Annotated in this window: 107 protein-coding genes and 1 other RNA gene (1 of these 108 running past the window's edge); 71 read left to right on the top strand and 37 right to left on the bottom strand. The window is 55.8% G+C overall.

Translation table 11 applies throughout. The features are described 5' to 3' along the window. Positions 1-10: 10 nt before the first annotated feature. Positions 11-1,102: an arabinose-5-phosphate isomerase KdsD gene (gene kdsD, locus AB8809_RS21830; protein ID WP_256553949.1), complete on the bottom strand. Its 1,092-nt coding sequence runs from the start codon at positions 1,100-1,102 to the stop codon at positions 11-13. A gap of 57 nt (positions 1,103-1,159) precedes the next feature. Continuing rightward, on the bottom strand, positions 1,160-2,125 hold the full coding sequence (locus AB8809_RS21825) for a calcium/sodium antiporter (RefSeq protein WP_180778488.1): 966 nt from the start codon (positions 2,123-2,125) through the stop codon (positions 1,160-1,162). Positions 2,126-2,426: 301 nt separating this feature from the next. Between AB8809_RS21825 and mlaF the strand changes: the two genes are divergently transcribed. The 7 genes from mlaF (at position 2,427) to murA (ending at position 7,280) form a co-directional block, all read left to right on the top strand. After that, positions 2,427-3,239 (top strand): phospholipid ABC transporter ATP-binding protein MlaF, encoded by an 813-nt coding sequence (mlaF, locus tag AB8809_RS21820; protein ID WP_349856765.1) that lies wholly within the window; start codon positions 2,427-2,429, stop codon positions 3,237-3,239. A 7-nt stretch (positions 3,240-3,246) separates the two neighbouring features. Beyond that, positions 3,247-4,029 carry a lipid asymmetry maintenance ABC transporter permease subunit MlaE gene (gene mlaE, locus AB8809_RS21815; RefSeq protein ID WP_012773003.1) on the top strand — a complete coding sequence of 261 codons (783 nt, stop codon included), beginning with the start codon at positions 3,247-3,249 and terminating at the stop codon, positions 4,027-4,029. Between the two features lie 4 nt (positions 4,030-4,033). Continuing rightward, positions 4,034-4,600, top strand: a complete 567-nt coding sequence (mlaD, locus tag AB8809_RS21810) for an outer membrane lipid asymmetry maintenance protein MlaD (RefSeq protein WP_012773004.1) — start codon at positions 4,034-4,036, stop codon at positions 4,598-4,600. A gap of 12 nt (positions 4,601-4,612) precedes the next feature. Continuing rightward, positions 4,613-5,242, top strand: coding sequence for a phospholipid-binding protein MlaC (gene mlaC, locus AB8809_RS21805; RefSeq protein ID WP_012773005.1), 630 nt, complete (start codon positions 4,613-4,615; stop codon positions 5,240-5,242). Positions 5,243-5,255: 13 nt separating this feature from the next. Then, on the top strand, positions 5,256-5,546 hold the full coding sequence (mlaB, locus tag AB8809_RS21800; RefSeq protein WP_181829986.1) for a lipid asymmetry maintenance protein MlaB: 291 nt from the start codon (positions 5,256-5,258) through the stop codon (positions 5,544-5,546). A 134-nt stretch (positions 5,547-5,680) separates the two neighbouring features. Continuing rightward, positions 5,681-5,935 carry a BolA family iron metabolism protein IbaG gene (gene ibaG, locus AB8809_RS21795; RefSeq protein ID WP_010280170.1) on the top strand — a complete coding sequence of 85 codons (255 nt, stop codon included), beginning with the start codon at positions 5,681-5,683 and terminating at the stop codon, positions 5,933-5,935. A gap of 82 nt (positions 5,936-6,017) precedes the next feature. Next, positions 6,018-7,280 (top strand): UDP-N-acetylglucosamine 1-carboxyvinyltransferase, encoded by a 1,263-nt coding sequence (gene murA / locus AB8809_RS21790; protein ID WP_012773007.1) that lies wholly within the window; start codon positions 6,018-6,020, stop codon positions 7,278-7,280. Between the two features lie 106 nt (positions 7,281-7,386). Here the strand turns inward: murA and degS are convergent, their stop codons facing one another. Beyond that, positions 7,387-8,499: an outer membrane-stress sensor serine endopeptidase DegS gene (degS, locus tag AB8809_RS21785; RefSeq protein WP_012773008.1), complete on the bottom strand. Its 1,113-nt coding sequence runs from the start codon at positions 8,497-8,499 to the stop codon at positions 7,387-7,389. A gap of 262 nt (positions 8,500-8,761) precedes the next feature. On the opposite strand from degS, the gene AB8809_RS21780 reads away from it, so the two are divergent. Together AB8809_RS21780 and AB8809_RS21775 are read left to right on the top strand one after the other, a co-directional pair. Beyond that, positions 8,762-9,964: a site-specific integrase gene (locus AB8809_RS21780; RefSeq protein ID WP_349856764.1), complete on the top strand. Its 1,203-nt coding sequence runs from the start codon at positions 8,762-8,764 to the stop codon at positions 9,962-9,964. Next, positions 9,961-11,022 (top strand): PDDEXK nuclease domain-containing protein, encoded by a 1,062-nt coding sequence (locus AB8809_RS21775; protein WP_349856763.1) that lies wholly within the window; start codon positions 9,961-9,963, stop codon positions 11,020-11,022. Before AB8809_RS21780 ends, AB8809_RS21775 begins: the two co-directional genes overlap by 4 nt. 141 nt (positions 11,023-11,163) lie before the next feature. On the opposite strand, the gene AB8809_RS21770 is transcribed toward AB8809_RS21775, so the two are convergent. The 3 genes from AB8809_RS21770 to AB8809_RS21760 all read right to left on the bottom strand — a co-directional run bounded on the left by AB8809_RS21770 (position 11,164) and on the right by AB8809_RS21760 (position 14,929). Further along, on the bottom strand, positions 11,164-12,030 hold the full coding sequence (locus AB8809_RS21770) for a restriction endonuclease (RefSeq protein WP_010280436.1): 867 nt from the start codon (positions 12,028-12,030) through the stop codon (positions 11,164-11,166). A gap of 148 nt (positions 12,031-12,178) precedes the next feature. Continuing rightward, a complete protein-coding gene (locus AB8809_RS21765) occupies positions 12,179-13,906 on the bottom strand; it encodes an ATP-binding protein (RefSeq protein WP_010280433.1) in 1,728 nt (575 codons plus the stop codon). A gap of 9 nt (positions 13,907-13,915) precedes the next feature. Beyond that, positions 13,916-14,929 carry an SIR2 family protein gene (locus AB8809_RS21760; RefSeq protein ID WP_039320066.1) on the bottom strand — a complete coding sequence of 338 codons (1,014 nt, stop codon included), beginning with the start codon at positions 14,927-14,929 and terminating at the stop codon, positions 13,916-13,918. A gap of 571 nt (positions 14,930-15,500) precedes the next feature. On the opposite strand from AB8809_RS21760, the gene AB8809_RS21755 reads away from it, so the two are divergent. The 4 genes from AB8809_RS21755 (at position 15,501) to AB8809_RS21740 (ending at position 19,851) form a co-directional block, all read left to right on the top strand. After that, on the top strand, positions 15,501-16,328 hold the full coding sequence (locus AB8809_RS21755; RefSeq protein WP_010280429.1) for a DUF932 domain-containing protein: 828 nt from the start codon (positions 15,501-15,503) through the stop codon (positions 16,326-16,328). A gap of 81 nt (positions 16,329-16,409) precedes the next feature. Continuing rightward, positions 16,410-18,494 (top strand): ParB/RepB/Spo0J family partition protein, encoded by a 2,085-nt coding sequence (locus tag AB8809_RS21750; protein ID WP_349856762.1) that lies wholly within the window; start codon positions 16,410-16,412, stop codon positions 18,492-18,494. An 87-nt stretch (positions 18,495-18,581) separates the two neighbouring features. Continuing rightward, positions 18,582-18,761: a hypothetical protein gene (locus tag AB8809_RS21745; RefSeq protein ID WP_349856761.1), complete on the top strand. Its 180-nt coding sequence runs from the start codon at positions 18,582-18,584 to the stop codon at positions 18,759-18,761. A 775-nt stretch (positions 18,762-19,536) separates the two neighbouring features. After that, positions 19,537-19,851 (top strand): DUF736 family protein, encoded by a 315-nt coding sequence (locus tag AB8809_RS21740; protein WP_349856760.1) that lies wholly within the window; start codon positions 19,537-19,539, stop codon positions 19,849-19,851. A gap of 39 nt (positions 19,852-19,890) precedes the next feature. On the opposite strand, the gene AB8809_RS21735 is transcribed toward AB8809_RS21740, so the two are convergent. Further along, the gene (locus AB8809_RS21735) at positions 19,891-21,402 is read right to left on the bottom strand and encodes a hypothetical protein (RefSeq protein WP_010280419.1); all 1,512 of its coding nucleotides are present in this window, start codon (positions 21,400-21,402) and stop codon (positions 19,891-19,893) included. Positions 21,403-21,454: 52 nt separating this feature from the next. Next, the gene (locus tag AB8809_RS21730) at positions 21,455-21,745 is read right to left on the bottom strand and encodes a helix-turn-helix transcriptional regulator (RefSeq protein WP_349856759.1); all 291 of its coding nucleotides are present in this window, start codon (positions 21,743-21,745) and stop codon (positions 21,455-21,457) included. A 265-nt stretch (positions 21,746-22,010) separates the two neighbouring features. Between AB8809_RS21730 and AB8809_RS21725 the strand changes: the two genes are divergently transcribed. The 9 genes from AB8809_RS21725 (at position 22,011) to AB8809_RS21685 (ending at position 29,504) form a co-directional block, all read left to right on the top strand. Next, positions 22,011-22,358: a DUF2958 domain-containing protein gene (locus tag AB8809_RS21725; protein ID WP_349856758.1), complete on the top strand. Its 348-nt coding sequence runs from the start codon at positions 22,011-22,013 to the stop codon at positions 22,356-22,358. Between the two features lie 320 nt (positions 22,359-22,678). Then, positions 22,679-23,485 carry a DNA -binding domain-containing protein gene (locus tag AB8809_RS21720; RefSeq protein WP_349856757.1) on the top strand — a complete coding sequence of 269 codons (807 nt, stop codon included), beginning with the start codon at positions 22,679-22,681 and terminating at the stop codon, positions 23,483-23,485. Between the two features lie 75 nt (positions 23,486-23,560). Then, positions 23,561-23,842, top strand: coding sequence for a helix-turn-helix domain-containing protein (locus AB8809_RS21715; RefSeq protein ID WP_349856756.1), 282 nt, complete (start codon positions 23,561-23,563; stop codon positions 23,840-23,842). A gap of 26 nt (positions 23,843-23,868) precedes the next feature. Then, entirely contained in the window at positions 23,869-24,717 is an 849-nt protein-coding gene (locus AB8809_RS21710) for a replication initiator protein A (protein WP_349856800.1), read from the top strand. Positions 24,718-25,006: 289 nt separating this feature from the next. Further along, positions 25,007-25,645, top strand: coding sequence for a ParA family partition ATPase (parA, locus tag AB8809_RS21705; protein ID WP_046602333.1), 639 nt, complete (start codon positions 25,007-25,009; stop codon positions 25,643-25,645). After that, positions 25,642-25,929, top strand: a complete 288-nt coding sequence (locus AB8809_RS21700; RefSeq protein WP_349856755.1) for a chromosome partitioning protein ParB — start codon at positions 25,642-25,644, stop codon at positions 25,927-25,929. The genes parA and AB8809_RS21700 overlap by 4 nt, the downstream gene beginning before the upstream one ends. After that, on the top strand, positions 25,926-26,471 hold the full coding sequence (locus AB8809_RS21695) for a DUF2840 domain-containing protein (protein WP_349856754.1): 546 nt from the start codon (positions 25,926-25,928) through the stop codon (positions 26,469-26,471). The genes AB8809_RS21700 and AB8809_RS21695 overlap by 4 nt, the downstream gene beginning before the upstream one ends. Then, the gene (locus AB8809_RS21690) at positions 26,468-27,067 is read left to right on the top strand and encodes a S26 family signal peptidase (RefSeq protein WP_349856753.1); all 600 of its coding nucleotides are present in this window, start codon (positions 26,468-26,470) and stop codon (positions 27,065-27,067) included. Before AB8809_RS21695 ends, AB8809_RS21690 begins: the two co-directional genes overlap by 4 nt. Positions 27,068-27,515: 448 nt before the next feature. Continuing rightward, entirely contained in the window at positions 27,516-29,504 is a 1,989-nt protein-coding gene (locus tag AB8809_RS21685) for a relaxase/mobilization nuclease and DUF3363 domain-containing protein (protein ID WP_349856752.1), read from the top strand. Between the two features lie 151 nt (positions 29,505-29,655). Here the strand turns inward: AB8809_RS21685 and AB8809_RS21680 are convergent, their stop codons facing one another. Then, entirely contained in the window at positions 29,656-30,579 is a 924-nt protein-coding gene (locus AB8809_RS21680) for a LysR substrate-binding domain-containing protein (RefSeq protein ID WP_248111562.1), read from the bottom strand. 112 nt (positions 30,580-30,691) lie between these two features. On the opposite strand from AB8809_RS21680, the gene AB8809_RS21675 reads away from it, so the two are divergent. From AB8809_RS21675 to AB8809_RS21640, 8 genes are all read left to right on the top strand, one after another. Next, on the top strand, positions 30,692-31,396 hold the full coding sequence (locus AB8809_RS21675; RefSeq protein ID WP_349856751.1) for an NAD(P)H-dependent oxidoreductase: 705 nt from the start codon (positions 30,692-30,694) through the stop codon (positions 31,394-31,396). Between the two features lie 317 nt (positions 31,397-31,713). Then, entirely contained in the window at positions 31,714-32,898 is a 1,185-nt protein-coding gene (locus AB8809_RS21670) for an MFS transporter (RefSeq protein ID WP_039311480.1), read from the top strand. A 338-nt stretch (positions 32,899-33,236) separates the two neighbouring features. Continuing rightward, a complete protein-coding gene (locus AB8809_RS21665) occupies positions 33,237-35,930 on the top strand; it encodes an excinuclease ABC subunit UvrA (protein ID WP_349856750.1) in 2,694 nt (897 codons plus the stop codon). 18 nt (positions 35,931-35,948) lie between these two features. Next, the gene (locus AB8809_RS21660) at positions 35,949-37,130 is read left to right on the top strand and encodes an MFS transporter (protein WP_349856749.1); all 1,182 of its coding nucleotides are present in this window, start codon (positions 35,949-35,951) and stop codon (positions 37,128-37,130) included. 147 nt (positions 37,131-37,277) lie between these two features. Then, the gene (locus AB8809_RS21655) at positions 37,278-37,898 is read left to right on the top strand and encodes a DUF1349 domain-containing protein (RefSeq protein WP_349856748.1); all 621 of its coding nucleotides are present in this window, start codon (positions 37,278-37,280) and stop codon (positions 37,896-37,898) included. Between the two features lie 74 nt (positions 37,899-37,972). Further along, a complete protein-coding gene (locus tag AB8809_RS21650; RefSeq protein ID WP_191863267.1) occupies positions 37,973-38,359 on the top strand; it encodes a hypothetical protein in 387 nt (128 codons plus the stop codon). 111 nt (positions 38,360-38,470) lie between these two features. Next, on the top strand, positions 38,471-39,415 hold the full coding sequence (locus tag AB8809_RS21645; protein WP_010280381.1) for a LysR family transcriptional regulator: 945 nt from the start codon (positions 38,471-38,473) through the stop codon (positions 39,413-39,415). Continuing rightward, positions 39,412-39,678, top strand: coding sequence for an EexN family lipoprotein (locus tag AB8809_RS21640; RefSeq protein WP_191863244.1), 267 nt, complete (start codon positions 39,412-39,414; stop codon positions 39,676-39,678). Before AB8809_RS21645 ends, AB8809_RS21640 begins: the two co-directional genes overlap by 4 nt. A gap of 36 nt (positions 39,679-39,714) precedes the next feature. On the opposite strand, the gene AB8809_RS21635 is transcribed toward AB8809_RS21640, so the two are convergent. Beyond that, positions 39,715-39,909 carry a hypothetical protein gene (locus tag AB8809_RS21635; protein WP_369986762.1) on the bottom strand — a complete coding sequence of 65 codons (195 nt, stop codon included), beginning with the start codon at positions 39,907-39,909 and terminating at the stop codon, positions 39,715-39,717. Between the two features lie 3 nt (positions 39,910-39,912). Between AB8809_RS21635 and AB8809_RS21630 the strand changes: the two genes are divergently transcribed. From AB8809_RS21630 to AB8809_RS21570, 13 genes are read left to right on the top strand one after another with little or no spacing between them, the layout of a single operon-like run. After that, positions 39,913-41,919 (top strand): conjugal transfer protein TraG, encoded by a 2,007-nt coding sequence (locus tag AB8809_RS21630; protein WP_349856746.1) that lies wholly within the window; start codon positions 39,913-39,915, stop codon positions 41,917-41,919. Beyond that, on the top strand, positions 41,916-42,392 hold the full coding sequence (locus AB8809_RS21625) for a ribbon-helix-helix protein, CopG family (protein ID WP_011793885.1): 477 nt from the start codon (positions 41,916-41,918) through the stop codon (positions 42,390-42,392). The genes AB8809_RS21630 and AB8809_RS21625 overlap by 4 nt, the downstream gene beginning before the upstream one ends. Continuing rightward, a complete protein-coding gene (gene trbB / locus AB8809_RS21620) occupies positions 42,389-43,459 on the top strand; it encodes a P-type conjugative transfer ATPase TrbB (RefSeq protein ID WP_349856745.1) in 1,071 nt (356 codons plus the stop codon). Before AB8809_RS21625 ends, trbB begins: the two co-directional genes overlap by 4 nt. Continuing rightward, complete coding sequence (locus AB8809_RS21615; RefSeq protein WP_191863241.1) at positions 43,456-43,842, top strand: TrbC/VirB2 family protein; 387 nt, start codon at positions 43,456-43,458, stop codon at positions 43,840-43,842. The genes trbB and AB8809_RS21615 overlap by 4 nt, the downstream gene beginning before the upstream one ends. After that, positions 43,839-44,108: a VirB3 family type IV secretion system protein gene (locus AB8809_RS21610; protein ID WP_010280369.1), complete on the top strand. Its 270-nt coding sequence runs from the start codon at positions 43,839-43,841 to the stop codon at positions 44,106-44,108. Before AB8809_RS21615 ends, AB8809_RS21610 begins: the two co-directional genes overlap by 4 nt. A gap of 12 nt (positions 44,109-44,120) precedes the next feature. Then, positions 44,121-46,571, top strand: coding sequence for a conjugal transfer protein TrbE (trbE, locus tag AB8809_RS21605; protein ID WP_349856744.1), 2,451 nt, complete (start codon positions 44,121-44,123; stop codon positions 46,569-46,571). Beyond that, positions 46,568-47,311, top strand: a complete 744-nt coding sequence (trbJ, locus tag AB8809_RS21600; RefSeq protein ID WP_010280365.1) for a P-type conjugative transfer protein TrbJ — start codon at positions 46,568-46,570, stop codon at positions 47,309-47,311. Before trbE ends, trbJ begins: the two co-directional genes overlap by 4 nt. 12 nt (positions 47,312-47,323) lie before the next feature. Beyond that, entirely contained in the window at positions 47,324-47,638 is a 315-nt protein-coding gene (locus AB8809_RS21595; protein ID WP_010280362.1) for a hypothetical protein, read from the top strand. Further along, a complete protein-coding gene (gene trbL, locus AB8809_RS21590) occupies positions 47,635-49,029 on the top strand; it encodes a P-type conjugative transfer protein TrbL (protein ID WP_349856743.1) in 1,395 nt (464 codons plus the stop codon). The genes AB8809_RS21595 and trbL overlap by 4 nt, the downstream gene beginning before the upstream one ends. A 17-nt stretch (positions 49,030-49,046) precedes the next feature. Continuing rightward, positions 49,047-49,751 (top strand): conjugal transfer protein TrbF, encoded by a 705-nt coding sequence (trbF, locus tag AB8809_RS21585; protein ID WP_191863237.1) that lies wholly within the window; start codon positions 49,047-49,049, stop codon positions 49,749-49,751. After that, positions 49,748-50,740: a P-type conjugative transfer protein TrbG gene (gene trbG / locus AB8809_RS21580; RefSeq protein ID WP_191863236.1), complete on the top strand. Its 993-nt coding sequence runs from the start codon at positions 49,748-49,750 to the stop codon at positions 50,738-50,740. The genes trbF and trbG overlap by 4 nt, the downstream gene beginning before the upstream one ends. Before the next feature lie 2 nt (positions 50,741-50,742). Beyond that, complete coding sequence (locus AB8809_RS21575; RefSeq protein WP_349856742.1) at positions 50,743-52,020, top strand: TrbI/VirB10 family protein; 1,278 nt, start codon at positions 50,743-50,745, stop codon at positions 52,018-52,020. Then, positions 52,017-52,262: a DUF2274 domain-containing protein gene (locus AB8809_RS21570; protein ID WP_349856741.1), complete on the top strand. Its 246-nt coding sequence runs from the start codon at positions 52,017-52,019 to the stop codon at positions 52,260-52,262. The genes AB8809_RS21575 and AB8809_RS21570 overlap by 4 nt, the downstream gene beginning before the upstream one ends. 409 nt (positions 52,263-52,671) lie before the next feature. Here AB8809_RS21570 and degQ read toward each other — a convergent pair whose 3' ends face one another. Then, positions 52,672-54,042 (bottom strand): serine endoprotease DegQ, encoded by a 1,371-nt coding sequence (degQ, locus tag AB8809_RS21565; RefSeq protein WP_012773009.1) that lies wholly within the window; start codon positions 54,040-54,042, stop codon positions 52,672-52,674. A gap of 275 nt (positions 54,043-54,317) precedes the next feature. Next, positions 54,318-54,722, bottom strand: coding sequence for a Z-ring associated protein ZapG (gene zapG / locus AB8809_RS21560; RefSeq protein WP_005975485.1), 405 nt, complete (start codon positions 54,720-54,722; stop codon positions 54,318-54,320). Positions 54,723-54,937: 215 nt separating this feature from the next. On the opposite strand from zapG, the gene zapE reads away from it, so the two are divergent. The 5 genes from zapE (at position 54,938) to sspB (ending at position 58,644) form a co-directional block, all read left to right on the top strand. Beyond that, positions 54,938-56,089 carry a cell division protein ZapE gene (zapE, locus tag AB8809_RS21555; RefSeq protein WP_181829980.1) on the top strand — a complete coding sequence of 384 codons (1,152 nt, stop codon included), beginning with the start codon at positions 54,938-54,940 and terminating at the stop codon, positions 56,087-56,089. A gap of 237 nt (positions 56,090-56,326) precedes the next feature. Then, positions 56,327-56,755 carry a 50S ribosomal protein L13 gene (gene rplM, locus AB8809_RS21550; protein ID WP_012773011.1) on the top strand — a complete coding sequence of 143 codons (429 nt, stop codon included), beginning with the start codon at positions 56,327-56,329 and terminating at the stop codon, positions 56,753-56,755. A 15-nt stretch (positions 56,756-56,770) separates the two neighbouring features. Next, complete coding sequence (rpsI, locus tag AB8809_RS21545) at positions 56,771-57,163, top strand: 30S ribosomal protein S9 (RefSeq protein ID WP_012773012.1); 393 nt, start codon at positions 56,771-56,773, stop codon at positions 57,161-57,163. A 330-nt stretch (positions 57,164-57,493) separates the two neighbouring features. Then, positions 57,494-58,135, top strand: a complete 642-nt coding sequence (gene sspA, locus AB8809_RS21540) for a stringent starvation protein SspA (protein ID WP_005975503.1) — start codon at positions 57,494-57,496, stop codon at positions 58,133-58,135. 5 nt (positions 58,136-58,140) lie between these two features. After that, positions 58,141-58,644 carry a ClpXP protease specificity-enhancing factor gene (gene sspB / locus AB8809_RS21535; RefSeq protein WP_012773013.1) on the top strand — a complete coding sequence of 168 codons (504 nt, stop codon included), beginning with the start codon at positions 58,141-58,143 and terminating at the stop codon, positions 58,642-58,644. An 81-nt stretch (positions 58,645-58,725) separates the two neighbouring features. Here sspB and AB8809_RS21530 read toward each other — a convergent pair whose 3' ends face one another. After that, positions 58,726-59,499 (bottom strand): (S)-acetoin forming diacetyl reductase, encoded by a 774-nt coding sequence (locus AB8809_RS21530; protein ID WP_256542524.1) that lies wholly within the window; start codon positions 59,497-59,499, stop codon positions 58,726-58,728. Between the two features lie 378 nt (positions 59,500-59,877). On the opposite strand from AB8809_RS21530, the gene AB8809_RS21525 reads away from it, so the two are divergent. Next, positions 59,878-60,291, top strand: coding sequence for a GFA family protein (locus AB8809_RS21525; protein WP_012773015.1), 414 nt, complete (start codon positions 59,878-59,880; stop codon positions 60,289-60,291). 66 nt (positions 60,292-60,357) lie between these two features. Here the strand turns inward: AB8809_RS21525 and AB8809_RS21520 are convergent, their stop codons facing one another. Together AB8809_RS21520 and gltB are read right to left on the bottom strand one after the other, a co-directional pair. Beyond that, positions 60,358-61,776 carry a glutamate synthase small subunit gene (locus AB8809_RS21520; RefSeq protein WP_012773016.1) on the bottom strand — a complete coding sequence of 473 codons (1,419 nt, stop codon included), beginning with the start codon at positions 61,774-61,776 and terminating at the stop codon, positions 60,358-60,360. Between the two features lie 9 nt (positions 61,777-61,785). Further along, entirely contained in the window at positions 61,786-66,246 is a 4,461-nt protein-coding gene (gltB, locus tag AB8809_RS21515) for a glutamate synthase large subunit (RefSeq protein ID WP_180778484.1), read from the bottom strand. Positions 66,247-66,897: 651 nt separating this feature from the next. On the opposite strand from gltB, the gene AB8809_RS21510 reads away from it, so the two are divergent. From AB8809_RS21510 to AB8809_RS21490, 5 genes are all read left to right on the top strand, one after another. Beyond that, complete coding sequence (locus tag AB8809_RS21510; RefSeq protein ID WP_349856740.1) at positions 66,898-67,827, top strand: TIGR01212 family radical SAM protein; 930 nt, start codon at positions 66,898-66,900, stop codon at positions 67,825-67,827. 119 nt (positions 67,828-67,946) lie between these two features. Then, positions 67,947-70,316 (top strand): aerobic respiration two-component sensor histidine kinase ArcB, encoded by a 2,370-nt coding sequence (gene arcB, locus AB8809_RS21505; RefSeq protein ID WP_349856739.1) that lies wholly within the window; start codon positions 67,947-67,949, stop codon positions 70,314-70,316. 461 nt (positions 70,317-70,777) lie between these two features. Further along, entirely contained in the window at positions 70,778-71,431 is a 654-nt protein-coding gene (gene elbB / locus AB8809_RS21500) for an isoprenoid biosynthesis glyoxalase ElbB (protein WP_012773020.1), read from the top strand. After that, positions 71,428-72,162 (top strand): monofunctional biosynthetic peptidoglycan transglycosylase, encoded by a 735-nt coding sequence (mtgA, locus tag AB8809_RS21495; protein WP_012773021.1) that lies wholly within the window; start codon positions 71,428-71,430, stop codon positions 72,160-72,162. Before elbB ends, mtgA begins: the two co-directional genes overlap by 4 nt. 70 nt (positions 72,163-72,232) lie before the next feature. Further along, positions 72,233-73,528: an alginate lyase family protein gene (locus tag AB8809_RS21490; RefSeq protein WP_349856738.1), complete on the top strand. Its 1,296-nt coding sequence runs from the start codon at positions 72,233-72,235 to the stop codon at positions 73,526-73,528. A gap of 125 nt (positions 73,529-73,653) precedes the next feature. On the opposite strand, the gene dolP is transcribed toward AB8809_RS21490, so the two are convergent. The 4 genes from dolP to AB8809_RS21470 form a co-directional block, all read right to left on the bottom strand. After that, positions 73,654-74,226: a division/outer membrane stress-associated lipid-binding lipoprotein gene (gene dolP, locus AB8809_RS21485; protein WP_012773023.1), complete on the bottom strand. Its 573-nt coding sequence runs from the start codon at positions 74,224-74,226 to the stop codon at positions 73,654-73,656. A gap of 11 nt (positions 74,227-74,237) precedes the next feature. Then, positions 74,238-74,828 carry a DnaA initiator-associating protein DiaA gene (gene diaA / locus AB8809_RS21480; protein WP_012773024.1) on the bottom strand — a complete coding sequence of 197 codons (591 nt, stop codon included), beginning with the start codon at positions 74,826-74,828 and terminating at the stop codon, positions 74,238-74,240. A gap of 63 nt (positions 74,829-74,891) precedes the next feature. Then, on the bottom strand, positions 74,892-75,248 hold the full coding sequence (locus AB8809_RS21475) for a YraN family protein (RefSeq protein WP_300998014.1): 357 nt from the start codon (positions 75,246-75,248) through the stop codon (positions 74,892-74,894). Further along, a complete protein-coding gene (locus AB8809_RS21470) occupies positions 75,245-77,263 on the bottom strand; it encodes a penicillin-binding protein activator (RefSeq protein WP_349856737.1) in 2,019 nt (672 codons plus the stop codon). Before AB8809_RS21470 ends, AB8809_RS21475 begins: the two co-directional genes overlap by 4 nt. 61 nt (positions 77,264-77,324) lie before the next feature. Between AB8809_RS21470 and rsmI the strand changes: the two genes are divergently transcribed. The 3 genes from rsmI to ygiD all read left to right on the top strand — a co-directional run bounded on the left by rsmI (position 77,325) and on the right by ygiD (position 79,913). Continuing rightward, positions 77,325-78,212, top strand: coding sequence for a 16S rRNA (cytidine(1402)-2'-O)-methyltransferase (gene rsmI, locus AB8809_RS21465; protein WP_012773027.1), 888 nt, complete (start codon positions 77,325-77,327; stop codon positions 78,210-78,212). Positions 78,213-78,237: 25 nt separating this feature from the next. Beyond that, positions 78,238-78,616: RNase P RNA component class A (gene rnpB / locus AB8809_RS21460), an RNA gene on the top strand. 511 nt (positions 78,617-79,127) lie between these two features. Then, positions 79,128-79,913, top strand: a complete 786-nt coding sequence (gene ygiD, locus AB8809_RS21455; protein WP_012773028.1) for a 4,5-DOPA dioxygenase extradiol — start codon at positions 79,128-79,130, stop codon at positions 79,911-79,913. A gap of 69 nt (positions 79,914-79,982) precedes the next feature. Here the strand turns inward: ygiD and AB8809_RS21450 are convergent, their stop codons facing one another. The 3 genes from AB8809_RS21450 to tolC form a co-directional block, all read right to left on the bottom strand. After that, on the bottom strand, positions 79,983-81,143 hold the full coding sequence (locus tag AB8809_RS21450; RefSeq protein ID WP_180778474.1) for a glutathionylspermidine synthase family protein: 1,161 nt from the start codon (positions 81,141-81,143) through the stop codon (positions 79,983-79,985). A gap of 11 nt (positions 81,144-81,154) precedes the next feature. Next, entirely contained in the window at positions 81,155-81,829 is a 675-nt protein-coding gene (locus tag AB8809_RS21445) for a DUF1190 family protein (protein ID WP_012773030.1), read from the bottom strand. 266 nt (positions 81,830-82,095) lie between these two features. Then, positions 82,096-83,487: an outer membrane channel protein TolC gene (gene tolC, locus AB8809_RS21440; RefSeq protein WP_182100458.1), complete on the bottom strand. Its 1,392-nt coding sequence runs from the start codon at positions 83,485-83,487 to the stop codon at positions 82,096-82,098. 332 nt (positions 83,488-83,819) lie between these two features. Here tolC and nudF point away from each other — a divergent pair, with 332 nt between their 5' ends. The 7 genes from nudF (at position 83,820) to AB8809_RS21405 (ending at position 90,671) form a co-directional block, all read left to right on the top strand. Further along, complete coding sequence (nudF, locus tag AB8809_RS21435; RefSeq protein WP_180778472.1) at positions 83,820-84,452, top strand: ADP-ribose diphosphatase; 633 nt, start codon at positions 83,820-83,822, stop codon at positions 84,450-84,452. 3 nt (positions 84,453-84,455) lie between these two features. Beyond that, the gene (locus AB8809_RS21430; protein WP_012773034.1) at positions 84,456-84,887 is read left to right on the top strand and encodes a DUF1249 family protein; all 432 of its coding nucleotides are present in this window, start codon (positions 84,456-84,458) and stop codon (positions 84,885-84,887) included. Between the two features lie 107 nt (positions 84,888-84,994). Next, positions 84,995-85,822: a 3',5'-cyclic-AMP phosphodiesterase gene (gene cpdA, locus AB8809_RS21425; protein WP_012773035.1), complete on the top strand. Its 828-nt coding sequence runs from the start codon at positions 84,995-84,997 to the stop codon at positions 85,820-85,822. Beyond that, positions 85,822-86,403 carry an esterase YqiA gene (yqiA, locus tag AB8809_RS21420; protein WP_012773036.1) on the top strand — a complete coding sequence of 194 codons (582 nt, stop codon included), beginning with the start codon at positions 85,822-85,824 and terminating at the stop codon, positions 86,401-86,403. The genes cpdA and yqiA overlap by 1 nt, the downstream gene beginning before the upstream one ends. 92 nt (positions 86,404-86,495) lie before the next feature. After that, positions 86,496-88,391 carry a DNA topoisomerase IV subunit B gene (gene parE / locus AB8809_RS21415; RefSeq protein WP_180778471.1) on the top strand — a complete coding sequence of 632 codons (1,896 nt, stop codon included), beginning with the start codon at positions 86,496-86,498 and terminating at the stop codon, positions 88,389-88,391. 193 nt (positions 88,392-88,584) lie between these two features. Continuing rightward, positions 88,585-89,598: an aldo/keto reductase gene (locus tag AB8809_RS21410; protein ID WP_349856538.1), complete on the top strand. Its 1,014-nt coding sequence runs from the start codon at positions 88,585-88,587 to the stop codon at positions 89,596-89,598. Between the two features lie 176 nt (positions 89,599-89,774). Then, on the top strand, positions 89,775-90,671 hold the full coding sequence (locus AB8809_RS21405; protein WP_205947212.1) for a LysR family transcriptional regulator: 897 nt from the start codon (positions 89,775-89,777) through the stop codon (positions 90,669-90,671). Between the two features lie 40 nt (positions 90,672-90,711). On the opposite strand, the gene AB8809_RS21400 is transcribed toward AB8809_RS21405, so the two are convergent. The 8 genes from AB8809_RS21400 to AB8809_RS21365 all read right to left on the bottom strand — a co-directional run bounded on the left by AB8809_RS21400 (position 90,712) and on the right by AB8809_RS21365 (position 99,671). Further along, entirely contained in the window at positions 90,712-91,293 is a 582-nt protein-coding gene (locus AB8809_RS21400) for an NAD(P)H-dependent oxidoreductase (protein ID WP_181829968.1), read from the bottom strand. Between the two features lie 202 nt (positions 91,294-91,495). Then, on the bottom strand, positions 91,496-92,359 hold the full coding sequence (locus AB8809_RS21395) for a ketose-bisphosphate aldolase (protein ID WP_349856537.1): 864 nt from the start codon (positions 92,357-92,359) through the stop codon (positions 91,496-91,498). Positions 92,360-92,447: 88 nt separating this feature from the next. Then, the gene (locus tag AB8809_RS21390; protein WP_349856536.1) at positions 92,448-93,299 is read right to left on the bottom strand and encodes a class II fructose-bisphosphate aldolase; all 852 of its coding nucleotides are present in this window, start codon (positions 93,297-93,299) and stop codon (positions 92,448-92,450) included. A gap of 11 nt (positions 93,300-93,310) precedes the next feature. Next, positions 93,311-94,402 carry a PTS fructose transporter subunit IIC gene (locus AB8809_RS21385; protein ID WP_039510053.1) on the bottom strand — a complete coding sequence of 364 codons (1,092 nt, stop codon included), beginning with the start codon at positions 94,400-94,402 and terminating at the stop codon, positions 93,311-93,313. A gap of 25 nt (positions 94,403-94,427) precedes the next feature. Then, positions 94,428-94,742: a PTS fructose transporter subunit IIB gene (locus tag AB8809_RS21380; protein ID WP_010297459.1), complete on the bottom strand. Its 315-nt coding sequence runs from the start codon at positions 94,740-94,742 to the stop codon at positions 94,428-94,430. 13 nt (positions 94,743-94,755) lie between these two features. After that, a complete protein-coding gene (locus AB8809_RS21375) occupies positions 94,756-95,235 on the bottom strand; it encodes a PTS sugar transporter subunit IIA (RefSeq protein WP_180778466.1) in 480 nt (159 codons plus the stop codon). A 47-nt stretch (positions 95,236-95,282) separates the two neighbouring features. Further along, positions 95,283-96,833: a transcription antiterminator gene (locus AB8809_RS21370; RefSeq protein WP_349856535.1), complete on the bottom strand. Its 1,551-nt coding sequence runs from the start codon at positions 96,831-96,833 to the stop codon at positions 95,283-95,285. Between the two features lie 435 nt (positions 96,834-97,268). Beyond that, positions 97,269-99,671: a TonB-dependent receptor domain-containing protein gene (locus AB8809_RS21365; RefSeq protein ID WP_349856534.1), complete on the bottom strand. Its 2,403-nt coding sequence runs from the start codon at positions 99,669-99,671 to the stop codon at positions 97,269-97,271. Between the two features lie 250 nt (positions 99,672-99,921). Here AB8809_RS21365 and AB8809_RS21360 point away from each other — a divergent pair, with 250 nt between their 5' ends. The 6 genes from AB8809_RS21360 (at position 99,922) to AB8809_RS21335 (ending at position 106,815) form a co-directional block, all read left to right on the top strand. Then, the gene (locus AB8809_RS21360; protein ID WP_180778463.1) at positions 99,922-100,257 is read left to right on the top strand and encodes a DUF2314 domain-containing protein; all 336 of its coding nucleotides are present in this window, start codon (positions 99,922-99,924) and stop codon (positions 100,255-100,257) included. A gap of 100 nt (positions 100,258-100,357) precedes the next feature. After that, a complete protein-coding gene (locus AB8809_RS21355; protein ID WP_349856533.1) occupies positions 100,358-100,861 on the top strand; it encodes an SUKH-3 domain-containing protein in 504 nt (167 codons plus the stop codon). Between the two features lie 174 nt (positions 100,862-101,035). Beyond that, the gene (parC, locus tag AB8809_RS21350; RefSeq protein ID WP_180778461.1) at positions 101,036-103,306 is read left to right on the top strand and encodes a DNA topoisomerase IV subunit A; all 2,271 of its coding nucleotides are present in this window, start codon (positions 101,036-101,038) and stop codon (positions 103,304-103,306) included. A 150-nt stretch (positions 103,307-103,456) separates the two neighbouring features. Beyond that, positions 103,457-104,194 carry a 1-acylglycerol-3-phosphate O-acyltransferase gene (locus AB8809_RS21345; protein ID WP_181845778.1) on the top strand — a complete coding sequence of 246 codons (738 nt, stop codon included), beginning with the start codon at positions 103,457-103,459 and terminating at the stop codon, positions 104,192-104,194. A gap of 101 nt (positions 104,195-104,295) precedes the next feature. After that, positions 104,296-105,711, top strand: a complete 1,416-nt coding sequence (gene ftsP / locus AB8809_RS21340) for a cell division protein FtsP (RefSeq protein ID WP_012773051.1) — start codon at positions 104,296-104,298, stop codon at positions 105,709-105,711. Positions 105,712-106,077: 366 nt separating this feature from the next. Beyond that, positions 106,078-106,815, top strand: a complete 738-nt coding sequence (locus AB8809_RS21335) for a GntR family transcriptional regulator (RefSeq protein WP_349856532.1) — start codon at positions 106,078-106,080, stop codon at positions 106,813-106,815. Between the two features lie 42 nt (positions 106,816-106,857). Here AB8809_RS21335 and dkgA read toward each other — a convergent pair whose 3' ends face one another. The 3 genes from dkgA to AB8809_RS21320 form a co-directional block, all read right to left on the bottom strand. Further along, positions 106,858-107,685: a 2,5-didehydrogluconate reductase DkgA gene (dkgA, locus tag AB8809_RS21330; RefSeq protein ID WP_012773053.1), complete on the bottom strand. Its 828-nt coding sequence runs from the start codon at positions 107,683-107,685 to the stop codon at positions 106,858-106,860. Between the two features lie 274 nt (positions 107,686-107,959). Next, positions 107,960-109,123: an alcohol dehydrogenase gene (gene yqhD / locus AB8809_RS21325; RefSeq protein WP_349856531.1), complete on the bottom strand. Its 1,164-nt coding sequence runs from the start codon at positions 109,121-109,123 to the stop codon at positions 107,960-107,962. A gap of 3 nt (positions 109,124-109,126) precedes the next feature. Beyond that, positions 109,127-109,867, bottom strand: coding sequence for an NADPH-dependent oxidoreductase (locus AB8809_RS21320; RefSeq protein ID WP_012773055.1), 741 nt, complete (start codon positions 109,865-109,867; stop codon positions 109,127-109,129). A 231-nt stretch (positions 109,868-110,098) separates the two neighbouring features. Between AB8809_RS21320 and AB8809_RS21315 the strand changes: the two genes are divergently transcribed. Further along, positions 110,099-111,088, top strand: coding sequence for an AraC family transcriptional regulator (locus AB8809_RS21315; protein ID WP_180778458.1), 990 nt, complete (start codon positions 110,099-110,101; stop codon positions 111,086-111,088). Between the two features lie 29 nt (positions 111,089-111,117). Here the strand turns inward: AB8809_RS21315 and AB8809_RS21310 are convergent, their stop codons facing one another. The 4 genes from AB8809_RS21310 to AB8809_RS21295 form a co-directional block, all read right to left on the bottom strand. Next, on the bottom strand, positions 111,118-111,777 hold the full coding sequence (locus tag AB8809_RS21310) for a DedA family protein (protein ID WP_012773057.1): 660 nt from the start codon (positions 111,775-111,777) through the stop codon (positions 111,118-111,120). Between the two features lie 321 nt (positions 111,778-112,098). Further along, positions 112,099-113,289, bottom strand: coding sequence for a cystathionine beta-lyase (metC, locus tag AB8809_RS21305; RefSeq protein ID WP_349856530.1), 1,191 nt, complete (start codon positions 113,287-113,289; stop codon positions 112,099-112,101). Between the two features lie 244 nt (positions 113,290-113,533). Further along, the gene (locus AB8809_RS21300; RefSeq protein WP_012773059.1) at positions 113,534-114,826 is read right to left on the bottom strand and encodes a TRAP transporter large permease; all 1,293 of its coding nucleotides are present in this window, start codon (positions 114,824-114,826) and stop codon (positions 113,534-113,536) included. 15 nt (positions 114,827-114,841) lie between these two features. Further along, positions 114,842-115,343 carry the 3' portion of a TRAP transporter small permease gene (locus tag AB8809_RS21295; RefSeq protein WP_012773060.1) on the bottom strand. The gene runs 5 nt beyond the window's last position, so 502 of the gene's 507 nt are visible here — the last part of the coding sequence; its start codon lies beyond the right edge, outside the window — the gene reads right to left on this strand; its stop codon occupies positions 114,842-114,844.

Here is a 115,343-nt window from a genome sequence, read left to right as displayed (position 1 = left end):
ATCCTTTCTTTTAAACCACGCCAGCCCGCAGCATATCGTGCATATGGACGATCCCGACCAGACGATCGTTTTCTGCCACCAGTACTGAGGTGATGTGGCGTGACTGCATCAGGTTAAGTGCATCCACCGCCAGCGTTTGCGGTGCGACCCGGATGCCGCCCGCGGTCATCACATCAGCAATGCGCGCGCTGTTCAAGTCAATATTCATGTCGAAGATGCGGCGCAGGTCACCATCGGTAAAGATGCCCTGAATTTTCATATCCGCCTCGCAGATTACCGTCATACCCAGATTTTTGCGCGTAATTTCCACCAGTGCATCACGGAGTGAAGCATCGTGTGGGACATGCGGAATCTCGTCGCCTGAATGCATGATATCGCTGACGCGCAGTAAAAGTTTGCGGCCGAGTGCGCCACCAGGGTGAGAAAGGGCAAAATCTTCGGCGGTAAAGCCGCGTGCCTGTAGCAACGCCACGGCCAGCGCATCTCCCATGACCAACGTCGCGGTCGTGCTGGAAGTGGGAGCCAGACCAAGCGGGCAGGCTTCCTGCGGGACGTGCACGCACAGGTGAATATCTGCCGCTTTACCCATTGTACTTTCTGGCGCGCTGGTCATGCAGATCAGGAACACTTTCTGACGTTTCAGGACGGGAATCAGCGACAGAATCTCATGGGACTCGCCAGAGTTGGAAATGGCGATCACGATATCGTGCGGCGTTACCATACCGAGGTCGCCGTGGCTGGCTTCGCCTGGGTGAACAAAAAAAGCAGGCGTACCGGTACTGGCGAAAGTCGCGGCCATCTTGCAGCCAATGTGACCGGATTTGCCCATTCCCATCACCACAACTTTGCCTTGGCAATCGAATATCTTTTTACAGGCGAGGGTAAAATTATCATCAATGTACTGATCTAATTGCGCAAGCCCATCGCGTTCGATGCTTATTACCTGCTTACCCGCCTGCTGGAAGTCGAAATCGGCTGGCAGTTCATGAGACTTTTGTCGCGTATGATCGGCTTGTGTTGCGTGATCGGCTTGTGTTGCATGATCGGATAGTGCACGGTCAGACTGCTGTTTTAGATGAGCATCTTGTTCAAACTGTGACATACCAATAGTCCTGATTATGATGAAAAACGGAACAGCTGAATTATGAAAAACAGTTTCTTATGAAAAAAAGAACAACACCGTCAGGTAGGCGATAAACGCGCAGCATAATAATGCGCCCGCGCCCTGTCCGATACGGCGTTTTTTGCTGAGGCACAGTGCGGTCAACAGCACGCTCGCCGCCAGCATGACCCAATAGTCGCGCTGAAAAACCTGAGGATTCAGTGCGCCCGGCGAGAGCAGCGCGGGGACGCCCAGCACAATCGCGATATTAAAAATGTTCGAGCCAATCAGGTTGCCCAGCGCAATATCATCTTCTTTCTTCAACGTCCCGACGATGGCGGTAGCAAGCTCGGGCAGGCTGGTGCCGATAGCCAATATCGTCAGTCCAATGGTCAATTCGCTGACATCGAAGTAGCGTGCAATGACGGTGGCGTTATCCACCACCATGCGGGCAGCCATGGGTAAAATAATCATGCCAAGAATCAGCCACAGTACGGCGACCATCTGGTTGCTGTCGTCCTGTGGGAGTTCCGCCAGTTGTTCGCGGGTCAGGCTATCGCCGCCTTCCCGCTGCGCCTGTTGTGCCATGCGAAGTATCAACACCAGGCAGAGAATGGCGGCAAAGAGCAGCATCATGCCGTCGGCGCGGCTCAGGTAGCTATCATGCAGCAAAACGCCACACAATAAAGTGACCGACAACATGAGCGGCAATTCTCGGCGCAGGATAGCTGAATGTACTGTCAGCGGCCGAATGAGCGCTGCGCTGCCGAGAATGAGTAAGATATTGGCGATATTAGAGCCGATAACATTACCAACGGCCATATCGTTCTGATCGTTCAAGGCGGCGGTAACGGAAACGATCAGCTCGGGTAGAGAGGTGCCGAAGCCCACAATCGTGATACCGATGACGAAAGGCGGTAAGCCAAGGGAACGCGCAAGCACGGCAGCGCCATAGACAAGACGGTCGGCACCGTAGACCAGTAGTAGCAAACCAACGAACAAGAGTAGTGTTGCAAAAAGCATGCAGCGTCCTTTAATAGGATATAATCACTGGCTTGTTGTCGAATAAGTCAGCATTTCTGGACGAATTTCGCACAAAAAGCATTTTTCTGTGATGAGTGCTAATTCTGACGGTGCTAGGCGAAAAAGTAAAACCTGTCGCGATAAGTAAAACCCGATAACGGCTTATGCCGCCATTTTGGACAAGAACTTACGGTAAGTTTTTGTAAAACTCTCACGTTGATGACAGTCAGCCGTTAGGCTGGAGTGAAAGACGCTGCATAAGCGTACTGACTGGCGTACTGATTGGTAAGGAATGGAAATAATGCACCATGAGGCAACTAATCTGGTTGAGATCCGTGGTCTTAGCTTCCGGCGCGGAGAGCGAGAGATTTTTACGGACATCACGCTGAATGTGCCTAAAGGTAAGGTCACCGCGATCATGGGGCCTTCCGGCATCGGTAAAACCACGCTGTTGCGCCTGATTGGCGGGCAGCTACAGCCGGACAGCGGCGACATCTGGTTTGATGGCGAGAATATCCCGACGCTGTCGCGCAGCGAACTGTATAACGCGCGCAAGAAAATGAGCATGTTGTTTCAGTCCGGGGCGTTATTCACCGATTTAAACGTGTTTGATAATGTTGCCTGGCCGCTGCGTGAACATTCCAGGCTACCGGAATCGCTGCTGCGTAGCATCGTCATGATGAAGCTGGAAGCGGTGGGGCTACGCGGTGCGGCGGAACTGATGCCTGCGGAACTGTCCGGCGGCATGGCGCGGCGTGCGGCGCTGGCGAGAGCGATTGCGCTCGATCCGCAGTTGATTATGTTTGATGAGCCTTTTGTCGGGCAGGATCCGATCACGCTGGGGACGCTGGTGAAGCTCATTGATGAGTTGAACCATGCATTGGGTGTGACCTGCATTGTGGTTTCTCACGATGTACCTGAGGTGATGAGCATCGCCGATTACGCGTATATCGTGGCCGACAAACGAGTGGTGGCAGAAGGAACGGCGGATCAGCTGAGGGCGAACAATGACCCGCAGGTCCGTCAGTTTCTGGATGGTATCGCCGACGGGCCAGTGCCTTTCCGTTTTCCGGCGGGCGACTATAAAACGTCGCTGCTAGGTTCAGGGGGTTAACGCAGTCATGTTATTACGGACGTTGGCGTCGCTTGGGCGTCAGGGTATTTCCACCAGTGCGGCGTTTGGACGCGCCGGGTTGATGTTATTTAATGCGCTGGTGGGTAAACCCGAATTCAGAAAACAGTGGCCGTTGTTGGTGAAACAGCTTTACAGCGTGGGTGTACAGTCGCTGCTGATCATCATGGTTTCCGGCCTGTTCATCGGCATGGTGCTGGGGTTGCAGGGCTATATCGTCCTGACGACGTACAGCGCTGAAGCCAGCCTGGGCATGATGGTGGCGCTGTCGCTGCTGCGTGAGCTGGGTCCGGTGGTGACGGCGCTGCTGTTCGCCGGACGTGCCGGTTCCGCGCTGACGGCGGAAATCGGCTTGATGAAGGCAACGGAACAGCTCTCCAGCATGGAAATGATGGCCGTCGATCCGCTGCGCCGTGTTGTGGCGCCACGCTTCTGGGCAGGGCTCATCAGCATGCCCCTGCTGGCGGTGATTTTTGTCGCCGTAGGCATTTGGGGTGGCGCGCTGGTCGGTGTGGACTGGAAAGGCATCGATAGCGGGTTCTTTTGGTCCGCTATGCAGGGCGCGGTTGACTGGCGTCAGGATGTCTTGAACTGCGTGATTAAAAGTGTCGTATTTGCGATTACTGTGACCTGGATTGCACTGTTTAACGGCTATGACGCGATCCCGACGTCTGAAGGGATTAGCCGTGCAACGACCCGAACCGTCGTGCACTCGTCGTTAGCGGTACTGGGATTGGATTTTGTGCTGACAGCACTGATGTTTGGGAACTGAGTCGATGCAAACAAAGAAAACTGAAGTCTGGGTTGGTGTGTTTATGTTGATCGCGCTGGCTGCCATCCTGTTTTTATGCCTGAAAGTGGCGGATCTCAAGTCGATCGGCAGTGAGCCGACGTACCGTCTGTACGCGACATTTGACAACATTGGCGGGCTGAAAGCGCGTTCTCCAATCAGAATTGGCGGCGTGGTCATTGGCCGCGTGGCGGATATTTCGCTGGACGAGAAAACCTACCTGCCGCGCGTAGCGATGGATATTCAGCAGCGCTACGATCATATTCCTGATACCAGTTCTCTGGCCATTCGTACTTCTGGTTTGCTGGGCGAACAGTATCTGTCACTGAACATTGGATTTGAAGATGAGGATATGGGCACCACGATCCTGAAGGATGGCGGTGTGATTCAGGACACCAAGTCAGCGATGGTGCTTGAAGATCTCATCGGTCAATTCCTATATAAGAGCGGCGGTAATAGCGAAGATAATGCCGGTCAATCGGGTACAGAGCCGGGTGCCGATCCTGCGGCAACCTCTGAGCACCATAATGAACCCGTTCCTTCACATCCATAAGAGGATATCTGCATGTTTAAACGTTTACTGATGGTAGCTTTACTGGTGGTGGCACCATTAGCCAACGCGGCGGATCAAACGAACCCTTATCGTTTGATGAATGAAGCAGCGGAAAAAACTTTTGACCGCTTGAAGAGCGAGCAACCAAAGATTAAACAAAGCCCTGACTATTTGCGTACTGTCGTGCGTGAAGAACTGCTGCCGTATGTTCAGGTGAGATACGCCGGTGCGCTGGTTCTGGGGCGTTACTACAAAGACGCGACACCGGCACAGCGTGATGCCTACTTCAAAGCGTTTGAAGCTTATCTGGAGCAGGCTTACGGTCAGGCTTTGGCGATGTACAACGGCCAAACCTACCAGATCGCCCCTGAACAGCCGCTGGGCAATGCCGATATTATTTCTATTCGCGTGACCATCATTGATAACGGTGGTCGCCCTCCGGTGCGTCTGGATTTCCAATGGCGTAAGAACAGCAAAACTGGTAACTGGCAGGCGTACGACATGATTGCCGAAGGCGTCAGTATGATCACCACGAAGCAAAATGAGTGGGCGACCATTCTGCGTCAGAAAGGCGTTGATGGCCTGACTCAACAGCTGGAATCCTCAGCGAAGCAGACCATCACGTTGGATCAGAAAAAGTAATTTGGGTATGAACATGGCTAACGCATTGAACTGGCAGGCGCAGGACGACACGCTGGCGTTAACGGGCGATCTGGATCGTGAAACGCTGTTACCCTTCTGGCAGCAGCGTGAATCGCTGCTCGTGGGTAAAACCGTGTTGGATGTGTCGGGGTTAAACCGCGTTGATTCTGCCGGGTTGGCATTGCTGATGCACGTTTATCAACAGCCGTCTTCAGGCCGTGAGATAACGATTGTCGGCGCCAGCGATCGGTTAAAAACGCTCATTGCGCTCTATAACCTGAATGAAATCATTCCAGTGTCTTAAACGGTAACACGGGTTACCGGATACGCCCCTTTAGGCATTGTCTGAAGGGGCGTATTCTTTGTTTAAGATAGCGCCATATTCATCTAAGATACCTCCCTGTAAATCATCTCCCCCTGACATAGAAATCGAGAGCGATGGAAAATAACGAAATTAAAGACGTGCTGATGAACGCATTAGCACTGGAAGAAGCCCATGTTTCTGGTGATGGCAGCCATTTTCAGGTCATCGTGGTGGGCGGACTTTTTGCTGGAATGAGCCGAGTCAAAAAACAGCAGGCCGTTTATGCGCCGCTGATGGAGTACATCGCGGATAACCGCATTCACGCACTGTCAATCAAGGCCTATACGCCGGAAGAGTGGCAACGCGACCGTAAACTGAACGGCTTCTAAATACTCTCCGTGTGTGAGCGGAGATAAATCGCCTGTATCAGTGTGATGAAATAGTGAATTAAGACATCGAGATACAAAGACTATGGATAAATTTCGTGTTCAGGGCCCAACCCGCTTAGCGGGGGAAGTGACCATTTCCGGCGCCAAGAATGCTGCGTTGCCCATCCTGTTCGCTGCATTGCTCGCAGAAGAACCGGTAGAGATTCAAAACGTACCGAAGCTGCGCGACATTGATACCACCATGAAGCTGCTTGGTCAGCTGGGCGCGCGCGTTGAGCGTAACGGCTCTGTCCATGTGGATGCCAGCAATGTAAACGTATTCTGTGCGCCGTACGATCTGGTAAAAACCATGCGTGCATCCATCTGGGCTCTGGGGCCGCTGGTGGCGCGTTTTGGTCAAGGCCAGGTATCGCTGCCCGGCGGCTGTGCGATTGGTGCACGTCCGGTAGATTTGCATATTTACGGCCTTGAGCAGCTCGGTGCACAGATCGTGCTGGAAGAGGGTTATGTAAAAGCGACGGTTGATGGTCGTCTGAAAGGCGCGCATATCGTGATGGACAAAGTGAGCGTGGGTGCCACGGTCACCATCATGAGCGCGGCGACGCTGGCGGAAGGCACTACGATTATTGAGAACGCGGCGCGTGAACCGGAGATTGTCGATACGGCAAACTTCCTGAATACGCTGGGTGCGAAAATCAGCGGTGCAGGTAGCGATAAAATCACCATTGAAGGTGTTGCGCGTTTGGGCGGCGGCGTGTACCGCGTGGTGCCAGACCGTATTGAAACCGGGACATTCCTGGTTGCGGCTGCGGTATCTCGTGGTCAGATTATCTGTCGCAATACCCGTCCTGATACGCTGGATGCGGTATTGGCGAAGCTGCGTGAAGCGGGTGCGGAGATTGAAATCGGTGAAGACTGGATCAGTCTGGATATGCACGGTAAGCGTCCGAAAGCGGTTACCGTTCGCACGTCGCCGCATCCGGGTTTCCCGACTGATATGCAGGCGCAGTTTAGCCTGTTGAATCTGGTCGCGGAAGGAACGGGCGTGATTACCGAAACCATCTTCGAAAACCGCTTCATGCACGTGCCTGAGCTTATCCGCATGGGCGCGCAGGCGGAAATAGAGAGTAATACGGTGATTTGCCACGGCGTTGATAAGCTGTCTGGTGCGCAGGTGATGGCGACGGACTTACGTGCGTCAGCCAGTCTGGTATTAGCCGGTTGTATCGCGGAAGGCGTGACGATAGTGGATCGTATTTATCATATCGATCGTGGCTATGACCGCATCGAAGATAAGCTGCGTGCGTTAGGTGCAAACATCGAGCGCGTTAAAGAGCACGAATAAGCGTTTCTGTTGTTCATCTTCACGATGATGTTTTCAGCCGGGTGGGTTCCCACCCGGTTTCTTGTTTGCCTGCCGATAGTGCTTTATCAGCTCGCCTCGGATGCCGCTATTGAGTGGGAAACTCCTGGATCGTCATTTGTAGCGTGATTTGCTTAGTATCGTTGTTATCGTTATTACGCTCAATCGTGACGGGAATGACGGTGCCGGGGTGTATTTCCGAAACCTGTTCCATGGTTTCAATAATTGAGCGTGCAGGCTTATTGTTTACACTCACGATGACGTCTTCGACACGTATACCCGCTTTATCCGCCGGCCCGCCAGGGTCGATAGTCTGAACGAGAATACCGCTTAATCGCCCCTGAACACCACGATTGTTGGCCAACGTGCTGTTCTCTATATTCTCGATCTGTACGCCGTTGACGCCAATATAGCCACGCACCACGCGACCATCGCGGATGAGCTTGCCCATCACCTTGGTAGCCAGCGCCACGGGGATCGCAAAACTAATGCCTTCCGGCGTTTCGCCGTTGCTGCTTTTATCAAAAGATAGGGTATTAATACCGACCAGTTCGCCGAGCGTATTGACGAGCGCGCCGCCGGAGTTGCCGTGGTTAATGGACGCATCGGTCTGCAGCAAGTTTTGGCGTCCGACCTGGCTTCGCTGCTGGCCATAAGCGCTGAGGCTGACGCGACCAGTGGCACTGATGATACCCTGCGTGATGGTCTGCCCCAGATTATAAGGGTTGCCGATTGCCATCACGACATCACCGACGTGCGGTATGCGGTCTGCATTTATCGGAATAACGGGCAGATTGACGCCATCAATTTGCAACACGGCCAGATCGGTCAAGGAATCGGAACCGATCACACGGGCTTCGTACAGCCTGCCGTCTGACAGTTCTATCTGGATTTGTTGCACGTTATTAATCACATGCTTGTTGGTTAAAATATATCCTTTTTCATTCATGATGACGCCAGATCCCAGGGGATGAATAGCGACTTCACTGGGTTTTTCTTGATTGGCAACCCGGTTGTAAATGTTAACCACAGCCGGTGCCGCACGGCTGACTCCCTGATGGTAGCTGATAGGCGAACCATCAGTCTGTCTGTCGCTGCTTTTCAGAAACGACGTACCAGACCCGATAAAGGGGAGTATGGCCAGAATAATACCGGCGACGAGGGCACCAAAGAGTGCTGAACGTAATAACTTAGCAAGCATGGCCGTGATTTACTGTGGAAAAGGGAGGTAGTGGAGAGGATATCATGAGAAGTTCGGACACCGCATGATTCGGTGTCCGATTTTTTATTTCACCATGATTCCAGCACCTAACTTCGCTGGACTACGCCACAGTCTGATACAGCAGGTTTATCAATAACTTAGGCGGATTCATCATATGCCGGTGCTTTCTGAAACTTGACCCGGCTTCCACCCGCTTGGCTCCCAACAGGCTCCTGGAAATCGGGCTTTCCGAGGAGTCATCATGGCGAAAATCAAACTCACCAAGTCCGCAGTCGATGCGGCACAAGCCCAAGCGCAGCCAGTCGAACTGCGCGATACCCTGGTTCCCGGCTTCCTGTGCAAGATCACCCCGGCAGGCCGCAAGGTGTTCATGCTCCAGTACCGCACGAATGCCGGAGAGCGGCGCAAACCTGCCTTGGGGCTCTATGGAGAACTGACCGTCGAACAGGCTCGGTCGCTGGCGCAGGAGTGGCTGGCGCAAGTGCGCCGAGGTGGCGACCCTGCTGCAGAGAAGGCTGCAGCGCGTCAGGCACCCACGGTCAAGGAGCTGTGCATCAAGTTCATGGAAGACTACTCCAGCCAGCGTAACAAGCCTAGCACGCAGGAAGGCTACCAGAGCGTCATTGACCGCAACATCATCCCGATGCTTGGTCGCATGAAGGTGCAGGATCTGAAGCGGCCTGACGTGGCTTCGATGATGAAGAAGATGGCGCACAAACCCGCCGATGCGAACCGCACGTTCAGCGTGATGCGCAAGATGTTCAACTTGGCTGAGGTATGGGGCTATCGCCCTGACGGCACTAACCCATGCCGCCATGTGCCCATGTACCCGAACGGCAAGGCGACTCACCTCATCAGCGACGAGGAAATGGGCAAGTTGTTTCGCTACCTTGACCAATTGGAGGCGGAAGGCCTGGAGCATGTAGTGATCCCGCTGGCCATCCGCCTGCAATTCGAGTTTGCCGCTCGTCGCTCCGAAATCATTGAGCTTCAATGGGATTGGATTGATCTGGAAAACCGGCGCGTGGTGTGGCCTGACAGCAAGACAGGCGGTATGTCCAAGCCCATGAGCGAAGAAGCCTATCGGCTTCTTTCAACAGCCGCCCGCAATGCTATGACGCCCCATGTGCTGCCCTCTCCACGGCATCCAGATCGGCACCTGAGCGATGGCGAGTATTACAGCGGTTGGACTCGCACTCTGAAAGCCGCTGGTGTAACGCATGTGGGTACGCACGGCATCCGCCACCGTTCGGCGACGGACATTGCCAATTCGGGCATCCCAGTGAAGGTCGGTATGGCGCTGACGGCGCACAAGACCGTGGCGATGTTCATGCGCTACGTCCACACCGAAGACAAGCCCGTGCGGGAGGCCGCCGAGTTGGTGGCGAACCGGCGCAAAGCGCTAACCTGTGTCAAGCAATCACCTGCGGAGGTGACAGCATGACCAGGCGAAAGGTATCCATCACGTCACCAGCAGAACCGACGGCGCTGCTGGGGGACATTCGGGCACTGATCGAGACATCGAAGCAGCGCGTCGCCTCAACGATCAATGCCGAACTGACCCTGCTATTCTGGCAGATTGGCCAGCGCATCCATACGGAGGTGCTTTCCGGGCAGCGGGCCGGGTACGGCGAGGAAATCTTGCCGACTCTGGCCGAGCAGCTTGCCCGCGACTATGGGCGCGGCTTTGGGGAGAAGAATCTGCGTCGGATGGTCAAATTCGCCGCCACGTTCCCAGAAGAACAAATTGTCGCGACACTGTCGCGACAATTGAGCTGGTCGCATTTTGTCCTGCTGCTGGCACTCAAGGAACCGCTCCAGCGGGACTACTACGCGCAGATTGCAGGTGCTGAACGCTGGAGCGTGCGAACTCTGCGCGAGCGCATTGACTCGATGCTGTACGAGCGCACGGCGTTGTCGCAAAAGCCGAAGGAAACCATCGAGCGGGAGCTGGCGACCTTGCGCGACGCGCAACGCATGACACCGGCGCTCGTGATGCGCGACCCGTACATCCTCGACTTTCTGGGAATGCGAGATAGCTGGCAGGAAAGTGACCTAGAGGCGGCCATCATCCGTGAAATGGAATCCTTCCTGCTGGAGCTGGGTGCGGGCTTCTCCTTCGTCGCCCGACAGAAGCGCATCCAGATCGACGATGAGGATTTCCACCTTGACCTACTGTTCTACAACCGCAAGTTGCGGCGGCTGGTGGCGGTGGAGTTGAAGATCGGCGAGTTCAAGGCGGCCTACAAAGGGCAGATGGAGCTTTACTTGCGCTGGCTGGACAAGAACGAGCGGGAGCTGGCGGAAGCCTCGCCGCTGGGGATCATCCTTTGCACCGGCAAGAAGCGCGAACAGATTGAGTTGCTGGAACTAGACAAGTCGGGCATCCACGTCGCCGAGTACCTGACAAGCTTGCCGCCGCGCGCAGTGCTAAGTGAGAAGTTAAAGCAGGCAACTCAACGGGCACAATTGCACATCAAAACGCCAACTAAAACTTCGTGAAGAAAAAAGCAAAGTTGTATGTCGCACTGTCGAAGTTTTTTAAACAGCATACCCTCATGAAGATATGACGTATCAATTCTTAAGCCCTAACCGAGAGAGTCCTTAGAGTTAATCTGATCGCTCAGAAATAAATTGCAAAATTCACATCAAACGAATCGTGGTGATTTCATACTCTTCAGGCAGCCATACCCCCCATCCTTGCGGAACCATAACTTGCATTAGCGCCATGTTAAATATGGATAAGTTCTTGTAGAAATCGTCATCAGGGACAACCTCGAGATTCTCGAGGCATAAATCAATTAAGTCTCGCCACTTGAAGTACTCCTCAAAAAAACGAATCTGCGATATCTCCATCCAGTATATTTCGATGAGATCGAATCCTCCTATTATTTCGGGGTCGAAGCAGTCCAGGTTGTGTTCAGGATAATCCCTGAGACATTTTTTGCAGCCGTATTCGAAACATAGCTTATTACCCTTTTTTACAAGGGTAACCATTGAGCGAGGGAGATTCTCTTTTGATAAAATATCATTACATCCACACCTCATTACACAAGGTAGTGGCTTGTATACCATGTTTGTGTTCACATGGTGATATAGGTCGTGCACTTGCTTGAAGTACTTTTCCAGAACAAATCCCATCATTGTAGGGATTATGTCTAAGATGTTTGTTTTGTAGTACTCGACCACTTTAAAATCAAGCTCGCGAAGCTTGCCAAACTTTTTTTTCAGGCCTGAAGTTACTGATGACGAGTAGAATGCTATAAATCCCGAGCATGAATTAAGCTCCATGCGATCTCGAATGTCTTTTTCCTGCGAAACACCAATAGCCTTCTGATGGTGTTTGCAACTTACAACAAATCTCTGTCCACCTTTCTCGACAAGAAGATCCACGCCATCATCGCGCCCCACAGATGGCCCGAGAGCTATTGTATAGCCAAGATGGAATAGAACATCTTGAGCAAAATTCTCCCAATCTTCATCGTTGAGATCCTTGAATACATCCCTCATCCGTCTACTCCAGAAAACTACCTGCATGTGCAAAAAACCAACCAGGCATTGGAAATGTAAATTTAAAAAGTTATTGCCTCGATTTTTCTTCCGAATAGTGGGAAGCAATAACCTAATTAAAATAGCACCCGCTTTAATGCAGGGTTCATTATTGGATATTTTGCTTTCGCCAGTTGTCAACAGCGATCATTAGTCGATTCTCTTCGACTGGGATCTGCCATTCATCCCAAAAATTAACAGTCCCGCTATTCGGCTTATTTTGTGGCTCGTCGATTCTGATGCGGCTTGGCAATAAACTGGCATCACCAACAACCAAAGCCTCGCCAGTGTCGAGCGTAGGAAGGATATCGCTGAAGCCGCCGAGGCTATCAGGAAGTAGACGTTTAATAACTCCTTGATCTTCAGCATTGGTTAGACGCATAGATACAAAGTTACTGCACTGGCTAAGCAGTGTTTTGTTTACTTCGGATGGACGTTGGCTGATTACAACCAAGCTAACGCCATATTTTCGCCCCTCTTTGGCGATGCGCTCGAATATATCCAGTGAAATATCGTCGGCAGAATCTGCCATATTGCGCTGCGGCATATATAGGTGCGCTTCATCACAAAGAAGCGCAATAGGGTGGCGAAGCTCTGATGGCGTCCACTGTTGGACTGAGAACGTAACTCGTGCAACGAGGGATACGATTAGGGGCAAGACGTCCGAGGGAACCTCGGAGAAGTTGATGATCTTGATTCCTGCTTTCCCGTTCTCCGCAGTGCTCCCAAGAGCAGCGCTGGCAAATTTCTCAAGCCATGTGAAATCAAGAATATCTCCGCCGCCATTGAACATAAATCCGAGGCGTCGATCGGAAATTTTGTTCTCAAGGCGAGAAATCATGCGTGCGAGCTTTCCGAAGAAGTCGCCTTGCTTGTCGCCGCGCGAACCAGGAACCATTTCGATGTTTATTTCATTTAGTCGCGACATCAGGAAGTTAAGATCAAATGGCACAGGGCTATCTACAGTAAAATGCTTAAGCAAGTCCTGTTGTCCATTGTCTTCAAGGTACTTCCTCTTAGCCTGATTAATCTCGCGAGCCATAATCATGGCTTGGTTCGGGGCATTTTGGTCGCTGCGATCCACAAACATGGAAACTAGCGCCTCATAAGAAAGTAGCCAATAAGGCAGGTAAAGCACACCATCAGAAATAGTGCGTTGGGCTTCAACATCTGCAGGCCCAGCAACCTTGAAGTGCTGAATGCCAGGCCCCGTCAATGGCGCATATTCTCCGTGGAGGTCGAAGACAATGGCGTTCGCTGTAGAAAGCCCTGACATCTGCTCAATAATTTTGGCCGTTGTCCAAGACTTCCCAGACCCTGTGCTCCCTCCAATAAAGGCATGGCGCTGGAAGAATTTATTTCCATTAAGGTAGGCTACTGCATTGTCATCCAGAGTGTATTTGCCGAGCGTCAATGCATTGCCGTCGGCTGAAACACTGGAGAGCGTGCGCATAAATCCAGTGAGGTTCTCGCCTTCGAGAGCGAAGCAGTTTGCATCTATTTCAGGAACACTTTCGAGTGTTCGACGGAAAACATTCTCCTTGGAACCATCGCGATCCAGCATGGTTCCAATTAATGCAATGCGGCACAGATTCAACTCTGAATTCTGATCTACGATTCCGTCATCAGAAAGATTCTCAATGCCGCGCTTTCTTGTCACTTGCGTAATAAGACCAATCAGGTGCTGTCCTGGCTTGCTACTCTGGAGTACAGCGAGGTGATTAACCTGAAGCCTCTTCAGATGAGACACATTCTCGACGTCCACGATGACATTCGTGGTGTCAACCGAGGCAACCTTCCCGAGCGCTTCTTCATCCCTAAAGTTGAATATTGGCATATGTCCTCTCTACATGATGAGTGATAAGTAGCCCTCAAGGCTCCAGATGTTTTTCTCTACTGTAACTGCAGAACTGCTAAGGGAGGAGTAGACAATAGACTGATTGTCTGTTTCTCCTCGCTCTATGGCTAAATAATTTTGTGCTTTGCCGCCAAGGATAAGTCTCTTAGCTGACTCCGAAAGCGCGTATGTAATGATGGTGACTGGTGCGCCATGCCGCTGACATTTGGCCATAAGTTTTGGCTGGATATGTTCATCATTGAATCCATATCCGACGCACAAATATGATCCGGCCTCGTTAATGGCTACGTCTGCATTATTTATAATTGAGCGAAATGGCTCAAGATGCGTCTTCTGATACTTTTGCGTGCCAGGCGTGACAATCTGGGGGCTGTAGTTTTCAGGTATTTCTTGTGAGCCCGAAATTGCGACAGTGTCCTCTAGTGGGGACTGGAACCAGTCTAGAGAGCCATGTACTTTCCAAATATTCACTCTGCGCGAGCAGGTCAGTTCATCGGGCGTGGCCAGTTGACGGAAAAAACCGTGTGTGAAACCAGTGTAGTGATGGAGCCTGCTTTGCTCGCATGCGTACTCTGCCAAACGATCATAATTTGTAGTGATGATATTTATTTTTCTTAGGCTTGTTTTGAACATATGTTCAAGCAGACGGCTCAGCGGGAACATCGAGCTATTTTGCAAGCCACTCTTGAAGATGCCGCAGTCTTCATGGTTTATAAGTAACCAAGTGGAATTTATGATTCTGCACGTCAGCACTTCAGATACTGCTACTCGGTGGAGAGCTGCCTCTAAATCCACGCCTTCTGTCAGTGTCTGACAGAACATCCCCCAGGACTCCATCTCAGCATCAGAGAGCCCTGAAACGTCAGTATTCTTTATCAAATGCTGCGCAAGCCCCCACATGCCAGACATTCCATGGGCAGCCGAGGCTCCACTACCCAAAATAATAATGGGAGCCTTGCCGTAGTAGTCCTGAGCTTGCTTTTCGTAGTTGACATCAGACAAGGCTCTATCCTTTTTATATTTGAGATTCCTGAACTGGAAAGAAGTTATTCGGTTGTAGGTGCTTACAAATAGATAATAAGCCAAGAAGAGCCTTGCGTCTCCGCTTTGCGGACCGCGCTGCTCCAGGTTCGCTCTTCGCTCATCCCTGACGGGACTGGCATTCGCCAGCCTTCCACATCCCTGACGCCTACGGCCCGGCTTCCAGCTTCGGGCCTGCGCGCTTCGCTTGCGTGCGGCTTGCACATCACGGCGGCCGTTGCCATGTCCAGCCGTCTCTCCTGACTCCATCACCTTGCTCGCGACTGTAGCCCGTGGCCGCGTGCCGTCAAGGCGCGCCAGGCCGTGTCCTCGGCTACGCCTGCGGGCCGCACCTACCTGCCGCCTTTCTCCTTGACGGCCCACGTCCGTGGGCTCCTGACCGTCGCGGGCGATGAACTCAGGAAAGACGGTGGCAACAGGGCCAACCTGGTTCCTCGTGCCAACCGCACCGAACAGCCGAAAGGCTGGGCTCCGAATCTAGGAATCCGGTGTGCGGTTTGAACAGCAAACCCTTTTCGTCAGGAGAAAGACCATGCTTGCATCCCGTTTCGCATCACGTTCCCCGGTTCTGCGCAGCGATACCCCGCTGTCGGACGACCAGATTCACCGCGTGGCCCCGTCTATCTTTGCGGAAGCGCCCCACGAAAGCCGTTCCCAGCGTTACGCCTATATCCCCACCGCCACGGTGCTGACCGAACTGCGCAAGGAAGGGTTTCAGCCTTTCATGGTGACGCAGACCCGCACCCGCCACCAAGACCGCCGCGACTACACCAAGCACATGATCCGGCTACGCCACGCCAGCCAGATCAACGCCCGAGGCGAGGCCAACGAAATCATCCTGCTGAACTCGCACGATGGCACCAGCAGCTACCAGATGCTGGCCGGGATGTTCCGTTTCGTGTGCAGCAATGGGCTGGTGTGCGGCGATACCGTGGCCGATGTGCGCGTGCCGCATAAGGGCAACGTGGCCGGACAAGTGATCGAAGGTGCCTATCAGGTGCTACACGGTTTTGACCGTGCGCTGGAATCCCGAGAATCCATGCAGGCCATCACGCTGGACGAAGGCGAAGCCGAGGTGTTCGCCCGCGCCGCGCTGTCGCTTAAGTACGACGACCCGGACAAGCCCGCACCCATCACCGAATCGCAAATCCTGATGCCGCGCCGGTTCGACGACCGCCGCCCGGACTTGTGGAGCGTGTTCAACCGAACCCAAGAGAACCTGACCAAAGGCGGTTTGTCTGGACGCAGCGCCAACGGACGCCGCCAGCAGACCCGCCCGGTGCAGGGCATTGATTCGGATATTCGCCTCAATCGCGCCCTGTGGCTGCTGGCCGATGGCCTGCGCCAGTTGAAAGCCTGATTTCCCTGCGCGGCAGGGGCAGGCAGCAACCCTTGCCGCGTCATTCGCTGCTGCATTCCATCATCGCAAGGAGTTTTCACCATGAACGCCATCAACCACACCGAAGCCCAAGCCATCCACGGCACGGCCAACGCCGCGCCTGCCGTGCTGCTGGAAGCCGCCGACCCGAGCAAGAATCTGATTCTTGTGTCGCTGTCGCGGCTGGTATCGCGCCCCACGGGCCGCAACGTGCGCAAGACCCCGCGCATGTCGATTCCCGAACTCGCCGCCAGCATCCAGCGTGTCGGCCTGCTGCAAAACCTGATCGTGACCGCGACCGCTGACGGCGAGCGTTACGAAGTCGTGGCCGGAGGCCGTCGCCTTGCCGCCCTCAAGCTGCTGGCGAAGAAGCGCCGCATCAGCAAGGAATGGGACGTCCCTTGCCTGCTGGTGGCCGATGGCACCGCCCGCACCGCCAGCCTGACCGAGAACGTGCAGCGCGAAGCCATGCACCCCGCTGACCAGTTCGAGGCATTCGCCGCGCTTGTGGCCGAAGGCCGACCCATCGAGGACATTGCCGCCGATTTCAGCGTCACGCCGCTGGTGGTGCAGCGCCGCTTGAAACTCGCCAACGTGTCGCCGCGCCTACTGGCCGACTACCGGGCCGAGGCCGTGAGCCTTGACCAGTTGATGGCCCTTGCCATCACCGACGACCACACCGCACAGGAAGCCGCGTTCTACGATGCGCCGACATGGCAGCGCGGCCCGCACAATTTGCGCGACCGCCTGACCGAGCGAGAGATTGATGCCCACCGGCATCCGCTGGTGCGCTTCGTTGGACTGGATGCTTACGAGGCCGCAGGCGGTGGCACCCGCCGCGATCTGTTCGCGGAAGCCGATAGCGGCGTGTATCTGACCGATGCCACGCTGCTGGAACGGCTGGCGCAGGACAAGCTGGCCAGCCTTGCCGCCGAGGTGAAGGCCGAAGGCTGGGCATGGGTGGATGCCACCCCCGGCACGACCCATGCCGACCTGCAAGCCTTCCAGCGCGCCCCGAGGCAACGCCGCAGCCCGAACAAGCGCGAGGCCCAACGCATCGAGAAGCTGCAAACCAAGATGCAGGCGCTGGCCGAGGCCGTGGATGCCGCCTTGGACGCCGACGACGAAGAAAAGGCCGATGTCTTGCAGCAGGAAGGCGAATACCTGGGCGAACAGTTGCAGGCGTTGGAAGATGGCTTGCAGGACTACGGGGAAGTCGTCAAAGCTGCCGCCGGTGCCATCGTCACCATCGACCGCAACGGCGAGGCCGTGATTCATCGTGGCCTGCTGCGCGAAGCCGAGGCCAAGGCACTGCGCACGCTGGAACGGCTGCGGCAAGGTTTCGGCAGCGAGGGCGAAGCCGGGAACGACGACACCGGCGAGGAAGCCGACGACGCCCCTAAGCCCGCCGCCATGTCCGACCGGCTGGCGCAACGCTTGAGTGCCCACCGTACCGCCGCGCTGCAAATCGAAGTCGCACGGCATCCGCAGGTGGCGCTGGCCGCACTGGTGCATGGTATGGTGCAGACTGTCTTGCAAGGCAGCCACTACGGCCACGATCTGCCGCTGGGCGTGAAGCTGACCCAGCAAGATCGGCTGGAAGGCATGGCCCCGGACTGGCCGGAATCGCCCGCCGCCGTGGCTCTGCGCGCACTGCAACAGGTAGCGGGTGAGGCCTTGCCGGAGGACAGTGCCGAACTGTTCGCCGCACTGCTGGCGAAGCCGCAGGATGAATTGGTGCGCCTGCTGGCCGTATGCGTAGCATCCACGGTCGATGTGGTGACGCCCCGCGCCACGCAGCGCCAGCCGGGTGCCGAACTGGCGCAGGCCGTGGCGCTGGAGATGGCGGCATGGTGGCAACCGACCGCAGATGGCTATTTCCAGCATGTGCCGAAGGTCGCGATTCTGGAAGCCGTGGGCGAATTCGCACCGCAGCACGTCACCCGGCTGGCGAAGTTGAAAAAAGGCGACATTGCCAGCGAAGCCGAACGGCTGGCCGATGGCACCGGTTGGATGCCTGCCATCTTCGCCGCCGAAGTCACGCAGCAGGCCGCGCAGGAGGTGGTGACGGACGAGGCAGCCGAAGCACCGGAGGAAGTCGCCGCCGTGGCGGATGAACAGACGCAGGCCGAGGCACTGGCCGCTTGACCCCGCACCACAGATAGCGCCCCGGTTCCGGTCGGGGCGCTTTCATGTCGAGGATTCCCCCATGAGCCACGACACCACGAACCGCGCATGGCCGCGACTTACGCCCCCGGCACGATACGCGCCCGCCGCTGGCATGGCGATAGCGACGTGCGCGGCTACCGTCCGCCTCGCGGCTGGAGAGCCCGTGCCGACCTGACCGACCTACACCCCATCACGGGCCGCGCCTTGCCGCGTGCCATATGGCGGATCATCGAAACCAAAGAATAGGAAGCAACCCCGCGCCCAAGCCGTTCCGTCTTGGGCGCGGGGAATGCCAAAGCTCCGTGCGCTGCAGTGGCCGCACCCGGTTTCAAGGCTCAAAGCCAAAACGCCCCTTTGCCGCCTTACCGAAGGCGGCAAAGGGGCCGCGCACCAGTCGCCTTGTGCGCAAAAGTCATTGAAGTCATGCAAGTGCAGCGGCGCACGCGCCGCCGACATTCCGACAGCACCTCGCCGCAATGGGCGGCGCTTGTGAGGCTAAGCCCCGGCTTGCTGCGGCAGGTTGCACGAAAGCGTGCCGTGCTCGACGCTGGCGGTTCGTTGCCTGTACGTCACGAAAGACGGTTCACCGACACACCACCTGGCCTCGATGTGGAGCTTCCACGCCACGCATCAAGCATGTGGTCGCAAGTTGTGGCAGGAGCGCTCGTACCTTGTCGCTGGGGCATTGACCTGGCCGCGTTAGGGCGCAAGCCGGTGAAGCTGCCATGCGAGGATGCCGAGTCGGTCATGTCTCCATTCGGGAGAGGCGGCCCGTGCGTCCTTGGCTTGTCGTGAATCCTGGCGTTGGCGCGGCTGCGCCTTGGGCTTTATGACTGCAACCTGGAGGCGAAAACAATTTCCCCTGCGCTGCGCGCATTCCTCGCGGGACAAATTCTTTTCGCCTCCAGGTTCTCCACGGTGTTGCGACCGCTGCGCGGTGCCGCCAGCCCATCCCCCGCCGGGCGGATCACAACAAGAACGCACTGGCGCGACCTTGTTCAACCCGAAAGGAGAAATCATCATGGCTAACATCGGCACCTTCACCGCAGAGAAAGACGGCCTCACCGGCACGCTTCGCACCCTGACGCTCAACATCAAGGTCAAGCTGGTTCCCAGCGACAAGGGTGACAACGAGAGCGCACCAGACTACCGCCTGCAAGCGGCTGGCCACGATATAGGCGCAGCGTGGAAAAAGACCAGCGAGGCCGGACGCCCCTATGTGTCCGTGACCCTGGACGATCCTTCGTTCCCTGCAACGGTCTATGCCCGCCTGATCGAAAACGAGGATGGCACGCATGACCTGATCTGGTCACGCAGCAAGCCCAAGGCGGCGTAACCACCTCAGCGCCTCGCCCACTATGGCGAGGCGCTTGGCTTACCTGCTCACTTCATTGGGGTGAGCGGATTCACTAAACACCTGCAAGACAGGGGCCAGCACCAACTGCCCCACGGCATAAAGGCCAGGGCCTCTGCCTATGAGTTCCGCAATGCGTTCCTCGTGGAGTACGCCCGCTGCGCAGTCTTGCTCCATCTGTGCAACTAATGCGGATTTGGCCAGGGCTAACGTGGCCTCGGCCTGCTGCGATAGACCGCTTGCTGATTGAGCGTCATATGCAATCAGGTTATCTAGCACTGGGGTAATGCTTCCCATGCCGCCTTTGACCATTTTCGCCCGTAAGCCTTCAACGACAAAAGTGACCAAGCGCCAAATTTGCTGTGGTTGTTGGTCAAGTTCCTTTTCGATCAGTGTTCGCGCTTCAAATGGCGACAAGGTGGAACATGGCGCGAGCGCCATACTCATGGTGCGAGCCAGTTTGAGGAGTTGATGTTCTTCCAAGCGTTCCAGCAGGTTTGCGAATGCACGCTGTTGCGTGCCGTCGGCGAGCGCATTCGCAAGCCCTTCGGTAGAGTGTTCTGGCACTTGAACGCGGCCTAGCGCTGAGAGCACCTGATGTTTGTCGATATCGTGTGGCGGATGCTCCGCGAGAGGATCAATGTCCACGGTCACTTCTCGCGTGGCGGAACCCTGCGGTGCCGTGCCCAGGTGTACGGCAAAGGTTAAAGTGGAGAACAGCGCGACACGGCCGTAGATTTGGCCGTCAAAGCCATCAATACCAACCGTCACTCGATGCCCAAATTCAAACTTGTTGGCGCGCGCTCCGGCGGGCGGGCTGAAATCCCACCAGATCGGTGCCGTGCCTCCAAAGGGCTCCAGCGCAACCGTCACCGCCGCGCGTGCCTCGATCAATTCCTCGCGCTCTTCCGGCTGCTGTTCGCAGCCGCCCAGCGCTGCGACCTTGGCGATGGCTTGCGTGTAGTTGATGAAGTTGGAAAGCGTCCCTGATCGCGCGAGCTCTGGGAATTCCTGCGCGAAGAATGTCTGCGTCATGTACGCGATGGCGCCCAGACCACAGGCACCGCCAAATTTGCGCTTATGGTGAATGGAGCCGGTGATATACGGCCGAGCGGAGGGCTTCGACAAGGGTGTCCACTCGTGTCCATCGTCCTCCATCTTTTTTGCGAACTGTTTGACGGACTGCTGGTTGGGAAATGCCAGATGCAACTCTTCACCTTCGCCAACTGCGGTGCGGGAGATGACGCGGGGCTTCGTGAATTTGATCTCCTTGGCAGAGATCGAAACGGTCTCTCCCGTCAGCGTGTGCTCGCCATAGGCAGTTTTGGGGTGCTTGGAGTGATCCGGCCGAACGCCCAAGTATGCATTGAGGAAGTCGAGCTGCTCGGCAATCTCATTGACGAGACCCGAATAGCTGTTGTCGTGCTTGGGGCAATAGATGCCGGAGTTGACCCGCCGGCCTCCAAGAGACGCCGGAAAAACGTGCTCCCCAGAGCCTGCGGCCTGTCCGCACACGATGCATGTCTTCGCCATTGAGTTCCTTTCCAAAGTTGCACCACGCCAAGCGAAGCTATGCGATGCAGAGTCAATTAGGCACTTCGCCCAGGACTTCTTCAACGGCCCCCATCAAGTGGGCGACGCTGAGCCCCAGCGCACGCGCGATCTTGAAAATAATCGCCAGCGTGGGCATGTGTTCACCGCGCTCAATCTTGCCCATGTGAGAACGCTCGATACCGGCTTGATGTGCCAAGGTTTCCTGCGCCACGCCTCGCTCGACCCGCAGTGCGCGCACCACCGCGCCGAAGGCCTGGGCCAGCTCGGCGTCGAAGGTGGTGGAGCCGGTCGGTCGGCCGCGTTGGACGGTTCGCTTCTGCATAGGCAGAAGCGTCGATTCGCAGCACAATTAAAACCACGTTATATTTAACTCATTCATCCAATCTCACCTGTTTTTGTGCCTTTACTGAAATCCGCATCGGCGGCTTTCTTTAAAAGCGGAGAGCCTGATCCGTGTCTTTCCTGACTTCCGTGCATGTGCCTTCGTGCCTCTACGTCTCTGCGGATACGTGGGATTGCGCATTGGTGCTTTCGTTGGAAGGCGTGAAAGCGCCTCTGCTGCTCCGTACATCCGTGGGAGTACGGCCATGACTTCACTCATCACCGCCGACGAGCGCATGCACCTGCTGGCCAACGGACAGGCCCGCGCCGCCGGACAGGACACCGATCCGCTGCCCGTGGTGCGTCTGTTCACGCCAGATGCGCATGCCACTTGGCTGCTGGCCTCGCTCGACCCCGCCGATGGCGATACTGCCCACGGCCTGATCGACTTGGGGATTGGCATGCCTGCGCTGGGAACGGTGAAGCTGTCCGACCTGGCCGCCATCGTCGGGCCGCGCGAGCAGCCCGTGATGCGGGATCGCTACTTCCAGCCGGTGCGGCGGCTGTCGGAATACCTGCGGCTGGCCGAAGACAACGGTTCGATCACCGATTGAGCGCCACCGCAAAGCGAGGCGCACTGTGTCTATTTCGGTCTGGTCTGTGACCCGTTCGGTCTGAATCGGCAGTGTTGCACCGAAGCGGTGCGTGCCTGATCGAAACGGTCATGATGCTTGGCGCGGGCTGCGGCAAGCTGACCGACGCGGCATGCCATGGAGTGCGTTGCCGCCGTCGCACTCGGACGATTTCAGCAACGCATCGGAGTTCATCGGTCTTGACACTGCCAGTTTACGCTTCACCCATGACGTTTTGACGATGGCCTCGTAGCACGCTGTTTCGCCGTGGCGACGCACCCCCAGCACAGGGAGGTTGCCTCATGGCTGATCGCAGTGCCGAGCCGTGGTATGCCACGGCGGCCTATCTCTACGTTCTGCACCTGGATGGCCCGGCGCTGGCCTGGGAGTACCTGCGCCGTCATCCAGACTATCGGCACGACTGGCTGCGCCGTCGTCGCCAACCGGATATTGCCGGGCATTGGGGGCTCCGCCTGCTGGAAGATCCCTCTCTGGATGCGCGAGACGCGCACCCGGCCTGGTTCCCCGATCACGATGCCGTGGTGCAGCTCTACCCAGATGCAGATCCGCCGCCCGATGCCCTGTGCTTTGAGTTCTGGAAGCTGCCGGGACACAAACACCTGACCCATGACGGCAAGCGCCTGGTGCTGGTGGCGCGCTGGCCCGGCTGCTGCCTGCGTTTCGTGCTCGCGCCAGGCTTGGCCGATGGCATGGCTTACGCCTATGCCATCCGGGCCTGCGCCGCGCCTTGCGAACGCTATGCGGCCCTGGCGAGCGAATTGAACAAAATCGCCGTAGCCGCCGGTGCCGCACCTGCGGCGACCGTCCGGCCACGCCCGCCGCTGTCCGCATTGCTGGAACTGCACACGCTGCAGGCGCTGGACGCGACCTTGGCGGGCGCGTCCTTGCGCGAAGTCGCCGAAGGGCTGTTTGGTGTGGATGCCGTTACCGCCGACTGGCACGCCGACAGCGCTCTGCGCGCCCGCGTTCGGCGGCTGGTACGCCGGGGGGATGGGCTTATGCGCGGCGGTTATCGCCGTCTGGCACAGCTTCCGGCTGTCACTTCGCATGATGGGGGACGATTCGCATCCGCAGCAGAACGTCCCTGAGCAAGAGCCTCATGTTTCTTGAGACTGCCTCCATCCGGCCGCGCTTTGTGGCCGGACTTGATGGAGGTACATCCCATGCGACCCGCTCCCTTGCGGCCTGCCGCCGCTCCCGTTGCCACACCCACACAACCCCAGCGCTATCTCACCAACGATGAGGCTGCCGACTACCTGCGCCTGTCACCACGCACGCTGGAGAAACAGCGCGTCATCGGTGGTGGCCCGAAGTTTCGCAAGTTCGGTCGCCGAGTCATGTACGCCGTGGCCGACCTCGATGCCTGGGCGGAAACGCGTAGCTTCGAGACCACTTCCGACCCCGAATATGCCGAGCACCACTCGGCTGACAGCCGTGCGCGCTGATCGGCATGTCGTCGGTGGCCATCGCCATGTCCCGCCCACCAAGGCACGCCTTGCAGCAGCGCGAACAGCTCGACCTGTTCCGCGCACTGCCGGGCGAGGACATGGCACCGCGCGATGCCCAGGACTTGATGGCCTATCCGTTTTTCTCGCTGGCGAAGTCGCGCCGCACCGCGCCAATCGACTTTCGCAGCGGCAACATCACCATCCGCGTGGAAGGCACACAGGAACATGGCATCGCCACCATCTGGGATGCCGACATCCTGATCTGGGCCGCCAGCCAAATCGTCGAAGCCAAGGACGCGGGCATCCAGCCGTCCCGGCGGATGCAGGCCACGCCCTACGAGATCCTGCGCTTCATTGGGCGTGGCAAGTCGCTGCGCGACTACCAGCGCCTCAAGGCCGCGCTGGATCGGCTGCAATCGACCACGGTGGCAACGTCCATCCGCGAAACCACTGGAAGGCGCTTGCACCGCTTTTCGTGGATCAACGAGTGGAAAGAGCTGGCCGATGCCAACGGCACGCCGCTGGGCATCGAGCTGATCCTGCCGGACTGGTTCTATGCGGGCGTGCTGGACGCCGCCCTCGTGCTGACCATCGACCCGACGTATTTCAGGCTCACGGGCGGGATCGAGCGCTGGCTGTACCGCTTGGTGCGCAAGCATGGCGGCAAGCAGGAACACGGCTGGCAGTTCGACTTCCGGCACCTGCACCGCAAGTCGGGCAGCAGCACGCGGTTCTCGGATTTCGCCTACGACCTGCGGGCGCTGGTCGCCAAGCAATCGCTGCCGGGGTACGAACTGAGCATCGTGCGGATTCCCGAGGACGACATGGAATTGCTGACCTTCCGGCCCGTGCCGCAGACGGCACGGGGATAACAGCGGGACAAGCTGTGGATGGGGTCGTGCTATCAGGAGTAAGGGGTGTCGTGCTATCGGGAGTACGCCTATCGTGCTATCAGGAGTACGAAAACGCCGGAAAGCTAGTAGCGGCGCGGGTTTGCGATCCCTCTAACATTACTAACTTAAATTCTCTAACTATTGGTAGAGAAGCAACATTGCGGTGGACAACTGCCGCAGGCCGGAAAACCAACCAGGAAAAGCCGCAAAAACTACCCCGTTCGGCACGGCAAAAACAGGCCGGTCTTCCAAGCTGGAGGGCCACGCCATGATCGTCGCCTTGCTCAACCAGAAAGGCGGCGTCGGCAAGACCACGCTCGCCACGCACATCGCGGGGGAGCTGGCCTTGCGCGGCCAGCACGTCGTCCTGCTGGATGCCGACCCGCAGGGTTCATCACTGGACTGGACGCAGCGCAGAAGCCAGCAAGGCTTGCCCCGGCTGTTCAGCGCTGTGGGCCTGGCGCGCGAAACACTGCACCAGGAAGCCCCAGAACTCGCCAGGCGGGCCGATCACGTCATCATCGACGGGCCACCCAGGATCGCCGCCTTGGCGCGTTCTGCGCTGCTGGCGGCCGAACGGGTGCTGATCCCGGTACAACCCAGCCCCTACGACCTGTGGGCCAGCGCCGAGATGGTGGCGCTGATCCGTGAGGCCCAGGTGTTCCGGCCTGCGCTACGCGCGGCCTTCGTCATCAACCGGCGCGTCAGCACCACGGTAATCGGGCGCGAAGCACGACAAGCCTTGGCCGAACAGCCGCTGCCAGCGCTGCGTAGCGAGGTGCGCCAGCGCATCGTCTTTGCCGACAGCGTGGCTGCGGGTCGATTGGCGCGGGAGACAGCCCCCGATAGCGCGGCAGCGCAGGAAATCACCGCGCTGGTCGATGAGCTGCTGCGGTGGCCGTCATGAGCGACAACAGCAACCCACCCAACGGCAAACGCGCGACCAAACGGGTCGGCATTGGCGTGCGTCCGCCCGCCAATCCGCACGCCGAGGCGTGGATTCGCCAGGGCGATGCGGATGCGCTCAACAAGGGCGACCTCTACACCGCTCGCCTGACCCTCGACATCACGCCCGCCATGCGGGCACGCATCAAGGTGTCGGCCTTCACGCAAGGCGTGACCGTGGCCGACCTACTGCGCGGTTTGCTGGAGCGCGAGTTTCCAGAACACCGCAGGGAAAACACGCCATGACCACATCCGCATTGTCTGTTGCCGCACCGCCTGCCATCGCGGTCACGGCTGCGCACACAGCGCCTTCCAGCCAACCCGCCAGCGCGCCGCTGACGCGCGTGGCTCTGGCTTACATCGAACCTCGCTTCAAGCTCTACCTGCGCTTCGGCGAACCAGCGCGCACGCTCCAACTCGATCGCTGGCGGCGCTGTGCCATGTTCATGCCGGGTGCAATTCTCTGCCGCGTTCGTTGGCAGGCCAATGACTACGGCACGATCCGCTGGCAGCTCATGGTGATGCAGGCTGCTACACCGCTTGATGCCGTGCAGCGCATCCACGGCGTGCAGCCAGGCGCGTGCCTGCTACTGCATGCCGAAGGTGACGCTAATGTGCGCGCCGTGCTGGAACGCATCGACGGCATCGAGGCGCTGGGCATCGCTGCCATCGACGTGTCGCCTGCGTACTGGCGCATGGTCGCCAACCGGCTCGCCGCGCATTTGCCGTTGCCCGAATACACCGCCGAGCGACACGCCGCCCGGCTGGCCGGGAGGGCGCTGCCATGACGGCCCATTCCACCGCTGCACGCACGCCCGAATCCGCGTCGATTCCTCGCTCACGCCTGCGCGCTCGCCTCGTGTTAGCGGGCTTCGCCGCCGTCAGCCTCGCTGCGCTGGCTTGGGCGGCTTTCGTGCAGCCGCTGCCGCGCCTGATCTATAACCCGTCCGACAGCGTTCCGGTCGGCTGGTATCGCGTCGATCCGCAGCGCCACGGCGCCGACTCGCTACCACGTCCCTTCTCCGTGGGCAGCGTCGTCATGACTACATTGTCGCCAGATGTTGCCACGCTCGCTGCGCAGCGCGGCTATCTGCCGGCACACGTTCCGCTGCTCAAACGTGTGGGCGCGGTCGCGCCGCAACACGTCTGCATCGTCGCCGGTCAGGTACGCATCGACAGCGTGCCGATGGCCGCTGCGCTGCCTACCGACCGGCTGGGACGACCGTTGCCATCCTTGCAGCTTTGCCGTCGCCTTGAGGCGGGCGAACTGTTCCTGTTGAGCGTGACCAATCCGGCATCGTTCGACAGCCGCTATTTCGGGCCTGTCAGCGCATCCGCCGTGATCGGCGTTGCGCATCCGATCTGGGTGGAGACACGCCCATGATGGCCGCCGATTCGCTGCACGTTGCCGTGCATCTCATCGTGCCATCGGGCGTGTCGTCCTGCTGTTCGTCGCCGTGTCGTCGCGCGTGCAGTGCGGGTGCATCCGCGTCGCACTTCGCGCTGTATCCGGCGCAGCCGTCCAGTGTGCAGGCATCTTGCCTCGAACGTGCCTGGCCTGCGGCCATCGGCGCGTTCGCCGGCGGGCTGGCTGCAAGCAGCGCAGCGCCGCCGGGCCGCCGACGCCCGGAGCGACAGCGAGGGGCAAAGGCGGAAGGCAAGACAAAAGGACGCGGCACCGGGCCGCATCGAAAGCCTGTCTGCACATGGGGGTGGCGCGGCACGGTGCGGCTTCGCCGTCGTGCCGCGTTCGGCGCGAGGGTCGCGCCAATGCAGGCATGTCCGCGTGCTTCGCACGCCAGGACACGCCAGAGCTTGCAGCGAGCACAGCCATGACCGACCGCCGCGACGACGATTTCCGGGTGCGCCCGAGCGCCCCGAAGAACCGGGGCAACGGCCAAGGCCAGAGCTTCGTTTCCAAGGTGCTCAAGCAGTCGGGCAAGGCCAGCGGCGGGAAGTCGGCGGTGCGCCATTCCGCCGCGTCCGGCGGCCAAGGCCAGCGGCCCGGCTCGCGCTTGGGGCGCGGCCATACGGCGGCGCGCTTCGCAGGCGCGAAGCTGACCCCCATGTCGCGGCGCGTGACTATCAAGACGCTGCTGGTCAATCAGCGCAACGCCAGCCCACAGTCGCTGGCGAAACATCTGCGCTATATCGAGCGCGATGGCGCGGGCCGCGATGGCGAACCGGGCCGGGCCTACGGGCCGCAGGCCGATGAAGCCGACCTTGATGCCTTCAAGGAACGCTGCCAGGACGACCGGCACCATTTCCGCTTCATCGTTTCCCCGGAAGACGGCGCGGAACTGGACGACCTGCGCACCTATACCCGGCATCTGGTGAACCGCATGGAAGCCGACCTGGGCACGCGGCTGGATTGGGTGGCGGTCGATCACTGGAACACCGACAACCCGCACACCCATCTGATCGTGCGCGGGCGCGACGACACCGGCAAAGACCTCATCATCGCCGGCGACTACATCGCCCACGGCTTCCGCCACCGGGCCGCCGAACTGGCGACCGAATGGCTGGGGCCGCGCACCGAACTGGAGATCCAGCAGACGTTGGGGCGCGAGGTGGAACAGGAGCGGTGGACGAACCTGGATCGCACCCTGCAACGCGAAGCCGGCGACGATGGCCGAGTGCAGATCGAACAGTTCAACGCACCGGTGCTGCAACGCCAGCGTCTGTTGCTGATCGGCCGGCTGCAACGCTTACAACGGCTGGGCCTGGCCGACGAAATGCAGCCCGGCATCTGGGCCGTCCATGCCGATGCTGAGAAGACCTTGCGCGCCTTGGGCGAGCGTGGCGACATCATCCGCACTATGCAGCGCGCCATGAGCGGCCAGCAGCGCGAGCTGGCAGTGTTCGAGCCGAGCCAGAATGATGATGGAGGTGGCCGCAGCATCCTCGGCCGCGTGGCTGCGAAGGGGCTGGCCGACGAGCTGCACGACCGTGGCTATCTGGTCATCGACGGTGTGGATGGCAAGGCCCACTACGTCGCACTGAACGCCCGCGACGAGCTGGCGAACTATCCCACCGGCGCGGTGGTGGAAGTGAAGGATTCGGCCAACATACGCGCGGCCGACAAGAACATCGCCGCGCTGGCGAGCGATGGCCTGTACCGCGCCGACCATCACCTGGCCATCGAACAGGGCCGGGCCAAGGCCGGACGCGATCCGCAGGAGGTTGTCGCTGCCCATGTCCGCCGGCTGGAGGCCCTGCGCCGCGCCGGCATCGTGGAGCGCGTGGCCGATGGACTCTGGAAGGTGCCGGACGACCTGGCCGAGCGTGGCCGCCAGTACGACGCGCAGCGGCTGGGCGACGTGGCGGTGCAACTGAAATCGCATCTTGCAATTGAGCGTCAGGCCCGCGTGATTGGGGCCACCTGGCTGGACCAGCAACTGATCGGCGGCGGCCGTGGGATGGGCGACCTCGGCTTTGGCGGTGACGCCAAGCAGGCCTTGCAGCAGCGCATCGACTTCCTCGAAGAACAGGGACTGGCGCAGCGGCGTGGGCAGCGTGTCATCCTCGCACGCAACCTGCTGGGCACGCTGCGCAATCGGGAGATCGCGCAAGCTGCCGAAGGAATTGCCATTGCAACCGGCCTGGAGCATCGTCCGATTGCGGATGGGCAAAGGGTGGTCGGCATCTACCGGCGCTCCTTGATGCTTGTGAGTGGCCGCTACGCGCTCCTGGACCATGGCAAGGAATTCAGTCTAGTGCCGTGGCGGCCAGTAATCGAACAGCGGCTAGGGCAGCAGATTGCTGCGACAGTGCATGGGAACGGGGTCGCGTGGGATTTCAGAAAACAACGCGGCCTGTGAATTGGATAGAGTAGGCACCACGAAATAATTCTTTTGGCGAGCAAGACACCATCATTGGAGATGAATTGATAACCGCCTTGTACACATGACGCGAGCTATGAGCAGAACTATTTTTGAGCTGACAGATTTAATCTCTAGTCTTAGGGGCATCCTATGAAAAATAATTCGAATGTTTGGCCACGAATAATCGCGCTTCTTCCCTAAGCCAATTTTTGACCATCACGACGGCGGGATGTTCACAAGAACCTAAGGCTGAGAGCAGATAGAAATCACGACCATCCACTGCCGGGCCGAAAGGCACGCGAAGCAATCCTTCGTCGAGAGCATCCGCAACAAGGGCAACACTTGAAAGTGCAACTCCTTGACCGGCAATTGCGGCTTGAATGGTATGTGCTTCGTCAGAAAAGCCGATTTCTGGTCCAGACGGCTTTCCATCCATGGTTGAAGTGGCTAGCCATTGCGGCCAATCCGGAATGCAGTCGTCATTTTTACTCGAACGGAAACGCAATCTCGCAATATTGGAGAAATCGTCGCGATTTTCGGCATTAAGTGAGGGAGCGCAAACTGGCACATATCTGCCAGGAAGCAATACCTCGCTTTCAACACTTGAATCGGGTGGTGTGCAAAATCTAATAGCAAGGTCTGCACTGCCGGCTTTAATTTGAACTGGCGAATCAGAAGAATGTAGGTGCAAATCGACGTTAGGAATAGCCGCCGCGAGGGCAGGCAGACGAGGTAAAAGCCAACGAGCGGCAAAACCGCAGGTTGTGCTTAATGTAACGGATGGCCTGCGGTCTCGACGTTGCAGTTCTTCGATCGCACCCACAATGCCGGTAAACGCTGTGTGGACAGCAGGATACAAAAGTTGGCCAGCATCGGAGAGGCTGACGCTGCGTACCTCACGCGCGAATAACCGGATATCAAGAGCATCCTCTAACTGTTTGATGCGATGACTTACCGCTGTTGGAGTGATTGACAACTCTGTAGCAGCTTCCTTGAAGCTCTGCAGGCGTGCCGCTGCCTCAAAAGCGCGTAGCGCGCTAAGAGGTATGTTCCCGAGGATGTGCTGATGCATGAAGTTATCTCACCTATCGACTGAGAAAAGATCGTTTGTCGTGAAGTCTACTCCCGTAGATCATACGCTTATCGGCAGTTCCATGCCTACATTTGAGAAGGATAGATGAATTATGCTTAATGTTCTTTACCTGGATGGAAGCGCCCGCCCTGGCTCCTCCGCTGAGCAAGCTCACGGCTCGCATACCAGGCGGTTGACGTCGCGCTTCGTGTCTAAATGGCAGGGCATCCGGCCCCAAGATTCTGTCGTTTACCGAGATCTTGGAAAAGCTCCTCCGGCCCAAGTTGACGCGGCGTGGATTCATGCCGCATTTACACCAGCTGAGCAGCGAGAGCCTTGGATGGTTGAGCGACTTGCTGAGAGCGACGCATTGATTGACGAACTTCTGCGAAGCGATTTGATAGTGCTCGGTGTGCCCATGTACAACTTTGGCGTGCCAACGCAGGTGAAAGCCTGGCTCGATAACCTCATCCGCGTGGGTCGTACATTCGGTTTTGATCTGGCTCGTGGTGAAGTACCGTATTGGCCGCTCTTGGCCGACCAAGGTCGTCGGGCTGTACTCCTGAGTTCGCGCGGAGACTATGGCTACGACGCAGGGGGACGTCTGTCTGCTGACAACCATGTCGAGGGTGGCGTAATGGCCGCTCTGCGCTATATCGGAATCAAGGACTTCGATTCGATCGCTATCGAGTTCGATGAGTTTAGGGATGCGCGAGTCGTCGAGTCTATTGAGAAGGCCGAGTTGGCTGTTGATAACCTGGTCGAGAATCTGGCCGGCTGGGCTAATACTCAGGAAAGCCTTAATTCCAAAAAGTAAGCACTGGCATATTGGAACTTTCGGCGGTCACTGATCCACGAACGGAGCTATACACTACTTTCTAACAGTGAGTGTCTAGTCCCCATATTTTCGTTTTTAATTCTGTTAGCGCTTGGAAACGCCGGTTGACTAAAACCACTAGCGTAAGGCTCGATTTGGCTGCCATCACATTTTCGGTAATTGAGGCGGCCTATTCAAAAAACCCAAATTGTTTCCTGGGTGCCCCTCAGTGCGAGCATGGTGACAGGGTTGACTTAGGAAAGTCCACTTCCTTGGTTTTGCAGGGAGCTTTTTCTTTGATGATTTAAGAGGATCTGATGCCAATTGCATTGTTTGCCCTAACGATATGTTCTTTTGCAATCGGCACTGCCGAATTTGTCATTGTGGGATTGATTCCAATCGTAGCAACGGACCTGGGCGTTAGCCTGCCATCCGCAGGCCTGCTCGTCAGCCTTTATGCAATGGGCGTCGCGGTCGGCGCCCCTTTGCTTACCGCGGCCACGGGGAAAGTCCACCGGAAGATTCTGCTTATCTCATTGATGGCGATTTTCACTGCGAGCAACATATTGGCATGGGCATCACCGAGTTTTGAGACACTAGTCGCAGCTCGGGTGTTAACAGGACTAGCTCACGGAGTCTTTTACTCAATCGCGACCATCATTGCCGCAGGGCTTGTTCCAAAGGAAAAAGCCGCCAGCGCTATTGCGATAATGTTTACAGGGCTGACCGTAGCACTTGTCACTGGTGTGCCGATTGGAACCTTTATTGGGCAGATTTTTGGTTGGCGCTCGACCTTCCTCGTTGTGGCTACTTTGGGAGCAATCGCAATATTGGGAACACTTTTGTTCGTTCCTAGCAACATCCCCAGTAGCAAGCCTGCAACATTGCGGCAACTTGCCAGCGTGCTAACGCACCCACGCCTGATACTGGCCTATGCAATTACCGCTATTGGCTACGGTGGGTCTTTCGTAGCCTTTACCTACCTCGCGCCAATTCTTGAAGAAATCACGGGCTTCTCGGCAGCAGCAGTGAGTGGCGTGATGCTTTTGTATGGCGTGTCTGTTGCAGTTGGAAATCTGTATGGTGGAAAGCTTGTAGATCGCTACGGTGCTGTGCCCGCGCTTCGTTCGATATTCTTGGCATTGACAGTTGTCCTTATCGCATTGGCATTCACTGCATCAAGCAAATGGATGATGCTCATCACCGTTCTGATATGGGGTGCAGTCGCCTTCGGAAACGTTCCTGGTCTTCAGTTTTATGCCGTTAAACAAGCCGAGCGTTATGTGCCGTCTGCCGTGGATGTCGCTTCCGGGCTGAATATCGCGGCATTCAATTTGGGGATCGCCGGAGGCGCTTCTATCGGGGGGATGATCGTGGCAAGGGGAAGTTTGACATCCACACCTTTGATCGCTGCAATATTCGTATTTTTGGCATTCGCTCTGACAGTATGGGCGGGCTTTCTCGATAGAAGAAAGCGAGCTGATCATTTAGCGGAATGCTGATCCTTTATTGCTTAGTCATGTATACAGTCAGAAACCAGCTAAAAATTAGAACTGAGGCTGGTACTGGCTTATAGCTCGGTTGATATTGTTACGGCTGCTGGGAGCAACTGATTCGTCTTGGGCAGCGTAAGCGCAGTGCGGCGTTGCCCGGACTTTAGGGAAAACGGAGAACGCACCTGTGGCAAGTCGTCCGAATCCAACGTATGCAAATGCTGTGATGTGGATGCTGTGGCCTCAATGGGTGTAGCAACGCAATACGGAGGCAACGGAATCATTGCGGGGGCACAGCATTTTGCGCTCCTGCAAATTCGGAAGAAACCACGATATCAGTCGACATTATGAAGAACGAAATATCTAAAAATCACGGGTTTGTAAGTATTCGCGGGGCACGGGAAAACAACCTAAAGAACATTGACGTTGAGATTCCCCGTGATTCGCTGGTGGTCTTCACGGGTATCTCGGGTTCGGGCAAGTCGTCCCTGGCTTTCGGCACCTTATATGCCGAGTCGCAGCGTCGCTACTTGGAATCAGTTGCGCCTTATGCACGTCGGCTGATCGACCAAGCGGGTACGCCGGATGTGGACGCTATCGACGGTCTGCCACCCGCCGTGGCGCTGCAACAGCGTCGGGGTACACCTACCGCTCGGTCCTCTATTGGGAGTCTGAGCGGCATTTCCAATTTGGTGCGGCTCCTTTACTCCCGTGCGGGCCGGTATCCCGTGGGGCACCCCATGCTGTATGCGGAAGACTTTTCGCCCAACACACCGGAAGGTGCATGCCCGCATTGCCACGGCATGGGCAAAGTCTATGAAGTTACCGAACAGTCGATGGTTCCGGATGACGGCCTGACGATTCGCGAGCGCGCTGTAGCGGCCTGGCCCACTGCGTGGGGTGGGCAGAATCTGCGGGACATCCTCGTCATGCTGGGACACGACGTCGATGTGCCATGGCGAAAGCTTCCCAAGAAATTGCGCGACTGGATTCTTTTTACTGAAGAGCAGCCTACCGTCCCGGTGTATGCCGGAGCCAGCCATGAGGAAGCCAAGGCCGCGCAAAAGACTGGTTTGTCGCCAAGCTACATGGGCACATTCAGCAGTGCGAAGCGGCATGTCTTGCACACCTTCGCACACAGCAAGAGCGCGCGTATGCGCGAGCGGGCCGCGGCATTCATGGTCAGTAGCGACTGCCATGTTTGTGGTGGAAAGCGCATCAAGCCTGAGGCTTTGACGGTCACCTTCTCGGGTGTCGACATCGTTGAGCTCGGGCGGTTGACGCTCGACGAGATGGCAGTGCTCCTTACTCCGGCGGCCGAAGGCAGGCTCGGACAGGAGATCCCAGCAGCCAGCATTCATGCGGGTCTTCCCACCACGGCTGGCGGTAAACGCCGCTCGGGATCGACGACAAAGCCCGTACCTGAATATGCCCAGGAGCAGGTGCTTGCTGCCCAGCGATTAGCCCAGGAAATTACCTCGCGCATCAGCGCGATGACACAGCTCGGGCTTGGGTATCTGTCGCTCGACCGCGCGACGCCATCGCTGTCCTCGGGCGAGCTGCAACGCCTGCGTCTGGCCACGCAACTGGTATCACAGCTTTTCGGAGTCGTGTACGTACTCGATGAACCGTCTGCAGGATTACACCCCGCAGACGGCGAAGCACTGATTGCTGCACTGCATCGGCTCAAAAGAGTTGGCAATTCCTTGTTTGTGGTGGAGCACGATCTGGCCACCATGGGCGAAGCGGACTGGTTGGTAGACGTCGGACCCGACGCTGGCGCCCATGGAGGAGAAGTTCTCTATAGCGGCCCTCCTGCTGGGCTAGCGAAAGTTAGTCGATCCAAAACGGCGCGCTACCTGTTCCCGGCCAAGAGCGACAGAAAGGTTCAAGTTCGCCGGGATGCCCTTGAGTGGCTACGCCTTGAAGGCGTTGTGCGCCATAACCTTAAAGATGTGGACGCCGCGTTTCCGACAGGGTGTCTGACGGCGGTGACCGGAATTTCTGGTTCTGGGAAGTCGAGTCTGGTCAGTCATGCACTGGTCGAACTTGTAGCGCAGGAGCTCGGCACGCCTTTGGTTGACGCCGAGCACAACGATGGCGATAGCTCGCCCAGTAGCGCGCAACCCTTCAGCGACCTGCAAGACGATGATCCGGGTGCTGCCAGCAATAGTGCGGGCGTCGTGACGGCGGGCCGCTTGGCGGAATTGGTCGGTATCAAACGACTGGTTCGGGTTGATCAAAAGCCCATCGGCCGCACGCCACGGTCCAACCTGGCAACTTACACCGGCTTGTTCGACGGCGTACGCAAGCTGTTCGCGGCCACACCTGCAGCACAGCGGCGCCGCTATGGGCCCGGGCGTTTTTCCTTCAACGTCGCACAGGGACGATGCCCAAAGTGCGAAGGCGAAGGCTTTGTGAGCGTGGAGTTGCTGTTCCTCCCGAGCGTGTACGCACCGTGCCCGGAATGCCACGGTGCTCGTTACAACCCGGCAACGCTTGAGATCAAGTGGAAGGATCTGACGATTGCGCAGGTGCTTGACCTCACAGTGAAGGATGCCTGCGAGGTGTTTTCGGATGAGCCTGCCGTACTGCGACCACTGATGCTGTTGCACGACATCGGCCTGGGCTATCTGCGACTGGGGCAGCCTGCGACCGAGTTGAGCGGGGGTGAGGCGCAACGCATCAAGCTCGTCACCGAGTTGCAGCGGCTGCAGCATGGCAACACCCTTTACGTGCTGGACGAGCCCACCACTGGACTGCACCCGGCGGATGTCGATCGCTTGCTCCTGCAACTCGATGGATTGGTCCAGGCAGGCAACACAGTTGTGGTGGTCGAGCACGACATGCGCGTGGTCGCGGCGTGTGATTGGGTCATCGACATGGGACCAGGGGCTGGCAATTCGGGAGGCCGAGTGGTGGTCAGTGGGCCTCCAGAGGTAGTGGCTGCCGTAAAGGCAAGCCGGACAGCGCCTTATCTCTCCAATGAACTGGTAGGCAAACAAACGGCTCGCTTCGTCAGATCAACCAGCAAGGCCTAAGGCCTCCTGCAACCAAGAATGAATGTGAATACTGAAAACGCAAGATTGCTCAAAACGCGCCGGGCATTGTTCGGATGTTTCCTCGTGCTCGGCTTTGTCATGGCCTCCTGGATCGTGCGCACGCCCTCTATCCGCGACGCTCTGAGCGCATCCACAGCAGAGATGGGTCTGATCCTTTTCGGGTTCTCGCTTGGCTCGATGGGCGGGATTCTGCTGGCCGGCAACATCGTGGCCCGTATTGGTGCAGATCGTGCAGTCTGCGCTGGCATGACGCTCGCTCTGGCGGGCCTGATCGTGCTGTCGAGCGGTACTCACCTCGCTTTGGCTTGGATGACAGGCTTTGGCTTGGGCCTGGTTGGTTTTGGAATGGCCCAGGCCGAAGTGGCCGTCAACGTGTTGGGGGCGCATGTGGAACGTGGGCTGGGGCGACCCGTGCTGACGCTGGTACACGGCTGCTTCAGCCTGGGTACGACGCTCGGTGCCGTGTGTGGTCTGCTACTGGTTGCAAAAGGCTTGTCCGTTACCTCGCACATGCTCGTCGTCTGTGCGCTGCTGTGTCCGATGCTGGTCTATGTCGCCTACGGTGTGGTCGGATCACACGGCGCACGCGTGACTGATTCCGCAAATAAGCGAGGCTTCATCACGACCATCAAGGATGATCCGAAGCTCATCCTCATCGGTGCAATTGTGCTGGCTGTGGCGCTGGCCGAAGGCTCCGCCAACGACTGGCTACCACTGCTGATTGTGGACGCGCACGAAACCTCTGAAGCCATTGGTTCGCTTCTGTTCGTCGCTTTCGCTGCGACGATGACATTGGGACGGTTCTTGGGAACCGGGGTGCTGAGCCGTTTCGGACCCGTCAACGTAATTCGCGCCAGTGCGCTTATCGGCGCAGTCGGAATACTAATAGTAGTTCTGGCCCCAACCTTGTCTGTGGCAGGTATCGGCGTATTCCTTTGGGGAATCGGTGCATCACTGGGCTTTCCTGTAGCGATGTCAGCCGGTGCCTCAGTTGGACATGATCCATCCGCGCGCATCGCGGTTCTGGCCACGATCGGCTACACGGCCTTTCTTGTCGGCCCTCCGCTACTCGGCTTCATCGGCGAGCACATAGGCCTACGGCTCACGATGCTATTTGTCATGGCTCTATTGGCTCTGCCATTGCTGTTGGCAACCACTTTGCAAAGGCGTAGTTCATGAGCCTTCACAGGATTCTTCAAAACCTTGAGCCCGCACTAGGCACGCGAGCGACATAGTTTCACCATGGCTGGTTCGCGTCATCACACGCTGATCAGACACTTTCAATACGCGCGGATTCTTTCTGCCAACCTAGAACTGGAGAGCGTCATGAAACTACACAACGTCCCTTACGACTTCGTTGCTTCGCAAGGGTCTGACTGGAAGGTTGACAACAAAAGCGGTCGCGTGACCACCACCGCACCCAGGCATAGCGACATCTTCATAGATCCGGGCCGCGCTGGATCCGTAGTGTCGTCTGCCAGCCGTCACAATGCGGCGACGTTGATGACTCGCATTCCGGCCGGTGACTTTCAATTCAGTGCCACAGTACACGTCGAGTTCGGAGCCACCTTTGACGCGGGCGTGCTGCTCTTGCGGGTCGATGAGAGCACCTGGGCGAAGCTGTGCTTCGAATATTCCCCAGACGGGGAGCCCATGGTGGTTTCAGTCATCAATAAAGGTGGCACCTCCGACGACGCGAATGCCTTTACTGTGGATGGCAAGCAGGTAAATCTGCGCATTTCTCGTAAAGAGAACGTGTACGCGCTGCATGCTTCAGTGGATGGCGTGAAGTGGATTTTCGTGCGGGCATTCGCTTTTGACAACACCGAGGCGGAGCCGGAAATTGGCTTTGAGGCGCAATCCCCCAATGCCGATGGCTGCAATGTCTCGTTCAGCAACTACGCGTTGACCGACGTGAGCATCGCCGACTTCCGCAACGGGCTCTGATGGTATCTCGACGTCTCTGCATGCATCAGATTGCGCAATCGGTAATTGGATGCATGCCAAGAGACCGGGACGCTATGTCCCTGCCCATTTTCTCCTACTACACCATTCATGTGCGTTTGATGGCTTCGGCACAAACCCACCTTTTTTCGCCTTTGGTTACAGGCGGCGTCACGATCCCAAACAGGGCTTGGGTAGCCCCCATGTGTCAGTACATGTCTAAAGATGGCGTGCCATATGACTGGCATCACGTTCACCTCTCTGGATTCGCGAACGGCGGGTTCGGTCTAATCGCGCGCATCGCGGTTTTGGCCACGATCGGCTACACGGCCTTTCTCGTCGGCCCTCCGCCACTCGGCTTCATCGGCGAGCACATCGGCCTTCGGCTCACCATGCTTGTTGTTCTAACGCTGTTGGCTCTGCCGTTGCTGTTGGCTCCCACCCTGCAGAGGCATAAGGCATAAGGCATAAGCTTTCGGCACGCTTTGAGCGTTGCCTTGACTGTGGTTCTTGTGGTGAGTGGGACTGTTGAATACCCAAGGCTCTTATAGGAACGATTGGGAACAAGGGAAACTATGGAACTGCGGCACTTACGGTGTTTCCTCGCTGTTGCGGAAGAGCTTCACTTTGCCCGAGCTGCGGAAAAACTACATATAGAACAGTCGCCCTTGTCGCGCACCATCAGGGAATTGGAAGAAGATCTGGGCGAGCAATTGTTCGTACGCACCAGCCGCAGCACACGACTGACACGGGCAGGCAAGCTTTTTCTTGAGCATGTGCCGCGCATCTTCACAGCCTTGCAGCAAGCCCGAGACAGCGTGCAGGCTGCGGCCAATGGCTTTCATGGGCAATTACGCATTGCACTGTCCGACGGCACGACGTCATCGCGCTTGCCGAACTTGTTGGCGTTGTGCCGGCAGGAGGAACCCGAAGTCGAGATCCGTCTGTTTGAGGTGCCGCTTTCACAGCAGATCAAAGGGCTGCACGACGACCTTTACGACGTTGGTTTCGCACAATCCAATGAAGTGGGTGAAGGCATTGCAGCCCAGGCTGTGTGGAGTGATCCGCTAATGGTGGCGGTGCCAGCTCGCCACCCGCTGCTCAGACACAAGCGCATTCCGCTGGAGGAGATGATACGTTACCCCCTCGTACTGTGTGATCCGCTCGCTTGTGAAGGACACGCGCGCCAGGTCGAGCGGGTGCTGCGCCGCGCGGAAATGGAGCCACTGATTGCAGAGCGTGTGTCCTCATACGACCTGATGATGGCGCTGGTATCAGCGGGCTTCGCGCTGGGCCTGACTGCCGCACCACACATCGAGGCCAGCCGCGAACCGGGCGTAGTTGCGCGGCCCTTGGCAGGCTGTTCCCCAGTGCTGACGACCTATCTACTGCATCGCGAAGGTGAGCCTTCGGAAGCGCTGTCCCGATTTATCGAGCGGGTGCAAGCTATTGACTTGCTCGAAGGCGCGAGGCCCGAACAACCACCTGAACCTGATGCCCCGGAGGACACCGAGCCATGAAGCGAATGACCCCTTTGCTGCTGGTCGCGGCGCTTACAGCATGCGACCCGTCGGAGTCGCCGAAGCAGGACTTCGGTGTCCCGACCGTGGAAGAACTGGCGGCCGATCCCGAACGCTTGAAGGAACTGCGCCGTCAGTGCAAGACCAAGCGTACGGCAATGGAAGACGTACTCTGCAACCGGGTAGCGGAGGCGACGAATAAGCGCTTTTTGGGCGACGGCAAGGTGCCTTACACGCCATCGGACACGCCGCCCAAGTTCTAACTGTTGGCGGCTTGCCGCGTATCTTCGTTATTTTCTCTACACGCCGCAGCGCGCCCACGCCTGCGGCGTTTCTACTGGCTTCTTCTCTACATGGAGCCATGCTTTTTGCATCACCTTGCTGCCGATAACGGTCTTTGACCGGCACTGAACCGGCACCGATCCTGACGCCTGCGGCACGCCTTCGTGCCGCGTTTTCCACGGCGAATCAGCGCAGGAGAAATCGGAGGCCAAGGTATGCAAGCTCAGGGCGTTTTGTTCGGGCAGATCGCCGCCGTGTTCGGCATCGTGATCGCCGGTGTGTGGGGTGCCACGCAATGGACAGCCGCCGCCTTGGGCTACCAGCTACGCCTTGGCTCGCCCTGGTTCGACTTCCACGGCACACCGGTCTATTACCCGTGGAAGCTCTTCGAGTGGTGGTTTTTCTTCGACGCCTACGCGCCGCAGGTGTTCGACACCGGAGGCATGATCGCGGCAAGCAGCGGCCTGCTGGCCGTGGCGGTCGCCATCGCTATGTCTGTCTGGCGCTCGCGGCAGGCGCGCAAGGTGACGACCTATGGCTCGGCCCGTTGGGCCGATGCCGCCGACATTCGCAAGGCCGGGCTGACGCAGCCCGCCGGCGTCTTTCTCGGTCAGCATGACGGCCATTACCTGAGGCACGAAGGGCCGGAACACGTCCTGACCTTTGCGCCCACTCGCTCGGGCAAGGGCGTGGGCCTAGTGGTGCCAACGCTGTTGTCCTGGCCGACATCCGCCGTCATCCACGACATCAAGGGCGAGAACTGGCAGATCACCGCTGGCTGGCGCAGTCGATTCAGCCACTGCCTGCTGTTCAACCCCACCGATGCCAGTTCGGCGGCCTACAACCCGCTGCTGGAGGTACGGCGCGGCGCGCATGAGGTGCGCGACGTGCAGAACATCGCCGACATCCTGGTCGATCCAGAAGGCGCGCTGGAGAAGCGCAACCATTGGGAGAAGACCAGTCACGCGCTACTGGTCGGCGCGATCCTGCATGTGCTGTACGCGGGGGAAGACAAGACGCTGCGTGGCGTCGCCAACTTCCTGTCCGATCCGGCCAGCCCGTTCGAGCTGACCTTGCACCGAATGATGACGACCAAACACCTGGGCGATGCCCAGCATCCCGTCGTTGCATCCGCTGCCCGCGAAGTGCTCAACAAGTCGGACAACGAGCGGTCTGGCGTGCTCTCCACCGCCATGTCGTTCCTCGGTCTGTACCGTGATCCGACCGTGGCCGAAGTCACTTCGCGCTGCGACTGGCGCATCGCTGACCTGATCGCAGCAGAGCATCCGGTATCGCTCTATCTGGTGGTGCCGCCTTCGGACATTTCGCGCACCAAGCCGCTGATCCGGCTGATCCTCAACCAGATCGGCCGGCGGCTCACCGAATCGCTCGACGGCTCCGACGGTATCGAGCGCCGGCACAAGCTGCTGCTGATGCTCGATGAGTTCCCGGCGCTTGGCCGTCTGGACTTCTTCGAGACGGCGCTGGCCTTCATGGCGGGTTACGGCATCCGCAGCTTCCTCATCGCGCAATCGCTCAATCAAATCGACAAGGCCTACGGCCAGAACCATTCGATTCTGGACAACTGCCATGTGCGTGTGACGTTCGCCACCAACGACGAACGCACGGCCAAACGCATTTCAGAAACCCTCGGCACGGCCACTGAGCTGCGTGCGCAGCGCAACTACGCGGGCCACCGGCTCGCGCCGTGGCTGGGCCACCTGATGGTGTCGCGCCAAGAAACCGCACGGCCGCTGCTGACGCCGGGTGAAGTGATGCAGCTACCGACCGATGAGGCGGTGGTGATGGTGTCCAGTGTCGCGCCGATCAAGGCGAAGAAGCTGCGCTACTTCGCCGACGCCAATTTCAAGCAACGGGTGATTCCGCCGCCTGCGGTGACGGCAGGCCGCTATGCCGATGTGCCGCCTGCACGACCTGACGACTGGAGCGGCCTGGCAATACCTGCGGTTCCTGCGGCACCGGCCACGGCATCCGCCGATGACCTGGAGGCCTTGGGTTCGACCGACGACGGCGGCCCACGCCGCCAGCCCGAACTGTCCGAAGCCATCGCCTATGCCCCAGCGATGGATGCCCCGGCCAGCGACCTGTCGCTGCTCGATGACGACGACATGCCCCCGGTGCTTCCCGGCCAGCTAGACCCCGCCCTGCAACGCACGTCGCGGCTGGCATCGCTGAACCCCAACGACGGAATCGACCTATGAGCCAATACCGATTGAACCTGTTCATCCAGCACGAGCACGCCAAACGCCTGGACGAGCTGGCCGCTAAGAAAGGCGTGTCCAAGTCCAGCATCGTCGCCGCTGCCTTGGCGTCCTGGCTGTCACCCGATGCCGGCGACCAGCGCGAGGCCGCCATTGCCAAACGACTAGATCGCCTGTCGCGGCAGGCCGAGCGCCTGGAGCGCGACCAGAACATCCAGATCGAAACGCTGGCGCTGTTCATCCGCTACTACCTGACTGTCAGCACGCCGGTGCCGGAGGCGCATCAGGATGCAGCCCGCGCTCAGGGCAAGGCGCGTTTCGAGCAGTTCGTCGAACAGTTGGGCCGTCACCTGCTGCGTGGCCGCAGCTTGGTGCGCGACGTGGTGGAAGAACTGCACCCCGACCCCATGCGCATGGATGAGGCGGCGGGGATGGCTGCCGCCCATGAACGCACAGCGGAGCGTGCGTCATGAGTGCCGTTCCACAGATCGCGCCCGATCCACGCTCATCCGCTGCGGCGTCCCAGGATCGCCGCATCCAGATGCTGCGCACGGCGATGGGGCCGGTGATTGCCGCCGCGCTGGAAGACCCGGACGTGGTGGAAGTGATGCTCAACCCCGATCGGACATTGTGGGTAGATCGGTTGTCCTCTGGCCGTGCGCCGCTCGGCGTTGAACTACCCGAGGCCGATGGCGAACGCATCATCCGCCTGGTAGCCGCCCATGTTGGTGCGGAGGTGCATCGCGGCCAACCGCTCTTGACCGCCGAACTGCCGGAGACCGGCGAACGCTTCGAGGGCATCTTGCCGCCCGCCGCCCCCGGCCCGGCCTTTGCGCTGCGCAAACGCGCCGTGAGCATCATCGGTCTGGATCGCTATGTGGCCGATGGCATCCTGACCGCTGGGCAGGCCGAGTTTCTGCGTCATGCAGTGCGCGAGCGGCACAACATCCTGATCGCCGGAGGCACCAGTACCGGCAAGACCACGCTGGCCAACGCCTTGCTGGCCGAGATCGCCGCCACCGGCGACCGCGTGCTGGTGCTGGAAGACACCATCGAACTGCAATGCGCAGCCCGTGACCATGTGCCGCTGCGCACCCGTGCGGGCGTGGTGTCGATGCAGGAGCTGGTGCGCGCCACGATGCGGCTGCGCCCGGATCGCGTGATCGTGGGCGAAGTGCGCGGCGGCGAAGCGCTGGATCTGGTGAAGGTCTGGGGCACCGGCCACCCCGGTGGTATCGCCACCATCCATGCCGGCTCCGCCTTGGGCGCACTGCTGCGCCTGGAGCAACTGATTCTCGAAGTGGCGGTGAACCCGCCCCGCGCCCTGATCGCCGAGGCGGTCAACATCGTCATCCACATCGCCGGACGCGGCCGCAAGCGCCACGTCGAAACCATTTCCCGCGTTGTCGGCTTCGACGGCGCGGGCTACCGCCTGGCGGATGCGCTGGAAGCACCGCTTCCCGAGTTGCCGCCGGTTCCTCTTGCAGCCGGTGCCGCTGCGCCTTCCCTGACCACTGATCAACCTGGAGAACTGCCATGACGCACGTTGATGCTTTCCGTCTTTCTGTCAATCCACTTTCTCCGCCGCCCACGCTGCCGCGGCTGCGTAGTCTGGTTCGCCCCGCAGGACAAGGGCTGCTGCTCGCGGTGTTGATGCTGTTGCTGGCGGGTACGGCTCAGGCCGCCGGTTCCTCAATGCCGTGGGAAGGCCCACTGCAATCCATCCTCGAATCCATCCAGGGGCCGGTAGCCCGCATCGTAGCGGTCATCATCATTATTGCGACGGGTCTGGCGCTGGCCTTTGGGGATACCAGTGGCGGTTTCCGCAAGCTGATCCAGATCGTCTTCGGTCTGTCCATTGCCTTTGCGGCTTCCAGCTTCTTCCTGTCGTTTTTCAGCTTCTCCGGCGGGGCCGTCGTATGAGCACGGCCACCGATCTTCCGGGTTTTGAAGTGCCGCTGCATCGCTCGCTGACCGAGCCGATCCTGCTGGGCGGTGCGCCCCGCACCGTGGCCATTGCCAACGGCACGCTGGCCGCCGCCGTCGGGCTGGGCCTGCAACTGTGGATTCCCGGTGTGGTGCTCTGGATCGTCGGGCACTCGCTGGCGGTCTGGGGCGCGCGCGTCGATCCGCAGTTCATGCAGGTCTTCGCCCGGCACATCAAGCACAAGCCGCTGCTGGACGCATAGGGAGAAGCCGACATGCTGAACCTTGCCGAATACCGCCAGCGGCCCGCGCTGCTGGCCGACTGGTTGCCCTGGGCCGGGCTGATTGCGCCGGGGGTGGTGCTGAACAAGGATGGTTCGTTTCAGCGCACAGCACGCTTTCGTGGGCCGGATCTGGACAGCGCCACGCAAGGCGAGCTGATCGCCACGTCGGCGCGGCTCAACAACGCACTGCGCCGCCTGGGATCGGGCTGGGCCTTGTTCATCGAAGCCGAGCGCCGCGCAGCGGCGGGCTATCCACGTTCCGACTTCCCCGAGCCGTTGTCCTGGTTGGTGGAAGAAGAACGCCGCGCGGCTTTCAAGGAATCCGGCCATCACTACGAGAGCGCCTATCACCTCACGCTGGCTTATCTGCCACCAGAAGAATCTCGCGCCCGCGCCGCCAAGATGCTCTATGAGAACGCACCGGGCGACGGTGTGGACTGGCAGGGTCGGCTTGAAGCTTTCGTGGCAGAAACAGATCGCGTGTTCGACCTGCTCGATGGCGTGATGCCGGAAATTGGCTGGCTGGATGACGCGCAGACACTGACTTACCTGCACGCCACGGTGTCCACGCGACGCTACCGCGTCGGTGTGCCCGGCGTGCCGTTTCACATCGACGCGTTGCTAACTGACTCGCCGTTGGTCGGTGGTCTGACCCCCATGCTGGGCGACCAGCACCTGCGAGTGGTATCGGTGCGGGGCTTTCCGACTTCGACCTGGCCGGGGATTCTGGACGACCTCAACCGTCTGGGCTTTGGCTATCGCTGGAGCACCCGCTTTCTGTGCCTGGACAAAGCCGAAGCGGAAAAAGAACTGGGCCGCCTGCGCCGCCAGTGGTTCGCCAAGCGCAAGAACGTCGTCGCGCTATTGCGTGAAACGATCTTCCAGCAGGAAAGCCCGCTGGTCGATACCGACGCCAACAACAAGGCCGCCGATGCCGATGCCGCCCTGCAGGAGCTGGGCAGCGATCAGGTGTCTTTCGGCTATCTCACTGCCACATTGACGGTGCTCGATGCTGATCCGGCGACCGCCGACGAGAAGCTTCGCATGGTGGAACGCGTCATCCAGGGGCGCGGCTTCGTCACCATCCCCGAAACCCTCAACGCTGTCGATGCCTGGCTGTCCTCGATCCCCGGCAACGCCTACGCGAATGTGCGACAGCCCATCGTTTCGACGCTGAACCTGGCGCACATGATGCCGCTGTCAGCGGTCTGGGCAGGGCCGGAGAAAAACGCGCATCTGGATGGCCCGCCGCTGATCGTCACGCGCACCGATGGCGCGACGCCGTTCCGGCTGGTGACGCACATCGGAGACGTGGGCCACACGCTGGTCGCCGGGCCAACCGGCATGGGCAAGTCGGTATTGCTCGCCACGCTGGCAATGCAGTTCCGCCGTTACTTCGGTTCGCGCATCTTCGCCTTCGATATGGGCCGCTCCATGCGCGCCACCATCCTGGGGCTTGGGGGCGAGCATTACGACCTGGGCAGCGATGGGGCGATTGCTTTCCAGCCGTTGGCCCGCGTCGACCAAGAGGGCTACCGCACCTGGGCCGCCGAATGGGTGGAAGGCCGCTTGCTGCACGAAGGCGTGGCCATCGGCCCAGAGGAGAAGGCCGCGATCTGGTCGGCACTCGGCAGCCTTGCGGGTGCGCCGGCGGAGCAGCGCACGCTGACGGGCCTGTCGGTGCTGCTGCAATCGAACGCATTGCGCCAGGCGCTCGCGCCCTATGTACTGGGCGGCGCGCACGGCAAGCTGCTGGACGCAGATTCGGATCGTCTTGGTTCGGGTTCTGTGCAGTGCTTCGAGATGGAAGAACTCATGCACAGCAAGGCGGCGGTGCTGGCGGTGCTGGGCTACCTGTTCGCCCGCTTCGATGAACGTTTCGACGGCGCGCCCACGCTGCTGATCCTCGATGAAGCCTGGTTGTTCCTCGATGACCCGGTGTTCGCCGCCCGCATCCGCCAGTGGCTCAAGACGCTGCGCAAGAAGAATGTCAGCGTCATCTTCGCTACTCAGTCGCTAGCCGACATCAAGGATTCGAGCATTGCTGCGGCGGTGATCGAAAGCTGCGCGAGTCGCATTTTCCTCCCCAATCCGCAGGCCACAGAGCCGCAGATCCGCACGATCTACGAAGGCTTCGGGCTGAACTCACGCCAGATCGAGATCGTGGCGACCGCGCAACCCAAGCGTGACTACTACTACCAATCGCGGTTGGGAAATCGCCTGTTCGACCTCGACCTGGGGCCAGCCACGCTGGCCTTTGCCGGGGCTTCCACTCCGCAAGACCAACGCGACATGGATCGCGTGCTGCTGGACGCAGGCACACCGGGCTTTGCCGGTGCCTGGCTGCGCCATCGCGGCCTCGATTGGGCCGCAGACCTGCTGCCTTCCTCACCGGCGGCAGCGTCCTTCCTCGCTTCTGATCCTCTGGAGGTTTCGCCATGAACACCCAACCCCGTTTGCTCTCTGTCTCACTCGCCGCCGTGCTGTCGGTATCGCTGCTGGCCTCACAGCCTGCGTCTGCGCTGACGGTGTTTGACCCGTCCAATTTCGTGCAGAACACGTTGACCGCTGTTCGCACGCTGGAGCAGATCAACAACCAAATCAACCAGCTTCAAAACGAAGCACAGATGCTGATGAACCAGGCGCGCAATCTGGCGAATCTGGACTTCAACATCGTCAATCGCCTGCGCTCGACGCTGGCAACCACTGAGCGCCTGATCGCCGAGGCGCGCGGCCTGGCCTATGACGTGCAGAGCATGGATGCCACTTTCGCCCGGTTGTACCCGGAACAATACGCCGCGACCGTCAGCGGCGACCAGATGCTGCGCGATGCGCAGGAACGCTGGAAGAACACTTTGAATGGCCTGCATACCGCCATGCGGATGCAGGCGCAGGTGTCGCAGAACCTGGCACAAGACGAAAGCGCACTGTCCGATCTGATCAGCCAGAGTCAGTCCGCCACCGGCGCGCTGCAAGCCATGCAGGCGACCAATCAGCTTCTGGCTTTGCAGGCCAAGCAATCCATCCAGGCGCAGCAACTCCAGATCACGCAGGAACGCGCTGCCGCGCTCGAACTGGCACGCCAAGCAGCTGCTGTCGAACGTGGACGTGAAGTGACGCGTCGCTTTCTAGGTGATGGCACGCCCTACACACCGCAGCGCGTGGATTTCTACGGCAACTGACGGGAGACGGCCATGCGATGCGTTTTCTTGGTGCTGCCCGTGCTGCTGGTCGCTTGCGGCCAGCAGCCGACCGAAGACCTGGCCGCTGCTCTGGCCGCCGATCCCGTGCGGCTAAAGGCTTTGCGTGCGCAGTGTGCCGCCGACAGGACGACGGCAGGCGAAGACGCCTGCCTGGCCGCGGCCGATGCCTTCCGGCGGCGCTTCTTCGCCGGGGAAACCGGGCCTGACGAGTTTCGCACGCTGGCTGATCTGCCGCCGATCCCGCCGAGCTTTGACACACCCGCCAGTGACCAAGACGCCATGCCCTTCGAGGGGGACGTGCCATGAATGACGTGACAGTGATCGACCGCTTTCTTGCTACTTTCTCGCGCTACATCGACTCGGGTTTTGGGCTGCTGCAGGGCGAAGTCGCGTTCCTCACCGCCACGCTGATCGTCATCGACATGACGATTGCCGGGTTGTACTGGGCGATGAGCCACGCCACCGGCCAAGGCGATGACGTGATCGCCAAGCTGCTGCGCAAGGTGCTCTACGTCGGTGCCTTCGCCTACATCATCAACAACTTCAACTGGCTGGCCAGCATCGTCTTCCGCTCATTCGCGGGCCTGGGCCTGACGGCCAGCGGCTCGACGATGAGCATGGGCGAATTCCTGCAACCGGGACGTTTGGCCAAGACTGGCATCGACGCGGCGGCACCGATTCTTGAGCAGATCAGCGACATGGCGGGCTTTCCCGAAGTGTTCGTGAACATGACGCCCATCGTGGTCATGTTCCTGGCCTGGGCGGTGGTGATCCTGTGTTTCTTCGTTCTGGCGATCCAGCTTTTCATCACGCTGATCGAGTTCAAGCTGACCACGCTCGCGGGCTTCGTGCTGGTGCCGTTTGCGCTGTGGAACAAGACCAGCTTCCTCGCCGAGAAAGTGCTGGGCAACGTGGTGTCTTCGGGCATCAAGGTGTTGGTGCTGGCCGTCATCGTCGGCATCGGCTCGGGCCTGTTTGCCGAGTTCCAGGTGCATCCAGCCGAGCCGTCCATCGACCATGCGGTGGTTATCATGCTGGCCTCACTGACGCTGCTGGCGTTGGGGATCTTCGGCCCTGGCATTGCCACCGGGCTGGTTTCCGGCGCACCGCAGTTGGGTGCCGGGGCGATGGCCGGTGCTGCTGTGGGTGCCGCAGGCGCGGCGGTTGCCGTAGGTGCCGCCGCCACCGGCGTGGGCGGAGCCGTGATGGCCGGGGCGCGCATGGCACCGGCTGCCGCCAAGCTCGCCGGGTCTGGTGCGCGGGCCGCAACCTCGGCGGCTGGCAGCGCGAAGACGGCTTTCCAGGCCGGTTCCGCCGCTGCGGGCGGCGGGGCCAAAGGCGCGCTGGCAGGGCTGGGCACTGTCGCCAAGGGCGGCGCACAGGCGGCAGGTCAACGCGCGGGTGCTGGCATCAAAGCAGCCGCTGCCAAGACTGCCGCGCCATTCAAAGCAGGCTGGCAAGGCTCCGGCACCGATGGTGGTTCAGGCGGTGGCGCTGCCAGTTCCGGGCAGGCCACCACAGGCGATGCCGCCGGCAACACGGCCAATGCGCAGAAGCAGGAGCAACCCGGCTGGGCCAAGCGCCTACAACGCCGCCAACAACTCACCCAGGCCACCGCCACGGCCGCCCATACGCTGCGCGGTGGCGACGGCGGCGGTTCGGGCCAAGGCCCGAGCCTGCGGGATTCCGATAGCTGACTTTCAAGGAGAACTCCATGCGATTCAAACGACCGCAGGTGCGCTATGCCGATACGCCGCAGCCTGCCACCCCGTATCAAGCCGCCGCCCAGGTGTGGGACGAGCGCATCGGCTCGGCCCGCGTGCAGGCCAAGAATTGGCGGCTGATGGCTTTTGGCTGCCTGGTGCTCGCGCTGCTGATGGCAGGCGGCTTGGTGTGGCGCTCGGCCCAATCCATCGTTACGCCCTATGTCATCGAGGTCGATCAGTCCGGCCAGGTGCGCACCGTAGGCGAAGCGGCCACGCCGTACCGGCCCACCGATGCGCAGACGGCACACCACATCGCGCGCTTCATGACGCTGGTGCGGTCGTTGTCCATCGACCCCATCGTCGTGCGGCAGAACTGGCTCGATGCCTACGACTACACCACCGACCGGGGCGCGGCGGTGCTCAACGACTATGCGCGGGTGAATGACCCGTTCGCCCGCATCGGCAAGGAGTCGGTGACGGTACAGATCACCAGCGTGGTACGCGCCAGCGATGCGTCTTTCAACGTGCGCTGGACGGAACGCCGCTACGTCAATGGAGCGGCTGCCGGGTTGGAGCGATGGACGGCGGTGGTGTCCATCGTGCAGCAGACCCCGCGCACCGAAGAACGCCTGCGCCGCAACCCGCTGGGCATCTACGTCAATGGCTTGTCGTGGAGCCGTGAACTGGATTCTTCTGAAGGAGTGAAACCATGAGTGTGCCTTTCCGTTTTTACGCTTTGCCGTTAATCCTGCTGGGACTTGCGGGCTGCGCCACGCAGGGCAAGCCGCCGCCTGTGATATCACTCGATGAGCCGATCCAGGCTCAACCATTGCCCGAGCCGCCCAAGCCCATCGAAGTCGTGGCAGTGCCCGAGCCCTTGGCGCTGCCCGCACAGTTGAAGCCACTGCCGGACGTTGATGCGGCCCCGGTGGCACCGGAGCCTGTCGACGAGAAGGTGCGCGTCTCCCGCGCCAATGCCGAGGCGCGCATTGCGCCGACTCGTGAGGGCTATGTCAATGCGATCCAGGTCTGGCCCTTCACCGATGGCGCGCTGTATCAGGTCTATGCGTCCGTGGGCCGCGTAACCGTGATTGCGCTCCAGCCCGGCGAGGAATTGGTGACGGTCGCTGCGGGCGATACCGTGCGATGGATTGTGGGCGACACCTCCAGCGGCAGCGGGGCCGATCTGCGCGTCAATGTGCTGGTCAAGCCTATCCGTTCCGGGTTGAAGACCAATCTGGTCATCACCACCAGCCGCCGCACCTATCTGCTGGAACTGACTTCGACCGACAAGGCATGGATGGCGTCGGTGTCCTGGGATTACCCCAAGGATCGGATGCTGGCCTTGCAGCGACAGGCACAGGCTGCCAGCGCTGCCGCGCCGGTCGATGCGGGCCTGTCGCTGGAGAACATCCGGTTTCGCTATGCGATCAGCGGCAGCAATCCACCATGGAAGCCGCTGCGCGCTTTCGACGATGGCGAGAAGGTGTACATCCAGTTCCCGGCAGGCATCGCTCAGGGCGAGCTGCCGCCGCTGTTCGTCATCGGTGCGCAGGGCGACGGGCAACTGGTGAACTATCGCTTCCGCTCACCGTACTACATCGTTGATCGCCTGTTCGGTGCGGCAGAACTGCGCCTGGGAGACGACATGGGCGATGTGATACGCATCGAGCGCACGGGTGGCATTGCCGGGAGGAACTGAGCATGAGCCAGGACGATACTCCCGACCTTGCCACGCCGCAGGTGGGCAAGGTGGCACCCGAGGCGGTGGCGCTGCGCGCCCAACCGCGCCCAGTCACGCGCCTGAACCGGCGCACGCTGGCCATCCTAGCCGGCAGCTTGTCGGTTGGCGTGATGGGCGCGCTGATCTGGTCACTGCAACCGCAGCAACGCGGCGCGGGCGAATCCACCGTGCTGTACAACGTGGATCGCGTGTCCAAGTCGGAAGGTTTGGATGCGCTACCGACCGACTATTCCAAACTGCCAGCGCTGCCGCCTGACGTGCCGGAGCTGGGGCCTCCTTTGCCCGGCGACCTGGGGCCAGCCATCGTCAACTCGCAGCAGCCAGTTGCCGCCACCTATGCCGCGCCGGGCTACGACCCTAACGATGCGCTGCGCAAGGAAGCAGAAGCGGCTGCGGCTTCATCGGTGTTCTTTTCCACTGGTTCCACGCAGGCAGCGCCCGTGGCGCAGTCGCAGGTCGCTGCCGCACCAGGCTTCGCTGCCAATGCTGCGTTCGATCCGCTGGCCGCTGGCCCGGCCTCGACGGCGGCCCAGCCCGCTGATCCAACTGCCGTGCAGAACCGGCAAGACCAGAAAGAGGCGTTCCTGACGGGCGGCTCTACGGAAACCCGTAACTCCGGCAACTTGCAAATGCCCACCTCGCCGTATCAGGTGATGGCTGGAACCGTCATAGCCGGAGCTTTGGTGACGGGCATCAAGTCCGACCTGCCGGGCGACGTAATCGCCACGGTGACGGAGCCGATTTACGACACGGCCACTGGCAAGTTCCTGCTGATCCCGCAGGGCTCGCGCATCCTGGGCAAGTACAACAGCCAGGTCAGCTACGGGCAGAGCCGCGTCCAAGTGGTGTGGAACCGCATCATCCTGCCGGACACGTCTTCGCTCACGATTGACAACCTGATCGGCACCGACCCGGCGGGTTATGCCGGTCTGGAAGACGACGTGGACTGGCACTGGGATCGGATCTTTGCTGGTGCCGTGCTGACGACACTGCTGGGTGTGGGAGCCGAACTGGCTGCACCTGAAAACCACCAGGACGGTGATCGCGTCATCATCGCCGGGCGCGACAGCCTGCAGGACACCGTGAACCAAGTCGGCCAGGAAGTGACCCGGCGCAACCTCAACATCCAACCCACGCTGACCAGCCGCCCCGGCTTGCCGGTGCGCATCATCGTAAACCGCGATCTGGTGCTACGGCCTTATCAGCCGCTGTTCTTCAACAAGGGGACTTCACGATGAACACGACCAGGAAACTGCGGCTGGGGCCACTACCCAAGCTCGAAAGCGTCAAGCTGACCTTTGCCTGCCCGGCCAGCTTGAAAGCCGACCTCGACCGCTACGCCGCGTTGCACGCGCAGGCGTATGGCGAGGCGGTCGATGCCACGACGCTGATCCCGCACATGCTGGAGGCGTTCATCGCTGGGGATAGAGGATTCAGGAAGGGTAGTGCGGGTAAGGTCGCGCCACCAAAACCAAGCTGATGATCCGCAGTAACCAAGCAGGCCACCCCTTGAACGCTGCGCGTTCTTCGTTCTGGGGTGCCGCGAACGATTGGACTATGATGGCCGAACAAGCCCGCCATCCCTTGGCAATCGTCACCGCCACAGCGCGACCCGGCTTGCTTTCTCAAGGCTCCTATGTGGCTCCCAGCCCACAACGCCGCCTCCACGGCAAGCGGCACGAAACAGAGCTAACCTATTGCCCCGTATATGGTTTCAAGCCCGCCGTGTTTCCACGAAAGGCTTGACACTGGACATTTTTTATGGCGTGCCATCCTTGGCCGCCACCCTTACGGGCCGTTGCTGATACAACGTTAAAAATTTCTCCCGGAAATTTTTTAACATCAGCGAGGTTCTGTCTGATTACGCTGCCGAAAAAGACGACAGGTGATTAACGTAACAGCAGATAAATCGTTTCTTCGCCCCGGACGATATTCAAAGCCAGAACGGAAGGTTTCGCTTCCAGCAGCTTGCGCAACTGCGTGATGTTTTCAATACGCTCACGGTTCACGCCGATGATGATATCGCCTTTCTGCAGACCAACCTGCGCCGCAGGTGTGTCTTTGGCGACGTTATCAATCTGTACGCCCTTGCTGCCGTCTTTCAATTGGCCATTGGTCAGAGACGCGCCCTGCAATGACGGTGAAAGTGTTTCGGCGCTGGTTGACGCTGATGAGCTGTTATCCAACACGACGGACACTTCCTGCGGTTTGCCATCACGCAGCAGGCCGATTTTCACGGTCTTGCCCGGCGCGGTAGTGCCGACTTTCGCCCGCAATTCCGCAAAGCTGCTGATCGGTTTACCATCCAGCGTCGTCAACACGTCGCCCGCCTTGATACCCGCTTTCGCGGCGGCAGATTTCGGTAAGACTTCGCTGACGAAGGCACCGCGTTGTGCATCGACGTTGAAGGCTTTCGCCATCTCAGACGTCATTTCGCTGCCTTTAATACCCAGCAGCCCGCGTTTGACCTCGCCAAATTCAACCAGCTGCTGTGCCAGATTCTGAGCCATGTTGCTGGGGATAGCGAAACCGATACCGATGTTCCCGCCGCCCGGCGCCAGAATCGCCGTGTTAATACCGATCAGCTCACCGTTGAGGTTAACCAACGCACCGCCGGAGTTACCACGGTTGATAGACGCATCGGTCTGGATGAAGTTTTCCAACCCTTCCAGATTCAGCCCGCTACGCCCCAGTGCAGAGATGATGCCGGATGTCGCTGTCTGACCAAGGCCGAATGGGTTACCCACGGCAACGGCGAAATCACCGACGCGGAGTTGATCGGAGTCAGCCATTTTCACTGCGACCAGATTCTTGGCGTCATTCAGCTGTAGCAGGGCGATATCGGTTTGCTCGTCGCGACCAATCAGTTTTGCTTCATACTCACGCCCGTCATTGAGCTGGACGCGAATTTTGTCGGCGTTATTGATGACGTGATTATTGGTGAGCACGTAACCTTTTGCGGCATCAATAATGACGCCAGAGCCCAATCCTTCAAACGGACGAGAGCTTTGTTTGTCCGTTGGGAAGTTCGGGCCAAAGAAGAACTTGAACTCCTCCGGTACGCGCTGGCGCTGTACCTGTGTACCTTCAACATGCACGCTGACGACGGCTGGCAAGACTTTTTCCAGCATCGGGGCCAGGCTTGGCGTCTGTTGACCTTGTACCACGGCAGGCAACGCAGCATTCGCTACGGGAAGCGTGGACAGGGTCAAACCTATACTCATTGCCAGTGCACTAAATAATAATGATGTTTTTTTCATTGTTATTAACTCTCTCACGGCCTGCGGATGAATAAAACGATGATATATAAACTTAAAGACACGGTGAAGAGTCAGACTGGCGATCAATGTGTAAAGTTCACTGCTGTTTCGTCAGCAGATTGTAACTATCGCTTTTATACAACGTGTTACCGAACGGTGGTGTTATCGAACGATGGCAGCCTACGGTGCGCGTCTTAAACGGACAAACGCTTTAAGCGTAGAGCATAGGAAGGGAAAACGTGAGGCCAGAAAGCCTCACGCTGGAGGAGACTGAATTATTTGCGAATCGGGCGTTCGCCCCGCAGCAGGCCTGATGCACCGTCGGAATAATCACGCGGTGGCATGTTCACCGGAGCCTGATCGTTATCCGCTTCGGATTCGGTCAGACGATATTTAAACGGATTATCCTGGCCGGGAACGTTAGGTAACAGGTTATTGGAGCTTTTCGCCATGTGCTGATAAAGCTGACGATAATCATCCGCCATGTTATCCAATAGCTCCGCACTGCGGGCGAAGTGACCCACCAATTCCTGACGATAGTCTTCCAGTTCGGTTTTGCTTTTCTCCAGCTCATTCTGCAATACCTGCTGTTGCCGCAGCTTACGGTTACCAAAGCGCATGGCTACAGCACCAATAATAATACCGACTACTAAACCTATCAGCGCATACTCCCAAGTCATAATAGCTCCTATTTTGACGTCGTTGTCCCGTAGGGTTTTTCACTTAATAATAGTCACTATAACCGTTAACCTTGCCTGAGTGGAATCCTGATACTCGATGACGGAAGGGAATGTTGACCCACCGCAGACATCAAGGTTGTTAACTGCGACGATTACGGCTTAAATCGACGGCAACACACAGCAAAACACGACTAACTTTTTTCTCAGGGATTGCGATGGCTACTCCACAGACAACACGGCAGCAAACAACACCCTTGGCACTTTATCAGCAGGCGCTTTCCGCTGGTGAATATCAGCCGGATGAGGTGCAGCGGCAAACGGTTGTGCGCCTGGAAGCGATACATCAGGCGCTATGCGAACGTGCTGCTGATGATAATGCAGGGGCATCCGGCCGCGTGGGAAAATGGCGTAGCTGGCTTGGGCTACGTGAGAAACGTGAATCTGCGCCAGTTCAAGGGTTGTATATGTGGGGCGGCGTCGGACGCGGTAAAACCTGGCTGATGGATATGTTTTTTCACAGCTTGCCCGCTGAGCGCAAAATGCGCCTGCATTTTCATCGTTTTATGCTGCGCGTGCATGAAGAACTTAACCAGTTTCAGGGACAGGAAAATCCGCTGGAAAAAGTGGCTGATGGGTTCAAAGCTGAAACTGATGTGCTGTGTTTCGATGAATTTTTCGTTTCTGACATTACCGATGCGATGTTGCTGGCTGAACTACTGCGGGCGCTGTTTGCTCGTGGCATCGCGCTGGTGGCGACGTCGAATATTCCGCCAGACGATCTCTATCGCAATGGATTACAACGCGCCCGTTTTCTTCCTGCGATTGAGCTGATTAAACAGCACTGTGAAGTGCGTAATGTCGATGCAGGTATCGATTATCGTTTGCGCACACTGACACAGGCACACCTTTATCTGTCTCCGTTGAATGAAGAGACTGAGGCCACGATGCAGCAGATGTTTACCCGCCTGACGGGGAAACGCTGGCAGACGCCGGGGCCGGTGCTGGAGATCAATCATCGCCCGTTGGCGACACTCGGTGTGAGTGAGGGCGTGCTGGCGGTTGATTTCCACACGCTGTGTACTGAAGCGCGCAGCCAGAATGATTACATCGCGCTTTCGCGTCTCTACCACACGATGCTGCTGCACAATGTGACCGTGATGGAAACGAAGGAAGAAAACACCGCCCGCCGTTTTCTGGCGCTGGTGGATGAGTGCTACGAGCGTCGCATCAAATTGATTATTTCTGCCCAGGCATCCATGTTTGAGATTTATCAGGGAGAACACCTGAAATTTGAATATCAGCGCTGTCTGTCCCGTTTGCAGGAAATGCAGAGTGAAGAGTACTTACGACAGCCACATTTGGCATAACGCAGGCTGCGGTTTTTTAGTCATTTGCGTGTGAAAAAAGGTCGATCTTTGGGAATGACTTCTCTATAATCTTGCGACCCCACGTTACAACAAAGTTTTTTTCCCAAAAACTTTATAGTGCCGGCAATGGCTATTCGAAGGGGTAGGTTTGCTGGACTTGATGGTCGTGTGAGCCTCAACTGTTTTTGAGCGTTTGGGTGTTCACCAACGTGTAACTAATTATTGGGTAAGCTTTTAATGAAAACTTTTACAGCTAAACCAGAAACCGTAAAACGCGACTGGTACGTTGTTGATGCGAACGGTAAAACTTTAGGCCGTCTCGCTACTGAACTGGCTCGTCGTCTGCGCGGCAAGCATAAAGCGGAATACACCCCGCACGTTGATACAGGTGATTACATCATCGTTCTGAACGCTGACAAAGTTGCTGTAACTGGCAACAAGCGTAACGACAAGATTTATTATCACCACACCGGCCACATCGGTGGTATCAAACAAGCGACCTTTGAAGAGATGATTGCCCGCCGTCCTGAGCGTGTGATTGAAATCGCGGTTAAAGGCATGCTGCCGAAGGGCCCGTTGGGTCGTGCTATGTTCCGTAAACTGAAAGTTTACGCGGGCACCGAGCACAATCACGCGGCACAGCAACCGCAAGTTCTGGACATTTAATCGGGATTATAGGCAATGGCTGAAAATCAATACTACGGCACTGGTCGCCGCAAAAGCTCCGCCGCTCGCGTGTTCATCAAACCGGGCAACGGTAACATCGTTATCAACCAGCGTAGTCTGGAACAGTACTTCGGTCGCGAAACTGCCCGCATGGTAGTTCGTCAGCCGCTGGAACTGGTCGACATGGTTGAGAAACTGGATCTGTACATCACTGTTAAAGGTGGTGGTATCTCTGGTCAGGCTGGTGCGATCCGTCACGGTATCACCCGCGCTCTGATGGAGTATGATGAGTCTCTGCGTGGCGAACTGCGTAAAGCAGGTTTCGTTACTCGTGATGCTCGTCAGGTTGAACGTAAGAAAGTCGGTCTGCGTAAAGCACGTCGTCGTCCTCAGTTCTCCAAGCGTTAATTTCTTGCTGCTTTGCAGCGAAATCAATGCGAAAAACCCGGTGCTGGTCACCGGGTTTTTTATGTCTGAAAAAAAATTCCTCGCAATATACGCTTTGCTTTCCGTATGTTAGCGATGAAATTACGCTTATACCCCCACAAAACGAACAAAATCTGATAAGCTATTCGCCGATTTTATGCCTGTGTGCCAGCTATCTCGTAGCTGCCTAAAACGCCGAATTTTGTCAGGTGACGTTTACACACATTGGCGAGCAGAATTTCGAATAGCGGTTTGCAGGTTACTGACTGCGCGGCTATTCGCCATATTTTCTCGATAAACTTGGAGGTTTTCATGGCTGTCGCTGCCAACAAACGTTCGGTAATGACGCTGTTTTCTGGTCCATCCGACATTTTTAGCCATCAGGTCCGCATCGTATTGGCGGAAAAAGGTGTGAGTGTCGAGATTGAGCAGGTAGACATGGATAATCTGCCTCAGGATCTTATTGACCTCAATCCTTACGGTTCCGTGCCAACGCTGGTCGATCGTGAACTGACGCTCTATGAATCACGCATTATCATGGAGTATCTGGATGAACGTTTTCCTCATCCGCCGTTAATGCCTGTCTACCCGGTAGCTCGCGGTAACAGCCGCCTGATGATGCATCGCATTGAGAGCGACTGGTATTCTTTATTGAAGAAAATTACCCATGGCAGTGCGCAGGAAGCGGACGCGGCGCGTAAGCAACTGCGTGAAGAGCTGCTGGCTATTGCTCCGGTGTTTAACGAAGCACCTTATTTCATGAGCGAAGAGTTCAGTCTGGTGGATTGCTATCTGGCTCCGCTGCTGTGGCGTTTGCCGCAGTTAGGCATTGAACTGAGTGGTTCGGGCGCGAAAGAACTGAAAGGCTACATGACTCGCGTCTTTGAGCGTGATGCGTTCCTGGCTTCCCTGACGGAAGTGGAACGTGAAATGCGTTTGCAAACCCGAGGTTAAACCGTATGGCGTTGTCTCAACTGTCTCCGCGTCGTCCGTATTTATTACGGGCTTTTTATGATTGGTTGCTGGATAACCAATTAACGCCTCATCTGGTGGTAGATGTCACTCTGCCGGGTGTTATGGTGCCGATGGAGTTCGCCCGTGACGGCCAGATCGTGCTGAATATCGCACCGCGCGCTGTTGGCGGCCTTGAGTTAGCTGATGACAGCGTTCGTTTCAATGCCCGTTTTGGCGGCGTACCGCGCCAGGTCTACGTGCCGATGGCGGCCGTAATGGCGATTTATGCGCGTGAGAACGGGGCTGGAACGATGTTTGAGCCTGAACCTGCTTACGAAGAATCCGCAGGCGAATTTGAAGACTTCCAGGAAGGCGCCCCTTCAGGGACAGTGATGTCGATTGTCGATAGCTCGCCTGATTCTGAAGCCCCTGACGGTGGCTCTGGTTCTGATGATGAACCGCCACAGCCGCCTAAAGGTGGCAGGCCATCGCTGCGGGTGGTTAAATAAGTCATTTTCAAGGGCACCACTGCGGTGCCCTTTCTTATTTTTCGTGTTGCTAGCTGAAAATAGTGTTAACTGAAATTGCCCTTAACTGAATACCATTCCGCCATCAATCAATAGCGATTGCCCCGTCATATAGTCAGAATCGTGGCTGGCCAGATAGGATACGCAGGCAGCGACATCTTCTGGTTCAGAAAGGCGACCCAGCGTAATACGTTTGGCGAATTCTTCTGTCGCATAGCCACGCGGTTTCCCTGCGGATTCGGAGATCTTCCGATCGATTTCATCCCACATTGGCGTTTTTACGATACCCGGGCAGTAACCGTTGACCGTGATGCCCAACGGCGCTAAATCGCGTGCGGCAGTTTGTGTCAGGCCACGAACCGCAAATTTACTTGAGCTGTAGACGGCGAGTTCAGGGTTGCCCACATGTCCGGCCTGCGAACAGGCGTTGATGATTTTTCCGCCGTGACCCAGGGATTTAAAGGCGTCGAGCGCAGCCTGAATCCCCCAGATAACGCCTTTGACGTTGATGTTATAAACGCGATCGATGACTTCCGGCGTGATGTCTTCAATCAGCGTTGAAGGGGCAACGCCAGCGTTATTGACGATGACGTTAAAGTCACCAAAGCGCTTTTTAGCTGCGGCAACGGCTGCGAAAACGGCCTCACGATCCGCGACGTCTGCCTGTAATGCGATAGCCTGTCCGCCAGCTTTTTCGATTTCTTGCGCCACACTGTGCGCGGTTTCCTGATTGTAATCCACGATGGCGACGGCAAAACCGTCTGCCGCCAGTCTGAGAGCAATAGCACGGCCAATACCTTGACCAGCACCTGTTACAAGGGCCACTTCGACTGCCATAGTTCCTTCCTCCTTAATGAAATCCAATCTCAATAAAGACAAATCAATGTCGGAGGTAAGTGTAGGCCTTTAGCGTGATATTGCAGGATTTATTACGAAAAATTCTTTAGGGGTGAGTGTAAAGTTAAAGTTTTTATTGGACTTTCTGGTGTGATATTCCGAAGGGGAATGGAGCGGTTGCCATTGGCTGATACGGAGCAGATTACTTCCGCGTCTGAGCACGACGTTTAGGGAAAGGTAGAGTGAAAGTGGATCACTGTCCGACTTCCTGAGAATAAGGGAAAGAGCGTAGATAACCTATGCTATAACCGAACCTGGCAGTGATATACCTTGTTAGGGTATTGCGATTCGAACACGCAGAAAATCAGGAGAGGGTCTATGCATCAAGGTCGTTGTTTATGTGGCGGCGTAACGATTTCCACGGCGCATTCGGTCCGGGACGTTGCTGCCTGTCACTGTGGAATGTGCCAGACGTGGGGCGGTGGGCCGCTCATGGCGGTTGAATGTACCGATCCGGCGATTGAGATAGAAGGCGAGGAGAATATTACGGTCTGGCCGTCATCGGAATGGGCCGAGCGCGGTTTTTGCCGCGTATGCGGAACACATCTGTTCTACCGATTGCGTGGCGGTGATGCCTACCATATTCCGGCGGGTTTCTTTGCCGACGAGACGGATAAGAAGCTGATATCGCAGATTTATATTGATAAGAAACCGGGCTACTACTCATTTGTTGAGAAGACGCCGACGCTGACTGAGCAGGATATTATCGCGCTTTATGCAGGTAAAGATTGAATACTGAGGTTACGGTGGGAAAAGAAAAGGGCAGCCAGCGCTGCCCTTAAGAGAAGTGAGTCGTTCTTACACTTCCAGATAGTTCATGATGCCGTCAGCGGCTTTACGGCCTTCTGCGATGGCGGTAACCACCAGATCGGAACCGCGTACTGCATCGCCACCCGCAAAAATTTTCGGGTTGCTGGTCTGGAAGGCGTTATCGCAGCTTTCCGGTGCGACAATACGACCTTGATCGTCCAGCTTGACGTCATGTTCTGCCAGCCACGCCATTTTGTGCGGACGGAAGCCGAACGCCATGATGACCGCATCGGCTTCCAGAACGTGCTCGGAACCTTCAACGATTTCAGGACGACGACGCCCGTTGGCATCCGGCGCACCCAGTGCGGTACGCGCCATTTTCACGCCGCATACTTTGCCAGCGCCGTTGATCTCGACGCTTAACGGTTGCAGGTTGAACTTGAACTCGACGCCTTCTTCACGCGCGTTTTTCACTTCGCGTTTGGAACCCGGCATGTTCTCTTCATCACGACGATAGGCACAGGTAACGTGCGTTGAACCCTGACGAATCGAGGTACGCACGCAGTCCATCGCGGTGTCACCACCGCCCAGCACGACAACGCGTTTACCTTGCATGCTGACGTAAGGCTCGTCTGCTGCGGCCTCAAAGCCCATCAGTTGCTTGGTGTTGGCAATCAGGAACGGCAGAGCATCGTAGACACCCTGAGCGTCTTCATTGTCCAATCCACCGCGCATAGACTGATAGGTGCCGACGCCGAGGAATACGGCATCGTATTCGTCCAGCAGCGCTTTCATCTGCACGTCTTTGCCGACTTCGGTGTTCAGGCGGAATTCGATGCCCATCTCGGTGAAAATCTCACGACGTTTCACCATCACCTCTTTTTCCAGTTTGAAAGAGGGGATACCGAAGGTCAGCAGGCCACCGATCTCAGGATGACGATCGAAGACGACGGCCTGTACGCCATTGCGCGCCAGTACATCGGCACAGGCCAGCCCTGCCGGGCCAGCACCAATGATAGCCACGCGTTTGCCGGTCGGTTTGACGTTGGCTACGCTTGGCTTCCAGCCCATCTCGATCGCTTTATCATTGATATAGCGTTCGATGTTGCCGATGGTGACTGCGCCGAACTCATCATTCAGCGTACATGACCCTTCACACAGACGATCCTGCGGGCACACGCGACCGCAGACTTCCGGCAGGCTGTTGGTCTGGTGTGATAACTCAGCCGCTTCGATAATGCGGCCTTCGTTCGCCAGCTTCAACCAATTCGGGATGTAGTTATGTACCGGACACTTCCACTCACAGTAAGGGTTACCACACGCCAGGCAGCGGTCTGCCTGAGCTTTGGACTGGCTTTCTGAGAACGGCTCGTAGATCTCAACAAATTCAATTTTACGAATTTTCAGCGGTTTCTTGGGCGGATCAACGCGCTGTAAGTCGATAAACTGGTAAACATTCTGACTCATGATGACCTCTTACTGCGCCTGAACCCGCAGCTCGGCTGCGGAACGACTACGGTGACCCAACAATGCCTTCACATCACTTGACTTCGGTTTCACCAGAGCAAACTTCGGTGCCCAGGTCGGCCAGTTAGCGAGGATCTCTTCTCCGCGGTGTGAACCAGTATTCTGTACATGCTCGGTGATCAGGCCACGCAGATGCTCTTCGTGAATTGCCAGCTCTTCCACATCCAGCACCTCTACCAGTTCCGGGTTAACGCGTTTGCGGAATTCACCGTCTTCATCCAGCACGTAGGCGAACCCGCCGGTCATGCCTGCGCCAAAGTTCACACCGGTACGACCCAACACGCAGACGATACCGCCCGTCATGTACTCACAGCCGTTATCGCCGATGCCTTCTACCACGGTGATACAGCCGGAGTTACGCACGGCGAAACGCTCACCTGCGCGGCCTGCGGCAAACAGCTTACCGCCGGTAGCACCGTAGAGGCAGGTGTTACCAATAATGCTGGCTTCGTGGCTGCGGAAGGCTGAACCCACCGGAGGGCGCACGGAAATGCTGCCGCCCGCCATGCCTTTGCCCACGTAGTCGTTGGCATCGCCGGTTAATTTCAGTTCTACGCCACCTGCGTTCCAGACGCCAAAGCTCTGCCCTGCGGTACCGGAGAAGTAGGCTTTGATCGGATCGCCAGCCAGCCCTTGATCGCCATGTTTCTCGGCAATTGCACCGGATAGCGTCGCGCCGACAGAACGATCGGTATTGCGGATATCGAAGTAGAGTGCTTTGCCCTGTTTCGAATCGATGTGCGGCTGTGCCTGTGCCAGCAGCTCTTTGTTCAGCAAGCCTTTATCGAACGACAGATTGCTTTCAGTGCAGTACAGCGCTTTACCCGGCTGAGGCTGTGCAGCGTGCAGCAGCGGAGACAGATCCAGTTTGTTCTGTTTAGCGCTGAAACCGTCCAGCTCGACCAGCAAGTCGGTGCGGCCAATCAGATCCACCAGACGGCTGACGCCCAACTCTGCCATCAGCACGCGGGTTTCGTGTGCGATGAACTGGAAGTAGTTGGTCACACGCTCAGGCAGGCCGTGATAGTGATCGCGGCGCAGTTTCTCATCCTGCGTCGCAACGCCTGTCGCACAGTTATTCAGGTGGCAGATACGCAGGTATTTACAGCCCAGCGCGACCATCGGTCCGGTGCCGAAGCCAAAGCTTTCCGCACCCAGAATCGCCGCTTTGACGATATCCAGACCTGTTTTCAGACCACCGTCCACCTGCAGGCGGATTTTGTGGCGCAGACCGTTGGATACCAAAGCCTGCTGTGTTTCTACCAGACCCAGTTCCCACGGGCAGCCCGCGTATTTCACGGAGGACAGCGGGCTAGCACCCGTGCCGCCGTCGTAACCGGCGATGGTGATCAGGTCGGCATACGCTTTGGCAACGCCCGTAGCGATGGTACCAACGCCCGGTTCGGACACCAGTTTTACCGAAATCATCGCTTTCGGGTTAACCTGCTTCAGATCGAAAATCAGCTGAGCCAGGTCTTCGATAGAGTAAATATCATGGTGTGGCGGAGGTGAAATCAGCGTCACGCCCGGCACGGAATAGCGCAGACGGGCAATGTACGGCGTAACTTTATCACCCGGTAACTGACCGCCTTCGCCCGGTTTCGCACCTTGTGCCACTTTAATCTGAATTACATCGGCGTTGACCAGATAGGCTGGTGTCACGCCAAAGCGACCAGAAGCAACCTGCTTGATACGGGACACTTTATTGGTGCCGTAACGCGCGGGATCTTCACCACCTTCACCGGAGTTGGAGAAACCGCCCAGCCCGTTCATCGCTTCTGCCAGAGATTCATGCGCTTCTGGGCTGAGTGCACCGATAGACATGGCTGCGGTATCGAAACGTTTGAACATTTCAGATGCAGGTTCAACGCTGTCGATAGCGATGGCTGCGCCTTCTTGTGGTTTCAGCGCCAGCAGGTCGCGTAATGTGGCCGCCGGGCGCTCGTTAACCAGTTTGGCGTATTGCTCGTAATCGCTGTACTCCCCGGTTTTCACCGCGGTTTGCAGCGTGGTAACCACATCCGGGTTGTAGGCATGGTACTCGCCGCCGTGAACAAACTTCAGCAGGCCGCCCTGTTCCAGTGTTTTGCGCTTCAGCCAGGCACGCTTGGACAGATTCAGCAGATCCTGTTCGAAGTCGCTGTAGTTTGCACCGCCGATGCGGCTGACGACGCCCAGGAAGCATTGCGTCGACACATCTTTATGCAGGCCCACAGCTTCAAACAGCTTGGAGCAGCGATAAGACGCAATCGTCGAGATGCCCATTTTGGACATAATTTTGTACAGGCCTTTGTTGATGCCGTTACGGTAGTTCAGCATCACGGCGCGGTAAGGTTTGTCGATGGTGTGGTTATCCACCATCCGCGCCAGCGTTTCGTAGGCGAGGTAAGGGTAGATAGCCGTCGCACCAAAGCCTAACAGCACGGCGAAGTGGTGAGGGTCACGTGCACTGGCGGTTTCAACAATGATGTTGGCATCACAGCGCAGGCTCTTTTCCACCAGACGGCGCTGAACGGCACCCACAGCCATCGGCGCAGGGACAGGCAGGCGTGATTCACTAATGCCACGGTCAGACAGCACCAGCAGAACGGCACCGTCTCTGACTTTGCTTTCTGCTTCGTCACACAGTTTTTCGATGGTCTGTTGCAGCGTTTGCTGCGACGGATCAAACGTCAGATCCAGCGTGTCGGCGCGATAGTGCAGTTCATCCTGCGACGTCAGCTGTGTGAAGTCGGAGTAAAGCAGGATCGGCGATTTAAAGCTCAGACGGTGAGCCTGGCCTTCCGCTTCACAGAAGACGTTCATTTCGCGGCCAATGCTGGTCGCCAATGACATCACATGTGCTTCACGCAGCGGGTCGATCGGCGGGTTGGTGACCTGCGCGAACTGCTGGCGGAAGTAGTCATAAATGATTCGTGGACGGCTCGACAGCACGGCGAACGGCGTGTCATCACCCATGGAACCGGTCGCTTCCTGACCGTTTTCGCCCAGTACGCGAATGACCTGATCCAGCTCTTCACTGCTGTAGCCGTACTGTTTCTGGTAGGTTTCCAGCAGATCGTCGTTGAATTCACGGCTGCCGACCTGATCGTCCGGCAACTCTTCAAACGGCACGAGGCGCTTAACGTTTTTCTCCATCCACTCTTTGTAAGGATGGCGGCTTTTCAGGTCGTTATCGGTTTCGGCAGAGTGCAGGATACGGCCGCTGCGGGTGTCGATCACCATCAGTTCGCCCGGACCAACGCGGCCTTTTTCAACCACTTCATCCGGCTGATAATCCCAGATACCGACTTCAGATGCGCAGGTGATCAGCTTGTCTTTGGTGATGACGTAGCGCGCAGGGCGCAGGCCGTTACGATCCAGGTTACAAGCGGCATAGCGCCCGTCGGACATCACGATACCGGCCGGGCCATCCCACGGCTCCATGTGCATGGAGTTAAAATCGAAGAAGGCGCGCAGTTCAGGATCCATATCTGGGTTGTTCTGCCAGGCTGGCGGAACCAGCAGGCGCATGGCGCGGATGATATCCATCCCGCCGCTCAGGAACAGTTCCAGCATGTTATCCAGCGAGCTGGAGTCAGAACCGGTTTCGTTGACGAACGGCGCGGCATCCTGCAAGTCTGGGATCAGCGGGGTTTTGAATTTGTAAGCACGCGCGCGTGCCCATTGGCGGTTACCGGCGATGGTGTTGATTTCGCCGTTGTGCGCCAGATAGCGGAACGGCTGCGCCAGTGGCCAGCGTGGCACGGTGTTGGTTGAGAAACGCTGGTGGAACAGACAGATCGAAGATTCCAGACGTAGGTCAGCCAGATCGAGGTAGAAGCGCGGCAAATCCGCCGGCATACACAGACCTTTATAGATCGTGACAAGATTGGAGAAGCTACAGACGTAGAAGTCTTTATCTTCGATGCGCTTTTCGATACGGCGGCGCGCCATGAACAGACGGCGTTCCATATCACGTTGACGCCAGCCAGCGGGGGCGTTAACGAAAATTTGCTCAATACGCGGCATGGATGACAGGGCAATTTCACCCAGTACATCCGGGTTGGTTGGCACTTCACGCCAGCCCAGTACGGACAGCGTTTCGTTCTGCAACTCTTCTTCTACAATCCGACGCGTGGCGCGAGCCAGCTCTTCGTCCTGATTGAGAAACATCATGCCAACGGCGTAGTTTTTGGCTAAGCGCCAGCCATGCTCTTCCGCGACCAGACGAAAGAAACGATCGGGCTTCTGAAGTAATAAACCGCAGCCGTCGCCAGTCTTGCCGTCAGCAAGGATTGCGCCACGGTGCTGCATGCGTGCGAGTGCGTGAATCGCGGTACGCACTACTTTGTGGCTCGGCTCACCTTCTATATGGGCGATTAATCCGAAACCACAGTTATCTCTCTCTTGGGATGCATCGTACAACATATTAGTGAACCTCCCCAGGCTCTGTGTGACTCTCACAACCTACTGCGAGAAAGCACCGTGGCGTTGAGCGGCTAGTATTACGCTCTCTTCTTCGGCCTCTCGTGACGGTCTCACAAGTGGTAAATGACTTGTTTTTAGAGGGAGTCTTCATTTACTGCATAAATATGACGAATCATGGACCCGTCAGGAAAGCTTCCAGCGGATTCCCAAATTAGCGAGAAACCCTGTTCAGGTCAAATACCAGTGCAAAATGTGCTGATAAACGATAATTTTTAATTATACCTATGAAACATAATGATTTTTTTAGAAAAACTATCTCGGGAAGTGAATATGGGATTTAATTGAAGTGTGAGCTGTATCACTATACAAAAGCGTGAGAACCCTTATCCATGCTACGTTCTTTCTGCGCTCTAGAATATTCTGCTGTATATGGCTACTTTTAGATTTTATGAAACTATTTTTAAGTATTGCTTCATCTTTTCATTAAGCCTGCATACGGGATAAGAAAAATTAATTAGCACCGACGTGAGTTTATTTTCACTAAAAGCGAATAAAAATGCATTTCATTGGGATGTGTGTGATTGATCGCGGTCATCGCGAAGGGGGCAAGAGAAAGGTAGTCTGCTGTTCCTCAAGGGAGCAGGTTAGAATATGCAATTGCAAAAATTAATCAATATGTTTGGCGGAAATCTTCAACGTCGTTACGGCGAGAAGATCCACAAGCTGACGCTACACGGTGGTTTTAATTGCCCTAACCGTGATGGCACGCTGGGGCGAGGCGGGTGTACGTTTTGTAATGTGGCCTCGTTTGCCGATGAACAGATGCAGCAACGCAGCATCGCGCAGCAGCTGGAAACGCAGGCGGGAAAGGTGAACCGGGCCAAACGCTATCTGGCTTATTTTCAGGCTTATACCAGCACCTATGCCGAAGTTCAGGTTCTGGAAAGCATGTATCAGGAAGCGCTGATGCAGGCCGAAATGGTGGGGCTGTGCGTGGGCACGCGCCCTGACTGCGTGCCTGATGCGGTGCTGGATTTGCTGTCCCGCTATCATGAACAGGGTTACGAGGTCTGGCTGGAACTGGGGCTGCAAAGCGCGTGTGACAAAACGCTGCACCGAATTAATCGCGGACATGATTTCGCCTGCTATCAGGAAACCACACGCCGCGCGCGTGAGCGCGGTCTGAAAGTGTGTAGCCATCTGATTGTCGGTTTACCGGGAGAAGACGCCCAGCGCTGTTTATCGACGCTAGAGCAGGTGGTTGAGACTGGCGTAGAGGGCATTAAGCTTCACCCTCTCCATATCGTGGAAGGCAGCACGATGGCGAAAGCCTGGCGAGCGGGAAGGCTGCCCGAGCTGGCGCTGGATCGCTACGTGGAGACGGCGGGAGAGATGATTCGCCATACGCCGCCGGAGGTGATCTATCACCGCATTTCTGCCAGCGCTCGCCGTCCGACCCTGCTGGCGCCGCTGTGGTGTGAAAACCGCTGGACGGGCATGGTGGAGTTGGATCGCTATCTGCAAACGCACGGCGTACAGGGTTCCGCGCTGGGGACGCCCTACCGCTATGATGAAGTCTGATGTAGCAGACGATACTGGCGGTAGCGGCTGATATATCGTGCTGTGAATCTGTGCGGCCGCACCGTATAAACCGTCGTTTTACGTTATGATGCGCGGGTTGGTGACTAAGGGAAATCGCTATGAAGCAAATTCGTCTGTTGGCTCAGTACTATGTTGATTTGATGGTAAAACTGGGGCTTGTCCGTTTTTCACTGCTGCTGGCCTCGGTATTGGTGCTGCTGGCGATGGTGGTGCAAATGGCGGTCACCCTGTTGCTCAGTGGGGAAGTCGAGAACATCGACGTCGTCCGCTCCATTTTCTTCGGGCTGTTGATTACGCCCTGGGCCGTTTATTTTCTCTCCGTGGTGGTGGAACAGCTCGAAGAGTCGCGCCAGCGGCTGTCGAAATTGGTAGCGAAGCTGGAAGAAATGCGCCATCGGGATCTGGAGTTGAACGAGCAGCTTCAGGAGAACATCGCGCAACTCAATCAGGAAATCGCCGACCGTATCAAAGCGGAAGACGCGCGTGTGCTGGTAATGAGCCGGCTTAAAGAAGAGATGTCCCGCCGCGAACAAGCGCAGATTGAGCTGGAGCAACAGTCGGCGTTGCTGCGCTCGTTCCTCGATGCCTCACCGGATTTGGTTTACTACCGTAACGAAGATAAAGAGTTCTCCGGCTGCAACCGGGCGATGGAACTGCTGGTAGGTAAAAGCCAGAAGCAGCTCATTGGCCTGACGCCGCAGGATGTTTACTCCCCCGATATTGCCGAAAAAGTGATGGAGACGGACGAGAAAGTGTTCCGTCATAACGTTTCTCTGACCTATGAACAGTGGCTGGTTTACCCCGATGGTCGTAAAGCCTGTTTTGAGCTGCGTAAGGTGCCGTTTTATGACCGGATGGGCAAACGTCACGGGCTCATGGGGTTTGGACGCGATATAACGGAGCGTAAGCGTTACCAGGACGCGTTAGAGAACGCCAGTAGGGAGAAGACCACCTTCATCTCAACAATCAGCCACGAGCTTCGTACGCCGCTTAATGGCATTGTCGGGTTAAGTCGCATCCTGCTGGACACGCAACTTGACCCTGAACAGCAAAAATACCTGAAAACCATCCACGTCAGCGCGATTACGTTGGGCAATATCTTTAACGACGTGATTGAGATGGACAAACAGGAGCGCCGTAAGGTGCAACTGGATAACCAGCCGATCGATTTTACCGGTTTTCTGGTTGATCTGGAGAACCTCGGTGGCCTGCTGGCGGAACCGAAAGGCCTGAAGCTGATTATGGACCAGCACTACCCTCTGCCGCAGAAAGTGATTACCGACGGAACGCGCCTGCGGCAGATTCTGTGGAACCTGCTCAGTAACGCGGTGAAATTCACGCCGAAGGGGAAGAACGGCGAAAAAGGTGAAATTGTGGTGCGCGTCTGGCATGAAAAGGGCGATCGCCTGCGCTTTGAGGTTGAAGATTCCGGGATGGGTATTCCGGCAGATGAGCTGGAAAAAATCTTCGCCATGTATTATCAGGTCAAAGACCAGCACGGCGGGAAGCCCGCAACGGGCACGGGAATCGGCCTGGCGGTGTCGAAACGTCTGGCACAGAATATGGGGGGCGATATCCAGGTTTCCAGCACACAAGGCAAGGGTTCCTGCTTTACCCTGACGGTCATTGCGCCGAGCGTCGATGAAGCAGGAAGCGGTCTGGACGACGACGATGATTTGCCGCTGCCAGCGCTTCACGTCTTGCTGGTGGAAGATATTGAGCTAAACGTAGTGGTCGCGCGTTCGGTGCTGGAAAAGTTGGGCAATAGCGTGGATGTCGCCATGACCGGGCAGGACGCGCTGGATATGTTCGATCCCGATGAGTTCGATCTGGTGCTGCTTGATATTCAACTGCCGGATATGACCGGGCTCGACGTCGCGCGTCAGTTGCGTGCGCGCTATGGCAACCGCAGCCTGCCGCCGCTGGTGGCGCTGACGGCGAATGTGCTGAAAGATAAACGCGAATATCTGGATGCGGGGATGGATGACGTGCTCAGCAAGCCGCTATCGGTGCCTGCGCTGACGGCCGTCATCAAGCAATTCTGGGACACTCACACGGTGTGGACGGAAGAACCAGTGATTGAGGAGGGGACTGAAATGGCAAAAGCAGAAGAAGATCTACTGGATATCCCGATGCTTGAGCAGTATCTGGATTTGGTCGGGCCGAAACTGATCCATCAGAGTCTGGAAATGTTTGAACAGATGATGCCTGGCTATCTGGCGATTCTGGATTCCAACATGACGGCGCGTGACCAGAAGGGCATTACGGAAGAAGGGCACAAAATCAAAGGGGCGGCAGGTTCCGTCGGGTTACGGCATCTTCAGCAAGTTGCTCAGCAGATTCAGACGTCATCGCTACCAGCATGGTGGGATAACGTGCAGGAATGGGGCGATGAACTTAAGCACGACTGGCGTCATGATGTTCAGGTGCTGCGTGATTGGGTAGCAAAAGCAGAAAAAGAATCCTGATATGTTCTGTGCAGCCACAGGGACGTGGCGAGTGAAACGGCTAGAAAAATTTTTTCATCTCACGCGAGATCATGCAAAAAGATGCCACATTGAGCGGGGTTTACGAGTGAAGAAGGACAGGGAATGCGAGGCTTTGCACGTTTTCATACGGTAGAAAAAAATGACCCCGGCCGAAGCCGGGGTGCGCGAATTATGCGCCAACACCAGGGAAAACATGCACCTGCATTTAGATTTCAGGTTTTGTAAACTCGCAAGTGCGGATATTCGTGTCTTAACTAACTGTCTTAACGACATACAGCTTACAACAACAATTACAACCTAACTACTTTACATCTTCATCAAGCAACAAAATAGCAAATGTAGAAATCTTTGTTACAAGAATCATTAAAATGTGTGATGTAGATTAGTGTTTGTCAATTAAAAAATCAATTAGTTGATGTAATGAAATGAAGGAAAAGATGATGAAACGAGTCGGCATTGTCCTTAGTGGCTGTGGTGTTTATGACGGTTCCGAGATTCATGAAGCCGTGTTGACATTACTTGCGCTGGATCGCGCAGGCGCACAAGCGGTTTGCTTTGCGCCAGATAAGCCGCAATTACAGGTGGTTAATCACCTGACGGGTGACGTAACTGGTGAGAATCGCAACGTTTTAGCAGAATCGGCACGGATCGCCAGAGGAAAAATCCAGCCCCTTTCTACCGCGAATGCACAAGATTTAGATGCACTGATTGTGCCGGGTGGTTTTGGCGCGGCGAAAAATTTAAGTGACTTCGCGACGCAGGGATCGGCCTGTCAGATTGATGAAACGCTGCAATTGCTCACACAGGAAATTTATAAGCAAAATAAACCAATTGGTTTTATTTGCATCTCGCCCGCGTTGCTGCCGACGATTTTGGGTGAACCTGTTCGCGTAACCATTGGTAACGATATTGATACCGCTGAAGCCGTCGAAGAGATGGGCGGTATCCACGTTGTTTGTCCGGTCGATGATATCGTGGTGGATGAGGAACATAAAATCGTGACGACACCAGCCTATATGCTGGCTAACTCCATCAGCGAAGCGGCACAAGGCATTGATAAGCTCGTGGCCCGCGTTTTGGATCTCACCGAATGAAGTGGAGTCGAGGGCGTGGAGGCTTGCTAGCGTGGCTGAAGCGCCTGATTGTTCGCAGTGTGTTAGTCGTCATCGGAGCGTGGCTGGCTGGCATCCTGCTGTTTTCCTTCCTGCCCGTACCGTTCTCCGCAGTGATGGTCGACAGGCAGATCAGCGCATGGCTGAAAGGCGAATTCTCCTATGTTGCCCATTCTGACTGGGTTTCGATGGAAGAAATTGCACCAGAAATGGCGCTGGCGGTGATGGCGGCGGAAGACCAAAAATTCCCTGATCACTGGGGCTTCGATCTAGATGCGATTGGGCAGGCATTAAAGCACAACGAGCGCAACACGCAGCGGATTCGTGGTGCCTCTACGCTCTCGCAGCAGATGGTGAAGAACCTGTTCCTGTGGGATGGGCGTAGCTGGGTGCGTAAGGGCCTTGAAGCGGGTATTACCACCGGGGTGGAGCTGGTCTGGACAAAACGGCGGATTCTTACGGTGTACCTGAATATCGCCGAGTTTGGTCCTGGTATTTTTGGCGTGGAGGCCGCTGCCAGACGTTATTTCAATAAGCCTGCCAGCAGGCTGACGGCAAGTGAATCTGCCTTGCTGGCCGCGGTGCTGCCGAACCCTATTCGCTTTCGTGCGAATGCGCCCTCCAGCTATGTCATTCAACGCCAGCAGTGGATTTTGCGTCAGATGCGTCAGATGGGCGGAGATGCATTTTTGCGGGCTAACAATCTGAATTAACCCGTCTTGTTCGTTAGTATACCAAGAAATTTTTGCGTTAACGGTCGTGTTTTCGACATCAGGAGAAAGTATGCGGTTACGTTATTGGTCAGGTTTACTGGTTGCATTGTGTTGTGTGGCCTCTGTCGCCCGTGCGGACGCGGAGCCCAAAGCGTCATCCCCCGATAATCCCTACGCCTTCTTGCAACAGCACCAGCTATCCTCGGTAAAACAGCAGTTGCAGCAGAAAACGGAAAAGCCGCAGACGCGAATGGCGTACGAGCAGCTTATTTCGGAAGCCGATCGCGCGTTGAAAATTGCTAACCCTAGCGTGACGGAAAAGAAATCCACGCCACCCAGTGGTTCAAAGCATGATTATTTGAGCCTCAGCGCCTACTGGTGGCCCGATCCCGATAAAGCTGATGGTTTGCCTTGGATTCGTCGTGATGGGCAGGTAAACCCTGCCAGCAAGGATGATGAGACTGATGGGGTTAGGCTGGCAAAATTCACCGCCCAAACACAGGCGTTGACGCTGGCGTGGTACTTCTCGGGCAAACAGGCTTATGCCGATAAAGCGATATCGATGATCCGTACCTGGTTTATCGATCCTGCTACGCGTATGAACCCTAATCTCGATTTCGCGCAAGGTGTGCCGGGTATCGCGCCGGGAAGAGGGTCGGGCGTGTTGGACGGACGCTATTTTTCTACCCGTATTGTCGATTCGTTGCTTATGCTGCGTCACGCGCCGGGCTGGACGACGCAGGATGAGCAGCAGATGCAGAAATGGATGAGCGATTATCTGCACTGGCTGCAAACCAGTAAGCTGGGGAAAAAAGAGGCAACGGCGCAGAACAACCACGGTAGCTGGTATACCGTACAGGTGGCGGGGATTGCCTGGTATCTGGGCAAAATCGACGTGGTGAAATCCATGGCGCAATTGCAGCGGGAAAAGTTGGATCACCAACTGCAACCGGATGGTTCTCAGCCGGAGGAACTGGCGCGCACCCGATCTTTCCATTACAGCTACTTCAACCTTCAGGCGATAACGGATATGGCTATTTTGGCGTCCCGCGTCGGGGAGAATATCTGGCAATACCAAACGCCGAAGGGCAGTAGCGTGATAAAGGCGCTGGATTTTATGGCCCCGTATCTGGATGAAAATAAGGCGTGGCCGCGTAAGACGATGGACAGGCAAAGCAGCCGCCTTATTCCGCTGTTATTACAGGCGGAGCGAGGTGTAAAAGCGCCGCGTTACCAGACGCAAATCAAACAGGCAGGTTTTGCTGAATTACTCTCAGGGGCAGCGAGCGAACGGGATAAAGAACCGAGCCATATCAGCGTGGAAACCCGCCGTGCGCTCTGGTTGCTTAATCCTGTTGCACCGTGATTTGGTTGTACTCTGACTTCATTGGGTGACAATACGACCCTGTCGAATCGAGATAAAAAAACCGCTGATGAAGACATCAGCGGTTTTTGTTTTTAAAAAGGCAAACGTATTAACGCGATAACAGGTTATTGCAGGTAGGTGAAGGCCGTTGTCACGTGCTTCACACCGCCAACCTTACTAGCGATCTCTGCGGCGGAAGTGCCTTCACGCTGTGTTACCAAGCCTAACAGGAAGACTTCGCCATTTTCCGTGGTGACTTTTACGTTAGAGGATTTAACCGTGTCGCTTGCCAGAATTTGTGAGCGAACTTTGGTGGTGATCCAGGTATCCATGGAGGCGGTTCCCATTGAAACCGGCGTACCCTGACGTATCTCGTTGTAGACTTCGGCTGCACCTTCCACGCCAAGGGCAATTTGTTTAGCCCGGTTTGCCATTTCTGTATTTGGAGCCTGCCCTGTTAACAATACTTTCCCCTGATAAGCCGTCGCAATGATACGGGCCTCTTTTTTCAGCTGCTCGTCTTTGCTGATCGCATTCGTCACGCGGACTTCCAGTGTGCCATCGTCAACCTGCGTGCCTACAGTTCGCGGGTCTGTGGCTGTTTTGGTTGCCACGGCACTGCCAACAGCAACAACCCCGACACAGCCTTGTAGCAGCAGGGCGATAGACAGCACGGCAAATGCAGAACTTATCCTCATGTAGTGCTCCTTCAATCGTTCTGGTGTGGAAAAAGTGTGTTATCAATCAAATCGCACAGGCAATTTACTGTCAGCATGTGCATTTCCTGAATACGGGCGCTGCGGTGCGACGGGATGCGAATCTCCACATCCTGTGGCCCGAGCAGCCCAGCCAGTTCCCCGCCATCGTAACCAGTCAGGGCGACAATCGTCATGTCGCGGGTCACGGCAGACTCGACGGCCTTAACAATATCGCGGCTGTTGCCACGAGTTGAAATAGCCAGTAAGACGTCACCCGCCTGACCTAATGCTCTGACCTGTTTGGCATAGACCTCTTCATGCAAGCGGTCATTCGCTATCGCAGTTAAGACCACATTATCCGCATTAAGTGCGATGGCTGGTAAGCTGGGGCGTTCTGCCTCAAAACGGTTAATCATGCTGGCGGCAAAATGTTGTGCATTGGCTGCCGATGTTCCGTTGCCACAGCACAGAATTTTGTTGCCGTTCAGCAGAGACTGCACCATCGCAATCGCGCCACGGGAAATGGCGTCTGGCAAGGCTTCTGCCGCTGCAATCTGCGTTTGAATACTCTCGGTAAAACAAACTTTTATTCTATCCAGCACGTTGAGTTAACCTACGTAAATTGAAATCCATCAAGGATGGGCTGTCCCTGAGTGGTAAATGTATTATCCCTGTGCGGCAAAGGCGTTAGGGATCCAGTCGAACCGATCGCCCGTAATTGCCAGCACGTCAAAACGACAGTCGACCGTGTCAAAACTGGCGCCTCGCTGCGCCAACCACACGGCAGCGGCATGCAGCAACCGCTGCTGTTTGTGTCGGGTGACGCTGGCTGCCGCATCGCCAAAATGGGCGTTGCGCCGATAGCGCACTTCAACAAATACCCAGATATGGCGATCGCGCATAATTAAATCCAGTTCACCGCCGCGTAGCGTAACATTTGCCGCGGTGAAGGTCAGACCCGCGCGTTCAAGATAACGCCGGGCCTGTTGTTCATAAACTGCGCCAGCGGCCCGCTGGTTCAGAGAACCGGCACCAGCTGACCCTGGCGATATTGCTGCCAGGTTAACTGCCGATTGATGGTGCAATCCGGCCCTGAGCTTAACATCCCCGTAGCCCCTGGAATCTGGTGACCCGGAATCTGGCGCATTTCACCAAAGTGGCTGGCGAGCGTCCAGGCATCCATCCCCATGGCATACAGGCGAACTAACGAGTAATCGTTTTTAAACTGGCTGCTGACCTGTTGCATCAGTGCTGGATTTGCGCCTGCTAACAGCGGGATATCGCTGAACTGTAAACCTTCCATTTCGAGACGGAAGTCAGGGCCTAATCCAGCCTGGAAGCTACGTGAGCTAGCATAGAGCGCTGGACGTGCGCGTGAGGTCGTGCGCATGTCGATCATCGGCTTAATCAGCGCCAGCTCGTCTGGCGTTGCGATGATATAGACCGCATCGATATTGCCACTAACGGACGAACTGACCGTCGGTTGAACCTGTGACGGAATGGTTAAGCCCCCGATGGTGGTGCCCGGCTGTGCCTGCTGTTGCGATACGCTAACAGGTTGGCCGCTCAGGCTTAAGCCTGCGCCGCTATTGATGGCCTGCTTTAACTCCGCCGTGTTGCCAAAGCGCTGTTGCAGAGGACTGGTGCCGCTTTGCTGGTTCCAGGCCTGAGCGAATGCGTTGACGATACGATCGCCCAGCGCACCGCGAGGGGCTAAGACCAGCGGCTGCTGTTTACCCTGCTGATGGATGAACTTGGCCGCGTCTCTGGCTTCATCTTCCGGAGAGAGGGCGAAATAGCAGATGTTAGGGCTATTTTCGACGTGCTCCGGCTGGTTCAATGCCAAAATATTCAGCGGCGACTGGCTATTCGCCAATTGATCCACTTCATTTTTCAACAGCGGGCCAATGACCAGTGATGCGCCATCTTGCTGTGCCTGCGTGAGAATATTGGCCAGCGGCTGTGAAGAGGTGTCATACACTTTTACCGGGAGCGAACTGGATAGCCCTGCGCTTGTCGGTTGTGCTTCGGGCGCTGATGTCGTTGATGCAACCGCCTGATCGCTGTATGGCGCAGGCGATTGAGCGCTCTGTCCATCAGATGATGGTGTTACCTGCCCGTCTTGCGTAGTGCCCGTTGCCGGTGCAGCAGGAGCAGATACGGGGGCGGTGGCTATCTGGCCATTCTTTGCTGCGTTAAAACCTTGCTGGATCGCATTGGCGAAAACCTGTGCCTGACCGTTAAGCGGCAACAGCAGCGCAATGCTACTTACAGACGACGGCTGATAATTGATGACCTGATTTAACTGCGTAGGCAGTTTTTTCGCGGCAGGGTGATGCGGATAACGGGTTTGCCAGTCCTGAATGGCGCTCTGTAGCTGGTCAGAGGATTCGCGGTTGTTCTGGTAGTTATTCAGCAAGTCCACCCAGCCCTGAAGCACATTTTCATTCGCGTTAATCAGCAGCGCTCCAGACTCCTGCGGTGACATTTGCGTCAATGCCAGCCAGGTCTGATCGAGGTTCATTTGATGCTCGTCGCCTTTCAGCAGCGGCTCCTGAGCAATATAGGCGCGCAGCAGCTCAATGGACGTGCGCCCTTGCGCAGTTTTGATTTGCGTCTGGTAATAACGCTGCTTCTGCTGATCGGAAAGTGCGCTCACATCAAGCTGGCTCAGTGCTGCCTTGGCTGCATCCATATTGTTCTGGGCGACGGACAATTCCGCGCTGAGTAGCTGCTGTTCTTGTTTTTGCGCCGCGCTCAGTTTTTCTGGGAGCGCGTTGAACTGCTGGCTTGCCTGAGGGGCTTTCCCTTCCTGTAACAGGGAACGAATAGCAAGTAATTGCCAGTCAGCCTTGTTATTATCGCTACTTTGCTGCATCTGTTGCAGATAATAATCGGATGATGCGTCGGCTTTGCCCTGAACCTCGGGTGGTGGGCTCTGCGGTGCTTGGCTTGGACAGCCTGCGAGAAACAGTGCCGCTAACAAAACAGGGATAGCACGCCCTGCCTGGGTACGGACGAAATGAAAGGGAAGCATACTGTATCCAGTGATTTTTTTTAAAGATGCTCAATATTAAATCGGCAACCCGGATGAAACAATGAATCAAGACCAACAAGCAGATATTTCTGCATCTACCCTCTACATTGTCCCCACGCCAATCGGCAATCTGGGCGACATCACGCAGCGTGCGCTGGCGGTATTGGCGAGCGTTGATCTGATCGCCGCAGAGGATACCCGCCATACCGGTCTGCTGTTACAACATTTTGCGATTAATGCGCGACTGTTCGCATTACACGATCACAATGAACAACAAAAAGCGGATGTGTTACTGGCTAAATTGCAGTCAGGACAAAGCATCGCGCTGGTTTCAGATGCGGGCACACCGCTGATTAACGACCCTGGCTACCATTTGGTTCGACGCTGCCGTGAAGCTGGCGTTCGCGTGGTGCCACTGCCGGGCGCGTGCGCGGCGATAACGGCGCTTTCCGCCTCTGGTCTTGCGTCTGACCGCTTTTGCTATGAAGGTTTTCTGCCGGCCAAAACCAAGGCGCGTAAAGATACGCTACGCGATCTGGGGGAAGAACCCCGTACGCTGATTTTCTACGAATCCACACATCGCCTTTTGGACAGCCTGCAGGATATTAGCGAGGTGCTGGGGGCTGAGCGCTATGTGGTGCTGGCACGTGAAATTACCAAAACCTGGGAGTCGATTCACGGCGCACCCGTGGGCGAGTTGTTGGCCTGGGTCAAAGAGGATGAGAATCGGCGCAAAGGGGAAATGGTGCTGATTGTGGAAGGGCATCAGGCTGATGACAGCGCGCTGTCGGCGGAAGCGCTACGTACGCTAATGCTATTACGCGCTGAGTTGCCGTTGAAGAAAGCGGCGGCGCTGGCGGCAGAGATTCACGGCGTGAAGAAAAACGCGCTTTACCGTTATGGGCTGGAGCAAGAAGGCGATAGCGGTGAATCGGGGGATGACAAGTAGGGCAATTTCCCCTATTATCCGCGCCGGAGTTGACCAGACAGTCGCCGCTTCACTGCCGTCCCTTTCGGGGGAGACAGGTGGAGGGGAGGAAAGTCCGGGCTCCATAGGGCAGGGTGCCAGGTAACGCCTGGGAGGCGCAAGCCTACGACTAGTGCAACAGAGAGCAAACCGCCGATGGCCCACGCAAGTGGGATCAGGTAAGGGTGAAAGGGTGCGGTAAGAGCGCACCGCGCGACTGGCAACAGTTCGTGGCACGGTAAACTCCACCCGGAGCAAGGCCAAATAGGGGTTCACATGGTACGGCCCGTACTGAACCCGGGTAGGCTGCTTGAGCCAGTGAGTGATTGCTGGCCTAGATGAATGACTGTCCACGACAGAACCCGGCTTAACGGTCAACTCCCTTCATCATAAAACCCCGCTTCGGCGGGGTTTTGCTTTATGGGGCAAGCAAGATGAATGACTGTCCACGACGCTTTTTATGAAAGAACGCGGCTTAACGGTCAACTCCCTTCATCATAAAACTGTCGCTTCGGCGGGGTTTTGCTTTATGGGGCAGGCAAGATGAATGACTGTCCACGACGCTTTTTATGAAAGAACGCGGCTTAACGGTCAACTCCCTTCATCATAAAACTGTCGCTTCGGCGGGGTTTTGCTTTATGGGGCAGGCAAGATGAATGACTGTCCACGACGCTTTTTATGAAAGAACGCGGCTTAACGGTCAATTCCCTTCATCATGACACCTCGCTTCGGCGGGGTTTTGCTTTTCTTCGTCCTGAACTAGTAGATATTCAACCATTTCAAATTAATTGATGTTCTTCATCACATAACTCTGACTTTTTCTGTGTCATAAAGCGCGTAAAGTAAGGCCATCGCGTGCGGTTGCACGTTCGCTGACATCTTTCAGAGGATATGACTATGAGCAACACTTCCCGGATGCCTGCATTGTTCCTCGGCCATGGTAGCCCGATGAACGTGTTGGAAAACAATGTATATACGCAGGCATGGCAAACGTTGGGTGAGACGCTGCCGCGTCCGAAAGCGATTATTGCCGTTTCTGCCCACTGGTATACCCGTGGCACCGCCGTAACGGCGATGGAAAATCCGCGCACCATCCATGATTTTGGCGGTTTCCCGCAGGCGCTGTTTGATACCCAGTATCCAGCACCGGGTTCACCTGAATTGGCGGCGAGAATCCAGCAGGTGCTGGCGCCATATCCCGTGACTGCCGATCAGAGCCAATGGGGTTTGGATCATGGTTCCTGGGGCGTGCTGATCAAGATGTATCCCGATGCGGATATTCCCGTTGTGCAACTGAGCGTGGATGGCACACAGCCTGCTGCGTACCACTACGAATTAGGGCGCAAGCTGGCGGCACTGCGTGATGAAGGCTTCATGATTGTCGCCAGTGGTAACGTCGTGCATAACCTGCGGATGGTGAAATGGGATGGTGATGCGGAGCCGTATCCGTGGGCAATCTCGTTCAATCAATTTGTGCGTGATAACCTGACGTATCAGGGTGACGACCATCCGCTGGTTAATTTCATGCAACATGAAGGTGCCGCATTATCTAACCCGACGCCCGATCACTATTTCCCGCTGCTCTATGTACTGGGAAGCTGGGATGGCAAAGAAGCGATTAGTATTCCAGTCGACGGGCTCGAAATGGGATCACTGAGTATGCTGTCGGTGCAAGTGGGGTAATCCGCTTTTTGCTTCAGTAATAAATAAGGCACGGTGAAAACCGTGCCTTATTAGTTTCAATTTTTCTGCTTAATCAAGAATGGTGTGTGGGTAGAAGCGCGAGAGATCCTGCGTGATCAGCGCGCGATCTTCACGTACGCCAATACCACAAGGCTGATCGTTTACCAGCCAGCTACCAATCAGCGTGTAGCTATCGCCAAATTTCGGCAAAGGGTGATATTGCTGGACGATCATGCCTTCTTCGCCGTAAGGGCCGTCGGCTGACGCAATCTCTTTCCCATTTTCGATAATTTGGATGTTTGCCCCTTCGCGTGAAAACAGCGGCTTGGTGACGTAACTGTCCAGCTTGGGATGTTCATCTTCCGCAAAGTAGGCAGGAAGCAGATTGGGATGATCTGGGAACATTTCCCACAGCATCGGCAGCAGCGCTTTATTGGAAATGATGCTTTTCCAGGCGGGCTCCAGCCAACGCACACCAGCATCTTCCAGTTTGGTGGAAAACATCTCGCGCAGCATGAATTCCCACGGATAGAGCTTGAACAGATTACCAATCACCTGATTTTCAGGATCGGTAAACTGACCTTTCTCTCCGAGGCCGATTTCTTCGATGTACAGAAATTCGCTCGGCAGGCCCGCTTCCAGCGCGCAATCCTGAAGATATTGCACTGTGCCGCGATCTTCTTCCGTATCCTGACAGCAGGCGAAGTGCAGCAAGCCGAAGCCATGATTCAGTTTTAGCTCTTCAAAACGTTCGATCAGCTTTTCCTGAATGCTGTTGTACTGGTCAGAATTCTGCGGCAGATTCCCGGCGTTGATTTGATCTTCCAGCCAAAGCCATTGGAAAAAGGCAGCCTCGTACAGCGAGGTTGGCGTATCCGCATTATTTTCCAGCAGCTTGGCTGGGGATTTGCCGTCATACGCCAGATCGAGGCGTGAATACAGTGAAGGCTGATTGGTGCGCCACGAGTGTCTGACGAATTCCCAGGTGTGTTTGGGAATACGGAACTTGGCGAGCAGCGCGTCGCTATTAATGACTTTTTCCACCACCTGCAGACACATTTGATGCAGTTCCGCCGTGGTTTCTTCCAATTCTTCGATCTGAGCAAGAGTGAACTGGTAGTAAGCCTCTTCACTCCAGTAGGGCTCGCCGTACATGGTGTGGAAACGAAAACCAAACTCGGTCGCTTTTTCCTGCCAGTCAGGACGCGCTGTAATATCTATCCGCTTCATTCAATACGTCCTCAGCCGCCCATGCTACGGGAAGAGCTGGAACTTGAGCTGGCGCTGCTGCGCTGCATGCTGTTTTGTTTCGCGACGGTTTCACCAAAGCCACCACGGGTGATGGTAGAAGTTGTTGCAGGCTTCGGTGCCAGTGCGGTTTTTGGCACGGTCATCGTGCGGCCTGTTGTCGCATTACCGTAGTTTTTACCGGAAGCATCAACGAACTGGCCGTTGGCCGGGCTGGCTGGTGTTTTTGGGCTGAATAGCGGCTGCTGTGCGAAACCAGCGCCGCCACCCATCATGCGACCCATCATGTAACCGGCCATCAATGGCATCCAGGACATACCGCCGCCCTGCTGCGATTCTGCGGCCATACCAGCCTGTGCTGGAGCAGGCGTTTGGGTACATTGTGCTTCGCCGAATTCTGCTACGCAGTCTTCTTTCGTTGCGTATTTAGGTGCCGTTTTTTCCGCTTCTTTTAACGCATTATTGTACGCGGTGGTGCACTGGGCAGCCATTGACGGGTTAGCTGACGAACAGTCATCTGCATTCTGATAGAGAGAGACGGTTTCATCGGTTTGTTCACAGCCCGCGAGGAAAAATACGGCGCTGACGGCCAAAGCGACAGGTGCCAGACGGTGCGTTCGCCATTCCTTGCGGAACATTTCCTGATTAATATTTTTTGTACGTTTCATCGTGTTTATCCCAGAGCAAAGCATCACGGCTAATAACCAATAAGTGTGCCTAAGAATAGGGGAACGCTGCTTGAATTTAAAGCGGCAAGAGGTGTAACGGAGGGGGTCTTTACGTTGCTATACATTCTGTTGTGCAACGTTTCGCTTTATGGTGAGAGAAGACGGCTCCCGCCTTCTGATACCACGGCGTTATTCTGCTGGAAAGGTGTGGGGATGAAAAAGGGGAACCGTAGTTCCCCTCTGTATCGGTAAACGCTGCTAGCCGATTAACGCTGTGCCGAGGCGGTTGTTGCCAGCGGAGCGCTGTTATCCGTTACGGTCGGAGTCGTTGAAACCGGCTGACCCAGTGCCGCATTCAGCGCCTGCAGATCGGCTTCATTCAGCGTACCCTGCGCGGATTTGATGTTTAACTGATTGATCAGGTAATCATAACGTGCGCTGGAGAGCTGCTGTTTCGCGTTATACAACGTGGTGGTGGCATCCAGTACGTCAACGATGGTGCGCGTGCCTACCTGATAACCGGCTTCCATCGCATCCAGAGAGCTTTGTGCAGACACTTCAGCCTGTTTGTAAGCGTTGATGCTGCTGATGGAAGCAGAAATATTGTTAAACGATGAACGTACGGTCTGGATAACAGAACGGTGTGCGCTCTCCAGCAGTTCGCTGGCGCTGACGTAGCTGTGCTGCGCTTGTTTCACCTGTGAGTTGGTCGCGCCGCCGCTATAAAGTGGCAGAGTGAAGTTAATACCAACTTTATGCTGACCAGCGTCAGTATCATTGAAGTTGCCGCTATTCGTACGGGAACCTGAATAACGGGTATCGCTCACGCCCGTCGATGCAGTGAGATCTAGGGTCGGCATGTAGCCTGTTTCGGCGGAGCGAATCTGCTCACGGGCCAAATCCTGGCTCAAACGTGCGGACAGCAGGTTCAGGTTGCGGTTTTCAGCTTCTTTCAGCAGGTTGTTTACGGCTTCAGGCTTCTGCGTAGAGAAGCGTTCGATGTTCAGGCCGGCCAGCTGCGGGTAGAAATTACCGGTAATCTGGCGCAGTGATTCCAACGCATTATCCAGCGTATTACGCGTCAACACTTCATTGGCCAACACGCTGTCATACTGTGCACGGGCGTTCTGGACGTCGGTAATGGCAACCAGACCCACGTTGAAACGCTGTGTCGTTTGGTCTAACTGGCGATAAATCGCCTGCTTCTGCGCATTGATGTAGGACAGTGAGTCAATGGCACGCAGGACGTTGAAATAGGCGGTTGCTGTATTCAGCATCAGGTTTTGCTGGGCGGTCTGATAGGTGACGTCTTCAATACCGGCTTGTTTTTCCTGCAACGTCAGCGCACGCCATTTGGACATGTCGAACAAGGTCTGAGTCAATTGCAGTGAAGCGCCTTTCACATTGCTGTCGACGCCTTTGCTGTCACGATAGCCTCTGTTATAGGTATAGTCAGCCCCTAAACCTAACTGTGGCAGTAATGGGCTGCGCGCTTGATTAATCTTTTCAAACGCGGCGTCGCGGGTTGCCGCAGAGCTGCGTAAATCAGGGTTGGTGCTTTTTGCCTGCTGGTAGACCTGTAACAGGTTTTCCGCCTGACTCATGGCGCTAAAACCGCCCAGGCTCAGACCAATCAGAAGAGGGAGCAATTTCTTCATTTGCATTCCTTGTTGTGCAGCAATCTCGCTATGGTAGCGCTGTCTGTAGACGAATAATTGTCGATTCTATCAGAATCTGCCAATAGGATAAGGTAGCTGAACGTGCCATCTTTCAGCGGAATATGTCCAAATGGTCAGGTAAATTGACCCGTTGGATGATCCAGTGCGACGTTTTGCTGTTCAGTAAGGTACCGAAACGTGATGCGATGGACGGAAATCCCCTTCGCCGACGTCACGCCTAATAAACGTTCAAAAACAATGATGAGTATAATGACAGCGGAATCCACCATACAATACCGGATTCCATTAATACTTGTTACAGGAGTGCAGCTATGGCGTCTTCCGTATCCGGTCCGGTTACTTTCACCAAAGATGATGTAGAAATTATTGCACGCGAAACGCTGTACGACGGTTTTTTTTCGCTGGAGCTTTATCGTTTTCGTCATCGCTTGTTTAATGGCGGTATGAGCGGTGAAGTTAGCCGTGAGATCCTGGAGCGTGGCCATGCCGTGGTGTTGCTGCCTTACGATCCCGTACGTGATGAAGTGGTATTAATAGAACAGATTCGCATTGCTGCCTATGACACCAGCGCGTCTCCCTGGCTGTTTGAGCTGGTGGCTGGCATGATTGAACCGGGAGAAAGCCACGAAGAAGTGGCGCGGCGCGAAGCGCAGGAAGAAGCGGGGCTAAGGGTTGGCCGTTGTCGACCGATAATCAACTATCTCGCTAGCCCCGGTGGCACCAGCGAACGTCTGGCGGTGATGGTCGGCGAAGTCGATACGCGAACGGCAAAAGGCATTCATGGTCTGTCGGAAGAGAATGAAGATATTCGCGTACATGTCGTGAGCCGTGAACAAAGTTATCAATGGGTTGAAGAAGGCATCGTTGATAACGCCGCGTCTGTCATTGCCTTGCAATGGTTGGCGTTGCACCATGAAGAACTGAAACGCGCGTGGGTGGATTGATTTATGAAACGTTATACTCCGGATTTCCCTGCCATGATGAGGCTATGTGAAACCAACTTCATGCAATTACGGCGTTTGTTGCCTAAAATTGATGAAGTCGGTGAAATCGCGGTTTATCACGTCAATAATGCGATCTATCAACTGACGATTCTTGAGTCTACCCGCTATACCTCATTGGTCGAAATTAAGCAGACAGCGCCCGCTGTCAGCTACTGGAGTCTGCCAATGATGAGCGTTAGGTTGTATCATGATGCATTGGTTGCGGAAGTGTGTGCCAGCCAGCAGATCTTTCGCTTCAAAGCACGTTATGATTATCCTAATAAGAAGTTACATCAGCGTGACGAAAAGCATCAAATTAATCAGTTTCTTGCTGATTGGCTGAAGTATTGTTTGGCGTATGGTTCGATGTCGATACCGGTTTTTGATACCCAATAGATTTCAAGACGCAGGGTGGCGATAGCCGAGCCATCAAGGGAAGCTAGTGTATTCTGCAATTTGAGAGATGACGGGTAGAGACAGATTTACGTAACCAAGGACACCATTTGGAAAGCCTGTTGACACTGCCTGTGGCGAGTGGCGCCAGAGTCAGGATTTTACAAATAACAGATACCCACCTTTTTGCGGGCGAGCATGAAACCTTGCTGGGTATCAACACCTATCGTAGCTATCACGCTGTGCTGAATGCCATCAAGGCTCGGCAGGATGCGTTCGATTTAATCGTGGCGACGGGCGATTTGGCGCAGGATCACACGCTGGAAGCCTATCATCACTTCTCGCGCGGCATTGCGCAGATCCCTGCACCTTGCGTATGGCTTCCCGGTAACCATGATTTCCAGCCGGCGATGGTTGATGCATTGGCTGAGGCCGGTATTGCGCCATCCAAGCATGTGCTGCTGGGTGACAAGTGGCAGATTATTTTATTGGATAGTCAGGTATTTGGCGTCCCGCATGGTGAGCTGAGCGAATACCAGCTTGAATGGCTGGAGCGCAGCCTGAAAAGTCAGCCCGACCGCTTTACGTTGCTACTGCTGCATCATCATCCGCATCCTTCCGGCTGTACCTGGCTCGATCAACACAGCCTGCGTAACGCGCATAGCCTGTCTGCGGTGCTGGATCGTTATCCGCAGGTGAACACCGTGCTGTGTGGACATATTCATCAGGAGATGGATTTTGACTGGCATGGTCGCCGCTTGTTGGCGACGCCATCGACTTGCGTACAGTTTAAACCGCACTGCACTAACTTCACGATTGATGATGTCGCACCGGGATGGCGCTATCTGGACCTGTTTCCGGATGGTCGTCTGGAAACGGAAGTCTATCGTCTGTCGGGCAGCGAATTCCTGCCTGACATGGATTCGGACGGTTACTAATGCCCACGCTTCTTTATCTGCACGGCTTCAACAGTACGCCGCAGTCGGCGAAAGCGACTGCGCTGAAAACGTGGCTGGCAGAACAGCATCCTGAAATTGATATGATAATTCCACAGCTTCCGCCTTATCCGGCAGAGGCCGCCGAGATGATGGAATCGTTGATTATGGAGCGTGCTGGCCGCCCGGTAGGGATTGTTGGTTCTTCCCTCGGTGGTTATTATGCCACTTGGTTATCCCAGTGTTTTATGCTGCCTGCCGTGGTGGTGAATCCCGCGGTGAGGCCGTTTGAACTGTTGCTGGACCATCTGGGCGAATACCAGAACCCCTACACCGGTGAACAATATGTGCTAGAGTCTCGGCACGTTTACGATCTGAAGGTCATGCAGGTTGACCGACTGGAATCGCCGGATTTGCTCTGGCTGCTGTTGCAGACGGGGGATGAGGTTCTGGATTATCGTCAGGCAGTCGCGTATTACACCGCCTGCCGTCAAACTGTGGAGTCAGGGGGCAATCATGCCTTTGTCGGATTTGAGCATTTTTTCACGCCAATTGTGAATTTCTTAGGGCTCACGACAGACTGAATCGCCACCTATGCATTATGGATTGAAAAACGACTCGCGAAGGCGCGGTTCGTTAAACCCCATTCACTGAACTCAAAGAATTAACGCAAACTATGGCTCAATCAAGTTATAACGCTGATGCGATTGAAGTACTCAGCGGACTGGAACCGGTGCGCCGTCGTCCGGGAATGTACACCGATACCACGCGTCCTAACCATCTGGGGCAAGAGGTCATAGACAACAGCGTTGACGAAGCGCTGGCGGGTCATGCGCGCCGTATTGATGTGATTCTGCACGCCGATCAGTCGCTGGAAGTGATTGACGATGGCCGTGGGATGCCGGTGGACATTCACCCGGAAGAGGGTGTGCCTGCCGTTGAGCTGATTCTGTGTCGTCTGCACGCAGGCGGTAAATTTTCCGGTAAAAACTACCAGTTCTCGGGCGGCTTGCACGGCGTAGGGATTTCCGTGGTAAACGCCCTGTCTACCCGTGTTGAAGTCACCGTTAAACGCGACGGTCAGGTGTATGACATCGCGTTTGCCAACGGCGATAAAGTGCAGGAACTCACTGTAACGGGCACCTGCGGGCGTCGTAACACCGGGACGCGTGTACACTTCTGGCCAGATGAGAAGTTCTTCGACAGCGCCCGTTTTTCCGTCTCTCGTTTGACGCACCTGCTGAAGGCCAAAGCGGTCTTATGCCCCGGTGTGGAAATCATCTTTAAAGACAAAGTTAATAATACCGAGCAGCGCTGGTGCTATCAGGATGGTCTGAACGACTACCTGTGCGAAGCGGTGAATGGCCTGATTACGCTGCCGGAAAAACCGTTTCTGGGGTCGATTACTGGCGATACCGAAGCCGTAGACTGGGCGCTGCTGTGGCTGCCGGAAGGCGGTGAACTGTTGATGGAAAGCTACGTCAACCTTATTCCGACCCCAATGGGTGGGACACACGTTAACGGCCTGCGTCAGGGGTTGCTGGATGCGATGCGTGAATTCTGCGAATTCCGCAATATTCTGCCGCGCGGCGTGAAGCTGAGCGCAGACGATATCTGGGAACGCTGTGCTTACGTGCTGTCAGTCAAAATGCAGGAACCGCAGTTTGCCGGGCAGACCAAAGAACGTCTTTCTTCTCGTCAATGCGCCGCGTTTGTGTCCGGCGTGGTGAAAGATGCCTTCAGCCTGTGGCTGAACCAGAACGTGCAGGCGGCGGAGCAGTTGGCCGAGCTGGCGATTTCCAGCGCCCAGCGCCGTATGCGCGCCGCCAAGAAAGTGGTGCGTAAAAAGCTGACTAGCGGGCCTGCGCTACCGGGCAAGCTGGCCGATTGTACCTCGCAGGATCTCAGCCGAACCGAGCTGTTTCTGGTGGAAGGGGACTCGGCAGGTGGATCGGCGAAGCAGGCGCGCGAGCGTGAATTTCAGGCGATCATGCCGCTGAAAGGTAAGATCCTGAATACCTGGGAAGTCTCCTCCGATGAGGTGCTGGCGTCGCAGGAAGTGCATGATATTTCGGTGGCGATCGGCATCGATCCTGACAGCGACGATCTCAGCCAACTACGTTACGGTAAGATCTGTATTCTGGCGGATGCGGATTCTGATGGTCTGCACATCGCGACGCTGCTGTGCGCGCTGTTTGTCCGCCATTTTCGGGCGCTGGTTCAGGGTGGACACGTTTATGTCGCGATGCCGCCGTTGTACCGCATCGATCTGGGCAAAGAGGTCTACTACGCGCTGGACGAAGAGGAAAAAGCAGGCGTGCTGGAACAGCTTAAGCGCAAGAAAGGCAAGCCAAACGTTCAGCGTTTTAAAGGGTTGGGCGAAATGAACCCGCTACAGTTGCGTGAAACCACGTTGGATCCGAATACGCGCCGTCTGGTGCAGTTAACCATCAAAGAAGACGACATCGATCAGACGATGGCGATGATGGATATGCTGCTGGCGAAGAAACGCTCGGAAGATCGCCGCAACTGGCTGCAAGAGAAGGGTGACAAGGCGGAGATCGAGGTCTAACCGCCACACGATTCACCGTACGCTCAGAAGCGATTCGTTAACCCGTATTATCGCCTGTTTTCGAGATGTTCACTCGAACTGCGAAAACAGGCATATTCCTCTGTTTTATCCCGATCCTGCCAGTAACCTAACCTGATAACCCAGCAACGGAAAAGCGCTGTCTCAATAAGCGTATTCAGCACAGGGAGAAACCATGCAATACACCAAACTTGGCAACAGCGGCCTCACCGTTTCCCGTATATGTATGGGCTGTATGGGGTTCGGCGACGCATCCACAGGACAGCATAGTTGGACGCTTGGAGAAGCGGAAAGCCGCGAGATCATCCGTTATGGCCTGGAGAATGGCATCAACTTTTATGACACCGCCATCGCCTATCAACGCGGTTCCAGTGAGCGCTATGTCGGCAAGGCCCTGCGCGATATGGCGAAACGCGATGATGTGGTGGTTGCCACCAAGTTCCTGCCGCGCACTCAGCAACAGATTTCAGACGGGCTCAGCGGGCAGCATGCTATCGCGCAGTCGCTCGACCAAAGTCTGCAAAACCTCGGTATGGATTATATCGATCTCTACATCTGTCATATCTGGGATTACAACACGCCGATTCTGGATGTGCTCGATGCGCTACATCGCGCGGTGAAAGCGGGCAAGGTGCGTGCCATTGGCATTTCCAACTGCCACGCGTGGCAACTGGCGAAGGCGAATGCGATAGCGGAACGCGAAAATCTGACGCCATTCGTCTCAGTGCAAAGCCATTACAACCTGATTATGCGCGAAGATGAGCGCGAGCTATTCGGTTTATGCGCTGAAGATAATATTGCACTGACGCCTTACAGCGCGTTGGCAAGCGGGCGGTTGTCGCGTTTGGAGGGAGTCGAGTCCCTGCGTTTAAAGGAGGATGCCTACGCCAAAGGGAAATACGATACAACGGCAGAACAGGATCGAATCATCATCGACCGCGTAGCTGAGCTTGCCGCCCGACACCGCGTGTCAATGACCGAGATTTCACTGGCGTGGCTGCTCACCAAAGTTACCGCCCCCGTGGTCGGGGCAACGAAGAAACACCATATCGACGGCGCGGTGAAAGCGGTGGATTTGACGCTGAGCGACGATGAAATTCGCTATCTGGAAGAAAGCTACCAGCCACATAAACTGGTCGGCGTCATGGCACAGAATACCCCGCAGACGCAGGCTAAAAAGCAGGCATAGAGGCGTTGATGTGTCATTGCCTAAAACATTTCTCGGCGGTTTTATCCCTGCCGGGTAAATAAGTCGCTTCGGCAGAGCGGTGTTTGACGTGGCAGCCATTTACAAGTGACTGCGGTATGATGCGAGCACACGATAACGCTTGGTAAATACCGAATCGATGGCAGGTGTACGCGCGTATGAAAGTCACGCTTGAGGAACTTCAGGCTTTTGTGGTGGTGATCGACACTGGTTCGATCACGGCGGCAGCGGAACAGCTGGGACAAACGACGTCGGGCATCAGTCGGGCGCTGCGGCGTCTGGAGGACAAACTGGGCACGACTTTGCTGCATCGAACCACGCGACGTCTCTCCCTTTCCGAAGAAGGCACGATGTTTCTTGAGCACGCCCGTGGCGTGCTTCACGCGGTGGAACACGCTGAAGAGCAGGTACTGCTGCGCCACGAGCAACCGAGCGGGCGGCTGCGGGTCAATTCGGCCTCGGCGTTTATGCAGCATGTGATCGTGCCGCTGGTGCCGGAGTTTCGCCGCCGGTATCCTAAAATCATTCTTGAGCTCAATACCGATGATTTCGTTATTGATTTACTTGAGCAGCATACCGATATCGCGATTCGCATCGGTACGTTAAAAGATTCCACCATTCACGCCCGACCGCTCGGCGCAAGCAAGCTACACATCGTCGCCAGCCCTGATTATCTCCAGCAGCATGGTACGCCGATGACGGTTGAGTCATTGGCCGATCATATTTGCCTGGGGTTTACTCAGGTGGAGTCGCTGAATCACTGGCCATTACGGCACGGACTTCAGAATTTCTATCCCATCACGCCCGCGTTGCTGGCATCAAACGGTGAGATATTGCGTCAGTTGGCGCTGCGGGGCGAAGGGATTGTGCGCATGTCTACCTTCCTGATTCGGGACGATTTGGCGGCGGGGCGGCTGGTGCCGATCCTCACCGAGGAGACCGTGGAGGCTAGCTTGCCGGTTTACGCGGTGTATTACCGCAATAGCCAATTGGCGGCGCGCATTACCTGTTTTCTGGATTTCATGAGCGAGACGCTCACGGAAAATCCGCTGTGAGATGTGACTCACAGCGGTGGAGAGACGCGTGAAACGGCGATTAGGCAAAGAGCTCATCCAGATGCTGGCGATAGTTTGCAAGATAAGCAGGGACGTCCGGTGCCTTTATCACATCGTTGCAGATGAAGGTCGGCAAGGGGGATAACCCGATGAACTGGTTCGCTTTATGGAACGGCAGGTATACGCCGTCCACGCCCACACCGTGGAAGAACTGTTCAGGATCGTCAAAGGCTTCCAGCGGCGCATTCCACGTTAGAGACAGCATATATTTGCGGCCTTGTAACAGCCCGCCAGAACCGTATTTTTTGCTGGCATCCGAACGGCTGCGGCCATCGCTGGCGTAAAGCGAGCCGTGGCCAGCGGTAAACACCTCATCGATGTATTTCTTCAGGATCCACGGCGTATCCATCCACCATCCTGGCATCTGGTAAATGATAGTGTCCGCCCACAGGTAGTTCTGAATTTCCTGTTCAATATCGTAGCCGCTGTCCACGACCGTCACGCGGACGTCGTGACCTTTGTCGCGCAGGAAACTGGCGGCGACCTCGGTAAGGGTATGGTTCAACTCACCTTTGGAGTGAGCGAATGATTTGCCTGCATCAATCAGTAAAATGTTTTGCATAGGTCTGCTCTCGAATCGATTATCAACGACGATGTTGGGCGTAGTCTAGAGGAGAGATTCGTGCAGAAAAATGTGCGGTAGCGCATAACACTGTTGACTGAATATCAACAATAAGAAGCAGAATGGTGTTCTATTGAAATAATGTAGTCGGAGGAAAAGGCAAGAGAATCCTCTCTTGCCTTGGTCAGATTGTGTGATGTATCTATCGATATAAACTGGCTTTTCCCGTTGAGCCGAAGAGCGCCATTTTATAGCGAATCACCTCTTTTGCCGCCTTAATCGGTTCCGGATAGATGGCATTAGGGTCCCACCAGGTTTCACGGCTGAGGATTTCTCGCGCTTTCTGGAAATAGGCGAATTTCATGTCGCTGGAGATATTGATTTTGCCCACGCCAAGCGTCACCGCTTCGGCAATTTCGGCGTCCGGGTTGGCCGAACCGCCGTGCAAGACAAGCGGAATCGAGACCCGCTGCGAAATATCCCGCAGGATATGCATTTGCAGTTCTGGCTTCAGGTCTTTGGGGTAAATACCGTGCGCCGTACCGATGGCGACGGCTAACGTATCAACGCCGGTTCGGTTGACGAAATCTTCCGCCTGTTCAGGGTCGGTATAGATCACTTTGCTGACGCCGCCTTCTATCGTGGTGCCAGTGTCGCCAATCGTGCCTAATTCCCCTTCGACGGAAACGCCAACGGCATGCGCCAGTTTCACCACTTCGCGGGTGAGTGCCACGTTCTCTTCATAAGGCATCAGCGATCCATCGATCATGACGGAGGTAAATCCGCACTGAATGGCACGCAGAACGTGTGCGATCGAGGCGCCATGATCGAGGTGGATGACAAACGGTACGGGGCTGCGCAGCGTTCTTTCTCGCACATAGGCGAAGAACTCATCGGTAACGAATTCCAGCTCGCTCGGGTGGATAGAGATAATGGCCGGGGTATTCGTCGCTTCGGCTTCTTCCACTACGGCACGGATAAAGCAGCTATCGGCCACGTTAAATGCGCCGATAGCGAAACGGTGTTCACGCGTGGGTTTCAGGATGTCAGTCATTGAAATCAACATGTTATGTCTCTCCTGTGTCGGATAAAGGGCAAAGCGTTCCTATACCAGTGGAAAACCACTGATGGTGAAAGCGGGTAAAGGCGAACGGTCAGGCTTTGTTGGCTGAACCTGACCAACCGAGATAATCGACGACCACGTCGCGGCAGGCAGATTCCATCGTTGCCAGTAAGTCGGATAACTCCGTCGTTGGATGCTGATGCAGCGTCTGCTGCAATGCCGTTTTTCCTGCCTCAAAAACGGCCGCGCCGACGTTGATTTTGGCGACACCGTGACGGCTGACGCGGCGAATATCGTCAGCCTTGGTGCCGCTGCCGCCGTGCAGCGCCAATGGCACCGTTGATTCCCGATGCAGGGCTTCAAGTCGCTCGAAATCAATCCGTGGCGTTACCCCCGGCGGGTACATGCCGTGGGCGGTGCCGACCGACACAGCAAGCAGGTCGATACCGGTTTGGCGGATAAAGGGAACGACGTCTTCCACCTGCGTCATTTTCACTGCGGCGTCCTCTTGGTCGTAGACGGGCGCGTCGGCGATATGACCCAGCTCGCCTTCCACACAGACTCCCGCTGTCGCAGCGATGGTCACCACCTGTTGCGTACGCAGGATGTTTTCCGCCAGTGGGTGACTGGAAGCATCGATCATCAGCCCGGTAAAACCGGCGCGGAATGCCTGACCAATCAGGTTGAATGCCGTACCGTGATCCAGACTGAGCGCCACGGGAACGGTGGTCTGCTCGGCCAGCGCTTTGGCCAGTGGCACCGCGAGGTGCGGCGGAAAGTGCGCGCTGTGTCCTTGATAAACATTCAGGATCAGCGGCGCACGCTGTTGCTCGGCGGCGGCAATGGCCGCACGGGCGGTCTCCAGATTGAAACAGTTGATGGCGAGCACGGCATACTGCTGTTGATACGCGTCATCAATGAGGGCTTTCATTGCGGCATACATGGCGGCTCCTGTTATTCGAGAGTGAATTTAATGTCTTCGTCACGCACGCTGCTGTCGTCAACGTCGTCGAACTCTTCATCTGCCTGCGTCACGCGTTTCTTAATCAGCGACAGCATCACGCCGCAGATTGCCGTGCCGATACCGAGCGCCAGACAGAACATCAGCGGCTTGGTAAACAGCGGGACGACAAACATGCCGCCGTGTGGCACGGGCGCCTCCACGCCCCAGACCATGATGAGTCCGCCCGCGATAGCGGAGGCAACGACGCAACTGGCAACGACTCTGAACAGGTCACGTGCGGCAATGGGGATGACACCTTCGGTAATCATGCAGATCCCCATCGGGAAGGCGGCTTTCAGCGCCTCTTTTTCTGCGCGGGTGTATTTGTAGCGGGTTAGCAGGAAGGACAGCGTGATGCCGAAGGGCGGAATCATTGAGCCGACAAATTTGACGGCTTCCGGTCCGTAGATACCATCGACCAGCATGCCGTCCGCGAAGAGCGACATCGTCTTGTTCACCGGTCCGCCGAAATCGAAGGTCGCCATCGCACCTAAAATCGCCCCCATCAGGAATTTCGAGCCGCCCTGCATGGATTCCAGCAGATGAATTAGCGCTTTTTGCAGCCAGACGATGGGCTGGCCGATAAACGTCATCATCAGCAGCCCGGCGATAATGGTGCTGAGCAGCGGCAGGATCATGACGGGCATCAGCCCCTGCATTGAGGTGGGCAGCTTGATGTAGCGGCGCAGCAGCAGCACGGTGTAGCCGACTAAGAAGCCGCCGAGAATACCGCCGATAAATCCGGTTTGAATCTGACCGCAGATAAAACCTACGATCAGGCCGGGAGCGAAGCCGGGGCGGTCGGCAATGGAATAAGCGATGGCGGCGCTGATGAGCGGAACAATCAGCCCCATCCCCCAACCGCCGATCTGGTTGAGCATCCACGCAATACTGCCGGTTTGCTTGCCGACATCCGGGCCGCCGATAACCTGACCGAGGGCAATACAGATCCCGGCTGCGACAATGAGCGGGATCATCCAGGAAATACCGGTAAGAAGATGACGCTTTATTTCCTGTCCAACGGTGATTTTTCTGGTGTTCATAATTATTACCCCGAAATTGAGATATTCAGGCACCCGCTAAAGAACTAGCGACTTTTTCCAGAAATTTAATCGGAGATTTAATAACGACCTCCGTTTTTACCCGAACAATTGGCTTACCTTTAAACCGCTCTTCGCCTGTTATTTTTATATCGATGGCCAGAATAACAACATCGGCTGCGGCTATTTCATCAGGCGTTAATTCATTCTCTGTACCAATGGTTCCCTGAGTTTCTACTTTGATAGCGTAATTTAAGGCGTTGGCACCCTTAATGAGTTTCTCGCGTGCGATATAGGTATGCGCAATGCCTGCCGTGCAGGCGGCAACACAAACAATATTCATTTTGAGCCTCGTCTTATGTCGGAGTGACGGGAGCTGTTTCTGCATACTGACTAAACAGCCGAATAATTTTATGGGGATCGGATTCGTCCAGCAGTTGAGCAATCACCTCATCATCGGCCAGCGCGCTGGCAACCTGAGACAGCAGGCGAATATGTGTCGTGTTCTGATCTTCCAGACGCACGGCAAAAAGAATAATGCAGCGAACCTGGCTACCGTCCAGCGTCTCCCACGGAATATCCTGACGGGTGCGGCCAATCGCGAGCGTGGTCTGTTTTACGGCAGAGGATTTTCCGTGGGGGATCGCAATATGGTTTTCAAAACCGGTCGATCCTTCCGCCTCGCGTAACCAGACATCATGAATAAAATCCTGTTTATTGGTAATAGCGCCATCGGCATACAGCAGATCGGTTAATTCATTAATGGCTTCGTCTTTATTGGTCGCGGACATAGTTAGCTTTACGCGATTTACATTCAGTATTTTATTGATATCCATTTATCACACCTCATCTATAAATGTTAAAAATAACGTTCGGCCAATAATCAGTGGGGGACGGCCTGATGCAGTTGATTGGCGATAACTTTTTCGGTAACGCGTTTAATGTCATCGTCATTAAAAAAGGCGGAAACATAGACGACAGGAATGTGTTGTTCTTCCAGATGAATCGTGGAAATAATCAGCTCAATCTCTTCCTGCTGGCAAAACCTCTGCATATTGCTGGCCGAAACCACGCCAACAATAATCCAATCAGGGAATGCGCGCAGGATGCGGTTTTTCAACAGGTGTGACGTTCCTACGCCGCTGGAACACACCACCAGAATACGTTTATGTGCAATTTGGCGTTCCAGCGCGGCTTGAAAATGAATGGTCAGATAGCCGATTTCATCTTCAGCGACCGGTTTTAATTGAAATCGCTGACAGACTTCATCCATCGCTTGCTGAGTCATATCATAAATATCGATAAATTCGCTTTTGATATCGTCTAATAACGGGTTGCGAATATGTATTTGGTACTTTAAGCGGTTAAGCAATGGCTTGATGTGAATAAGTAATCCTTCATGTAATAACTTATCTGTGCGCAAATCGATATTAATTAAATCAGAAAATATCTGCGTCAGTGCGTGCGTAATTCTGCGTGATTCACCGTTAGAAAATTGATAGCGGAGCAGTTGGTTATCCGCCCGTTCCTCCATCACAATGCCGGAGGAAATAATATATTGGTAAATAAACCAGACTTCGTCAGATGGCAGTGTGCTCTCGACGCGCTGCTCTATTTGGCTCACCATGTTTTGAGCGATGGAGAATATACGATTATCAACCTGCTGATGAACGGATTCTTCCGCCATCATTAACGCTTTTCCCTGCGCAATGCGGTGCATCATAATTAAGGTATGCGTGAAAATATTGATGTAATAAGGTTCACCGAGTGGATAAGAAAGCTGTCGTTCCATGTCCTGTAACAGCGATTCGACGAAGGACACGTCTTCTTTACCGAAATAGTTGATCAGTGCCTTATAGCTGCCGGGGTCGAGACGAGAATGGTTAAGCGGGCCAGGTTCTTTATGGTGCATGACGTCATTAATGAGCGAGGCCATCGCCTGACGCACCTGATTCTCACTGCCTTCAATGTGCGTGCCGCTCTGGCTGCGCACCAGCGCCAGCCCCAGCGGATGTAACCAGCTTTCGATGATTTTCAGATCGTTAACGATAGAGGCGCTGCTGATAAAGTAGCGTTCTGACAGCTTGCTGATGGATGTTTCATGAGGCGTGTCGCTCAGCAGCTGTGAGGCAATTTTGACGCGACGCGCATTGTTGATCAGCGCATCGGTCTCTCCGTCGTCCACGACAATTTGCTGCTCTAACAGTGTGAGATGGCGATCGTCATCCGTGGTTAACATGATTCCCGCACCGACCTTTTTGTCTGGATAAATATTCCAGACAGAAAGGAAGGCTTCGACAAATTGCATATCACGATAGACAGTTTTTTCAGACACATCGAGGTAATGTGCAATATCTTTAACCGTTACATATCCCTGGTGTTGTAACAGATATTTCAATAAACGGTTCTGACGGGAGGTGAGTGGCTGCATCATATTACCCTCATGAATTTTTAGATTTTCTGATGCTTATCGAATTGATAATTTTTTCTAAATAATTTCCTGTTTTATTTTCTCTGTTGGTTTATTTACGTCACGTGCTGTAATCATTAATCTAGTCGCGATAGTCGAGAGGGACAATACTAAATGCTGTCCGCTGAATAGGACAAAATTAAAACATGGTGCTGACGGGATATTAATTGAGATCGCGATCACGTTATAGCGAGAGGTAAATTAGACATTCTGATCGGCATCGCCATTATTTAATGCTGTAGAAATAATGATATCGGCGCAATTAAACGGGACGTGGCGGGAAGAGCGTATAGAGAAAAATAAAAAGGCAAGAAAGCCGTGGTGCGCGCTCTTGCCTGATTACGGTGGCGATGCCTTATGCAGACATCGCCTTTTTCATTGAATCGTGAGCGACGCGGATTAGAAGTCCACGTTCACACCCAGTTGGAAGGTTCGACCAGGCTGCACGGAGAGGGCGCGGTCATACTGCCCCTGCCGATCGTTGGTCTCAATCTGGCGACTGCTGAGGTAATCCCAGTATTTACGGTCAGTCAGGTTATACACACCGCCGTTGATTTTCACGTTTTTGGTCACGCGATAGTAGGCGGTCAGATCCACCATACCGTAGCCGGGAATCCGCATATATTCGGTACTTGAGGTGGTGATAGCGTTGCCTGCATTGGTGTAGCTTTCACGGCTGGTATCCTTCGCCTGTTTCCCTTTCTGGAAGGTAGACGTCACGGCGGCACCGTAGCGCTGAGAAGGATCGTCGTAGGCGATACCTATCACCGCTTTCATCGGAGCCACGCTGTCGAGATCGACATAGCGGTCGCCAAGGTAGCGGGATTGCGATTGGCCTTTGGTGTAACCAAACGCCAGCGTGGTGCTGAGCCCATCAACGGACGGGAACCAGGTGCCTAGCTGTATTTTGCTGCTGACCTCACCACCGTAGATGTAGGCTTTATCGCGGTTTTCCGCCTGATATATCGTGCTGATATTGCTTGGCACATTGGTAAATTTATCGGGGTTGGCGCTACGACGGTAGCGGGTATTGGCGATAAAGTTCTTATACGTGTTGTAGAACAGCGCGGTACGGAAGGTGATTCCCTCCGTTGCTTCGCCTTTTAATCCCCATTCTACGTTGTTGCTGGTTTCCGTCTTGAGGTCGCTATTGCCGATAAAGGCATACTGAGCTGGTCCGGCATAGTTGGCGTCCAGGTTGGTGCTGCCATAAAGCTGGCTGGCATCCGGGAATTGTGCGCCACGGCGGAACTGCAAATAGGTTGTCAGCGTCGGGGTGATGTCATAGAGGAAGCTCAGTGAAGGCAGGACTTGAGTATCACTGTTGGCTTTACCGTACAGTCTGTTGACATCGGATTCACTGATGACACTGCCGTCACCGCTCAGGCGAACTGTATTGGTCGGTTTGGTACGCTGATGGATGGCGCGCACGGCAGGGACAACCGAAAAGGCGTGCCCCGCCAGATCCCACGTAACGGTATCCTGCACAAAGCCGCCGACGGTGTAGCTATTGCTGTCGGCTTCTGGCTGCATGATGTTATTGGCACCCGTTTGATTCGGTGATTGTCTGAACGGACGCTCTGTTTTGCTTTGGCTGGCATTAAGACCCCAGCTGAATTCGTGGCGATCCCAGCTTTTCACCATATGGGTATCGAATCCATAAGTGGTGACATTGTAGTCAGAATAGACCCGATGGCTATCCGCCGCCGCCATCCCTGTGGTTGCCGGTAGCCAGGTGTTGTCGTGTGATTCGCTGTTTTGGAAGTAAATGCGGCTATCAACCAAATCGACCAGCGTATTGTTAACAGGCGTCCAGCGATCTTTCAGGCTGGCGGTCCAGCGGCGTGTCTCGCTGCTCTGTTGCGCTGTGCCGTAAATGGTATTGTTGCCGCTTGGCAGGTTACCCCAGTAATCATAATGGGTGTGGTTGGTTTTATGGTAATAATCCAACGTTCCGGTGAGCTGGTGTTCGTCGTTGGCCTGCCAAATACCTGATGCCAAAATGGCGTTAGAGTGCCAGTTGGCGGGGTAAGCGGCGATCTCGTCGCTGTTATTACGCGTTTGCTGGCCGTCGCGGCGGCTGAGCACGACCACGCCGCGCAATTCGTCATCACCGCCTGCGGCGGTGATGCCATTATGCCAACCATGGTTGGCAGAGTCGAAGTCACTCTGGAGACCAAAGTAGTCCTGCTTGCCTGCTTTCAGATAATCATCGGCAGATTTTGGCCGAAAGGAGACACTGCCTCCGAGTGCGTTGATGGTATTTTCTGCGGAGGTGACGCCTGACTCAATATCGACGCTGCTGTACACGTAAGGGTCGATATAGTCGCGTCCCATGCCGAACGTATTGAATCCGGCACGGCTGGCGTAGCTGCGGCCTGTGGCATTGGGCAGAGCGATGCCATCGGTATCGATCGCAACACGGTTGCTTTCAATCCCACGAATGTTGTAGCCCGTGTAACCGCCGCGGTCAAAGCCGCTTTTCCCGGTATTACTGCCGCCGCTGGCACCCGTTGCGCTCACCAGAGGTTGATAGCGCATGATAGTGCCAAAATTGTTGCCGCCTTCTTTTTGCATATCTGCGGCTGTCAGCGTCGTACTCGACCCCGCTTTTTTCTCGATCTTTGGCGATTTCACCGTCATGACATCGTCGGTTTGTTCCGCTTTCGCCGCTGAATTATCCTGACTCTTCCCGTTGAGTGCGTTGTTGCCCGTGGTGCTATCCGCTGCCATGCTGTTCAGTACGACGCCAGTTAAGATGCCGGTGAGAAGAATTTTATTTAAATTCTTGTTAATTAACATAATGATACTCTGCTATAAGGTTGTTCTGGCCAGCGGCGTTGAGGAAACATGGCGTGCTGGTAGCTAACGTCTGCAAGGGAAATGCAAAACGGCGAATAACATTAATTATCATGTGGTAATGATAATTATTATCAATATGCTAAGCATTATCATCTGTTGTTGCAACGATGATGAATAATTCTTAATGAAACGGTATGTTTGCTATCAAATCGAAGGCGATGGTGTAGGCGTTCTGTATCAATGAGGTGTAATGAAACTACCGACGTATGAAACCGATCACTACGAGCTGGACGATGGCGAAGCGCTTAACCGCGAGTATCCTGATTCATTCTGGATACCAGACAAGGAAGTGCGTGAGTCACTCGTCCCCGACGATTTTGTTAAGCTGATCTTTCGTATGGAAAAAACCGCAGGCGCGGATGAGCTGTCGGTGGAAAGGATGTGGGTCAGAGTGACGACAAAGCATCGCGCGTTTTATCAAGGTGTTTTAGACAATACTCCCACGGGAAGCGACTGCGTGCGGTGCGGCCAGATTGTTACGTTTCATGCTTGTCACGTGATTGGCATTTATGAAAAGGATGAATAGCCGCATTGCTCACACTGACGATGTCCGCGCTGATGCCATGATGTTTAGTGCCTGCATGGTGTCTTTTGATAATGGTGCTCTGCTCATAAGATGACGAACGATGTCGATTGAAATACCCGAATCTGTACTTCCACTGTTTCAGACTGCGGGCTGGCCGTGTGCTACCACGCAATCAGTCCCGCCGTTTGTGCCAGAGAACCATCCGGCTTTTATTATCCTTCATACATTCGGCGGGCTGACGGTTGGACAGTGCGGTGCAGGGGAAACGTGCGCCAGTGGCGATATTATTTTTGGCAGCAGCGAGGATTTGCAGGATGATGAAACGCTGCTTGAGTGGCAAAGTATTCTGAATACAACGCTGATTCTGATCGGCGAAACCCATCATTCACACGGCGCTTTGCTTATGGACCGCGCGGGAATCTGCTACGGAATGAGCTTTATACATGAGGCATTCTGGTTTGAAGGGGCTGCTTTTGGCACTGCCGTTGAACGTATTCTGCTGGGGCGCAAGGGAAAGCCCATGCTGCGGCCAGACCAATCGTCAATATCCGTATATGGCGAGACGATTACCGCAGACCATCCGAACGTCTATCGCTATCGCTAGCCCTCTTTTCTCGCCGCAGTCGGATTCACATCGGTAATCGCCCGGAGTGAGCCGCAACGTTGTTCCCTGTGACATCACCTCATCAGATAAGGTACTATTCCCGCCAAACATACCGCCACTATGGCGTGCCGGAAAGCGTAACCATCGCGCCGCGATGTGAGGGAAATGAGATAAATGAGTGAGATGACTCATGACGGCGCAGAAAGCCTTGCGCTGCGCACGTTTACCGAAAATGCATACCTGAATTATTCCATGTACGTCATCATGGACAGGGCATTGCCGTTCATTGGCGATGGCCTGAAGCCTGTGCAGCGTCGCATTGTGTATGCGATGTCCGAACTGGGGCTGAATGCCAGCGCCAAATTCAAAAAATCCGCCCGTACCGTGGGTGACGTGCTGGGTAAATACCATCCGCACGGCGACAGCGCCTGCTATGAAGCCATGGTGCTGATGGCGCAGCCGTTCTCGTACCGCTACCCGCTGGTGGATGGTCAGGGGAACTGGGGGGCGCCGGACGATCCGAAATCCTTCGCCGCCATGCGTTATACCGAATCGCGGCTGTCCAAATATGCTGAAATCCTGCTGTCGGAGTTAGGACAGGGTACGGTCGATTACATCCCGAACTTTGACGGGACGATGCAGGAGCCGAAGATGCTACCTGCGCGTCTGCCGAATATTTTGCTGAACGGCACCACTGGGATCGCCGTCGGCATGGCAACGGATATTCCGCCGCATAACGTGCGTGAAGTCGCCGCCGCTGCGGTCATGCTGCTGGAAAATCCGAAGGCTTCGCTGGACGATTTATTGCAGCACGTGCAGGGGCCGGATTTCCCGACGGAAGCTGAAATCATCACGCCGCGCGATGAAGTGCGCAAACTCTACCAGAATGGCCGTGGCTCGGTACGTATGCGCGCAGTCTGGAAGAAAGAAGACGGTGATGTCGTCATTACCGCGCTGCCACATCAGGTTTCCGGTGCCAAAGTGCTGGAACAGATTGCCAGCCAGATGCGCGCGAAGAAGCTGCCGATGGTGGAAGACCTGCGCGACGAATCCGATCACGAAAATCCAACCCGTCTGGTGCTGGTGCCGCGCTCGAACCGTATCGATATGGATCAGGTGATGAATCACCTGTTCGCCACGACCGATCTGGAAAAGAGCTATCGCGTTAACATGAATATGATCGGTCTGGATGGTCGCCCTAGCGTGAAAGGGCTGGTCGAGATCCTGAGCGAGTGGCTGGTATTCCGTCGTGATACGGTGTGCCGCCGTCTGAACTACCGTCTGGAAAAAGTGCTCAAGCGCCTGCATATCCTTGAAGGCTTGCTGATTGCGTTCCTGAATATTGATGAAGTCATCCATATCATCCGCACGGAAGATGAGCCGAAGCCTGTACTGATGCGCCAGTTCAGCCTGAGTGAAACACAGGCTGAAGCGATCCTGGAACTGAAATTACGTCATTTGGCCAAGCTGGAAGAGATGAAAATCCGCGGTGAGCAGGACGATCTAGCAAAAGAGCGCGATCAGCTTCAAGCGCTGCTGGCGTCAGATCGTAAGCTCAGCAATCTGATTAAGAAAGAAATTCAGGCGGATGCGCAAACCTATGGCGACGATCGTCGTTCGCCGCTGTATGAACGCAGCGAAGCGAAAGCGATGAGTGAACATGACTTTGTGCCGTCAGAACCGGTCACCATTGTGCTGTCGGAAATGGGCTGGGTGCGCAGCGCCAAAGGGCATGACATCGATCCTGCCGGGTTGAGTTACAAGGCGGGTGATAGCTTCCGCGCCGCTGCGAAAGGTAAGAGCAATCAGCCTGTGGTGTTTATTGACTCCACCGGCCGTAGCTACGCGTTGGACCCGATCACGCTGCCTTCCGCACGTGGTCAGGGCGAGCCGCTGACGGGCAAACTCACGCCGCCGCCGGGCGCGACGATTGAACAGGTGCTGATGGCCGCAGACGATCAGCCGTTGCTGATGGCATCGGATGCAGGCTACGGTTTCGTGTGTACCTTCAACGATCTGGTCGCGCGCAACCGCGCAGGTAAAGCGATTATTACACTGCCGGATAATGCGAAGGCGTTAGCTCCGATGGAGATCCACGGTGACGATAACCTGCTGATGGCGATCACTGCCGCAGGCAGAATGCTGTTGTTCCCTGTCTCCGATCTACCACAGCTGTCGAAAGGCAAAGGCAACAAGATTGTGTCCATCTCCTCGGCTGATTTTGCTGAAGGTAAAGACCGTCTGACCTGGCTGTATCTGCTACCACCACAGGCTTCCGTCACGCTGTATTTCGGTAAGCGTAAGCTGGTGCTGCGTCCGAACGAGCTTCAGAAGTATCAGGGTGAGCGCGGGCGGAAAGGCACGTTGCTGCGTGGGCTACAGCGCATTGACCGGATTGAGGTGGATGCACCGCAGCAGATTAGCACTGGCAGCAGCGAAGAATAACCCCTCCGTATTGCCCTGTGTATGTTGAGAAAGGCGGTGTAATACCGCCTTTCTTTAGTTTCCGGTTGCCATCCTGCAGCAAATTGAATCACCGTGTGTTTTAGCGCGAAATCGCTATACTAGCGGCGGCTGTCGGCTAATGAGGTTGCTATGTTATCCATTTTGCGTTTTTTGGTTGTCGTTATCTTTTCGATTTTGGTCTGTATTTTTGGCTTGTTTTACTGCCTGTTCAGCCCTAGAAATCCCCGTCATGTGGCGACTTTCGGCCATCTTTTTGGACGTCTGTCCACGGTCTTTGGCCTGAAAGTAGAAATGCGGATACCAGAAGAAGCCGCCCATTATGGCAACTGCATCTATATCGCGAATCATCAGAATAATTACGATATGGTCACGGTATCCAAAGCAGTCCAGCCGCGTACCGTTACCGTGGGTAAGAAAAGCCTGCTGTGGATCCCATTCTTCGGGCCGCTTTACTGGCTGACGGGTAATTTGCTGATTGATCGCGAAAACCGCGCGAAAGCGCACGGCACCATCGCTCAGGTGGTGAAGCATATTAAAGAACGAAACACTTCTATCTGGATGTTCCCCGAAGGTACGCGCAGCCGTGGACGCGGCCTGCTGCCCTTCAAAACCGGTGCCTTTCATGCCGCGATTAGCGCTGAAGTGCCAATTGTGCCGATTTGCGTTTCTACGACCAGCAATAAAGTGAAATTGAACCGCTGGAATAATGGCCTCGTTATCGTAGAAATGTTGCCGCCCATTGATACCCGTGCGTATACCAAAGATCAGGTTCGCGAGCTGGCTACACACTGCCATGATGTAATGGCGGCCAAGATTGCCGAGCTGGATGCGGAAGTGGCGTCGCGCGAAGCGGCAGATAAAAAATAAGTTTACCCCATCGGGTTACGCGATTATTTCTTCCGACTTTCTATTCAAGAAAGAATTGGAAGTTAAACTTTGCTTACGGTTAATGGATTTACGGAGTCATTATGTCACTCAGCCGACGTCAGTTTATTCAGGCATCGGGCCTTGCGTTATGTGCGGGAATGACGCCACTGGCGGCTAAAGCCAGTGGGAATTCCGCCGCATTGCCGATACCGCCATTACTGGAGTCGCGCCGAGGCCAGCCTCTTTTTCTGACCATGCAGCGTGCTCATTGGGCATTCTCCGGTGATCGTAAGACAGCCATTTGGGGAATCAACGGCCGTTATTTAGGGCCGACGGTACGCGTCTATGACGGCGATGACGTTAAGCTGATTTACAGTAACCGTCTGAATGAGCCTGTCGCGATGACAATCGGCGGGTTGCAGGTGCCGGGGCCGCTAATGGGTGGGGCAGCCCGTATTATTTCTCCAGGTACCGACTGGTCACCAGTGGTGCCTATTCGTCAGCCGTCGGCGACCTGCTGGTATCATGCGAATACGCCGAACCGCATGGCACCACATATCTATAACGGGCTGGCTGGGTTATGGCTGGTAGAAGACCGAGCCAGTAAAGCCCTGCCGTTGCCCAATCACTACGGTGTTGATGATTTTCCCTTGATTATTCAGGATAAACGGCTGGATAACTTTGGTGTCCCTATTTATAGCCCGCCTTCTAACGGCGGCTTTGTCGGTGACTCGCTATTAGTCAACGGCATCCAAAATCCCTTTGTTGAGGTGTCCCGCGGCTGGGTTCGCCTGAGACTGTTGAACGCGTCGAACTCCCGGCGTTACGTGATGCGGCTGAGCGATGGTCGGGCGATGCATGTGATTGCCAGCGATCAGGGGCTGCTACCGGCACCGATGGCGGTGAATCAGCTGTCTCTCGCACCCGGCGAACGACGCGAAATTCTGATCGACATGTCGCAAGGCGAGGACGTTACGCTGACGGCGGGGGAATCGGCCGGGATTATGGATCGCCTGCGCGGCTTATTTGAGCCTTCCAGTATCCTGATTTCTACTCAAATACTCACGCTTAAACCGACGGGTCTGCTGCCATTGGTGACGGATAACCTGCCGATGCGCCTGCTGGCCGACAACATCATTGAAGGCAGCATCAGCCGCACGCGCGAATTCCGTCTGGGTGACAGCTTGCCTGGCATCAATGGCGCGATGTGGGACATGACGCGTGCCGATGTACAAACGCAGCTTGGCCGCTGCGAACGCTGGATTATCCACGCAGACACGCCGCAGGCTTTCCATATTCAGGGCGTTAAATTCCTGGTGCGTAGCGCGAATGGCGGCCCGCCGGCGGTGGAAGACAGCGGCTGGAAAGATACGGTGTGGGTGGATAACGATGTCGAGCTGCTGGTGTATTTCATGCAGCCTTCCTCAATGGCGTTCCCCTTCCTGTATTACAGCCAGACGCTGGAATTGGCCGATCGCGGTTCAACCGGGCAGCTCATCGTACAGTCTGCAATGTAACGCCATTTACCCCTGCCATTCTCCTTCCGCCGTTATTCCCTCTGCCGTGCAAATGCGACGGCAGTTCTGTCTGACGGCGGAGGTCCAATACTTACATCATTGTTACTGTGATCCACCTCTATTCAGACAAACCAAAATTAAAGATGCGTAGCCGTGCGGACGATACCTTATAGATTGATGTTGTTATGAATTAAGGGTGAATCGCGGGTTGAGCCGCATGCTGTTCCGGGTCTGAACCGTGCTAAAAAACATTTTTTATTACAACAATTTCAGAGGCAGAACGTTTCGTTTCGCCATGAAATCAGGTTCACTTTCTGTTTTAACCTGCACGCAGCCAGAATGCTGCGTCACTAAAAAGGCTGCACTATGCGGGAATTACTGCTTTGGGTCAGGGATCAACTGGCTGGGGCGTCGTCGGCGCCTCGCTATATGCAGCTCGCGTCGTTGCTTGAATCAGAAATCGGCCGTCGGAAGGCATTGGCAGGTCAGTTCTTACCTGCGGAACGGTTGATTGCGCAACAGTTGGGATTATCACGCGTAACGGTTTCCCGTTCCCTGTCGCTGCTGGAAGAAAAAGGGCTGATTGTTCGCCAGCAGGGGGTGGGAACTCGCGTTACGCAACGGCTTAACTACGCGTTGAGCGCCGAGGATGAAGGGTTCACTGCGCTGGTGCTGAAACAGGGCGGCGTCGCTGGTAGCCTGTGGCTGGATAAGGTAATACAGGTTCCGCCTGCTGCTATCGCGGAGAAAATGTCTCTGTCGGAAGGTGAGGCCGTCACCTATCTGCGACGCGTTCGGCTGAGCAATGGCGAGCCTGTCTCGCTGGAAACGACGTGGATACCGCAAAAGTTTCTGCCTGACCCGGAAGCGCTTGAACAGTCTCTCTATCAATATTGGGTGTCGCGTGGGATCGCGCCGGACAAAAAGCGCTATCGTTTCAAAGCGATTGCCTGTGCGGCAGAGATCGCTGCACGTCTTGGTACCGTGGTGGGAACGCCGTTGCTATATTGCCAACTGCACGTTTATAACGAACAGGGTGAACTGTTGGAATACAGCGAGGCGCATTGCCGTAGCGATGTGTATGAGATTCAGTTTGCCGATTAGAAGAAAAATGCCAGCACGGTGAATGCTGGCATCAGCGCTGGGCTAGTCGTTTCTCGGTTCGTCAGGATCCGATCCCAGTCGCTTCCCGCTATCCAGCTTGGCAATTTCACCCAGCTCGTCTTTATCCAGACGGAAATCGAACACCTCGAAGTTTTCCTTGATACGGGAAGGTGTTACTGATTTAGGAATCACCACCAGCCCGCTGTCCAGATGCCAGCGAATCACGATCTGTGCTGGCGTTTTCCCGTATTTTGTTGCCAGTTTACGGATAACCGGATGGTCAAAAATGCCTTCGCCGCCTTGCGCCAGCGGGCTCCAGGATTCAGTTTGGATATGATGCGTCGCATTCCAGGCGTGGAGCTGCCTTTGCTGGAGAAGGGGGTGAAGTTCGACCTGATCGATAACCGGCAAGACGCCCGTTTCTTCTTTTAACCGCTGTAAATGATGAATGTGGAAATTGCTGACGCCGATGCTTTTCGCCAGACCCTGTTCCTGAAGTTTGATGAGTCCGCGCCAGGCATCCACGAAGGTGTTCTGCTGCGGGAGCGGCCAGTGAATCAGGTAGAGATCGATATAATCTAACCGAAGTTTTCTCAGGCTTTCCTCCAGCGCCTTCTGGGGATCGGTGTGATCGCCATTCCAGAGCTTGGTGGTGATGAATACCTCTTCACGCGGCAGATTCGCGGAACTTAGCGCCTGACCCACGGCTTCCTCGTTCTTATAAATAGCGGCGGTATCGATCGCCCGATAACCGATGGACAATGCTTCAGTCACGGCGATCACCGTGTCCTCACTGCTTGCTCGCCAGACACCAAGGCCCAACTGGGGCATGATGTTACCGTCCGCCAGCTTAACTTTCGGTTGCGTCATCTCATTCTCCTTTTATATCCGTTAATCCATAAAAATATCATAGGGTTAACTGGATGGGCGACCTGTTCATATCACGGACACTGCGGAACGTGATCCCTAGCAGGAACAGGCATATGATTTCAGTCTAGTAGAAAAATTGGTCGGTTATACGTAGCCTGATGATAAAGGGAGCCGATCGGCTCCCCTTAACAGACACAGCATTGAGGTGAGGGTATAAGTGTTGTTTAAACGGTAGTGTTTTCTCCTGTAACTCGCATGATGAGGTGTGGAAGGCTTAGCGTGCCGCTTCGTAAATCTTCTGGCTTTCTTCCAACGTAATATCGCGGTGTTCGCCTAGTGCAGTCAGGCCATGCTCGTTGAGCTTGGCGACCAGTGTTGGGATGGAACTGCCATCCAACTGGTAGTCAGACATGCGGGTCGGTACGCCCATTTTCTCGAAGAAGTCACGCGTAGCGGCAATTGCACCGTCGATGCGTTGGTCTTCGCTACCGTCACGCAGGTTCCAGACGCGCTCGGCGTATTGCAGCAGTTTGTCGCGTTTCTGGGCTTTTCTTGCCGCCAGCATAGCGGGCAGCACGACAGCCAGCGTCTGGGCATGGTCGAGGCCATGCAGCGCCGTTAATTCGTGGCCTAGCATGTGGGTTGACCAGTCCTGCGGCACGCCAGCGCCAATCAGGCCGTTCAACGCCATTGTAGCGCTCCACATCACATTGGCTCTGACCTTGTAGTTTTCCGGTTCTGCCAGCGCGCGTGGGCCTTCTTCAACCAGCGTCAGCAGCAAACCTTCCGCAAAACGATCCTGTACTTTGGCATCGACGGAATACGTCAGGTACTGCTCAACGGTATGAACGAAGGCATCGACCACGCCGTTCGCGATCTGGCGAGCGGGCAGGGTGTAAGTCACCACCGGGTCGAGTACGGCGAAAAGCGGCTGGGTGTAACGCGAACGGAAGGCGAGTTTATCATTGGTCGACTTACGGGTGATGACTGCCCCGTTGTTGGATTCCGAACCCGTCGCTGGCAGGGTAAGCACGGCTGCCATCGCGACGCCGCGATCGATTTCCGCCCCACCGGTTTGCAGAATATGCCACGGGTCCTGCGCAGCCTGATAATCTGCGGCGGCAGCGATAAATTTCGTGCCATCAACCACAGAACCACCGCCAACCGCCAGCAGGAAATCAATCTTCTCCGCACGGACGACCTCGACGGCTTTCATCAGCGTTTCGTAAGTCGGGTTCGGTTCAATGCCGGAAAACTCACGTACGTTGCGGCCTTCTAGTGCGCGATAGACCTGATCCAGTACGCCATTGTGCTTCACGCTGCCGCTGCCGTAGGTGATGAGGATACGGGCATCGGCAGGAATTTCTTTGCCTAATTCAGCAATCTGGCCTTCGCCAAACAAAATTTTGGTAGGGGTATGAAGTGTGAAATTTAGCATAGGTTATTTGTCCAGTTTAAAGCCCTGTTGGAGGATCGCGGGTAAGACTTTCGGGAAATAAATGTGCTGATAGTAGCTGGCGGTGTTATCACCCCAGTTGTCACCGTCTGCGCGGCCGGTTTGCTGCCAGTGTGTCACCAGCGTTTGGTTATATTGCTCGATAGCCGCAGGCAGAACGTCCTGATGATAGGTTTCATCATGGCGGAATGAATTCAGCGGCAGGCGTGGTTTTTGATGCGCAGGGGTGTCCACATAACCGATAGCGACGCCTGCGACGGGGAACGTCAGTTCAGGCAGTTCCAGAAAATCGATCATCGCCTGCGGCTCGCGACGAATGCCGCCAATCGGGACGATGCCCAGGCCAAATGAGCGTGCCGCGGCCATCAGCGTGCCAAGCGCGATACCGACATCCGTTGTGCCAGCGATCAGGCTTTCGAGGCTTTCATGCGCGTGTTGCTGCTTTCCGCTCATGGCAATCCCGACCTGTGTTTTATGCATATCCAGTACCACGGTAATAAAGACGGGCGCTTTGGCAATCCACGGCTGGCCGCCAGCCAACTCGGCGATGCGTGCCTTGCGTTCCGGGTCGCGGGTGACGATGAGCGAAACCTGCTGAGAGTTCACGGATGTCGGTGCCAGATGGGCGGACTGAATAATGGCATCCAGCACGTCATCGGGAATCGCTTTATCAAGATAGCTGCGTTCACTGCGATGTGAGGTGAACAGTTCAATCGTTTTATTCATGTCTTTTCCCGGGTGATGAAGGAGCGAATGTATGCTCAATATTGTCATCAACCCACGAAAGACGTTCAATGCACATTTCTGTTTGCTTATTGCCTATTTCTACAAAATGTAGGAGAAAAGGGTGATAATAATTCGCAGGTATGTCATTTTATTTCTTCTGTCAGGAGAACGACTTCGGGCAGACAAAGCGAACCAGTAGCGAGATAACTCTATTTTGACGGAAAGCCAATTATGTTGACCGAAGGCCAATGCGAGGGGCTTGTTCAGAACCCCGCAGATCAGAAACCCATCGTTCAGGAACTCACAGAACCGCAGCAGACGGTACGGCAACGCATCGTGCAACAGGCTATCCGCTGCTCAACCAAAAACTGGGCCACGCCTTCGCTCGTACCTCAGGTCAAAATTCTTTATACGGAACAGCACCATCCGCGCGTGCCGGTCATGTATGAGCCGACGATCGTCATCATTTTTCAGGGGCAAAAGATTGGCTATGTAGGGGGGAAAACCTTCCAGTATGACCCGGAAAACTACCTGCTGATGACGGTGCCGCTGCCGTTCGAATGTGAAACGATAGCCAGCGCTGAACATCCGCTGGTGGGGATGGCGATCCGTATCGATATCCAGATGCTTCAGGACTTGCTGATCGACATTGGTGACGACGATAGCGCGGTCCGCCCCTGTTCCTGTACGTGCGGGGTGAACAGCGCGCCGCTGACCGATGAGATTCTGTGTGCGGTTGAACGGCTGTTAGATGCGATGGATAACCCGCGTGATGCCCGTGTACTGGGGCCGACGATTGTGCGCGAGATTATCTATCATATGCTCTGCGGCGAACGCGGTGCAGCATTACAGGCGCTGGTTAATCGGCACACGCACTTCAGTCAGATTGCCAAGTCTCTGCGACGTATCGAAAACCACTATGCCGATAACCTGAATGTGGAACAGCTGGCAGCCGAAGTGAACATGAGCATCTCGGCGTTTCATCATAACTTCAAAGCGGTGACCAACACATCGCCTTTGCAGTATCTGAAATCCTACCGTTTACATAAAGCGCGCGTGATGATGATCAACGAGGGGCTGAGAGCGGGAGTCGCGGCGGCTCGCGTAGGGTATGAGAGCGTGTCGCAGTTTAGCCGGGAATTTAAGCGCTATTTCGGTGCGACGCCAAGCGATGAAGCGGCGAGATTAAAGGCCAGCAATATGGTGGTTGAGGAAAGCTGAAGGCGTTAAGAAAACGTGCGGTAGCCCAATTAGGCGACGGCACGTTTTTTACGCCACACCACGACAGCCATGCCAATCAGGCCGCTGATCAGCAAAATAATCGGGAGCAGGATCAGCGCGGTCATCACCTGATCTTCATAGCGTTTGACCAGCGGAATGTGGCTGAGTGCATAGCCGAGCGTGACAATCCCCCCGACCCACAGCAACCCGCTGAGCCAGTTAAAGATTTGAAAACGTGTATTATTTAACCCGGAAATACCGGCCATTGTCGGCAGCAGCGTGCGGATAAATGCTAAAAAGCGGCCAACCAGCAGCGCCATCAGGCCGTGGCGGTGGAACAGATGATGGGCGCGTTGGTGATAGTGAGCGGGAAGCTGTAATAGCCAGCCCTTTACCAGACGCGTATCGCTCAGCCAGCGCCCTTGCAGGTAGCTGAGCCAGCAGCCGAGGCTGGCGGCGATGGTGAGCAGGATCATCGTAGGGAAAAAGCTCATTACGCCTTTGGCAATCATGGCGCCGGTGAGCAACAGGAGGCTATCGCCGGGCAGAAAAGAGGCAGGCAGCAGACCGTTCTCCAGAAACAGCGTCGTGAACAGAATGCCGTAAACCACCCAAATGACGTGGGGATCGGCCAGTGCACTAAAATCCTGCTGCCAGAGCGCCTGAATAATGTCGTGAACCACACTCATATTACTTCCCGCCAGTGACGATATTCACTATCTTTCAGGCAGCGGCGGTGGAACGCTGGGTTACCTGAAATCTACTGCCTATCAAGCCCTAAAATCAGTATGGGCAAAACGCCTTGCCGCATTGTTGTGAGAATACGATAAAGCTTAATGCTTAATTTTTGGTTAAGGTAACGCGGTTTTTTAGTAAGCGTTGACTCATGATTATCATAACGCATTACCCACCGCCCCGCAGGGGAAATCAAGACATGGCGGCCTTATGGCCGTCACATTTTCTGTATTTTTTCCTGCCGTGTGACAGTGCGCCAGCTTGCTGACGCCTTGCTAGGCGCTCAGCCTGCTGAAACCCGCGGCCAGATCGTCGATCAGATCGTCACTGTCTTCAAGTCCAATATGTAACCGAATAAGTGTGCCGGTAAAATCCACACCGCTCGCCGGGCGGATCGCCGCGAGTTCTTCCGGTTGATTCGCCAGAATCAGAGACTCGAAGCCCCCCCAGGAATACGCCATGCTGAAGTGTTCAAAATGATCCAGATAGTGCGCCAGCGTTTCCTTGCTTAATTTCGCCTTCAGCACAAAGGAGAACAAGCCGTTGCAGCCGTTAAAATCGCGCACGTAGAATTCATGCCCTTTGCATTCTGGCAACGCAGGGTGATTAACGACGGCGACTTCCGGCCGCTCTGCCAGCCACTTCGCAATGCGGATACTGCTTTCCTGATGCTGTTTGAGCCTGACGCCCAGCGTGCGCAGGCCACGGCTGGCGACATAGGCGGTATCGGCGTCCACCATTTGTCCCATCAGATAGGAATGCTCGCGCAGTTGTGCCCAGCAGCGCTCATTCGCCACTGCCGTGCCGAGCATGGCATCGGAATGGCCAACGATGTATTTCGTACCCGCCTGGATAGAGATATCAATATCGAAGTCGAATGCTTTAAATAAAATGCCCGCTGCCCAGGTGTTATCAATCATGATAACAATCTCGGGATTGATGCGGCGCACGGCCTGTACGATCGCGGGCACATCATGGACTTCCATGGTGATGGAGCCCGGCGATTCGAGAAAGACAACTTTGGTATTGGGTTGGATCAGTTCGGCAATATCGGCACCGATAAGCGGGTTGAAATAGGTGGTGCTGACGTTCAGCTTGTTAAGCACTTTCGTGCAGAAATCCTGCGTCGGTTCGTAGGCTGACTCTGTCACCAGAATGTGATCGCCTGCCGCAACGAAAGAGAGGATTGCGTTAGAAATAGCGGCGGCACCACAGGGGTACAACGCGCAGCCTACACCGCCTTCCAGCTCCACCATCGCTTCCTGAAATGCGAAATGGGTCAGCGTACCGCGGCGACCATAGAACAACGCGCCTTTGGCTCGGTTAATGGTGGCGTGCTTCTTGTCCTGCACGGTATCGAATACCAGAGAGGAAGCGCGCTGAATAACGGGGTTTACGGAACCGTGGGTGAATTTCTTGCTGCGTCCTGCGGCGACTAACGCTGTTGCCGTTTTTTTGCTTGTCATAACCACTATTACCTTTTCTATTCAATCCTGCCGGATGACCCAATACGCCAGATATTCCCGATAGTGAGAGTGTGAGGAAACAAGGGGGCGCAATTCGATGTATTAACCCTACGTTATCACGGCTTGGGCAGCGTGTGGGCGTAAGTAGGATAAGATGGGTGGTAGATGAAAACATTTCAGGAAGAAAGCAAGAAGCGCCATGTTATCCAATACAATCCAGAAAACATGGCGCAATTGGGACAGATTAACCCGTATGAACGCCAAAGAGTTTGGGCAGCCAAAGCGAAATGGCCGGAATATAGGTGACCAGCATCAGCACAAGGAAGAGCCCACAGTAGAAGGGCAGCATCGCTTTAACGACCTGTTCTATCTTCTGTTTACTCACCGCACTGGCGACGAAAAGTACCGATCCCACTGGCGGCGTAATCAGACCAATCCCGAGGTTCACCAGCATGATCATGCCGAAATGCACCGGATCGATGCCGAGCGAGAGAGCGACGGGCAGCAAAACGGGTGTCAGGATCAGGATCAGCGGCGCCATATCCATCAGCGTACCCAGCAGAAGCAGCATGATGTTAATACACATCAGGATGACGTATTTGTTATCCGAGATGGAGGTAAAAAACTCGGTGATGCGGGCGGGCAACTGCATGTAGGTCATGATGGCACCGAATGCGGCGGCGAAACCGATCAGGATCATCACGATCGTGACGGTTTTGACCGTGCGGTACATCAGCTTGGGCAGTTCCGACCACTTGTAATCTTTATAGATAAACATGGTCACGAAGAAGGACCACAGACAGGCGATGGCCGCAGACTCGGTCGCGGTAAAAATACCTGACAGAATCCCCCCCATGATGATGACGACCGTCATCAGCCCCCATAGGGTATCGACAAAGATTTTCAGCGCCTGACGGAACGGCACACGTTCGCCTTTTGGATAGCCGCGGCGATGGGCAAAACCGACGCACATCACCATCATGGTCAGGCTGAGCAGCAGACCGGGCAGGATCCCTGCGATAAACAGTGAGGCAATTGAAACCGTACCGCCGGTTGCCAGCGAATAGATCACGGAGTTGTGACTCGGCGGTGTCAAAATGGCCTGTACGGATCCGCTGGCGGTGACGGCGGCGGAGAAGTCGCGCGGATAACCTTTCTTCTCCATTTCCGGGATCATCACCGAGCCGATTGAGGCTGTGTCTGCGACGGAGGAGCCAGATATCGCGCCGAAAAAGGTAGAGGCGACGATATTAACCAACGATAAGCCGCCGCGAATAAAGCCGACAAAGATGTAAGCGAAGCTGACCAGCCGACGAGCAATCCCGCCTTCGGCCATAATTGCCCCAGCCAGAATAAAGAAAGGAATTGCCAGCAGCGAAAATTTGTTCACGCCGTTGGTAACCTGGATCATGACAGCCTCAAGCGGCAGATCGATCCAGAGCGCGCCAACAATGGCGCTTAACCCTACCGCGTAGGCGACGGGAACACCGACCGCTAGCAACACGGCCAGTGAGGCAATCAGAATAAATGCATCCATGGTATTGGCTCCGAATTAAGAACTGCCAAGCATTACCACAGGGCGTTTATCCTGCGGGCCGAAAAACATTTTTTCGATGATGAAGAGCACGGTGATTAATGAACCGATAGGCAGCGGTAAATAACTTTCACCTGCAGTCAATAACGGAAACTCCGCAACGGGCTGTTCCCATAATTCCAGACAAAGTAACGTGCTGTAATAGAGAATAAACAGGCTGATTAAGAGCATCAGGAGGTTCGACAGATGTACGCAAATCTTCTTACCGGATTCTGGCAATCTGTCGGTTAACATACTGACGGCAATATGTGAGTTGGAACGGTAACTGACGGCTGCGCCTACAAAAGTAAACGTCACCATACAGATAATTGAAATGGGTTCTGGCCAGGATAATGCGGCATTTAATACATAGCGTGCGAATATACCGACAGGAATTACGATCGTCATAATTAATAACGCCAGACCAGAAACCCACATGGCAATACGATAGAGTACATCCATGCTGGAAAGATAAGACTGT

It is taken from the genome of Pectobacterium aroidearum, from assembly GCF_041228105.1.
GTDB classification, from domain to species: domain Bacteria; phylum Pseudomonadota; class Gammaproteobacteria; order Enterobacterales; family Enterobacteriaceae; genus Pectobacterium; species Pectobacterium aroidearum.
This window is presented reverse-complemented; position numbering and strand designations above follow the sequence as displayed.

Coding starts and splice junctions, on each gene's coding strand:
- AB8809_RS21720 (WP_349856757.1), top strand. CDS start 22,679: ATGGCTGATCGCAGTGCCGAGCCGTGGTATGCCACGGCGGCCTATCTC.
- AB8809_RS21780 (WP_349856764.1), top strand. CDS start 8,762: ATGGCGAAAATCAAACTCACCAAGTCCGCAGTCGATGCGGCACAAGCC.
- parA (WP_046602333.1), top strand. CDS start 25,007: ATGATCGTCGCCTTGCTCAACCAGAAAGGCGGCGTCGGCAAGACCACG.
- AB8809_RS21745 (WP_349856761.1), top strand. CDS start 18,582: ATGGCCGCGACTTACGCCCCCGGCACGATACGCGCCCGCCGCTGGCAT.
- AB8809_RS21520 (WP_012773016.1), bottom strand. CDS start 61,776: ATGAGTCAGAATGTTTACCAGTTTATCGACTTACAGCGCGTTGATCCG.
- rpsI (WP_012773012.1), top strand. CDS start 56,771: ATGGCTGAAAATCAATACTACGGCACTGGTCGCCGCAAAAGCTCCGCC.
- AB8809_RS21490 (WP_349856738.1), top strand. CDS start 72,233: ATGCGGTTACGTTATTGGTCAGGTTTACTGGTTGCATTGTGTTGTGTG.
- degS (WP_012773008.1), bottom strand. CDS start 8,499: ATGCTTGCTAAGTTATTACGTTCAGCACTCTTTGGTGCCCTCGTCGCC.
- murA (WP_012773007.1), top strand. CDS start 6,018: ATGGATAAATTTCGTGTTCAGGGCCCAACCCGCTTAGCGGGGGAAGTG.
- yqiA (WP_012773036.1), top strand. CDS start 85,822: ATGCCCACGCTTCTTTATCTGCACGGCTTCAACAGTACGCCGCAGTCG.
- mlaF (WP_349856765.1), top strand. CDS start 2,427: ATGCACCATGAGGCAACTAATCTGGTTGAGATCCGTGGTCTTAGCTTC.
- AB8809_RS21310 (WP_012773057.1), bottom strand. CDS start 111,777: ATGAGTGTGGTTCACGACATTATTCAGGCGCTCTGGCAGCAGGATTTT.
- trbJ (WP_010280365.1), top strand. CDS start 46,568: ATGAACACCCAACCCCGTTTGCTCTCTGTCTCACTCGCCGCCGTGCTG.
- rsmI (WP_012773027.1), top strand. CDS start 77,325: ATGAATCAAGACCAACAAGCAGATATTTCTGCATCTACCCTCTACATT.
- AB8809_RS21655 (WP_349856748.1), top strand. CDS start 37,278: ATGAAACTACACAACGTCCCTTACGACTTCGTTGCTTCGCAAGGGTCT.
- trbL (WP_349856743.1), top strand. CDS start 47,635: ATGAATGACGTGACAGTGATCGACCGCTTTCTTGCTACTTTCTCGCGC.
- AB8809_RS21370 (WP_349856535.1), bottom strand. CDS start 96,833: ATGATGCAGCCACTCACCTCCCGTCAGAACCGTTTATTGAAATATCTG.
- AB8809_RS21365 (WP_349856534.1), bottom strand. CDS start 99,671: ATGTTAATTAACAAGAATTTAAATAAAATTCTTCTCACCGGCATCTTA.
- AB8809_RS21615 (WP_191863241.1), top strand. CDS start 43,456: ATGACGCACGTTGATGCTTTCCGTCTTTCTGTCAATCCACTTTCTCCG.
- trbB (WP_349856745.1), top strand. CDS start 42,389: ATGAGTGCCGTTCCACAGATCGCGCCCGATCCACGCTCATCCGCTGCG.
- AB8809_RS21710 (WP_349856800.1), top strand. CDS start 23,869: ATGTCCCGCCCACCAAGGCACGCCTTGCAGCAGCGCGAACAGCTCGAC.
- AB8809_RS21690 (WP_349856753.1), top strand. CDS start 26,468: ATGACGGCCCATTCCACCGCTGCACGCACGCCCGAATCCGCGTCGATT.
- AB8809_RS21660 (WP_349856749.1), top strand. CDS start 35,949: ATGAATGTGAATACTGAAAACGCAAGATTGCTCAAAACGCGCCGGGCA.
- zapE (WP_181829980.1), top strand. CDS start 54,938: ATGGCTACTCCACAGACAACACGGCAGCAAACAACACCCTTGGCACTT.
- AB8809_RS21725 (WP_349856758.1), top strand. CDS start 22,011: ATGACTTCACTCATCACCGCCGACGAGCGCATGCACCTGCTGGCCAAC.
- dolP (WP_012773023.1), bottom strand. CDS start 74,226: ATGAGGATAAGTTCTGCATTTGCCGTGCTGTCTATCGCCCTGCTGCTA.
- AB8809_RS21510 (WP_349856740.1), top strand. CDS start 66,898: ATGCAATTGCAAAAATTAATCAATATGTTTGGCGGAAATCTTCAACGT.
- AB8809_RS21355 (WP_349856533.1), top strand. CDS start 100,358: ATGTCGATTGAAATACCCGAATCTGTACTTCCACTGTTTCAGACTGCG.
- AB8809_RS21335 (WP_349856532.1), top strand. CDS start 106,078: ATGCGGGAATTACTGCTTTGGGTCAGGGATCAACTGGCTGGGGCGTCG.
- AB8809_RS21650 (WP_191863267.1), top strand. CDS start 37,973: ATGTCCCTGCCCATTTTCTCCTACTACACCATTCATGTGCGTTTGATG.
- AB8809_RS21750 (WP_349856762.1), top strand. CDS start 16,410: ATGAACGCCATCAACCACACCGAAGCCCAAGCCATCCACGGCACGGCC.
- gltB (WP_180778484.1), bottom strand. CDS start 66,246: ATGTTGTACGATGCATCCCAAGAGAGAGATAACTGTGGTTTCGGATTA.
- parE (WP_180778471.1), top strand. CDS start 86,496: ATGGCTCAATCAAGTTATAACGCTGATGCGATTGAAGTACTCAGCGGA.
- AB8809_RS21740 (WP_349856760.1), top strand. CDS start 19,537: ATGGCTAACATCGGCACCTTCACCGCAGAGAAAGACGGCCTCACCGGC.
- AB8809_RS21470 (WP_349856737.1), bottom strand. CDS start 77,263: ATGCTTCCCTTTCATTTCGTCCGTACCCAGGCAGGGCGTGCTATCCCT.
- AB8809_RS21390 (WP_349856536.1), bottom strand. CDS start 93,299: ATGTATGCCGCAATGAAAGCCCTCATTGATGACGCGTATCAACAGCAG.
- AB8809_RS21825 (WP_180778488.1), bottom strand. CDS start 2,125: ATGCTTTTTGCAACACTACTCTTGTTCGTTGGTTTGCTACTACTGGTC.
- nudF (WP_180778472.1), top strand. CDS start 83,820: ATGGCGTCTTCCGTATCCGGTCCGGTTACTTTCACCAAAGATGATGTA.
- AB8809_RS21610 (WP_010280369.1), top strand. CDS start 43,839: ATGAGCACGGCCACCGATCTTCCGGGTTTTGAAGTGCCGCTGCATCGC.
- AB8809_RS21595 (WP_010280362.1), top strand. CDS start 47,324: ATGCGATGCGTTTTCTTGGTGCTGCCCGTGCTGCTGGTCGCTTGCGGC.
- trbG (WP_191863236.1), top strand. CDS start 49,748: ATGAGTGTGCCTTTCCGTTTTTACGCTTTGCCGTTAATCCTGCTGGGA.
- AB8809_RS21375 (WP_180778466.1), bottom strand. CDS start 95,235: ATGGATATCAATAAAATACTGAATGTAAATCGCGTAAAGCTAACTATG.
- AB8809_RS21380 (WP_010297459.1), bottom strand. CDS start 94,742: ATGAATATTGTTTGTGTTGCCGCCTGCACGGCAGGCATTGCGCATACC.
- AB8809_RS21775 (WP_349856763.1), top strand. CDS start 9,961: ATGACCAGGCGAAAGGTATCCATCACGTCACCAGCAGAACCGACGGCG.
- parC (WP_180778461.1), top strand. CDS start 101,036: ATGAGTGAGATGACTCATGACGGCGCAGAAAGCCTTGCGCTGCGCACG.
- AB8809_RS21730 (WP_349856759.1), bottom strand. CDS start 21,745: ATGCAGAAGCGAACCGTCCAACGCGGCCGACCGACCGGCTCCACCACC.
- AB8809_RS21450 (WP_180778474.1), bottom strand. CDS start 81,143: ATGAAGCGGATAGATATTACAGCGCGTCCTGACTGGCAGGAAAAAGCG.
- sspB (WP_012773013.1), top strand. CDS start 58,141: ATGGCGTTGTCTCAACTGTCTCCGCGTCGTCCGTATTTATTACGGGCT.
- AB8809_RS21755 (WP_010280429.1), top strand. CDS start 15,501: ATGCTTGCATCCCGTTTCGCATCACGTTCCCCGGTTCTGCGCAGCGAT.
- AB8809_RS21320 (WP_012773055.1), bottom strand. CDS start 109,867: ATGAATAAAACGATTGAACTGTTCACCTCACATCGCAGTGAACGCAGC.
- arcB (WP_349856739.1), top strand. CDS start 67,947: ATGAAGCAAATTCGTCTGTTGGCTCAGTACTATGTTGATTTGATGGTA.
- tolC (WP_182100458.1), bottom strand. CDS start 83,487: ATGAAGAAATTGCTCCCTCTTCTGATTGGTCTGAGCCTGGGCGGTTTT.
- AB8809_RS21575 (WP_349856742.1), top strand. CDS start 50,743: ATGAGCCAGGACGATACTCCCGACCTTGCCACGCCGCAGGTGGGCAAG.
- AB8809_RS21410 (WP_349856538.1), top strand. CDS start 88,585: ATGCAATACACCAAACTTGGCAACAGCGGCCTCACCGTTTCCCGTATA.
- AB8809_RS21770 (WP_010280436.1), bottom strand. CDS start 12,030: ATGAGGGATGTATTCAAGGATCTCAACGATGAAGATTGGGAGAATTTT.
- trbE (WP_349856744.1), top strand. CDS start 44,121: ATGCTGAACCTTGCCGAATACCGCCAGCGGCCCGCGCTGCTGGCCGAC.
- ftsP (WP_012773051.1), top strand. CDS start 104,296: ATGTCACTCAGCCGACGTCAGTTTATTCAGGCATCGGGCCTTGCGTTA.
- AB8809_RS21395 (WP_349856537.1), bottom strand. CDS start 92,359: ATGTTGATTTCAATGACTGACATCCTGAAACCCACGCGTGAACACCGT.
- zapG (WP_005975485.1), bottom strand. CDS start 54,722: ATGACTTGGGAGTATGCGCTGATAGGTTTAGTAGTCGGTATTATTATT.
- trbF (WP_191863237.1), top strand. CDS start 49,047: ATGCGATTCAAACGACCGCAGGTGCGCTATGCCGATACGCCGCAGCCT.
- AB8809_RS21645 (WP_010280381.1), top strand. CDS start 38,471: ATGGAACTGCGGCACTTACGGTGTTTCCTCGCTGTTGCGGAAGAGCTT.
- dkgA (WP_012773053.1), bottom strand. CDS start 107,685: ATGACGCAACCGAAAGTTAAGCTGGCGGACGGTAACATCATGCCCCAG.
- AB8809_RS21530 (WP_256542524.1), bottom strand. CDS start 59,499: ATGGCAGTCGAAGTGGCCCTTGTAACAGGTGCTGGTCAAGGTATTGGC.
- AB8809_RS21525 (WP_012773015.1), top strand. CDS start 59,878: ATGCATCAAGGTCGTTGTTTATGTGGCGGCGTAACGATTTCCACGGCG.
- ibaG (WP_010280170.1), top strand. CDS start 5,681: ATGGAAAATAACGAAATTAAAGACGTGCTGATGAACGCATTAGCACTG.
- AB8809_RS21430 (WP_012773034.1), top strand. CDS start 84,456: ATGAAACGTTATACTCCGGATTTCCCTGCCATGATGAGGCTATGTGAA.
- AB8809_RS21700 (WP_349856755.1), top strand. CDS start 25,642: ATGAGCGACAACAGCAACCCACCCAACGGCAAACGCGCGACCAAACGG.
- AB8809_RS21400 (WP_181829968.1), bottom strand. CDS start 91,293: ATGCAAAACATTTTACTGATTGATGCAGGCAAATCATTCGCTCACTCC.
- rplM (WP_012773011.1), top strand. CDS start 56,327: ATGAAAACTTTTACAGCTAAACCAGAAACCGTAAAACGCGACTGGTAC.
- mlaE (WP_012773003.1), top strand. CDS start 3,247: ATGTTATTACGGACGTTGGCGTCGCTTGGGCGTCAGGGTATTTCCACC.
- AB8809_RS21680 (WP_248111562.1), bottom strand. CDS start 30,579: ATGCATCAGCACATCCTCGGGAACATACCTCTTAGCGCGCTACGCGCT.
- ygiD (WP_012773028.1), top strand. CDS start 79,128: ATGAGCAACACTTCCCGGATGCCTGCATTGTTCCTCGGCCATGGTAGC.
- AB8809_RS21665 (WP_349856750.1), top strand. CDS start 33,237: ATGAAGAACGAAATATCTAAAAATCACGGGTTTGTAAGTATTCGCGGG.
- sspA (WP_005975503.1), top strand. CDS start 57,494: ATGGCTGTCGCTGCCAACAAACGTTCGGTAATGACGCTGTTTTCTGGT.
- degQ (WP_012773009.1), bottom strand. CDS start 54,042: ATGAAAAAAACATCATTATTATTTAGTGCACTGGCAATGAGTATAGGT.
- AB8809_RS21670 (WP_039311480.1), top strand. CDS start 31,714: ATGCCAATTGCATTGTTTGCCCTAACGATATGTTCTTTTGCAATCGGC.
- mlaC (WP_012773005.1), top strand. CDS start 4,613: ATGTTTAAACGTTTACTGATGGTAGCTTTACTGGTGGTGGCACCATTA.
- AB8809_RS21405 (WP_205947212.1), top strand. CDS start 89,775: ATGAAAGTCACGCTTGAGGAACTTCAGGCTTTTGTGGTGGTGATCGAC.
- kdsD (WP_256553949.1), bottom strand. CDS start 1,102: ATGTCACAGTTTGAACAAGATGCTCATCTAAAACAGCAGTCTGACCGT.
- AB8809_RS21640 (WP_191863244.1), top strand. CDS start 39,412: ATGAAGCGAATGACCCCTTTGCTGCTGGTCGCGGCGCTTACAGCATGC.
- AB8809_RS21385 (WP_039510053.1), bottom strand. CDS start 94,402: ATGAACACCAGAAAAATCACCGTTGGACAGGAAATAAAGCGTCATCTT.
- mlaD (WP_012773004.1), top strand. CDS start 4,034: ATGCAAACAAAGAAAACTGAAGTCTGGGTTGGTGTGTTTATGTTGATC.
- elbB (WP_012773020.1), top strand. CDS start 70,778: ATGAAACGAGTCGGCATTGTCCTTAGTGGCTGTGGTGTTTATGACGGT.
- AB8809_RS21675 (WP_349856751.1), top strand. CDS start 30,692: ATGCTTAATGTTCTTTACCTGGATGGAAGCGCCCGCCCTGGCTCCTCC.
- AB8809_RS21300 (WP_012773059.1), bottom strand. CDS start 114,826: ATGGATGCATTTATTCTGATTGCCTCACTGGCCGTGTTGCTAGCGGTC.
- yqhD (WP_349856531.1), bottom strand. CDS start 109,123: ATGCTAAATTTCACACTTCATACCCCTACCAAAATTTTGTTTGGCGAA.
- AB8809_RS21570 (WP_349856741.1), top strand. CDS start 52,017: ATGAACACGACCAGGAAACTGCGGCTGGGGCCACTACCCAAGCTCGAA.
- AB8809_RS21630 (WP_349856746.1), top strand. CDS start 39,913: ATGCAAGCTCAGGGCGTTTTGTTCGGGCAGATCGCCGCCGTGTTCGGC.
- mlaB (WP_181829986.1), top strand. CDS start 5,256: ATGGCTAACGCATTGAACTGGCAGGCGCAGGACGACACGCTGGCGTTA.
- AB8809_RS21625 (WP_011793885.1), top strand. CDS start 41,916: ATGAGCCAATACCGATTGAACCTGTTCATCCAGCACGAGCACGCCAAA.
- AB8809_RS21315 (WP_180778458.1), top strand. CDS start 110,099: ATGTTGACCGAAGGCCAATGCGAGGGGCTTGTTCAGAACCCCGCAGAT.
- metC (WP_349856530.1), bottom strand. CDS start 113,289: ATGACAAGCAAAAAAACGGCAACAGCGTTAGTCGCCGCAGGACGCAGC.
- AB8809_RS21445 (WP_012773030.1), bottom strand. CDS start 81,829: ATGAAACGTACAAAAAATATTAATCAGGAAATGTTCCGCAAGGAATGG.
- AB8809_RS21765 (WP_010280433.1), bottom strand. CDS start 13,906: ATGCCAATATTCAACTTTAGGGATGAAGAAGCGCTCGGGAAGGTTGCC.
- AB8809_RS21695 (WP_349856754.1), top strand. CDS start 25,926: ATGACCACATCCGCATTGTCTGTTGCCGCACCGCCTGCCATCGCGGTC.
- AB8809_RS21685 (WP_349856752.1), top strand. CDS start 27,516: ATGACCGACCGCCGCGACGACGATTTCCGGGTGCGCCCGAGCGCCCCG.
- mtgA (WP_012773021.1), top strand. CDS start 71,428: ATGAAGTGGAGTCGAGGGCGTGGAGGCTTGCTAGCGTGGCTGAAGCGC.
- AB8809_RS21735 (WP_010280419.1), bottom strand. CDS start 21,402: ATGGCGAAGACATGCATCGTGTGCGGACAGGCCGCAGGCTCTGGGGAG.
- AB8809_RS21345 (WP_181845778.1), top strand. CDS start 103,457: ATGTTATCCATTTTGCGTTTTTTGGTTGTCGTTATCTTTTCGATTTTG.
- AB8809_RS21360 (WP_180778463.1), top strand. CDS start 99,922: ATGAAACTACCGACGTATGAAACCGATCACTACGAGCTGGACGATGGC.
- AB8809_RS21715 (WP_349856756.1), top strand. CDS start 23,561: ATGCGACCCGCTCCCTTGCGGCCTGCCGCCGCTCCCGTTGCCACACCC.